The sequence below is a fragment of the Enterobacter sp. Acro-832 genome, from assembly GCF_011752745.1.
GTDB classification, from domain to species: domain Bacteria; phylum Pseudomonadota; class Gammaproteobacteria; order Enterobacterales; family Enterobacteriaceae; genus Enterobacter; species Enterobacter quasiroggenkampii.
In genome coordinates, this window is record NZ_VWWX01000005.1 from 57672 (window position 1) to 173014 (window position 115343).

At 56.5% G+C, this 115343-nt stretch carries 107 protein-coding genes, 1 other RNA gene and 1 pseudogene (1 of these 109 only partly in view); 72 read left to right on the forward strand and 37 right to left on the reverse strand.

Annotated elements, in window-relative coordinates:
• Positions 1–254, forward strand: partial view of a LysR family transcriptional regulator gene (locus F3J31_RS17475; RefSeq protein ID WP_045909824.1) — the final stretch only. Its footprint begins 646 nt before the window's first position; the window shows 254 of its 900 coding nt (coding positions 647–900); its start codon lies off the left edge, out of view; its stop codon occupies positions 252–254.
• Between the two features lie 16 nt (positions 255–270).
• Complete coding sequence (locus F3J31_RS17480; RefSeq protein ID WP_167214413.1) at positions 271–780, forward strand: hypothetical protein; 510 nt, start codon at positions 271–273, stop codon at positions 778–780.
• 31 nt (positions 781–811) lie between these two features.
• On the opposite strand, the gene F3J31_RS17485 is transcribed toward F3J31_RS17480, so the two are convergent.
• Positions 812–2596, reverse strand: coding sequence for a diguanylate cyclase (locus F3J31_RS17485; protein WP_167214416.1), 1785 nt, complete (start codon positions 2594–2596; stop codon positions 812–814).
• A gap of 120 nt (positions 2597–2716) precedes the next feature.
• Entirely contained in the window at positions 2717–3826 is a 1110-nt protein-coding gene (locus F3J31_RS17490) for an AI-2E family transporter (protein WP_167214419.1), read from the reverse strand.
• A gap of 363 nt (positions 3827–4189) precedes the next feature.
• Here F3J31_RS17490 and mmuP point away from each other — a divergent pair, with 363 nt between their 5' ends.
• The 6 genes from mmuP (at position 4190) to tauD (ending at position 10142) form a co-directional block, all read left to right on the forward strand.
• Positions 4190–5590: an S-methylmethionine permease gene (gene mmuP / locus F3J31_RS17495; RefSeq protein ID WP_008503244.1), complete on the forward strand. Its 1401-nt coding sequence runs from the start codon at positions 4190–4192 to the stop codon at positions 5588–5590.
• Positions 5577–6509 (forward strand): homocysteine S-methyltransferase, encoded by a 933-nt coding sequence (mmuM, locus tag F3J31_RS17500; protein WP_167214422.1) that lies wholly within the window; start codon positions 5577–5579, stop codon positions 6507–6509. Before mmuP ends, mmuM begins: the two co-directional genes overlap by 14 nt.
• A 223-nt stretch (positions 6510–6732) precedes the next feature.
• A complete protein-coding gene (tauA, locus tag F3J31_RS17505; RefSeq protein WP_167214425.1) occupies positions 6733–7695 on the forward strand; it encodes a taurine ABC transporter substrate-binding protein in 963 nt (320 codons plus the stop codon).
• A 10-nt stretch (positions 7696–7705) separates the two neighbouring features.
• Complete coding sequence (gene tauB / locus F3J31_RS17510) at positions 7706–8473, forward strand: taurine ABC transporter ATP-binding subunit (protein ID WP_167214428.1); 768 nt, start codon at positions 7706–7708, stop codon at positions 8471–8473.
• On the forward strand, positions 8470–9297 hold the full coding sequence (tauC, locus tag F3J31_RS17515) for a taurine ABC transporter permease TauC (RefSeq protein WP_021241690.1): 828 nt from the start codon (positions 8470–8472) through the stop codon (positions 9295–9297). The genes tauB and tauC overlap by 4 nt, the downstream gene beginning before the upstream one ends.
• Positions 9294–10142 carry a taurine dioxygenase gene (tauD, locus tag F3J31_RS17520; protein WP_045909818.1) on the forward strand — a complete coding sequence of 283 codons (849 nt, stop codon included), beginning with the start codon at positions 9294–9296 and terminating at the stop codon, positions 10140–10142. Before tauC ends, tauD begins: the two co-directional genes overlap by 4 nt.
• A gap of 105 nt (positions 10143–10247) precedes the next feature.
• Here tauD and F3J31_RS17525 read toward each other — a convergent pair whose 3' ends face one another.
• A complete protein-coding gene (locus tag F3J31_RS17525) occupies positions 10248–11948 on the reverse strand; it encodes a lysophospholipid acyltransferase family protein (protein ID WP_167214431.1) in 1701 nt (566 codons plus the stop codon).
• Between the two features lie 127 nt (positions 11949–12075).
• Positions 12076–13050 (reverse strand): porphobilinogen synthase, encoded by a 975-nt coding sequence (gene hemB / locus F3J31_RS17530; RefSeq protein ID WP_045909816.1) that lies wholly within the window; start codon positions 13048–13050, stop codon positions 12076–12078.
• Positions 13051–13503: 453 nt separating this feature from the next.
• Between hemB and F3J31_RS17535 the strand changes: the two genes are divergently transcribed.
• Together F3J31_RS17535 and F3J31_RS17540 are read left to right on the forward strand one after the other, a co-directional pair.
• A complete protein-coding gene (locus F3J31_RS17535; RefSeq protein WP_167214434.1) occupies positions 13504–16278 on the forward strand; it encodes an autotransporter outer membrane beta-barrel domain-containing protein in 2775 nt (924 codons plus the stop codon).
• Between the two features lie 95 nt (positions 16279–16373).
• Positions 16374–16997, forward strand: a complete 624-nt coding sequence (locus F3J31_RS17540; RefSeq protein WP_167214436.1) for a helix-turn-helix domain-containing protein — start codon at positions 16374–16376, stop codon at positions 16995–16997.
• A 2-nt stretch (positions 16998–16999) separates the two neighbouring features.
• Here F3J31_RS17540 and ampH read toward each other — a convergent pair whose 3' ends face one another.
• The gene (ampH, locus tag F3J31_RS17545) at positions 17000–18160 is read right to left on the reverse strand and encodes a D-alanyl-D-alanine-carboxypeptidase/endopeptidase AmpH (RefSeq protein WP_032638396.1); all 1161 of its coding nucleotides are present in this window, start codon (positions 18158–18160) and stop codon (positions 17000–17002) included.
• A gap of 204 nt (positions 18161–18364) precedes the next feature.
• On the opposite strand from ampH, the gene F3J31_RS17550 reads away from it, so the two are divergent.
• The 3 genes from F3J31_RS17550 to F3J31_RS17560 all read left to right on the forward strand — a co-directional run bounded on the left by F3J31_RS17550 (position 18365) and on the right by F3J31_RS17560 (position 21345).
• Positions 18365–18898 carry an isochorismatase family protein gene (locus F3J31_RS17550; protein ID WP_167214439.1) on the forward strand — a complete coding sequence of 178 codons (534 nt, stop codon included), beginning with the start codon at positions 18365–18367 and terminating at the stop codon, positions 18896–18898.
• Positions 18899–19012: 114 nt separating this feature from the next.
• Positions 19013–20233: a peptide antibiotic transporter SbmA gene (gene sbmA / locus F3J31_RS17555; RefSeq protein WP_032646127.1), complete on the forward strand. Its 1221-nt coding sequence runs from the start codon at positions 19013–19015 to the stop codon at positions 20231–20233.
• A gap of 14 nt (positions 20234–20247) precedes the next feature.
• The gene (locus tag F3J31_RS17560; protein WP_032674238.1) at positions 20248–21345 is read left to right on the forward strand and encodes a DUF1615 domain-containing protein; all 1098 of its coding nucleotides are present in this window, start codon (positions 20248–20250) and stop codon (positions 21343–21345) included.
• On the opposite strand, the gene F3J31_RS17565 is transcribed toward F3J31_RS17560, so the two are convergent.
• Entirely contained in the window at positions 21342–21641 is a 300-nt protein-coding gene (locus tag F3J31_RS17565; protein WP_008503287.1) for a DUF2755 family protein, read from the reverse strand. The genes F3J31_RS17560 and F3J31_RS17565 overlap by 4 nt on opposite strands.
• Positions 21642–21888: 247 nt before the next feature.
• On the opposite strand from F3J31_RS17565, the gene F3J31_RS17570 reads away from it, so the two are divergent.
• A complete protein-coding gene (locus tag F3J31_RS17570) occupies positions 21889–22125 on the forward strand; it encodes a DUF2754 domain-containing protein (RefSeq protein ID WP_032656524.1) in 237 nt (78 codons plus the stop codon).
• On the opposite strand, the gene ddlA is transcribed toward F3J31_RS17570, so the two are convergent.
• Positions 22122–23222, reverse strand: a complete 1101-nt coding sequence (gene ddlA / locus F3J31_RS17575) for a D-alanine--D-alanine ligase (RefSeq protein ID WP_032674239.1) — start codon at positions 23220–23222, stop codon at positions 22122–22124. The genes F3J31_RS17570 and ddlA overlap by 4 nt on opposite strands.
• Before the next feature lie 103 nt (positions 23223–23325).
• Between ddlA and F3J31_RS17580 the strand changes: the two genes are divergently transcribed.
• The 6 genes from F3J31_RS17580 (at position 23326) to adrA (ending at position 28994) form a co-directional block, all read left to right on the forward strand.
• Positions 23326–24009, forward strand: a complete 684-nt coding sequence (locus tag F3J31_RS17580; protein WP_167214443.1) for an extensin family protein — start codon at positions 23326–23328, stop codon at positions 24007–24009.
• A gap of 168 nt (positions 24010–24177) precedes the next feature.
• Positions 24178–25392, forward strand: coding sequence for a multidrug efflux MFS transporter (locus tag F3J31_RS17585; RefSeq protein ID WP_126534519.1), 1215 nt, complete (start codon positions 24178–24180; stop codon positions 25390–25392).
• 209 nt (positions 25393–25601) lie between these two features.
• A complete protein-coding gene (gene iraP / locus F3J31_RS17590; RefSeq protein WP_023293178.1) occupies positions 25602–25862 on the forward strand; it encodes an anti-adapter protein IraP in 261 nt (86 codons plus the stop codon).
• A gap of 99 nt (positions 25863–25961) precedes the next feature.
• Complete coding sequence (phoA, locus tag F3J31_RS17595) at positions 25962–27377, forward strand: alkaline phosphatase (RefSeq protein WP_045909807.1); 1416 nt, start codon at positions 25962–25964, stop codon at positions 27375–27377.
• 90 nt (positions 27378–27467) lie between these two features.
• Positions 27468–27788, forward strand: a complete 321-nt coding sequence (gene psiF, locus F3J31_RS17600) for a phosphate starvation-inducible protein PsiF (RefSeq protein ID WP_167214446.1) — start codon at positions 27468–27470, stop codon at positions 27786–27788.
• 102 nt (positions 27789–27890) lie between these two features.
• Positions 27891–28994: a diguanylate cyclase AdrA gene (gene adrA / locus F3J31_RS17605; protein WP_167214449.1), complete on the forward strand. Its 1104-nt coding sequence runs from the start codon at positions 27891–27893 to the stop codon at positions 28992–28994.
• A gap of 16 nt (positions 28995–29010) precedes the next feature.
• On the opposite strand, the gene proC is transcribed toward adrA, so the two are convergent.
• On the reverse strand, positions 29011–29820 hold the full coding sequence (gene proC / locus F3J31_RS17610; RefSeq protein ID WP_032656527.1) for a pyrroline-5-carboxylate reductase: 810 nt from the start codon (positions 29818–29820) through the stop codon (positions 29011–29013).
• Between the two features lie 97 nt (positions 29821–29917).
• Between proC and F3J31_RS17615 the strand changes: the two genes are divergently transcribed.
• The 5 genes from F3J31_RS17615 (at position 29918) to ppnP (ending at position 32557) form a co-directional block, all read left to right on the forward strand.
• The gene (locus F3J31_RS17615) at positions 29918–30376 is read left to right on the forward strand and encodes a YaiI/YqxD family protein (protein WP_010428006.1); all 459 of its coding nucleotides are present in this window, start codon (positions 29918–29920) and stop codon (positions 30374–30376) included.
• Between the two features lie 144 nt (positions 30377–30520).
• Positions 30521–31045 carry a shikimate kinase AroL gene (aroL, locus tag F3J31_RS17620; protein WP_045909805.1) on the forward strand — a complete coding sequence of 175 codons (525 nt, stop codon included), beginning with the start codon at positions 30521–30523 and terminating at the stop codon, positions 31043–31045.
• A gap of 44 nt (positions 31046–31089) precedes the next feature.
• Positions 31090–31281, forward strand: coding sequence for a protein YaiA (yaiA, locus tag F3J31_RS17625; RefSeq protein WP_023334675.1), 192 nt, complete (start codon positions 31090–31092; stop codon positions 31279–31281).
• 239 nt (positions 31282–31520) lie between these two features.
• A complete protein-coding gene (locus F3J31_RS17630; protein WP_008503271.1) occupies positions 31521–32198 on the forward strand; it encodes an AroM family protein in 678 nt (225 codons plus the stop codon).
• 71 nt (positions 32199–32269) lie between these two features.
• Entirely contained in the window at positions 32270–32557 is a 288-nt protein-coding gene (ppnP, locus tag F3J31_RS17635; RefSeq protein ID WP_008503270.1) for a pyrimidine/purine nucleoside phosphorylase, read from the forward strand.
• A 48-nt stretch (positions 32558–32605) separates the two neighbouring features.
• Here ppnP and rdgC read toward each other — a convergent pair whose 3' ends face one another.
• Complete coding sequence (gene rdgC / locus F3J31_RS17640; RefSeq protein ID WP_023310540.1) at positions 32606–33520, reverse strand: recombination-associated protein RdgC; 915 nt, start codon at positions 33518–33520, stop codon at positions 32606–32608.
• A gap of 123 nt (positions 33521–33643) precedes the next feature.
• Between rdgC and mak the strand changes: the two genes are divergently transcribed.
• Entirely contained in the window at positions 33644–34549 is a 906-nt protein-coding gene (gene mak, locus F3J31_RS17645; protein WP_048225853.1) for a fructokinase, read from the forward strand.
• Between the two features lie 66 nt (positions 34550–34615).
• On the opposite strand, the gene sbcC is transcribed toward mak, so the two are convergent.
• Both sbcC and sbcD read right to left on the reverse strand, forming a co-directional pair.
• Complete coding sequence (gene sbcC, locus F3J31_RS17650) at positions 34616–37747, reverse strand: exonuclease subunit SbcC (protein ID WP_167214452.1); 3132 nt, start codon at positions 37745–37747, stop codon at positions 34616–34618.
• The gene (gene sbcD / locus F3J31_RS17655) at positions 37744–38949 is read right to left on the reverse strand and encodes an exonuclease subunit SbcD (protein ID WP_167214455.1); all 1206 of its coding nucleotides are present in this window, start codon (positions 38947–38949) and stop codon (positions 37744–37746) included. The genes sbcC and sbcD overlap by 4 nt, the downstream gene beginning before the upstream one ends.
• Positions 38950–39136: 187 nt before the next feature.
• On the opposite strand from sbcD, the gene phoB reads away from it, so the two are divergent.
• From phoB to F3J31_RS17690, 7 genes are all read left to right on the forward strand, one after another.
• Entirely contained in the window at positions 39137–39826 is a 690-nt protein-coding gene (gene phoB, locus F3J31_RS17660) for a phosphate response regulator transcription factor PhoB (RefSeq protein ID WP_008503265.1), read from the forward strand.
• Positions 39827–39847: 21 nt separating this feature from the next.
• On the forward strand, positions 39848–41143 hold the full coding sequence (gene phoR, locus F3J31_RS17665) for a phosphate regulon sensor histidine kinase PhoR (RefSeq protein ID WP_045909799.1): 1296 nt from the start codon (positions 39848–39850) through the stop codon (positions 41141–41143).
• 409 nt (positions 41144–41552) lie between these two features.
• The gene (gene brnQ / locus F3J31_RS17670; protein ID WP_045909798.1) at positions 41553–42872 is read left to right on the forward strand and encodes a branched-chain amino acid transporter carrier protein BrnQ; all 1320 of its coding nucleotides are present in this window, start codon (positions 41553–41555) and stop codon (positions 42870–42872) included.
• Positions 42873–42952: 80 nt separating this feature from the next.
• Complete coding sequence (gene proY, locus F3J31_RS17675; RefSeq protein WP_008503261.1) at positions 42953–44326, forward strand: proline-specific permease ProY; 1374 nt, start codon at positions 42953–42955, stop codon at positions 44324–44326.
• Between the two features lie 162 nt (positions 44327–44488).
• Positions 44489–46306, forward strand: coding sequence for a maltodextrin glucosidase (gene malZ / locus F3J31_RS17680; protein WP_063620943.1), 1818 nt, complete (start codon positions 44489–44491; stop codon positions 46304–46306).
• Positions 46307–46392: 86 nt separating this feature from the next.
• The gene (locus F3J31_RS17685; RefSeq protein WP_167214458.1) at positions 46393–49008 is read left to right on the forward strand and encodes a DUF2339 domain-containing protein; all 2616 of its coding nucleotides are present in this window, start codon (positions 46393–46395) and stop codon (positions 49006–49008) included.
• Positions 49005–50390: a DUF3999 domain-containing protein gene (locus tag F3J31_RS17690; protein ID WP_167214461.1), complete on the forward strand. Its 1386-nt coding sequence runs from the start codon at positions 49005–49007 to the stop codon at positions 50388–50390. The genes F3J31_RS17685 and F3J31_RS17690 overlap by 4 nt, the downstream gene beginning before the upstream one ends.
• A 43-nt stretch (positions 50391–50433) precedes the next feature.
• Here F3J31_RS17690 and F3J31_RS17695 read toward each other — a convergent pair whose 3' ends face one another.
• Both F3J31_RS17695 and acpH read right to left on the reverse strand, forming a co-directional pair.
• Positions 50434–51036, reverse strand: a complete 603-nt coding sequence (locus tag F3J31_RS17695) for a peroxiredoxin (protein ID WP_008503347.1) — start codon at positions 51034–51036, stop codon at positions 50434–50436.
• A 127-nt stretch (positions 51037–51163) separates the two neighbouring features.
• Complete coding sequence (acpH, locus tag F3J31_RS17700; protein ID WP_111963429.1) at positions 51164–51745, reverse strand: ACP phosphodiesterase; 582 nt, start codon at positions 51743–51745, stop codon at positions 51164–51166.
• Between the two features lie 92 nt (positions 51746–51837).
• On the opposite strand from acpH, the gene queA reads away from it, so the two are divergent.
• The 7 genes from queA to F3J31_RS17735 all read left to right on the forward strand — a co-directional run bounded on the left by queA (position 51838) and on the right by F3J31_RS17735 (position 58504).
• Positions 51838–52908, forward strand: a complete 1071-nt coding sequence (queA, locus tag F3J31_RS17705; protein ID WP_045909793.1) for a tRNA preQ1(34) S-adenosylmethionine ribosyltransferase-isomerase QueA — start codon at positions 51838–51840, stop codon at positions 52906–52908.
• Positions 52909–52961: 53 nt separating this feature from the next.
• Complete coding sequence (gene tgt / locus F3J31_RS17710) at positions 52962–54089, forward strand: tRNA guanosine(34) transglycosylase Tgt (RefSeq protein ID WP_003859110.1); 1128 nt, start codon at positions 52962–52964, stop codon at positions 54087–54089.
• 22 nt (positions 54090–54111) lie between these two features.
• A complete protein-coding gene (gene yajC / locus F3J31_RS17715; RefSeq protein ID WP_003859109.1) occupies positions 54112–54444 on the forward strand; it encodes a preprotein translocase subunit YajC in 333 nt (110 codons plus the stop codon).
• Between the two features lie 27 nt (positions 54445–54471).
• Positions 54472–56319: a protein translocase subunit SecD gene (secD, locus tag F3J31_RS17720; protein ID WP_072052285.1), complete on the forward strand. Its 1848-nt coding sequence runs from the start codon at positions 54472–54474 to the stop codon at positions 56317–56319.
• A 10-nt stretch (positions 56320–56329) separates the two neighbouring features.
• Complete coding sequence (gene secF, locus F3J31_RS17725) at positions 56330–57301, forward strand: protein translocase subunit SecF (protein ID WP_048225871.1); 972 nt, start codon at positions 56330–56332, stop codon at positions 57299–57301.
• A gap of 142 nt (positions 57302–57443) precedes the next feature.
• On the forward strand, positions 57444–57809 hold the full coding sequence (locus tag F3J31_RS17730) for a VOC family protein (protein ID WP_008503341.1): 366 nt from the start codon (positions 57444–57446) through the stop codon (positions 57807–57809).
• Positions 57810–57823: 14 nt separating this feature from the next.
• A complete protein-coding gene (locus F3J31_RS17735) occupies positions 57824–58504 on the forward strand; it encodes a YafY family protein (RefSeq protein ID WP_032646151.1) in 681 nt (226 codons plus the stop codon).
• A gap of 88 nt (positions 58505–58592) precedes the next feature.
• Here F3J31_RS17735 and F3J31_RS17740 read toward each other — a convergent pair whose 3' ends face one another.
• Both F3J31_RS17740 and F3J31_RS17745 read right to left on the reverse strand, forming a co-directional pair.
• A complete protein-coding gene (locus F3J31_RS17740; protein WP_045909874.1) occupies positions 58593–59456 on the reverse strand; it encodes a nucleoside-specific channel-forming protein Tsx in 864 nt (287 codons plus the stop codon).
• A gap of 270 nt (positions 59457–59726) precedes the next feature.
• Positions 59727–60266, reverse strand: a complete 540-nt coding sequence (locus tag F3J31_RS17745; protein ID WP_045909789.1) for a DUF3251 domain-containing protein — start codon at positions 60264–60266, stop codon at positions 59727–59729.
• 152 nt (positions 60267–60418) lie between these two features.
• Between F3J31_RS17745 and nrdR the strand changes: the two genes are divergently transcribed.
• The 5 genes from nrdR to thiL all read left to right on the forward strand — a co-directional run bounded on the left by nrdR (position 60419) and on the right by thiL (position 64024).
• Complete coding sequence (gene nrdR, locus F3J31_RS17750; RefSeq protein ID WP_008503337.1) at positions 60419–60868, forward strand: transcriptional regulator NrdR; 450 nt, start codon at positions 60419–60421, stop codon at positions 60866–60868.
• A 4-nt stretch (positions 60869–60872) separates the two neighbouring features.
• A complete protein-coding gene (gene ribD, locus F3J31_RS17755) occupies positions 60873–61976 on the forward strand; it encodes a bifunctional diaminohydroxyphosphoribosylaminopyrimidine deaminase/5-amino-6-(5-phosphoribosylamino)uracil reductase RibD (RefSeq protein WP_045909788.1) in 1104 nt (367 codons plus the stop codon).
• Between the two features lie 87 nt (positions 61977–62063).
• Positions 62064–62534 (forward strand): 6,7-dimethyl-8-ribityllumazine synthase, encoded by a 471-nt coding sequence (ribE, locus tag F3J31_RS17760; protein WP_006176874.1) that lies wholly within the window; start codon positions 62064–62066, stop codon positions 62532–62534.
• 21 nt (positions 62535–62555) lie between these two features.
• Positions 62556–62975, forward strand: a complete 420-nt coding sequence (nusB, locus tag F3J31_RS17765; protein ID WP_006809908.1) for a transcription antitermination factor NusB — start codon at positions 62556–62558, stop codon at positions 62973–62975.
• Between the two features lie 77 nt (positions 62976–63052).
• A complete protein-coding gene (gene thiL, locus F3J31_RS17770) occupies positions 63053–64024 on the forward strand; it encodes a thiamine-phosphate kinase (protein WP_048030082.1) in 972 nt (323 codons plus the stop codon).
• A gap of 62 nt (positions 64025–64086) precedes the next feature.
• Here thiL and F3J31_RS17775 read toward each other — a convergent pair whose 3' ends face one another.
• The 4 genes from F3J31_RS17775 to xseB form a co-directional block, all read right to left on the reverse strand.
• Positions 64087–65061, reverse strand: coding sequence for an aldo/keto reductase (locus tag F3J31_RS17775; protein WP_045909786.1), 975 nt, complete (start codon positions 65059–65061; stop codon positions 64087–64089).
• Between the two features lie 61 nt (positions 65062–65122).
• Positions 65123–66985 carry a 1-deoxy-D-xylulose-5-phosphate synthase gene (dxs, locus tag F3J31_RS17780; protein WP_167214464.1) on the reverse strand — a complete coding sequence of 621 codons (1863 nt, stop codon included), beginning with the start codon at positions 66983–66985 and terminating at the stop codon, positions 65123–65125.
• Between the two features lie 24 nt (positions 66986–67009).
• The gene (gene ispA, locus F3J31_RS17785; protein ID WP_045909784.1) at positions 67010–67909 is read right to left on the reverse strand and encodes a (2E,6E)-farnesyl diphosphate synthase; all 900 of its coding nucleotides are present in this window, start codon (positions 67907–67909) and stop codon (positions 67010–67012) included.
• Positions 67910–68152, reverse strand: coding sequence for an exodeoxyribonuclease VII small subunit (gene xseB / locus F3J31_RS17790; RefSeq protein ID WP_045909783.1), 243 nt, complete (start codon positions 68150–68152; stop codon positions 67910–67912).
• A gap of 191 nt (positions 68153–68343) precedes the next feature.
• Here xseB and thiI point away from each other — a divergent pair, with 191 nt between their 5' ends.
• On the forward strand, positions 68344–69792 hold the full coding sequence (thiI, locus tag F3J31_RS17795; protein WP_048030084.1) for a tRNA uracil 4-sulfurtransferase ThiI: 1449 nt from the start codon (positions 68344–68346) through the stop codon (positions 69790–69792).
• Between the two features lie 120 nt (positions 69793–69912).
• Here the strand turns inward: thiI and yajL are convergent, their stop codons facing one another.
• Positions 69913–70506 carry a protein deglycase YajL gene (gene yajL, locus F3J31_RS17800; RefSeq protein WP_111967292.1) on the reverse strand — a complete coding sequence of 198 codons (594 nt, stop codon included), beginning with the start codon at positions 70504–70506 and terminating at the stop codon, positions 69913–69915.
• Positions 70469–71380: a 2-dehydropantoate 2-reductase gene (panE, locus tag F3J31_RS17805; protein ID WP_023616113.1), complete on the reverse strand. Its 912-nt coding sequence runs from the start codon at positions 71378–71380 to the stop codon at positions 70469–70471. The genes yajL and panE overlap by 38 nt, the downstream gene beginning before the upstream one ends.
• Positions 71381–71501: 121 nt before the next feature.
• Between panE and F3J31_RS17810 the strand changes: the two genes are divergently transcribed.
• Entirely contained in the window at positions 71502–71993 is a 492-nt protein-coding gene (locus tag F3J31_RS17810; RefSeq protein WP_167214466.1) for a YajQ family cyclic di-GMP-binding protein, read from the forward strand.
• Positions 71994–72023: 30 nt separating this feature from the next.
• On the opposite strand, the gene F3J31_RS17815 is transcribed toward F3J31_RS17810, so the two are convergent.
• From F3J31_RS17815 to F3J31_RS17850, 8 genes are all read right to left on the reverse strand, one after another.
• Positions 72024–73385: an MFS transporter gene (locus F3J31_RS17815; protein WP_167214469.1), complete on the reverse strand. Its 1362-nt coding sequence runs from the start codon at positions 73383–73385 to the stop codon at positions 72024–72026.
• A 149-nt stretch (positions 73386–73534) separates the two neighbouring features.
• Entirely contained in the window at positions 73535–74422 is an 888-nt protein-coding gene (cyoE, locus tag F3J31_RS17820; RefSeq protein ID WP_010428092.1) for a heme o synthase, read from the reverse strand.
• Positions 74423–74433: 11 nt separating this feature from the next.
• Positions 74434–74760: a cytochrome o ubiquinol oxidase subunit IV gene (locus tag F3J31_RS17825; RefSeq protein ID WP_006176899.1), complete on the reverse strand. Its 327-nt coding sequence runs from the start codon at positions 74758–74760 to the stop codon at positions 74434–74436.
• Positions 74760–75374: a cytochrome o ubiquinol oxidase subunit III gene (locus F3J31_RS17830; RefSeq protein ID WP_008503324.1), complete on the reverse strand. Its 615-nt coding sequence runs from the start codon at positions 75372–75374 to the stop codon at positions 74760–74762. Before F3J31_RS17830 ends, F3J31_RS17825 begins: the two co-directional genes overlap by 1 nt.
• Entirely contained in the window at positions 75364–77355 is a 1992-nt protein-coding gene (gene cyoB / locus F3J31_RS17835; RefSeq protein ID WP_014168864.1) for a cytochrome o ubiquinol oxidase subunit I, read from the reverse strand. Before cyoB ends, F3J31_RS17830 begins: the two co-directional genes overlap by 11 nt.
• A gap of 16 nt (positions 77356–77371) precedes the next feature.
• Entirely contained in the window at positions 77372–78319 is a 948-nt protein-coding gene (cyoA, locus tag F3J31_RS17840; RefSeq protein ID WP_008503322.1) for a cytochrome o ubiquinol oxidase subunit II, read from the reverse strand.
• 479 nt (positions 78320–78798) lie between these two features.
• Complete coding sequence (ampG, locus tag F3J31_RS17845; protein ID WP_048030090.1) at positions 78799–80274, reverse strand: muropeptide MFS transporter AmpG; 1476 nt, start codon at positions 80272–80274, stop codon at positions 78799–78801.
• Between the two features lie 46 nt (positions 80275–80320).
• Positions 80321–80899 (reverse strand): lipoprotein, encoded by a 579-nt coding sequence (locus tag F3J31_RS17850; RefSeq protein ID WP_028017643.1) that lies wholly within the window; start codon positions 80897–80899, stop codon positions 80321–80323.
• A 305-nt stretch (positions 80900–81204) separates the two neighbouring features.
• Here F3J31_RS17850 and bolA point away from each other — a divergent pair, with 305 nt between their 5' ends.
• From bolA to F3J31_RS17905, 11 genes are all read left to right on the forward strand, one after another.
• Positions 81205–81522, forward strand: coding sequence for a transcriptional regulator BolA (gene bolA / locus F3J31_RS17855; protein ID WP_021241655.1), 318 nt, complete (start codon positions 81205–81207; stop codon positions 81520–81522).
• 330 nt (positions 81523–81852) lie between these two features.
• Positions 81853–83151 (forward strand): trigger factor, encoded by a 1299-nt coding sequence (gene tig / locus F3J31_RS17860; RefSeq protein ID WP_008503318.1) that lies wholly within the window; start codon positions 81853–81855, stop codon positions 83149–83151.
• A 260-nt stretch (positions 83152–83411) separates the two neighbouring features.
• Positions 83412–84035, forward strand: coding sequence for an ATP-dependent Clp endopeptidase proteolytic subunit ClpP (gene clpP, locus F3J31_RS17865; protein WP_008503317.1), 624 nt, complete (start codon positions 83412–83414; stop codon positions 84033–84035).
• A gap of 126 nt (positions 84036–84161) precedes the next feature.
• The gene (gene clpX / locus F3J31_RS17870) at positions 84162–85436 is read left to right on the forward strand and encodes an ATP-dependent protease ATP-binding subunit ClpX (protein WP_045909778.1); all 1275 of its coding nucleotides are present in this window, start codon (positions 84162–84164) and stop codon (positions 85434–85436) included.
• 182 nt (positions 85437–85618) lie between these two features.
• Positions 85619–87973, forward strand: a complete 2355-nt coding sequence (gene lon / locus F3J31_RS17875) for an endopeptidase La (protein ID WP_023334706.1) — start codon at positions 85619–85621, stop codon at positions 87971–87973.
• A 210-nt stretch (positions 87974–88183) separates the two neighbouring features.
• On the forward strand, positions 88184–88456 hold the full coding sequence (hupB, locus tag F3J31_RS17880) for a nucleoid-associated protein HU-beta (protein ID WP_002444653.1): 273 nt from the start codon (positions 88184–88186) through the stop codon (positions 88454–88456).
• A 212-nt stretch (positions 88457–88668) separates the two neighbouring features.
• Positions 88669–90540: a peptidylprolyl isomerase gene (gene ppiD, locus F3J31_RS17885; protein WP_045909777.1), complete on the forward strand. Its 1872-nt coding sequence runs from the start codon at positions 88669–88671 to the stop codon at positions 90538–90540.
• A 148-nt stretch (positions 90541–90688) separates the two neighbouring features.
• Complete coding sequence (locus tag F3J31_RS17890; RefSeq protein WP_048030094.1) at positions 90689–91069, forward strand: helix-hairpin-helix domain-containing protein; 381 nt, start codon at positions 90689–90691, stop codon at positions 91067–91069.
• 99 nt (positions 91070–91168) lie between these two features.
• Positions 91169–91567 (forward strand): YbgC/FadM family acyl-CoA thioesterase, encoded by a 399-nt coding sequence (locus tag F3J31_RS17895; protein ID WP_024906822.1) that lies wholly within the window; start codon positions 91169–91171, stop codon positions 91565–91567.
• A gap of 47 nt (positions 91568–91614) precedes the next feature.
• Positions 91615–91968: a type II toxin-antitoxin system RelE/ParE family toxin gene (locus F3J31_RS17900; RefSeq protein WP_069720235.1), complete on the forward strand. Its 354-nt coding sequence runs from the start codon at positions 91615–91617 to the stop codon at positions 91966–91968.
• A complete protein-coding gene (locus tag F3J31_RS17905; RefSeq protein WP_028012165.1) occupies positions 91955–92284 on the forward strand; it encodes an addiction module antidote protein in 330 nt (109 codons plus the stop codon). The genes F3J31_RS17900 and F3J31_RS17905 overlap by 14 nt, the downstream gene beginning before the upstream one ends.
• A gap of 2 nt (positions 92285–92286) precedes the next feature.
• Here F3J31_RS17905 and queC read toward each other — a convergent pair whose 3' ends face one another.
• Both queC and F3J31_RS17915 read right to left on the reverse strand, forming a co-directional pair.
• Complete coding sequence (gene queC / locus F3J31_RS17910) at positions 92287–92982, reverse strand: 7-cyano-7-deazaguanine synthase QueC (protein ID WP_167214471.1); 696 nt, start codon at positions 92980–92982, stop codon at positions 92287–92289.
• Positions 92983–93048: 66 nt separating this feature from the next.
• Positions 93049–94749 (reverse strand): SgrR family transcriptional regulator, encoded by a 1701-nt coding sequence (locus F3J31_RS17915; protein ID WP_167214474.1) that lies wholly within the window; start codon positions 94747–94749, stop codon positions 93049–93051.
• A 101-nt stretch (positions 94750–94850) separates the two neighbouring features.
• Between F3J31_RS17915 and cof the strand changes: the two genes are divergently transcribed.
• The gene (gene cof / locus F3J31_RS17920; protein WP_045909771.1) at positions 94851–95669 is read left to right on the forward strand and encodes an HMP-PP phosphatase; all 819 of its coding nucleotides are present in this window, start codon (positions 94851–94853) and stop codon (positions 95667–95669) included.
• 42 nt (positions 95670–95711) lie between these two features.
• On the opposite strand, the gene F3J31_RS17925 is transcribed toward cof, so the two are convergent.
• Entirely contained in the window at positions 95712–96758 is a 1047-nt protein-coding gene (locus F3J31_RS17925) for a PLP-dependent cysteine synthase family protein (protein ID WP_048030096.1), read from the reverse strand.
• A gap of 115 nt (positions 96759–96873) precedes the next feature.
• Between F3J31_RS17925 and F3J31_RS17930 the strand changes: the two genes are divergently transcribed.
• From F3J31_RS17930 to amtB, 5 genes are all read left to right on the forward strand, one after another.
• Entirely contained in the window at positions 96874–97332 is a 459-nt protein-coding gene (locus tag F3J31_RS17930) for an Lrp/AsnC family transcriptional regulator (protein ID WP_008503307.1), read from the forward strand.
• A gap of 30 nt (positions 97333–97362) precedes the next feature.
• A complete protein-coding gene (locus F3J31_RS17935; RefSeq protein ID WP_048030097.1) occupies positions 97363–99135 on the forward strand; it encodes a SmdA family multidrug ABC transporter permease/ATP-binding protein in 1773 nt (590 codons plus the stop codon).
• Entirely contained in the window at positions 99128–100909 is a 1782-nt protein-coding gene (locus F3J31_RS17940) for a SmdB family multidrug efflux ABC transporter permease/ATP-binding protein (RefSeq protein ID WP_167214476.1), read from the forward strand. The genes F3J31_RS17935 and F3J31_RS17940 overlap by 8 nt, the downstream gene beginning before the upstream one ends.
• Positions 100910–101129: 220 nt before the next feature.
• Complete coding sequence (gene glnK, locus F3J31_RS17945; protein ID WP_008503304.1) at positions 101130–101468, forward strand: P-II family nitrogen regulator; 339 nt, start codon at positions 101130–101132, stop codon at positions 101466–101468.
• A gap of 35 nt (positions 101469–101503) precedes the next feature.
• Positions 101504–102793, forward strand: a complete 1290-nt coding sequence (amtB, locus tag F3J31_RS17950; RefSeq protein WP_047074530.1) for an ammonium transporter AmtB — start codon at positions 101504–101506, stop codon at positions 102791–102793.
• A gap of 95 nt (positions 102794–102888) precedes the next feature.
• On the opposite strand, the gene tesB is transcribed toward amtB, so the two are convergent.
• Entirely contained in the window at positions 102889–103749 is an 861-nt protein-coding gene (gene tesB, locus F3J31_RS17955; RefSeq protein WP_023293157.1) for an acyl-CoA thioesterase II, read from the reverse strand.
• A 203-nt stretch (positions 103750–103952) separates the two neighbouring features.
• Here tesB and F3J31_RS17960 point away from each other — a divergent pair, with 203 nt between their 5' ends.
• Positions 103953–104480 carry a YbaY family lipoprotein gene (locus tag F3J31_RS17960; protein ID WP_045909766.1) on the forward strand — a complete coding sequence of 176 codons (528 nt, stop codon included), beginning with the start codon at positions 103953–103955 and terminating at the stop codon, positions 104478–104480.
• Between the two features lie 30 nt (positions 104481–104510).
• Here the strand turns inward: F3J31_RS17960 and F3J31_RS17965 are convergent.
• Positions 104511–104908, reverse strand: a pseudogene (locus F3J31_RS17965) (MGMT family protein).
• A gap of 84 nt (positions 104909–104992) precedes the next feature.
• Here F3J31_RS17965 and ffs point away from each other — a divergent pair.
• From ffs to F3J31_RS17980, 3 genes are all read left to right on the forward strand, one after another.
• An RNA gene (ffs, locus tag F3J31_RS17970) (signal recognition particle sRNA small type) lies at positions 104993–105089 on the forward strand.
• 262 nt (positions 105090–105351) lie between these two features.
• Positions 105352–105603, forward strand: a complete 252-nt coding sequence (locus tag F3J31_RS17975) for a hypothetical protein (RefSeq protein WP_023310587.1) — start codon at positions 105352–105354, stop codon at positions 105601–105603.
• Positions 105600–105815, forward strand: coding sequence for a hypothetical protein (locus F3J31_RS17980; RefSeq protein WP_008503298.1), 216 nt, complete (start codon positions 105600–105602; stop codon positions 105813–105815). Before F3J31_RS17975 ends, F3J31_RS17980 begins: the two co-directional genes overlap by 4 nt.
• A gap of 83 nt (positions 105816–105898) precedes the next feature.
• Here the strand turns inward: F3J31_RS17980 and F3J31_RS17985 are convergent, their stop codons facing one another.
• A complete protein-coding gene (locus tag F3J31_RS17985) occupies positions 105899–107320 on the reverse strand; it encodes a PLP-dependent aminotransferase family protein (protein WP_167214479.1) in 1422 nt (473 codons plus the stop codon).
• A gap of 86 nt (positions 107321–107406) precedes the next feature.
• On the opposite strand from F3J31_RS17985, the gene F3J31_RS17990 reads away from it, so the two are divergent.
• From F3J31_RS17990 to F3J31_RS18000, 3 genes are all read left to right on the forward strand, one after another.
• Positions 107407–108018, forward strand: coding sequence for a membrane protein (locus F3J31_RS17990; RefSeq protein WP_032656565.1), 612 nt, complete (start codon positions 107407–107409; stop codon positions 108016–108018).
• Between the two features lie 78 nt (positions 108019–108096).
• Positions 108097–109167, forward strand: coding sequence for a LacI family DNA-binding transcriptional regulator (locus tag F3J31_RS17995; protein ID WP_167214482.1), 1071 nt, complete (start codon positions 108097–108099; stop codon positions 109165–109167).
• A 102-nt stretch (positions 109168–109269) separates the two neighbouring features.
• The gene (locus F3J31_RS18000; protein ID WP_167214485.1) at positions 109270–112359 is read left to right on the forward strand and encodes a beta-galactosidase; all 3090 of its coding nucleotides are present in this window, start codon (positions 109270–109272) and stop codon (positions 112357–112359) included.
• A 39-nt stretch (positions 112360–112398) separates the two neighbouring features.
• Here the strand turns inward: F3J31_RS18000 and F3J31_RS18005 are convergent, their stop codons facing one another.
• Positions 112399–113220 carry a nickel/cobalt efflux protein RcnA gene (locus F3J31_RS18005; protein ID WP_167214489.1) on the reverse strand — a complete coding sequence of 274 codons (822 nt, stop codon included), beginning with the start codon at positions 113218–113220 and terminating at the stop codon, positions 112399–112401.
• 133 nt (positions 113221–113353) lie between these two features.
• Here F3J31_RS18005 and F3J31_RS18010 point away from each other — a divergent pair, with 133 nt between their 5' ends.
• Positions 113354–113626 carry a metal/formaldehyde-sensitive transcriptional repressor gene (locus F3J31_RS18010; RefSeq protein WP_024906840.1) on the forward strand — a complete coding sequence of 91 codons (273 nt, stop codon included), beginning with the start codon at positions 113354–113356 and terminating at the stop codon, positions 113624–113626.
• Here F3J31_RS18010 and F3J31_RS18015 read toward each other — a convergent pair.
• Positions 113619–115184, reverse strand: coding sequence for an EAL domain-containing protein (locus F3J31_RS18015; RefSeq protein WP_167214492.1), 1566 nt, complete (start codon positions 115182–115184; stop codon positions 113619–113621). The two genes, F3J31_RS18010 and F3J31_RS18015, sit on opposite strands and share 8 nt — an antisense overlap.
• Positions 115185–115343 lie beyond the last annotated feature (159 nt).

The window sequence follows — 115343 nt, forward strand, 5'->3', positions numbered from 1 at the left end:
TTGACTGGATGCCGGGTTCAGCTATCGAAATATCAGACGATGTACTCGGCGTGGTTTCGCTGGCGGAGCAGGGGATGGGGATCTGCCAAAGCTATGAATTTATCGTCCGCGACAGAATACAGGGCGGCCAGTTAGTTGAGGTGCTGCCGCACCTTCGGGGACGATCGCGACCTTTCTCCGTGCTGTTTGCCCCGCACCGACGTCAGTCAGCAGCCACCCGGGCAATGATTGACCTTCTGACCCGACAAGAATGACAAGGACGAGTCCACCATGAAAAAAGCGCGTTTTTCCTTTTGGATCCCTCTCATCGCGGGCGGGATAGCACTGATATCGGCTTTTGTGGTCTGGTCAGTCAACATTTACCGCGTGACATACCTTTCGATCCGCGGGGAGCAGTACCTTGCCTGTGGGGCGTTGCTGCTGGCGCTGGTGCCGATGGTCTCTTTCATCAGAAAGGGGAGACTGAAAGTTAAGCGCCTTGCTGACGCGGTAAAAATCTACCTCGGCTTCTTTATTTGCAGCCTGCCGGTTGCCATGTTCGCGGTCTTTACAACGGCCTGGCTGCTGGAGGGGGACTATTCGGCCTGGAGCAAACCTTACCGGTATGAGTCCAGTACCCGCCACACCTGCTCGGGTGCGGAAGTCTACGAGCCGGAATTAAAGAAAGAGATCCGCATCTGTAACCCGCAGGGTAACGTTTATTCCGATACCACCCTGTATGTGGAAAAGCGGAGCAACGCCCTGGGGATTGTCGTGCTTTGGGCTATCACGCGCGCCTGAATCGGGGAAAGTCAGGGCGAGAGAATCAGCGTCAGCCCGCCTCCAGCATCCCAAAACTCACAATCCGCGCGCGTCCCAGCTCTTTTGCCCGGTATAGCGCCACATCCGCAGCGCGCAGCAGGTTGTCGGTCTGGGCATGTTGTGGGTAGCTGGCAATGCCAATCGACACGTCCACCGGCCCAATCTCGGTCAGCCCGTAGCGAAGCGACAGCTCATGCACGCCGGTGTAAATCTTCTGCGCGCAGGCGTACGCTTCTGCTTCATCGGCACCGGAAAGCAGCACCAGAAACTCCTCGCCGCCGTAGCGGAATGCCAGCCCGTTGTCATGTGCGGCGCGCTGAACAATTGACGCCACGCTTTTGATCACCAGATCGCCCGCTTCATGGCCGAAACGGTCATTAATGCTCTTGAAGTGGTCGATATCAATCATCATGCAGCTTAACGGTACGCCAGTGCGTATCGCCTGTGCCGTTTGGGTTTGCAGGGTATCTTCCAGATGATGACGGTTACGCAGGCCGGTGAGCGGGTCAAACAACGCTTTTTCCAGCAACGCGTCGCGCAGACGCTGGTTGGCCAGCGCCAGCCCGAGCGCCTCGGCCATCAGTTCCAGATACGCGCGGGATGGGGCATTATCCGCCGTGATATTCTGGAAGGAGAGCAGGCCAATGGCCTCACCCTGAGCGATCAGCGGCACGCAAAGCGCGCTTTCCGCCTGGGATGCCGGAAGATGGTAGCAGGCAATATCCGGCTCGCCGTTCACCGGCGGGTGACTCTGCCCGCGACGCACGGCCCAGCACTCGTCCGGGTGGAACGTCGTCTCTTCACCAATCGGCGAAAGCCATTGCGCGACGCAGCGCATCTGCCACGGCTCGCGGTCAAGGACGTAGAGTCGGCCCGCGATCCCCGGCGCGATATTGGGGGCAAACAGCTCCGCCACGTTAATCACATCGTTAAAGTTCTCACAGCCCTGCAGCCGCTGGGTCATGCGCGCCAGCAGCTCGCGGATGGCCCAGTCGGCATCGCGCTCTTTTTCCAGACGCTGCCGCGCCAGGCCGTTTTCACGGAAGATGCTGATGGCCTGAGCCATATCGCCTATCTCATCAATCTGGTTGAAATTGGGCGTTTCAACCGCGTAATCCTGGGATGCCAGGCGGTGCACCACGTCGCTCAGGCGCACCACGGGACGCAGCACGCGGCGCTTTAATATAAAGCCGAGCACAAACAGGAACAGCAGGGCGGTCAGGCCGACCGTCAGCTCAGAGGCGGTACGCAGCGCTTTCGATTTTTTTGTCGCATCTTTTACGGAGCCGATAACGCGCTTGTCGAGTATCTGGCGAAAGTGATCGATCTGATTCTGTGCGCGATCCAGCTCCTGCTCATAGGGCTGACCATAGAGCAAGGCAACGGCCTGGGCGTCTTCACCGCGTTCCAGGCTGGCGAGGGCGGTTTGCTGTTCGTCCTGCAGCTCATCGATGATTTTTATGCCTTCGCGCAGCAGGGAGAGCTCATCATCTGATGCGCCGTTGTCCCGCAGTTTTTCCAGCCGTATCTCAATGTTCTTAAGGTTATTCTCTGACTTATTGTATTCCTTTAACGTCTGCGGATCTTTTTTGATGACATAGAGGCGTGCTAAATCGGACTGTGCCCAGGCGTCTGTCTCAACATCCTCTGGGAGCTGATCAAATCGCTGTCGCTGTTCAACGGCTTGACGCTCTGCCGTGTCAGCATTGGATGCCAACAGCATGATAATGCCGGAGGCGATGGTCAGGCAGACCGTGGCACCATAGGCCCAGTTTGTTATCGTCGCGATTCGCACCAGATGATCCTTTTACGACATGAGTAGGATGGCGTTCTTCAAATTATAGAAAACGTTTGATTTAAGGCGTAAAAAAAAGGCGGCACAGTGCCGCCTGGTGTGGTCTTTATCGTCACGTCCTTACAAATCTGGAGGATTTTTTCCTTCTTCGATGAAATCCGCGTCCAGCTCTTCGGCGTTGCCTTCGTGATCTCGTCCGGAGAAGAGGTTCCAGCAGGCGATAAACAGCGCGGCGATGAGCGGCCCGATCACAAAGCCGTTAATGCCGTACAGCTCCATGCCGCCGAGGGTGGAGATCAGAATCAGGTAGTCCGGCATTTTGGTGTCTTTCCCCACCAGCAGCGGGCGCAGGATGTTGTCCACCAGCCCGACGACGATCACGAAGAAGCCGACAATAAACAGCCCCTGCCAGATCTGGTGCGTGGCGAAGAGGAAGATAGCGGCGGGCACCCAGACAATCGCCGAGCCGATGGCGGGCACGAGGGAAAGGAACGCCATCAGTGCGCCCCAGAGCACGCTGCCGTCGATACCGGCAATGGCAAAAGCAATCCCGCCGAGGATGCCCTGAACCACGGCCACCGCCGCCGTCCCTTTTACCGTAGCGCGCGACACGCCGACGAATTTGGCGAACAGGTGCTGCTTGGCGAAGTCGGACAGGGGCAGGGAGTCGAGGATCTGGCGTACCAGATACGGGCCGTCTTTCAGCAGGAAGAACAGCAGATACAGCATGATGCCGAAGCTAATCGCAAAGCCAAACGTGCCTTTGCCGATCAGGAACGCGCTGCCGGCGAGATACTGTCCGCCCTGCAGGGCGACATCGGAGAGTTTTTTCTGGATCTGCGCCGCGTTGGTCAGGTTGTGATCCGCGAGGAAGCCGCTGGCCCAGTCAGGCAGGTGGTTGAAGATGCTCGCCACCACTTCCGGGAACTGGGTATTGTTCTCCTGCAGTTTGGTGTAAACCACATTCAGCTCAATGGCGAGCGAGGAGAGGATCACCATCAGCGGAATAAAGACGATCAGGCAGATAATACCGATGGTCAACAGCGAGGCCAGCCCGTTGCGCTCCCCCAGCGCGGTGCGCAGCTTGTTTTTTACCGGGTTGAAGATAACGGTCAGAATGGCGGCCCACAGTATCGCGGAGAAGTAGGGCGACAGCACGTCGAAGAAGGCCCAGGTCACAAGGGCGAGAATGAAAATAAAGAAACCTTTAGTCAGTCCGTTAAAGCGCATCAGTCAGTCCTGGTTACTAAGAAACTGTGACGACTATAGAACCGATTGTGAGAATTACCAACCTTGCGCCGGGTGGCGGCTGCGCCTTACCCGTCCTGCGGGCAGTGTTACGGTATGACTTCGCGCTTTACGGATACCACTTTCGACTGACCGAAGATCGCCTTTTCCCGCACCATGCTGTAAGTATCTGCTTGCGGAGGTGCTTATGGCCTGGCGTCCGATTCTCTATGTCATCCTCACAACCCACCCCAGACTCAGTGCGCGGCGCGCCCGTTTGCGTCTGGTCATCTAGCTTTTTATTAACAATCGCGGTATAACACACCTTCTTTGGATGTTTAGATGTCCATACGTATAGAAGGTAATATGCAAACACAACAAGAAAATGGGCAGCTTAAGCGCACCATGAAAACACGCCACCTGATCATGCTCTCGCTGGGTGGCGTGATTGGGACAGGGTTATTCTTCAATACCGGCTACATCATTTCCACGACCGGGGCGGCGGGCACGCTGCTGGCGTACCTGATCGGCGCGCTGGTGGTCTGGCTGGTGATGCAGTGTCTGGGCGAACTCTCCGTGGCGATGCCGGAAACCGGCGCGTTCCACGTCTATGCCGCGCGTTATCTTGGCCCAGCGACGGGCTACACCGTGGCGTGGCTCTACTGGCTCACCTGGACGGTGGCGCTCGGGTCGAGCTTTACCGCCGCCGGGTTCTGCATGCAGTACTGGTTCCCGCAGGTGCCCGTTTGGGCGTGGTGCGTGGTCTTCTGCGTGGTGATTTTTGGCCTGAACGTCATCTCAACGCGCTTTTTTGCGGAAGGTGAATTCTGGTTCTCCCTGGTGAAGGTCATCACCATTATCGCCTTTATTATTCTTGGCGGCGCGGCGGTCTTTGGCTTTATCCCGATGCAGGACGGTTCACCCGCGCCGGGCTTAAGCAACATCACCGCCGAGGGCTGGTTCCCGCACGGCGGCCTGCCGATCCTGATGACCATGGTGGCGGTGAACTTTGCCTTCTCCGGGACCGAGCTTATCGGTATCGCCGCAGGGGAAACGGAAAATCCGCACAAGGTGATTCCGGTCGCGATCCGTACCACCATTGCGCGCCTGATCATCTTCTTTATCGGCACCGTGTTTGTGCTGGCGGCGCTGATCCCGATGCAGCAGGCGGGCGTGGAAAAGAGCCCGTTCGTGCTGGTGTTTGAAAAGGTCGGTATTCCTTACGCGGCGGATATTTTTAACTTCGTGATCCTGACGGCGATCCTCTCGGCGGCGAACTCCGGGCTGTACGCCTCCGGGCGCATGCTGTGGTCGCTCTCTAATGAGAAAACGCTCCCGCGCTGCTTTGCCCGCGTGAACAAAAACGGCGTGCCGCTGACGGCGCTGTCGGTTTCTATGCTCGGGGGCGTTCTGGCGCTGTTCTCAAGCGTCGTGGCGCCTGACACGGTGTTTGTCGCGCTCTCGGCGATTTCTGGCTTTGCGGTGGTGGCCGTCTGGATCAGCATTTGCGCGTCGCACTTCGTTTTCCGTCGTCGCCATCTGCAGTCCGGGCAACCGCTCTCTGCACTGCAGTACCGCGCGCCGTGGTATCCGCTGGTGCCGGTACTCGGTTTTATCCTCTGCGTGGTGGCTTGTGTCGGCCTGTGGTTTGACCCAAGCCAGCGCATTGCCCTTTATTGCGGGATTCCGTTTGTCGCCCTGTGTTATGGTGCCTACTATCTGACCCGAAATATGACATCGCAGGAGCCCGAACATGTCGCAGAATAATCCGCTTACCGCCCTCCTTGAAAAGCAGCCGTTTGTGGTGCTGGATGGCGCGATGGCGACGGAGCTGGAAGCGCGCGGCTGTAACCTGGTAGACAACCTCTGGTCTGCCAAAGTGCTGATGGAAAACCCGGAGCTTATCCGCGAAGTGCATCTTGATTATTACCGCGCAGGTGCGCAGGTGGCGATCACCGCCAGCTATCAGGCCACGCCTGCGGGTTTTGCGGCGCGCGGCCTGGACGAGGCGCAGTCCCGGGCGCTGATTGGCAGAAGCGTGGAGCTGGCGCGTAAGGCACGTGAAGCGTATCTGGCTGAAAATCCACATGCGGGCACGCTGCTGGTGGCGGGATCCGTTGGACCGTATGGTGCCTATCTGGCGGATGGCTCAGAGTATCGCGGCGACTACGTGCGCAGTGCGGAAGCCTTCACCGACTTCCACCGTCCGCGCGTGGAAGCGCTGCTGGATGCGGGCGCTGACCTGCTGGCCTGCGAAACGCTGCCGTCTTTTGCCGAGATTAAGGCGCTGGCGACCCTTCTGGCCGGGTATCCCCGCGCCCGGGCGTGGTTCTCCTTTACCCTGCGTGACAGCGAACACCTGAGCGACGGCACGCCGCTGCGTGACGTAGTCAGCGCGCTGGCCGACTCTCCGCATATCGTCGCGCTGGGCATTAACTGTATCGCGCTGGAAAACACCACGGCGGCACTGAAGCACCTGCAAAGCCTGACGCCGCTGCCGCTGGTGGTCTACCCGAACTCGGGCGAGCATTATGATGCGGTGACCAAAACCTGGCACCACCACGGCGAAGCGTGCGAGACGCTGGCGGGGTATCTGCCCCAGTGGCTGGACGCCGGCGCGAAGCTGATTGGCGGCTGCTGTCGCACTACGCCAAAGGATATTGCTGAGCTTAACGCGAAGCGCTGAGTTTTTTGCCGGGTGGCGGCTGCGCCTTACCCGGCCTACGGATCGCACAATGTGTAGGCCGGGTAAGCGTAGCGCCACCCGGCATAAACAAACGCACAAAACCAACTATCCTTTCCCGCTTTTTATCTAAAAACGAATCGTTATGAGCGATTCATTTTTATTCCTTTATCAAAATTCCCGCGTTGGAAATACTGCCCTCATAACAACAAGGGGAGCAGGTACTATGGCAATTTCATCGCGAATCACACTACTCGGCGCACTGGCGCTGTGGGCATTTCAGGCGCAGGCGGTGGACGTCACCGTCGCGTATCAAACTTCTGCGGAACCGGCGAAAGTCGCGCAGGCGGATAACACCTTTGCCAAAGAGAGCGGCGCAAACGTTGACTGGCGCAAGTTCGACAGCGGCGCGTCCGTGGTGCGTGCGTTAGCCTCCGGCGACGTGCAGATCGGCAATATCGGTTCCAGCCCGCTGGCGGTTGCGGCCAGCCAGCAGGTGCCGATAGAGGTGTTCCTGCTCGCCTCGCAGCTCGGTAACTCTGAAGCGCTGGTGGTGAAGAAAAACATCACCAAGCCGGAAGACCTGATCGGCAAACGCATCGCCGTGCCGTTTATCTCCACCACCCACTACAGCCTGCTGGCAGCGCTGAAACACTGGGGCATCAAGCCGGGGCAGGTACAAATTATCAACCTCCAGCCGCCGGCGATTATTGCGGCCTGGCAGCGCGGCGACATTGACGGGGCCTATGTGTGGGCACCGGCCGTGAATGAACTGGAAAAAGACGGCACCGTGCTGACCGACTCCGAAAAAGTGGGTCAGTGGGGCGCGCCAACGCTCGACGTGTGGGTCGTGCGTAAAGACTTCGCCGAGAAACATCCTGAGGTGGTGAAAGCCTTCGCGAAAAGCGCGATTGACGCCCAGCAGCCGTACATCAGTAACCCGGATGAATGGCTGAAGCAGCCCGCCAACCTGGAAAAACTTTCCCGCCTGAGCGGCGTGCCGGAAGCGGACGTGCCGGGGCTGGTGAAGGGCAATACCTATCTGACCCCCGCGCAGCAGGTGCAGCAACTGACCGGGCCGGTAAACAAAGCGATTGTTGATACCGCCACCTTCCTGAAAGAGCAGGGCAAAGTGCCCGCGGTAGCGACGGATTACAGCCAGTACGTGACCGATCGTTTTGTGAAATAAGGAGTCCGCCATGCTGAATATTACAAATCTGTCTGCTGATTACGGTGGCAAACCCGCGCTGGAGGAGATCAACCTGACGCTGGACAGCGCTGAACTGCTGGTGGTGCTGGGTCCGTCCGGATGCGGAAAAACCACGCTGCTAAATCTGATCGCCGGGTTTGTCCCTTATCAGCATGGCTCCATTCAACTGGAAGGCAAAAAGGTGGAAGGCCCCGGCGCCGAGCGCGGCGTGGTCTTCCAGAATGAAGGCCTGCTCCCGTGGCGCAACGTGCAGGAAAACGTGGCGTTTGGGCTGCAGCTTGCGGGCATCAATCGTGAACAGCGGCTGGAAACGGCGCGGGCGATGCTGAAAAAAGTGGGGCTGGAAGGCGCGGGAAAACGCTATATCTGGCAGCTTTCCGGCGGCCAGCGACAGCGTGTCGGGATTGCCCGCGCGCTGGCAGCGAATCCGCAGCTGTTGCTGTTGGACGAGCCGTTCGGGGCGCTCGACGCCTTCACCCGCGAGCAGATGCAAACCCTGCTGTTGCGCCTCTGGCATGAGACGGGCAAGCAGGTGCTGTTGATTACCCACGATATCGAAGAGGCGGTATTTATGGCCACCGAGCTGGTGCTGCTCTCGCCGGGGCCGGGTCGCGTGCTGGAGCGCTTGCCGCTGGAATTCGCCCGCCGCTACGTCGCGGGGGAACCCGTGCGCAGCATCAAATCCGATCCGCTGTTTATCGAACAGCGTGAGTACGTTTTAAGCCGCGTGTTTGAACAGCGGGAGGCCTTCTCATGAGCATCGTCTTCAGTGAAAAAACGCGCCGCACGCGTCTGGCGCTGCGCTGGCCTTTCTCACGTCACATCACGTTGAGCGTCGGCACGCTGCTGGTACTGCTGGCGGTGTGGTGGGCAGTTGCTGCCCTGCAGTGGGTCAGCCCGCTGTTTCTGCCACCGCCGGGACAGGTGCTGACCAAACTCATTACCATCGCCGGGCCGCAGGGCTTTATGGATGCCACGCTCTGGCAGCACTTAGGTGCCAGCCTGGCGCGCATTCTGGTGGCGCTGCTGGCGGCGGTGATTATCGGCATTCCCGTGGGGATTGCGATGGGGCTGAGCCCGACGGTGCGCGGCATCCTCGACCCGCTGATTGAGCTTTACCGCCCGGTCCCGCCGCTGGCCTATCTGCCGCTGATGGTGATCTGGTTCGGCATCGGTGAAACGTCAAAAATCCTGCTGATCTATCTGGCGATTTTCGCCCCGGTGGCCATGTCGGCGCTGGCGGGCGTGAAGAGCGCCCAGCAGGTGCGGATCCGCGCGGCGCAGTCGCTGGGGGCTAGCCGTACGCAGGTGCTGCTGTTCGTGATTTTACCGGGCGCACTGCCAGAGATTTTAACCGGGCTGCGCATCGGCCTCGGCGTGGGCTGGTCCACGCTGGTGGCGGCGGAGCTGATTGCGGCCACGCGCGGCCTTGGGTTTATGGTGCAGTCGGCGGGAGAGTTCCTGGCGACTGACGTGGTGCTGGCAGGGATCGCGGTGATCGCCGCGATCGCCTTCGGATTAGAACTGGGGCTGCGCGCGTTACAGCGCCGTCTGACGCCCTGGCATGGAGAAATACAATGAGTGAACGTCTGACCATCACCCCGCTGGGGCCGTACATTGGTGCACAGGTGTCGGGCCTGGATGTGACCCGTCCGCTGAGCGATAACCAGTTTGAGCAGCTGTACCACGCGGTGCTGCGCCATCAGGTGGTGTTCCTGCGCGAGCAGGCGATCACCCCGCAGCAGCAGCGCGCGCTGGCCCTGCGCTTTGGCGATCTGCATATCCACCCGGTCTATCCGCATGCGGAAGGGGTGGAGGAGATTATCGTCCTCGACACCCACAATGATAACCCGCCGGATAATGATAACTGGCATACCGATGTGACCTTCATCGACACGCCGCCTGCGGGGGCGATTCTGGCGGCGAAACGGCTGCCGGAGACGGGGGGCGATACGCTGTGGGCCAGCGGGATTGCGGCGTATGAGGCGCTCTCCGCGCCGCTTCGGACGCTGCTGAGCGGGCTGCGGGCGGAGCACGACTTCAAAAAATCGTTCCCGGAGTACAAGTACCGTAAAACGGAAGAGGAACATCAGCGCTGGCAGGAGGCTGTGGCGAAACATCCTCCGCTGCTGCACCCGGTGGTGCGGACCCATCCGGTGACGGGCAAACAGGCGCTGTTTGTGAACGAAGGGTTCACCACGCGCATCGTGGACGTGACGGAAAAAGAGAGTGAGGCGCTGTTAGGTTTCCTGTTTGCGCATATCACCAAACCGGAGTTCCAGGTGCGCTGGCGCTGGCAGGAGAACGATCTGGCGATCTGGGATAACCGCGTGACGCAGCATTATGCCAATGCGGACTATCTGCCGCAGCGCCGGATTATGCAGCGGGCGACGATTTTGGGCGATAAGCCGTTTTACCGTCCTTAACCCGTCGCTCCCGTAGGCCGGGTAAGCGCAGCGCCACCCGGCGAAAACGGTGCACAATTGCCGGGTGGCGGCTACGCCTTACCCGGCCTACAGAATACCGCACATTTAAAGGTGCGCCTCAATATACCGCTGATAGCGGTTCGCCTTCAGGTAACACAAATCCACCAGCACCAGCCCGTCGACGCAGTTGTTGAACGCCGGGTCGCTGCCAAAATCAATAAACTGCACGCCGCCGGGCTCGCACAGCTCGGAATATTGCTTGTAGAGCGGCGGAATGCCGCAGCCAAGATTGCCGAGCAGGGATTTCAGCTTCGTCAGATCGTCCACGTAATCCACGCCGCGAAACTGCGCCAGCACGTCCGGCAGGGACGCGGGATACGGCTGGCGCGAGGCGGCGAGCGGATGCGTCGCCGGGAACCACAGGCGGTAAAAGGCGACCAGCAGATCCCGCGCGGCAGGCGGTAAGCCACCGGAAATCGAGACCGGGCCAAACAGGTAGCGGTAGTGCGGATAACGCGCCAGATAAGCCCCAATGCCGGACCATAAATAGTCCAGGCCGCGGCGCCCCCAGTAGCGCGGCTGAATAAAGCTGCGCCCCAGCTCAATGCCGTGTTCCAGCACGTCCTGCATTTTGTCGTCGTAGTGAAACAGGCTATAGCTGTACAACCCCTCAACGCCGCGCTTTTCGATCTGCATGGCCGTCGGCATAAAGCGATACGCCCCGACGATCTCCAGATCCTCCTCATCCCACAGGATCAGGTGCAGATAATCATCGTCGTAGCTGTCGGTGTCCCGACGTTTGCCGCTCCCTTCCTCCACCGCGCGAAAGGCAATCTCGCGCAGGCGGCCCAGCTCGCGCAGCAGCGGGGCGTCTTCCTGACCGTTTCGCTGCCAAAGATAGATGGTTTTACCGTCGCTGGTTTTGCCCAGACATTCGGCCTGCGCCAGCGCGCGTTTCAGGGTGGCCCGGTCTTCCGGACGGGCAATGGCGCACTGGGTTTTAAAGACGCCGGGCACTCCCTTGCCAAGACGCATCACGTGTTGACGGCACTGCTCGGCCATCTCACGCGACGAAAGGTTAGCGCTGTGCCAGTGATGCCACGCAATCTGCTGGCCGATTTTGATCGGCAGCTGGCTGTGGCGGCGGCGGAACATCTGCTGCATCAGCAGCAGCATCGACAGCGTCGGGGAGACCAGCGTGCTGGCATAAAAGAGCAGGCTGTTATGCGCCTGAATATGCACCGGCAGCAGCGGGGCGCGCAGCTTGCCGGCAAGTTTGATAAAGCCGGAGTGCCATTTTTTATCGCGAATGCCTTTGCGCGTGGGGCGGGACACTTCGCCTGCCGGGAAGAAGATCAGCACGCCCGCGTTTTGCAGATGCTGTTCCATCTGCACCAGGGACGTTTTCGCCGTCCTGCCGCCCATATTGTCCACCGGAATAAACAGCGAGCTGAGGGGCTCAAGGTGGGTTAGCATCCGGTTGGTCACGACTTTAACATCGCGCCGCACGCGGGAGACGGCATACAGCAGCGCCAGTCCGTCCAGCGTACCCGTCGGGTGGTTGGCAATGATGACCAGCGGGCCATGTTCGGGGATTTGTTCGAGATCGCGGGCGGAAACGGTGCAGAGAATATCCAGGTGTTCCAGAACCTGCTCCACCATATCCAGGCCTTTCAGATGGCGGTGGGCTGCGGCAAATTGCTGAAATTCGTCTTCGTAGAACAGTCTTTTTAACAGACTTTTTTGCCAGGGTGCGGGCCTCGCCTGAGGCCAAAGATCGTCGAGAACGCTATCGAGGCTAAACATGGTCACTCCTCCTGCCGTCTTGCGAAGACAGTAGAAGGGGCAGATGTCGGTTGTATTGCAGTTGGGTGAAGATTTGAGCAGAGCGTAGGCCGGGTAAGGCGAAGCCGCCACCCGGCGCTAAAGCGGATTAACGCAGAATTTTCTTCTCGGCCAGATCCAGCGCGAAGTAGCTGAAGATCAGATCCGCGCCCGCGCGTTTGATCGCCCCCAGGCTTTCCAGGATCACTTTTTCTTCATCAATGGCACCCGCCAGGGCGGCGAATTTGATCATCGCGTACTCACCGCTCACCTGATAAGCGCCCAGCGGCAACTCGGTGCGCTCGCGGATGTCGCGCAGGATATCCAGGTACGCGCCAGCCGGTTTTACCATCAGGCAGTCTGCGCCCTGGGCTTCATCGAGCAGGGATTCACGAATCGCTTCGCGGCGGTTCAGCGGGTTCATCTGATAGGTTTTGCGATCGCCTTTCAGCGCCGTACCGGCTGCTTCACGGAACGGGCCGTAGAAGGAGGAGGCAAATTTGGTGGAGTAGGACATGATGGCGGTGTCGGTGAAACCGGCCGCGTCCAGGGCCTGACGAATCGCCTGAACCTGTCCGTCCATCGCGGCAGAAGGTGCGATGAAATCTGCGCCTGCCGCGGCCGCGACAACAGCCTGCTTGCCGAGGTTAAGCAGGGTAGCATCGTTATCCACGCCGTGATCGCACAGTACGCCGCAGTGGCCGTGCGAGGTGTATTCACAGAAGCAGGTGTCGGACATCACCACCATTTCCGGCACGGTTTCTTTGCAGATGCGTGACATGCGGGCGACGAGGCCATCTTCTTTCCACGCGTCGCTGCCGGTCGCGTCAGTATGGTGGGAGATGCCGAAGGTCATCACCGAGCGGATCCCCGCGTTAGCGATACGTTCGATCTCACGCGCCAGATATTTCTCCGGAATGCGCATGACGCCCGGCATGGCTTCGATGGCCTTGTAGTCATCGATCTCTTCTTCAACAAAAATCGGCAACACCAGATCGTTTAAGCTCAGGGTTGTCTCTTCAAACATAGCGCGCAGTGCAGGTGACTTGCGCAGGCGGCGTGGGCGTGCAATTAAATCGGTCATGGTATGCCTGATGTTTGTGGAACAAAGAGGGCTAGTGTACATCAAAGTGAAGACGGGTGTTTTACTAAAGTGGGCATTTTGCTTTTGTGAAATGCGGCAGGTGAGTTTGCCTGTCATAAATAATATATAATGCAGGTTAGTATAACGCTGAGAGGAGAATGAAATATTCGTGTTATTTCTATATGGAAATGAATGCATAATTAAAAATGATTTATTATTTTTCGGTGTGTTTTTCCGATTGGTTTAGCCGTGTATTAACATTCTGTTTTTATAATATTTATTTTATGACGCCTTATGGTTTGTGGTCTGAATGTGTTTTTTGTCTGAATACGGACTTAATGGAAACATTCATTGAACCTTTTCGAAATGAAACTGCATAATTCCCTCCGCAATTAAATATTGCAAATTCATTGATGGACAAACTTGCTTACGTCCCTGAGGAGGGATGACCCAATGCAAACATGGAAAAAGAAACTCGTTGTATCTCAACTTGCATTAGCCTGCACCCTGGCTATCGCTTCTCAGGCCAATGCGAAGGATATTTCCGGTACGACATATAATACCTTCGGATACGATAATACAGCGTCCACCCCCTGGTATTATGGTTATGCCGACTGGGATTACTCGGATGCCATCCATGATGGTGATATTTATCCCGTGATTAATAAAGCCACCGTGAATGGTGTTATTTCAACGTACTACCTGGATGATGGCATCAATGGCCGGGCGAATGCGTTGAGTATTTCCAATAGCACCATTAACGGCATGATTACTTCTGAGTGTATGACCACCACGTGTGCTGATGGCGTGGATGCTGATGGCACCCATCATACGCAATACGATCGTTTTAGCCTGACCGTTGATAATTCCACCCTTAACGATACGTACGAGCATTATGCGTATGATGTCGTGAATGGGGAAAATACGGAAAGACACTATCTGGATACGTACGATCTGGGTAATGCGATTACCCTGGATGTGGAATCGGATATTGTTATCCAGAATAATTCTCACGTCGCGGGGATTACCCTGACGCAGGGGTACCAGGAGCTGGATAATACGCCATACGACGGCGTTGAAGGCGTAGCCAACAGCAGCAACGTCTTTACCGACACGCTACTGGTGAAAGATTCGGTACTGACTTCCGGTGCGTACAGCGATTTAGGTACCAGCGGATTCTACGGTCAAACCGCGAAGCCGAGCGACTATGGTGAAACCAGCGCGACAGCGGCAGACGATGCGGCGCTGATTGTGGCCGCCAGCGCGTCTGATAACGCGATGCAAACCACCGCCACGTTCGATCATTCCACCGTTACTGGCGATATTCTGTTCTCCAGCACCTTCGACAACAACTTCTACCCGAACGGCGATCCGGCAACCGATACCACCGAAGACGGCATCTATAACCCAACCACCAACGGCTGGGATGGCACCGATAAGCTGGATGTGACGCTTACCAACGGCAGCAAATGGGTCGGCGCAGCACAGTCCAGCGTCGAGGCTATCGGCACGGCGCAGATGTATGGCCAGGGCTACAGCAACGTAGACTGGAACGCTCTGTCCCCTAACAGCATTTGGCCGGACTCCACCTATGACGACAACGGACATGTTGCGGGCGAAGCGGTGTATCAGAGCGGTCTGTTTAACATCGCGCTGGACAACGGTTCCGAGTGGGATACCCGTAAGGTGTCTAACATCGACACCCTGACGGTCAACAACCAGTCTCAGGTCAACGTTGAAAACTCAGGCCTGCTGGCGGATGCCATCACTCTGACCAATGCGTCCTCATTGAATATCGGCGACAGCGGCGGCGTGGCTACCGACCATCTGTATCTGGACAGCGATAGCCGTGCGGCGCTGACGGAAGAAACGGCCGAGCTCTATGCCAACACCATCACCGTGGATAACGGTGCAGAGCTGGCGCTGGGGCTGGGTCAGGTTGATACGCACAATATGGTACTGACCGATGGCGGCGTGCTGAACGTTGCCAGCCGTGATTACGTGCTGAACAGCGATCTGAACAACGCACGCTATATCACTAACGATAAGCGCAGCGCTGATTATGACTACGGCGTAGTGGCCATTAACTCTGACGGCCATCTGGCGGTCAACGGTGACGTCGCCGGTAACTATCAGGTCCGTATCGATGACGCGACCGGAGTTGGTTCCGTTGCTGATTACAAAAACAAAGAGATCGTCCGCATCTATGACAATAATGCGGATACTGCAGCCAGCTTTACTGCTGCAAACAGAGCCGATTTAGGGGCCTATACCTACCAGGCGCAGCAGCAGGGTGACACCGTTGTCCTCCAGCAGAAAGCGCTGACCGACTACGCCAATATGGCGCTGAGCATTCCTTCTGCCAATACCAATATCTGGAATCTGCAACAGGATACCGTAGGTGCGCGTCTGACCAACAGCCGTCACGGCCTGGCGGATAATGGCGGAGCGTGGGTGAGCTACTTCGGCGGCAATTTCGACGGTGACAATGGCGTTATCAGCTACGATCAGGACGTGAGCGGTATTATGGTGGGTCTGGATACCCAGATTGACGGTAATAACGCGAAGTGGATCGTCGGTGGGGCGGCAGGTTTCGCGAAGGGAGATATCAGCGATCGTACCGGCCAGGTCGATCAGGATAGCCAGACGGCGATGATCTACGCGTCAGCGAAGTTTGCGAACGATCTGTTCCTCGACAGCTCCCTGAGCTACACCCGCTTCAACAGCGATCTTTCCGCTAACATGAGCAACGGCCAGTATGTTGACGGCAATACCACCAGCGACGCTGTTGGTTTTGGGCTGAAGCTGGGCTATGACTGGAAACCAAACCTCTCTGGCTACGTTACCCCATACGCAGCCGTATCGGGTCTGTTCCAGTCTGGTGATGACTATCGTCTGAGCAATGACATGCGCGTTGATGGACAATCTTACGATAGCCTGCGTTATGAACTTGGTGTTGATACGGGTTATACCTTCAACTACGGCGGCGATCAGGCTCTGACGCCTTACTTCAAACTGGCCTGGGTTTATGACGACGCCGATAACAATGCCGATATTAACGGTGACAGCATTGATAACGGCGTGAAAGGATCCGCTGTTCGTGTTGGGCTGGGCACCCAGTTCAGCTTCACGAAGAACTTCAGCGCTTACACGGATGCCACTTATCTGGGCGGCGGTGACGTTGACCAGAACTGGGGCGCAAACCTGGGTGTGAAATATACCTGGTAATGAATAAAAGCGGGGGAGGGGTTATCTTCCCCCGCTTTTTACAGAAGCAATAAAAATAATATTGAACCGACAAATACGGATGACTTGAGGTCTGCATGAACGTTAATGCGAAACCACTTTCTGAATTACGCCGGCTCGAACAGGGGTTAATAGCAGCCAGTACCCCTTTTACATGTGCTCCTCAACAATTAATTACGTCAGGCGAATCAATTGAGCCTCGCACGATCGTATTACAAACCGGTATTATTGAGGTCTATCGCCCTTCCGATGAGCTGCTGGTGGGGATTGCGACGGCACCTTTTATTTTCGGGCTGTCTACGGTGGTCATTAATCACTCTCAGGAATACAGAGTGATGGCTAAAACGGCCTGCACCGGTTTTTATTTATCCACGGAAACTACCCGTCAACAGATCCAGCAGTATTCCCTGTGGAAAGAGGCCTTCTGCTGGTTATCCTGGATAAATTACATTCTTGAAAAACGCGATATGCAGCTGGTGGGCAATAACTCCTATCACCAGATCCGCGCGATGCTGTTAAATATGGCCGAGTGGGATGAAACGCTGCGTTCAAAAATCGGTGTGATGAATCATATTCAGCAAAGCACACGCATTTCACGTTCTGTTGTTGCCGAAGTTCTGGCCGCCCTGCGACAGGGAAACTATATCAATATGAGCCGGGGCAAGCTGGTCAGCATCAACCGCTTGCCCACGGAATATTAATATCAGTTGGACGCGGTAAGCACCTGGGCTTTATTGGCGCTCAGTTCTGCCACCAGGTTATTAATACCGTCACTCATATTGACGAAACGCGTATGCGGAGAGCGGGTCACCACCACAAACGCGCCCACGTTTGACTGCGGGATCATCGCCATATAGGTGATGAACCCGCCGCCGCCGCCGGTTTTCTGAATAATACCCGGACGGCCATTTTTCGGTGCCATATAGACCCAGCCCATGCCGAGCGCATCGGCTTTACCCGGTACGTCCATCCCGATGACCCGATGCAGCTGAGTACGCTGATAAATCAGGGTCTGCATACGATCGGCCTGGCTGCTGCGCGAGTAGAAATCCGAGGAAAGGAACTGCTGCATCCAGCGCATCATGTCGCCCGGCGTGGAGTAAACGCCGCCGCTGCCCACGGCCGCCAGCGTGTTATTACAGGGGCTGGCACCTTTCTCCGCCACCATCAGGCGACGGCACTGGTCCGGGGACGGGGTAAACGTGGTGTCTTTCATGCCGAGCGGACGGGTGATCTGCTCTTCAAACAGCTGCGTGTAGGGTTTGCCAGCCGCCGTTGAGAGGGCATCCGCCAGCAGGTCGAACGCCAGGTTTGAATAAGAGGCCTGCGAGCCCGGTGCTGCTTTCAGCGTGGCGGTACTCAGATAGCTCCAGCGCTGGTCGCGCGTTGGCCAGACAAACACGTCACGATGCGCCGCTCCGCCTGGCTGCTCACGCGGCAGGGCGCTGGTGTGGGTAGCAAGGTTCACAAGCCGGATCGGGGTCCCCTGATACGTGGGTACGCGGGCACCTGGCGGCGCGTATTTGCTGAGCGGATCGTCGAGCTTCACCACGCCCTGGTCGAGCAGTTTCACCAGCATTTCGCTGGTCATGAGCTTAGTTAAGGATGCGATGCGGATGACGGAATCCAGCTGCGGGTGAATGTTATTTCCCGGGCGCGTTTCGCCAAAGCTGCGGAATACACGCTGGTTTCCGTCGATGACGACCATCGCCATTCCGGTCGCGCCGCTGCCGTAATAGATAAGGTTCGCGTAGCGATCGGCAATATCTGAAGCTAAAACGGGAGCCGTCAGCGGTTGGGCTGCCTGGGCGGTAGAGAAGCTCACCGCACACAGCGCGGCAAAAGAGAGCAGACAACGTTTCAACGAAAAGCATCCATGAAGTGAATGAGGAAAGTAATGGGTATTTATACTACTAATCGGTACCGTGCAATGCCCCGAATTGCATAACGATAGCGAGAAAAACGTAACCATGGGTAAATATGAACAATTTACTTGCGGGCCATCTCCCATTTTGTGACATCGGGCTTATGATAGGCACCAGTGTCACTCAATTTTACGGAGAACGGTATGTCTGAGAAGCGTGTGGTTATGGTTGTCGATATGCAGAACGGGGTGTTTGAAACCCCGCGTCATCAGCGCGAAAAGTGTGTCTCTCTGATCAACCAGCTTACGCAGGCAGCCGACACGGTGATTTTTATACAGCACACCGAGGCCGGGGGGCTGGAAGAGGGGAGTGCAGGGTTTGCGCTACTGCCTGAACTCCATCAGCCTGCTGAGGCGCTTTACGTGACCAAAACGGCCTGTGATGCCTTCTACAACACCGGGCTTGAGACGCTGCTGCGGGAGCAGGGCATTCGCGAGTTTGTCATCTGCGGCTGCGCCACCGATTACTGCGTCGATGCGACGATCAAGAACGGCGTTAGCCGGGGTTATCACATCACCGTGGCGGAAGATGCCCATACCACATCCAACCGCCCGGCTGCTGACGCACAGATTCTGATTAACCATCACAACGACGTCTGGCGTAACTTCATTGCGCCGGCGAATCCTCTCGCAGTGAAACGCACCGAAACAATTCTTGAAAACTGGAAAGCGAACTAATAATTAACGATCGGGTCTGACCTTTTTGCCGGAGCCGGGAGGCTGGCTCGGGCAGGTTTTCGTGTGGTGACGTGTTGTACACAGCAACAGCCATAACAACAAGAAGGAAGCATTATGTTTAAGTCTTTTTTCCCAAAGCCGGGGCCTTTTTTCCTGTCGGCATTTATTTGGGCACTGATCGCTGTCATTTTCTGGCAGGCGGGCGGCGGCGCATGGCTGACGCGCATCACGGGGGCGACAGGCGAGGTGCCGATTAGCGCAGCGCGCTTCTGGTCGCTCAGCTTTATCGTATTTTATGCCTACTACACGGTATGTGTGGGGCTGTTTGCGCTCTTCTGGTTCAAGTATTCTCCGCATCGTTGGCAGTTTTGGTCGATTTTGGGATCTGCACTGATCATTTTCGTTACCTGGTTCATGGTGGAAGTGAGCGTTGCAATTAATGCATGGTATGCACCCTTCTACGATTTGATCCAAAAAGCGCTAAGCGCCCCGAATAAGGTTCCGATTGGTGAACTCTATGCCAGTCTCGTTAGTTTTACCGGCATTGCCATGATTGCAGTAACAGTGGCAGTGCTGAACAATTTCTTCGTTAGCCATTACGTTTTCCGTTGGCGTACAGCTATGAACGAATATTACATGGCAAATTGGCAACGACTGCGGCACATCGAAGGTGCTGCACAGCGTGTGCAGGAAGACACCATGCGTTTTGCCTCAACGCTGGAGGACATGGGGGTCAGCTTGCTTAATGCTGTGATGAAACTTATCGCTTTTTTACCGATTCTGATTGCACTTTCACCCCATGTGCCTGAACTTCCAGTTGTTGGTCATTTACCCTATGGTTTGGTTATTGCGGCACTGGTTTGGTCTCTTATGGGAACGGGGCTTCTTGCTGTGGTGGGGATCAAATTGCCGGGGTTACAATTTAAAAATCAGCGCGTGGAAGCGGCTTACCGTAAAGAACTTGTTTACGGTGAGGATGACCCATCACGAGCTGCGCCACCAACGGTAAAAGAGTTATTTCAGAACGTCCGTTTTAACTACTTTAAGCTCTACTTCCACTACATGTATTTCAACATAGCTCGTATTTTATATCTTCAGGCCGATACTGTTTTTGGAATAGTCCTGTTGTTCCCGTCAATTGTTGCAGGGACAATTACCCTGGGACTGATGACCCAAATTACTAACGTTTTCGATCAGGTCAGAAGTTCATTCCAGTACCTGATCAGCTCCTGGACCACGCTGGTGGAACTGATGTCCATCTACAAACGTCTGCGCAGCTTTGAACGCGAGCTGGACGATCGTGACCTGCAGGAAGTCACTAACACATTTAGCTAATACAGGACGTTGCTATGCCTTTTGCCGTACCGCGCGCGTTACCGTTGACCATTCTGGCCGCTTTTGTGCTGGCAGGCTGTGCCGAAAAGGGGGCCGCTCCGCTCAAAAAGGGCGAGAAGCCCGTTGATGTGGCGAGCGTTGTGCGGCAGAAAATGCCCGCCAGCGTGAAAGATCGCAATGCGTGGGCAGACGCGCTGGCAAAAACCTTTGAAAGCCAAAAGATCGCGCCGACCGAGGAGAACATCTGTTCGGTGCTGGCGGTGGCACAGCAGGAGTCGATGTACCAGTCAGATCCGGCTGTGCCGGGGCTGAATAAAATCGCCTGGAAAGAGATCGACCGCCGCGCGGAGTCCATGCATATCCCGGTGTTCCTCGTGCATACCGCGCTTAAAATCACCTCGCCGAACGGCAAAAGCTACAGCGAACGGCTGGATACGGTGAAAACCGAAAAACAGCTTAGCGCCATCTTTGATGATTTCATCAGCATGGTCCCAATGGGGCAGAAGCTGTTTGGCTCACTGAATCCGGTCCATACCGGTGGCCCAATGCAGGTAAGCATCGCGTTCGCGGAGAAACACACCGACGGCTATCCGTGGAAAATCGACGGTACGGTGCGCCAGGAGGTCTTCTCCCTGCGCGGCGGACTGTGGTTCGGCACGTATCACCTGCTGAACTACCCGGCGAACTACGATGAGCCGCTGTACCGCTTTGCCGACTTTAACGCCGGCTGGTATGCCAGCCGTAATGCGGCATTCCAGAGTGCGGTCAGCCGCGCAAGTGGCGTTAAGCTGGCGCTTGACGGCGATCTCATCGCTTACGGCAGCAGCGAGGCGGGAAGCACCGAGCTTGCCGTACGGAAATTATCGACAACGCTTGGCTTGAGCAACAGCGACATTCGCCGCCAGCTTGAGAAAGGCGACAGCCTGGCCTTTGAGAAAACGGATCTGTACAAGAAGGTGTTTGCGCTTGCAGAGCAGAAAAGCGGGAAAACGTTACCGAGGGCTATCCTGCCGGGTATTCAGCTGGAAAGCCCGAAGATCACGCGTAACCTGACCACCGCGTGGTTCGCAAAACGCGTGGACGATCGCCGGGCTCGCTGTATGGGGCTTTAACGGCGGCGGCGAAAACGCAGCACTAATGCCACAACGCCCAGAATCATACATCCCGCGAGGAAGGGAATCAGGCCGAACAGGGTGCTGACGCCAAAGCCAATCTCAACTCGCGGGCGTCCGTTATCCTGCACCTGCATCAGGTGTTCATAAACGCCAGGCGCATGGACCAGCATATTGAGCAGCTGCGAGCCAGCCCAGAAGCAGAACAGGACAAAAAGGGCATACGCGATATTACCCGCCGTGGAGGTTTTTGGTTTTCCGCCAAAAATCGGTTTCGACAATGTAAAGTCAGCCATGATGACCTCCGGATAAATCGCTCTGTTAATACGCTTCGTACAGGGTGAGTTTGACAGGTCATCGCATTTGTCAATATCAGAATCGTGGTAATTTACGCGACGGAATCCTCCTGGATTGTTGATTTCTGCAGCACGTCACAATTTATTAACTTAAGTGAAACTGCGTCGCGTTTCAGAATTTCCGTATCTGCCACAGACCTGGTCGTAAAACTGTGAGAGGATGTCTTTTTTTCCTGCCGGAGTTGTTATGAAGCTCACGTCCAAACTACGCCGTGACTGGCACTACTACGCCTTCGCTATCGGGCTGATCTTTATTCTTAACGGTGTCGTGGGCCTGCTGGGGTTTGAGGCAAAAGGCTGGCAAACCTATGCCGTTGGGCTGGTGACCTGGGTTATCAGTTTCTGGCTGGCGGGGTTGATTATCCGCCGCCGTCCTGAAGAGACGACAGCGGATGAGGCAGAGTCGGCGAAGGGCGCCGATTAACCGTTTACGGAACTTTTAAGCGCGCTGTCGGCGGCGTGACGCTCCAGCGCGAGTTCGATCAGGCGGGTGATCAATTCCGGGTAGCTCAGGCCGCTCGCCTGCCACAGCTTCGGATACATGCTGATGTTAGTGAACCCCGGCAGCGTGTTAATTTCATTGATCACCACCTCGTTTTCCGCCGTCAGGAACACATCCACGCGCGCCATGCCGCAGCAACCGAGCGTCTGATAAGCGCGAATGGCGATCGCCCGGATCTTATCGTTAACCGCCGGATCGAGATCCGCAGGCACGACAACCTGCGCGCCTTTATCATCAATGTATTTGGTGTCGTACGAGTAGAAGTCGCTGTTTAACACCACTTCGCCGCAGGTGCTCGCCTGTGGAAAATCGTTGCCCAGCACGGCGCACTCAATTTCACGGCCTTTGATGCCCTGCTCAACCACCACTTTATGGTCGAACTCAAACGCCAGTCGGACGGCTTGTGTGAACTCAGCTTCGCTGGTCACTTTGCTGACGCCCACGGAGGAGCCCTGGTTTGCAGGCTTCACAAACAGCGGCAGACCCAGCTCTCCGCTAATTTGCGCGAAGGTGTGTTTGTCGCGGTTGGCGCGGGTGAGCGTAACGAACGGGGCAATATTCAGCCCGGCATCGCGCAGCAGGCGTTTGGTCACGTCTTTGTCCATGCAGGCGGCAGAGCCGAGGACATCCGAGCCGACGAACGGCAGGTTGGCCATGCGCAGCATTCCCTGCAGGGAACCATCTTCCCCCAGGGTACCGTGAACGATAGGGAAGACGACGTCGATCTGGGCGAGAGCCTGTGCATTGCCGGCGTCGATAAGCTGCCCCTTCACGACGCCGGGTACGGTGGCGACGCTCACTTCTGAAGGATTCAGGGCGATGTGTGCCGGATCGTGAGCATTGAGCAGATACTGGCTGGCATCGTTAACGTGCCACTGGCCCTGTTTATCAATGCCCAGCAGCACCACGTCGAAACGGCTTTTATCGATCGCATCAACGATATTTTTAGCCGATTGCAATGACACTTCGTGCTCCGCTGATTTTCCCCCAAAGACAATACCTACGCGCTGCTTAGCCATCTCACTCTCTTCCAGTCTGACGAAAAGCCAATAACATACCACGATGCCCTGCGTGTTTCGCGGCCTTCTGCCATAATGTTTTGGGGAATGTTGAGGGGGGAGAGTGAGAGGAAAAACGCTGCTGACCGGATTTATCATTTTGACCATCGCAACGCTGGGTTACCGCTGGTTGCCGCCTTACTACAACCCTTTCACGCCGCTGACGCTTGACGATCCGCCAGGCCGAATCACTCAGTATAAGCTTCGGCGTTTAACTCCCGAGGCGTGCGCGAGCCTGCTGTTACAGGCTAATCAAAGCGATCTCATCCGCACCCAGCCGGTAGCGGACAGCGGCGGCGCGTGTCCCCTTAACAACGTCGTGCGCGTGCGTGACTTCGGCCCTGTCGGCCTGAACAGCAGCTTTCTTGCCAGCTGTCCGCTGGCGCTCAGCTCAGCCCTCTTTATCAGCCAGCAGGCCCGGCCGCTAACAAAACGCTATACGGGCAGTGAGCTCGCGCGTATCGACCATCTTGGCAGCTTTGCCTGCCGCAATATTTATCACCGCCCTGACGCGCGCCGCAGTGAACATGCCACGGCGGAGGCGCTGGATATTGCCGCTTTTCGTCTGGCGAACGGTGAACGCGTCACGGTGCTGAATGGCTGGAAGGCGACAACAACGCAGCCCTGGCTGAAGGCCATGCTGGCGGCGAGCTGTGGCTACTACGGGAACGGCCTGGGGCCGGAGTATAACGCGGCGCATGCTAACCATTTTCATCTGGGAATGCGCGGTTTTGGCCTCTGCCGATAAAGCATAATATTCCGCCAGAAAATGGATGAATTGTGACTTATTTCACAAATATGATGACTGGGAAGATAAAACACCAAAGTCTGTCAGGCCGCATCTCTGGTGCGACGTTGACACGCGTAACTTGCTAATCTGTCGGCGAATTCGCCTAAAAATGAAGACTATTTCGTTATGGAATCCTGGAAAGTTAATCTTATCTCGGTCTGGTTCGGTTGCTTCTTTACCGGGCTGGCCATCAGCCAGATTTTACCGTTCCTGCCGCTGTACGTGTCGCAGCTGGGGGTGACCTCGCATGAAGCGCTTTCCATGTGGTCCGGTCTGACGTTCAGCGTCACGTTTCTGGTCTCCGCCATTGTGTCACCGATGTGGGGCAGCCTGGCAGATCGAAAAGGCCGTAAACTGATGCTGCTGCGCGCCTCGCTCGGGATGGCGATTGCCATTCTGCTGCAGGCCTTCGCCACCAACGTCTGGCAGCTGTTTTTCCTGCGGGCGGTGATGGGGTTGACGTCCGGGTATATTCCAAACGCCATGGCGCTGGTCGCCTCTCAGGTGCCGCGCGAGCGAAGCGGCTGGGCGCTGAGTACGCTCTCCACGGCACAGATCAGCGGCGTCATCGGCGGGCCGCTACTGGGGGGCTTTCTGGCGGATCACGTCGGGCTGCGCGCGGTATTTATTATCACCGCGATCCTGCTGGTGGTCAGTTTTCTGGTCACGCTCTTTCTGATTAAAGAAGGGGGGCGCCCGGTTATCAGTAAATCTGAACGCCTCAGCGGCAAGGCCGTTTTCGCCTCGCTGCCTTATCCGGGGCTGATGATTAGCCTGTTTGTGACCACCATGGTGATCCAGCTCTGCAACGGTTCGGTCGGTCCGATTCTGGCGCTGTTTATCAAGTCGATGGAGCCGGATAGCACGAATATCGCTTTTCTGAGCGGCATGATTGCCGCCGTGCCGGGCGTATCCGCCCTGATTTCCGCGCCGCGTCTGGGTAAACTGGGGGACAGGATCGGCACGGCGCGCATCCTGATGGCGACGCTGATCTTTGCGGTGGTGCTCTTCTTCGCGATGTCGTTTGTCACTTCTCCGCTTCAGCTTGGCATATTGCGATTTCTGCTCGGCTTTGCTGACGGCGCCATGTTGCCTGCGGTACAGACCCTGCTGGTCAAATATTCCAGCGACCAGGTGACGGGGCGAATTTTTGGATATAACCAGTCATTTATGTATCTGGGGAATGTTGCCGGTCCGCTTATTGGCGCATCCGTTTCCGCAATGGCCGGTTTTCGTTGGGTATTTGCAGCGACAGCGATTGTTGTTTTAATCAATATTATCCAGCTGGCTATTGCGCTGCGACGCCGCAGACAAATGGCGGAGGCCAAATCGGCGAGATAACACTTTAGTAGATGTATTATATATTCTTATGGTAGCCGCATTTTTATATAACAAAATGCGGCGTCTTTTTATAGAAAAACGTTTCGCTCACGGCGCTACCTCTTTATTTTTGTTCCTGTGTCACTTTTGCATACCATAATTAATTTCTTCTCTTTGCAATAGGGATTCAGAGTGATAACGTCAGACAAAACTGAAAAGGAACTGGCACGATGAAAAACCTCATTGCTGAATTGCTGGTCAAGCTGGCACAAAAGGAAGAAGAGTCAAAAGAGCTGGTGGCTCAGGTCGAAGCGCTAGAGATTGTGGTCACCGCTTTGCTGCGACAAATGGCGAAAACCGATCAGCAGGCGTTGATTGAGAGCGTGGAAGGCGCGCTGGAGAGCGTCAGGCCTGAATCGCAGGTACCGGTTGAGGATGCGGAGATGCTCCACCAGTACGTAAAGAAGCTGTTAAGGCATCCGCGCAGCTAAACCGTCACAGGACGTAACGACGTGTCATAGAATTGTCATGCAGGATGCCTATAGTCGCTCTGTTTTTATTTTTATGTATTTGTACATGGAGAAAATAAATTGAAACAGAGCGCACTTTTCATTGCATTACTTCCCCTGTTAATTACCCCTGCCATTTATGCAGATACGACGCAAACCAGCGTGCTGGATAATCGTGCGGCAAAAGGGGATATCACCCAGCCTGGCGGCGCGCGCCGTTTATCAGAAGATCAAACGGCCGCTATTCGCGCTTCGCTGAATGAGAAGCCGGCAAAAAATATTATTCTGCTGATTGGCGATGGAATGGGCGATTCCGAAATCACGGCGGCGCGAAATTATGCCGAGGGAGCGGGCGGCTTTTTTAAAGGTATCGATGCCTTACCGCTGACCGGACAATATACCCACTACGCGCTGGATAAAAAAACCGGTAAACCGGATTACGTAACGGATTCCGCGGCCTCTGCCACGGCGTGGTCCACCGGCGTGAAAACCTATAATGGTGCGCTGGGCGTGGATATTCACGAACACGATCATCAAACCCTTCTGGAGATGGCAAAAGCGGCGGGCCTGGCGACCGGCAACGTCTCCACCGCTGAACTTCAGGATGCGACGCCTGCGGCGCTGGTGGCACACGTCACCTCGCGTAAGTGCTACGGCCCGTCAGTGACCAGCGAAAAATGCCCTACAAATGCGCTGGAAAAAGGCGGGAAAGGCTCGATTACGGAACAACTGCTGAACGCACGTCCTGACGTGACGCTGGGCGGCGGCGCGAAAACCTTCGCGGAAACCGCGACGGCGGGCGAATGGCAGGGCAAAACGCTGCGCGAGCAGGCGCAGGCTCGTGGCTATCAGTTGGTGAGTGACGCAAATGCTCTGGCGGCGATAAGCGAGGCGAACCAGGACAAGCCGCTGCTGGGGCTGTTCTCCGACGGCAACATGCCCGTGCGCTGGGAAGGTCCAAAAGCCTCGTATCACGGCAATATCGATAAGCCTGCGGTGACCTGTACGCCAAACCCGAAACGCACGGACAGCGTACCAACGCTGGCGGCGATGACCGATAAAGCGATCTCTCTGCTGAGCAAGAGCGAAAAAGGGTTCTTCCTGCAGGTAGAAGGCGCGTCAATCGATAAGCAGGATCATGCGGCAAATCCGTGCGGTCAGATTGGCGAAACCGTCGATCTGGACGAAGCGGTGCAGAAGGCGCTCGCGTTCGCGAAAAAAGACGGTAACACCCTGGTGATCGTCACCGCGGACCACGCGCACGCCAGCCAGATCATTCCGCCAGATACCAAAGCCCCTGGCCTGACGCAGGCGCTGAACACCAAAGATGGTGCCGTCATGGTGATGAGCTACGGTAACTCTGAAGAAGAGTCCATGGAGCACACGGGCACCCAGTTGCGCATTGCCGCCTACGGCCCGCACGCGGCAAACGTGGTAGGCCTGACGGATCAAACGGATCTGTTCTACACCATGAAGGCGGCGCTGGGTCTGAAATGATAAAAATCCCGGCGGAAATCACATCTGCCGGGTGGTTTTTTTCCTGTCACGAACCAGACTTACAGGGAATGTTCACAAAAGGATGGTGCAATGAAAACAACATTACTGGTTACTCTGCTCTCCGGCCTGTTCCTGGTCGCCTCGGCGAACGCGGAAGAGAAAACGTTAACGCCGCAGCAGCAGCGTATGACCACCTGTAATCAACAGGCGACGTCTCAGAGTCTGAAGGGCGATGCTCGCAAGACCTACATGAGCGACTGCCTCAAAAACGGCGCCTCGAAGCCAACTGAAAAAAGCCTGACGCCTCAGCAGCAAAAGATGCGCGAGTGTAATGCCAAGGCCACCGAACAGTCTCTGAAAGGGGATGACCGCAGCAAGTTCATGAGTGCCTGCCTGAAGAAAAAAGTGTAGTTCGAACGGGTGAGCGGCTCCGGCGGCTCACCCGAAATTTCATACTTTCCCCGCAGACCCCCTCTCTATAATTTGGGAAAATGTTTCAGAATATTCCCAAAAATGATGAATGATGAAACGTATTACAACAAAAAGCGCATTCGGGAAGAGTGGAATTTAACCCTTTCTCAGGATGACCCTCACCGCGCTGGCATTCAGTTTGCCCGGCGGGTTCGGCTGGCGCGCGCCGTGGGGCTGGCAGTGATGTTTTTCCCGGTTGCAGGAATGCTGGTCACCCATTTTTTACCCGGCGGCTGGTGGCTTTTACTGGTCGGTTGGGCGTTCGTCTGGCCCCATTTCGCCTGGCAGTTATCCTGCCGGGCCGCGTCACCTCATCAGCAGGAAGTATTCAATCTTAAGATCGATGCCATCATTGCCGGGCTCTGGATCGGCGTGATGGGGATGAGCGCGTTACCCACGGCGGCGCTGGTGATGATGGTAGGGATGAACATGATGGGCTCCGGGGGCTGTCGTCTGTTTATTCCGGGGATCCTGTTGACCCTGCTCTCCGCGCTGGTGACGCTGCCGCTTGTCGGCCGCGTGGCCGTCTTTAACCCCGACCCGGTGGAGTGGGGCTTAACGCTGCCGGTGCTGGTGCTTTATCCCATGCTGTTTGCCTGGCTCAGCCACCGCACCGCCGTCAGGCTTGCTGAGCACAAGCAGCGGCTGGAAATGATGAGCACACGCGACGGCATGACAGGGGTCTTTAATCGACGCCACTGGGAAATGCTGCTGCGAAATGAATTTGAGCATTGCCGCCGTGACCACTGCACCGCCACGATTTTGCTGATTGATATCGACCACTTTAAAAATATCAACGATACCTGGGGGCACGCCGTGGGGGATGAGGCGATCATTGCCATCACGCGCCAGCTCCAGATGTCGGTGCGGTCAGGTGATGCCATCGGCCGGTTTGGCGGGGATGAGTTTGCGGTGATTATGTCGCAGACCGCGGCGGAAAGCGCGATCGCCGTGATGTCCCGGGTGCATGAGCGGCTGGAAACGCTGTCGCTACCGTGCGCGCCAAAAGAGGCGCTGCGCATCAGCGTAGGCGTTGCCCCCTGGGGACCGCAATTTGGACATTATCGGGAATGGTTAAAGGCGGCTGACGTGGCGCTGTACAGAGCGAAAAATGCCGGGCGCAGCCGCACCGAAGTGGCCGCCTGACGCCCGACTGAAGCAATCAGGATTTACTCAGCTTCTCTGATTTTTCCATGCATTTTGTCATGGCCTCAATGACGGCCGAGCGGAATCCGCGCTCTTCCAGCACCCGCACTGCTTCGATGGTGGTACCGCCAGGGGAGCAGACCATATCTTTCAGTTCACCCGGGTGTTTGCCGGTCTCCAGCACCATTTTGGCGGAGCCCATGACGGCCTGCGCGGCGAACTTATACGCCTGGGCGCGCGGCATTCCGCCAAGCACGGCGGCATCGGCCATCGCTTCTAAAAACATGAAGACATACGCAGGCGCAGAACCACTGACGCCGACTACCGGATGGATCATCGATTCGGCAATCACTTCTGCTTCACCGAAGCAGCGGAAAATGTTCAGTACATCCGCCACGTCTTCTGAGGTCACCAGGGCGTTAGGCGTGACGGAGGTCATGCCGGCGTTGACCAGTGAAGGGGTGTTTGGCATCGCACGGACGATTTTGCGGTCGTGGCCGAGCGCGCGCGCCAGCTGATCGAGCGTGACGCCCGCGGCAATCGACACCACCAGCGTCTCTTTATTCAGGCTGGAGGTAATGTCGCTCAGCACTTTGATCATGATGTTCGGCTTGACGGCGCCAAAGACGATATCGGCGACCTGGGCCACTTCCTGCGCGCTTTCGGCGGCGTTGATCCCGTACTGATCGCGCAACGCGGCGACCTTGTCCGGTGACGGGGTATAGACCCAAATCTGACCCGGCAACACCTGCCCGCTGGCGATCAGACCGCCAAGGATGGCTTTGCCCATGTTACCGCAGCCGATAAACCCGATTTTCTTGTCCATCACGATTCTCCGTCATTATGCGTTGTTTTCTCTGATTGATAGCTTAACAACGAAATGCAGGCGACAATAGTCGGCAGAGTTATTAAGGGGAGACAATATGGCGATTTGGGTTGATGCGGACGCGTGTCCGAATGTGATTAAAGAGATTTTATTTCGTGCCGCCGAGCGCGTTCAGATGCCGCTGACGCTAGTGGCGAACCAGAATATTCGCGTACCGCCTTCGCGCTTCATCCGCTCTTTACGCGTGCCGGCCGGGTTTGACGTAGCGGATAACGAAATTGTCCGCCTGTGCAGCGCTGAGGATCTGGTGATCACGGCGGACATTCCGCTGGCTGCCGAAGTGCTGGAGAAAGGGGCGGCGGCGCTCAATCCGCGCGGAGAGCGATACTCGCCGTCGACCATTCGCGAGAAGCTCACTATGCGCGATTTTATGGATACGATGCGGGCCAGCGGCGTGCAGACCGGTGGGCCGGATAGCCTGTCACAGCGCGATCGCCAGCAGTTTGCTGCCGAACTGGATAAATGGCTGCTGGAAGTGAAGCGCCGCACAGCGTAATGATAATTATTGTCAATTTGTGGTACAGTGTGGCCTCCACAGGGTTGTCATCCCGTACCGCTTTGCAGTAAAGTAATCGCAACATCTTCTGCAATTATTTCTTTACACTCTTCAGCCATCCGGCATCAAGGGGAACACCTGGCTATGACCCAACCCATCTTTTTAGTTGGCCCCCGCGGCTGTGGGAAAACCACCGTTGGCCTGGAGCTGGCACGTGTGTGTCATCGCCAGTTTGTGGATACCGACCACTGGCTGCAAACCGAGGCTGGAAAAACCATCGCTGAGATTGTTGAACAAGAGGGATGGGAAAGCTTTCGCGCGCGCGAAACGGCCACGCTGAAAGCGGTCACCACCCCGTCTGCGGTGATTGCGACCGGGGGTGGCATTGTTCTGGCGGAGTGTAATCGTCAGTTTATGCGCGAAAAGGGGATTGTGATTTATCTCAGCGCGCCGGTGTCGGCCCTGGTTGGGCGTCTGGAAGCCTTTCCGGAAGAGGGGCAACGCCCTGCGCTAACCTCCAGGCCGCTGAATGAAGAGGTGAGTGAAGTGCTGGCGGAACGCGATGCGTTATACCGCGAAGCGGCTCACCACGTGGTGGATGCGTCAGCCTCTCCCGAAGACGTTGTGATTCAGATTATTACCGCCCTGCGTTTGGCTTGTGCCAGCTAAGCGGCGTCTATACTTATAGCTCAGACATAAAAAAAGGATGAGCTATGCCAACCAGACCTCCCTATCCGCGTGAAGCGCGCATTGTTACCGTTGAAAAAGGCCATACGGGTCATACCGTGACCTGGTATCAACTGCGTGCCGATCACCCAAAACCGGACTCGCTGATCAGTGAACACGAGACTGAACAGGAAGCGCTGGATGCGAAACGGCGCTACGAAGATCCCGACATAACCTGAATGTTTTCCTAAACGCTCCAGGATCGTGCCTGAATCACACTTTTTACTCATCGTGAAAGTTAAGCAGGAGTTAATATTTAGTTATTACAAGTAACTCTGGTATCGGCAGGCGATCTTTACATTTCGATGTCGGGATCACCTGCTACGCTTGGTGCTGTTTTGTTGAAAAAATGAACTGTGCAGCGTAGTGAGCCTGTACCTGTGTGTGCACGATGTTGGAGTAATGGAAGGCGATAAAGATGAAGGCAACGTTGGCGATCCTCACCATTGGTGTGGTCCCTGTAAGCGAAGTGTTACCGCTCTTAACCGAGCATGTATCTGAACAACAGATAACGCATCTGAGCCTGCTGGGGAAGATGAGTCGGGAAGAGGTCATGGAGGACTACGCTGTCGAGGCGGGGGAGGATCCCCTGGCGACGTTATTAAGTGACGGTAAACTGGCGCATGTTTCGCGCCAGAAAATCGAGCGCTCGCTGCAGGGCGTAATAGAAGTGCTCGATAATCAGGGTTATGACGTTATTTTGCTGATGAGCACGGCCCCCATTAAGGGGCTCACGGCGCGCAATGCGATTCTGCTGGAACCGATGCGCATCATTCCGCCGCTGGTGGCCTCCATCGTGGATGGTCATCAGGTGGGGGTGATTGTCCCCATTGAGGAGCTCATGGATAACCAGGAGGCAAAATGGCACGTGCTGGAAAAAGTGCCCTTGTACGCGCTGGCCAATCCGTTCTGGGACAGTGAGGCCAAACTCATTGCTGCCGGTAAGGAACTGCTGGAAAGAGGGGCCGATGTCCTGATTCTGGACTGCCTGGGTTTCCACCAGCATCATCGTGATTTGCTGCAAAAAGCGCTGGATGTGCCGGTGCTGTTATCCAACGTTCTGATGGCTCGCCTGGCCTCGGAACTGCTCATGTAATGATTTTGCGTGACAGGTGATGAGCATGGCCCCTATAGTGAATTTTTATCTAAAAATATAAGGGCCAGTTCATGCTTCAGAGTAACGAATACTTTTCCGGTAAAGTGAAATCCATTGGTTTTACCAGCAGCAGCACTGGCCGCGCCAGCGTTGGCGTAATGGCGGAAGGGGAATACACCTTTGGCACGGCGGAAGCGGAAGAGATGACGGTGGTCAGCGGCGCGCTGAACGTCCTGCTGCCGGGTGAAACGGAATGGAAAGTTTACGCTGCCGGGCAAGTTTTCAACGTCCCTGGCCACAGCGAATTTCATTTGCAGGTGGCTGAGCCTACCTCTTATCTGTGCCGCTACCTGAAATAAAAAATTAGCCGGGTGGCGCTAACGCTTACCCGGCCTACGTTTTACCCGTTATCTCTGCGCTTCGCCGCCAAGACCTTCCACCAGATTCTGAATCAACGCGGCCAGCTCGCCGGTCATCAGGATGAAGTCCGCGTCAAAACGCTGGGCGTAATCTTCCCGGTCAATATCTTCGTTCTGATCGCGCAGCTCGTCGCAGAACTTCAGACGCTTCACGGAGCCATCGTCGCACATCACGAACTGAATACGCTGCTGCCAGTCGAGCGCCAGCTTGGTGACCACTTTACCCGCTTCAATGTGTACGGCGATCTCGTCGCTGACCAGATCCTGCTTCTTCGCGCGGATCACGCCGCCATCTTCCAGCAGGGCTTTCAGCTCGGCTTCATCAAGGATCTGGAAGCCCTGTGCCGCAGCACCGCTGCGTACCCATTCGGTCAGCGTTAACTCAATTGGCGTTTCCAGCGCCAGCGGAACGACCGGTAACGAGCCGATGCTCTTACGCAGCAGGGCCAGCGTATCTTCTGCTTTCTTGGCGCTGGCGCAGTCCACCATGATCAGCCCGTTAACGGTGTCGATCCACATCATGGTCTGGCTGAAGCGGCTGAAGGCGCGCGGCAGCAGAGAGTGCAGCACTTCGTCTTTCAGTGAATCTTTTTCGGTCTTTTTCAGCTTGCGGCCCTGCTCGGCTTCCAGCTTGAAAATTTTCGCCTCGAGCGCCTGCTTAACCACCGGCGTGGGCAGAATCTTCTCTTCTTTACGGGCGCAGACGATGATTTGACCCGTGCTGCTGGCGTGGGTCAATGCATCGCTTTGTGAACCCATTGGCGGAACCCAACCGGTTTTTGCCATATCCTGGCTACCGCAAGGGGAAAAGGTATAAGCGGCTAACTGTTTTTCCATCTCTTCTGCACGCAGCGAAACGTCGCGGCTGAGACGGTAAACCATCAAATTTTTGAACCACAGCATGATAATTTCCACGGCCTTGTCGTTAAATCAGCGGGCATGATAACGAATTGTCGCATCGCTTGCATTGCTAATCGGGATGCGTGCTTCTACTCTGTTGATAATCAAAATAATGAGGAGAGTCTTGTGCGTATTGGCATTGATTTGGGCGGCACCAAAACAGAAGTTATCGCACTGAGCGAGCAGGGGGAACAGCTGTTCCGCCACCGTCTGCCTACGCCGCGCGATGATTATCACCAGACTATCGAGACCATTGCCAGGCTGGTTGAGATGGCCGAGCAGGCCACAGGACAAACCGGCAGCGTCGGGATGGGGATCCCGGGGTCTATCTCGCCATATACCGGCGTGGTTAAAAATGCTAACTCCACCTGGCTCAACGGTCAGCCGTTTGATAAAGATTTAAGCGCGCGCCTGAACCGGGAAGTGCGTCTGGCCAACGATGCCAACTGCCTCGCCGTCTCTGAGGCCATCGATGGCGCGGCGGCCGGTGCCCAGACCGTGTTTGCGGTGATCATCGGTACCGGCTGCGGCGCGGGCGTGGCGTTTGGCGGGCGTGCCCATATCGGCGGTAATGGCACGGCGGGCGAGTGGGGACACAACCCGCTGCCGTGGATGGATGAAGACGAACTCAAATACCGCACTGAAGTCCCATGCTACTGCGGAAAACAGGGCTGTATTGAGACGTTTATCTCCGGTACCGGTTTTGCGACCGACTACCATCGCCTGAGCGGCCAGCCGCTCAAGGGTAACGAGATCATGCGTCTGGTCGAAGCGCAGGATCCGGTGGCGGAGCTGGCGCTTAGCCGCTACGAAATGCGGCTGGCGAAATCGCTGGCCCACGTGGTGAATATTCTCGATCCTGACGTGATAGTGCTCGGCGGCGGCATGAGCAACGTCGATCGGCTGTACGCCACGGTGCCGAACCTGGTGAAGCAGTGGGTCTTCGGCGGCGAGTGTGAAACCCCGATCCGCAAAGCGCTGCACGGGGACTCCAGCGGCGTGCGCGGCGCGGCGTGGTTATGGCCAGAATAAACGTTTATTCCCTCTCCCTGTGGGAGAGGGTTAGGGTGAGGGCATCAGACTGCACGATCCCCCCATTCATTCCACCGCAAATACCTTATCCAGCTTGCTATACCCCAGCCCGTTAATCTTCTTCACTTTGATCTGCACCGGAATACGCTCTTTCATCGCCTCTACGTGGCTGATCACGCCGATGGTTTTCCCGGTGGCGTTCAGCGCGTCGAGCGCATCCAGCGCTGTATCCAGCGTCTCACTGTCGAGCGTGCCGAACCCTTCATCCAGGAACAGCGAATCGATCCGCGTTTTATGACTCACCAGATCGGAAAGCGCCAGCGCCAGCGCCAGGCTGACCAGGAAGCTCTCGCCGCCGGAGAGGGTGCGGGTATCGCGGACCGCATCCGCCTGCCACGTATCCACCACTTCCAGCTCCAGCGCGTCGCTGGCCTTACGCTGCAATAAATAACGCCCGTGCAGACGGTTAAGCTGCTGGTTAGCAAGCCAGACAAGATTGTCCAGCGTCAGCCCCTGGGCGAACTTACGGAACTTGTCGCCGGTGCTGGAGCCGATCAGTGCGTTCAGGTACCCCCAGTCATCCGCCTGGCGCGCGGCCTCTTCAATTTGCTGCATCAACGCCAGCTGGTGCTGCCGGTTATCGCTGTCCTGCTTAAGCTGCTGACGGATCTCGCCCTGATGCGTGGTGTTCTCGCGCAGCTGTTGCGCCAGCTGCTGCAGCTGGATTTGCAGCGTGGATAGATCGGCGTCGAGCCCTTGCGGCCTCTGCGCCAGATGAGACTGCAGCTGTTGGTTCGCTTGCCCGCACAGCGCCGCGGCCTGCTGTATCTGGTTTTCCAGCGACTGCTTTCGCTGTTCGAGGTGGCGAATGGCATCATCATCCAGCAGGGCGGCAAGAAACGCGTCCTGGTCGGCAAAGCAGCTCGCCGAGAGCGCCGCGGTGAACTGCGTCTGCGACTGCTGCAGACGCTCTCGCTCCAGCGCTTCCTGCTGCTGTTGCGCGGTAAGCTGGCTTTGCAGCGACACGCATTCGTCGTGGATGGCGCGCCAGTTATCAGGAATAACCGGTTCGGCGTCTTCGCTGTTCGTTGCCGGAAGCGCGTCGAGCAGTGGCTTCAGGGCGTTTATACGTTCCTGAAGCACGCCGTGCTGCGTTTGTTTCTCCTGCCACTGCGCGAATTCAGCTTCACGGGCCTGAAGCCAGGCGGCTTCCTGACCCTCTTCAGGTGCGTTAAGTGAGAGCGCGAGCAGGGCATGCTCCAGCGCCTGCCGCGTAGCCGCCAGCTGCTGCTGATACTGCCGCTCCTGCGCTTCCTGTTCGCTCAGTTGGTTCTGCAGGGTGAGACGCTGACTGAGCTGATAAAGCTGGCGCTCGTAATGTTCCTGTTCGTTCAACCATGGCGCGATATCGTCCTGAATATTCAAGGTAATGTTCAGGAACGTGCAGGCTGCCACCCACTCTTTAGTGAGCGCTTGCTCTTCCTGAGAAAGCGTCTGCGCGTCGTCTGTCTCGCGCTGGATCTGCTGAGTCAGGGCATTGACCTGTCCCAGTACCAGCAGGCCTTCCTCTTTAAGGGCGGCGACCTCTTTTTCCAGGGAATCACGGCGGCGCTGGTTATCCGTCAGCTCAAGCGACTGATATTGATCAACGGCCGGATGTTCGCAGGAACCGCACAGCGGACAGGGTTTGCCCGCCTCAAGCTGGGAACGGTAATGCTCCAGCTTCTTAATTGTTGCTTCGGTTTCGCACAGGGCTTTTAGATCGAGATAGTGCTGGTGTTTCTCTTTGTACTGCTGGCGGCGCAGCGTCAGCGTTTCATTAAGCTTACTTTGTTCGGTCTGCGCCTTCTGCACGCTTTCACGGCTCTGGCGCAGGCGCTTTTGCAGCGGCTGATAGCGGGCATGCAGCGACGTCAGCTGCTGGCGCAGCGTGCGTAACCGGGACTGCTGCTCCATGGCCGCGCTGACCTCATCCGCCGTCAGCGTCAGCGCATTTTCCGGCATCGCAGCCAGCCTGTTGCGTAATTCACCTATCCGCGCAGCAAGCGAGGCTAACTGCGTTTTATCGCGGTTAAGCTGCGAGAACTGGGCACGCCAGCCTGCAATCTCCTGGCCTAACAGACGATAGCGCTCGTGCCCCGCCAGCCACTGCGCCAGCGCCGACAGTTCGGCCTGTCGCTGCTCGTGGTCACGCAGGGCGGTATTGCGGATACGCGAACGCAGCGCGGTTCTGGCCTGTAAGCGAGTATTTACTTCGATAATTTGCTGCTGGGTTTGCGTCAGGCGCGCGGTTTGCTCCTGCTGATGATCCCAAAGCGGCCGAAGCTGGGCGGCAGGGAGAGCAAGCTGCAGTTTTGCCAGTTCAGGCGCAGCGTCCGTCAGCGCCTGTTGCGCCAGCTGCTGCATCGCGGTGACGCGCTGTTGCTCGCGCACGAGCTCATCATGGCGCGTAAGCCACTGAAAATCTTTCTGTTGGTTTTGCTGCTGTTCCAGCAGGGTTTTCTCTTCGTCAGTAAGTGCCTGCAAACTTTGCTGTAACTGCTGCTGTTGTTCTTCGCTCAACAGCACGACGCCCGCCGCCTGCGCCTCGCACTTTTCAAGCACGCTGCGGGCGGCTTTGTGTTTCTCAAACACCATGGCGGAAATCTGACCGTAGATTTCGGTGCCGGTCAGCTCTTCCAGCAACTCGGCGCGATCGCTCGGTTTGGCGTTGAGAAAGGCAGCAAACTGCCCCTGAGAAAGCAGCATGGAGCGGGTAAAGCGCCCGTAGTCCAGCCCGGTGAGCGCGGCGGTTTGCTCCAGCTTATCCGTCACTTTGTCGGCCAGGATTTTGCCATCTTCGCAGCGCGCCAGCTCCACGCGCGGCGCCTGCAGGTTCCCGTCCGGCTGGTTGCGCGCGCGGTTCTGGCTCCAGAAGGCGCGATAGGCGGTGCCTTTTACCTCGAACTCCACTTCCGCCAGGCACTCGGCGGTGTCGCGCGTCATCAGGTCGTTTTGCGCCTGGGAGACCTTCTGCAGTCGCGGCGTTTCGTGATAAAGCGCCAGACAGATGGCGTCGAGCAGGGTGGTTTTACCTGCCCCGGTCGCGCCGGTGATGGCAAACAGCCCGTTGCTGGCAAACGGCTCAGCGGTAAAATCAATTTTCCACTCGCCCTTGAGGGAGTTAAGATTTTTCAGTCGCAGGCTCAAAATTTTCACGCGTTTTCTTCCTCATCATTGAGCGCATGCAGGGTATGGCTGAACAGTTCGCTGAGCCTTGCGCGCTTCGCCTCGTCGATTTCCTCCTGCGAGAGTCTGCGTTCAAACACCTCTTCGACCCCCAGTTCACTGAGCGTTTCGCGTTGGGCGCTTAACAGGATTTTCTCGCGCTGCTCGCGGCTGCGGCGCACCAGCAAGACTTCAACCGGCAAACCTTCGGTCAGCGCCTGGATTTTTCGCTGCATATCGTGCAGGTAGTCGTCGGTGGTGATTTCGATGTCCAGCCAGATGGGGGGATCTTGCTCGACGCCGCGCCACTGCTCCAGCTGTGCGGTGATGGCATCGAGATCGCCTTTCAGCACGGCCAGCGGTTGAGTTACGGGCACCTCCAGCGTGTCGACGGCGCTGAGTTTTCCGTCGGAGAAGGTCACCAGATGTACGGATTTGGCTTTGCCCGTTTCGTCAAAGCTGAGCGAAAGGGGGGAGCCGCAGTAGCGGATGTGCTCGCAGCCTCCGACGATCTGCGCCCGGTGAATGTGCCCGAGCGCAATGTAGTCGGCGGGCGGGAAGTGCTGCGCCGGAAAGGCATCCAGCGTGCCGATATAGATGTCACGCACGGCGTCACTTTTACTGGCCCCGACGGTGGTGAGGTGCCCGGTCGCAATCACCGGAATCGACTGGTCACCGCGCAGGGCACAGGCTTCGGCGTGCTGCTGGTGGTAATAGTCGGTGATGGCCTGTAATAAATGTTGCTGCTTTTCCGCGCCCGACAGCCCCGCCTGGCTTTGCACGATGTCGCGCGGACGTAAAAACGGTATCGGACACAGCACCGCTCCCGGCGACCCGTCGCGCTTTTTCAGGATCTGCGGGCCGTGCCCGGCGCTGGCGACGACGGTGGTATTGAGAAACGCCAGGATGTCGCGGGATTCATTCAGCGTTGCGACGGAATCATGGTTGCCGGCGACAATCACCAGATGACAGCCGGTTTGCTGCAGATTCACCACGAAGCGGTTATACAGCTCGCGCGCATAGCTCGGCGGCGAGCCGGTATCAAAGATGTCACCCGCCACAATAATCGCGTCCACCTCGTGCGTCCGGGCCGTTTCCAGCAGCCAGCCCAGGAACGCTTCATGTTCAGCCGCACGGCTTTTGCTGTAAAAATTTTGACCCAGATGCCAGTCCGAGGTGTGAAGTATGCGCATAGCTGATCCGTGGCAAAAAAGAGAAAGCAGGATTATAAACGTTCAGAGAAGGGAAAATAACCGCTGTAATAAAACAACGGTTTGCCCGTTAACGTGGTACTGTTTTTCATAAATCTGTCATAAATCTGACGCATAATGGCGCCGAATTACAAACTTGTAACGTAAATAAGATAAGACAGGGCAAAGTATGGCGAGACGTATTCTGGTCGTAGAAGATGAAGCTCCAATTCGTGAAATGGTGTGCTTCGTGCTCGAACAAAATGGCTTCCAGCCGGTTGAAGCAGAAGATTATGACAGTGCAGTGAACCAGCTGAATGAACCCTGGCCCGATCTGATTCTGCTGGACTGGATGCTGCCCGGCGGCTCCGGACTGCAGTTTATCAAACACCTGAAGCGTGAAGCGCTGACCCGCGATATACCGGTCGTGATGCTCACGGCGCGCGGAGAAGAAGAGGATCGCGTGCGCGGTCTGGAGACCGGCGCGGACGATTACATTACCAAACCGTTCTCCCCCAAAGAGCTGGTGGCCCGCATTAAAGCCGTAATGCGCCGTATTTCGCCGATGGCGGTGGAAGAGGTGATCGAAATGCAGGGGCTGAGCCTTGATCCGACGTCTCACCGCGTGATGACCGGTGAAAATCCCCTCGACATGGGGCCTACCGAATTTAAACTCCTGCACTTCTTTATGACCCACCCGGAGCGCGTTTACAGCCGCGAGCAGTTGCTGAATAACGTCTGGGGAACTAACGTGTATGTCGAAGACCGGACGGTTGACGTACATATCCGCCGCCTGCGAAAAGCACTGGAACTGAGCGGCCACGATCGCATGGTGCAGACGGTCCGCGGCACGGGTTATCGTTTTTCTACCCGTTTCTGAACAATGACAGGAGTGTGACGCGTGCTGGAACGTCTGTCATGGAAAAGGCTCGTCTTTGAACTGATCTTATGCTGTATTCCGGCCTTCATTCTGGGGGCCTTTCTTGGACACCTGCCGTGGTTTCTGCTGGCGTCGGTCACCGGGCTGCTCATCTGGCATTTCTGGAACCTGCTGCGCCTCTCCTGGTGGCTGTGGGTTGACCGAAGCATGACGCCGCCGCCGGGAAGCGGCAGCTGGGAGCCGCTGCTGTACGGTCTGCATCAGATGCAGATGCGTAATAAAAAGCGCCGCCGCGAGCTGGGAAGCCTGATTAAGCGTTTTCGCAGCGGTGCAGAGTCGCTGCCGGATGCCGTGATCCTGACGACCGAAGAAGGGACGATCTTCTGGTGTAACGGCCTGGCGCAGCAGCTGCTGGGCCTGCGCTGGCCGGATGACAATGGACAGAATATTCTCAACCTTCTGCGTTATCCCGAGTTCACGCTGTACCTGAAAAAGCGTGATTTCACCCGTCCGCACAATCTCAAGCTCAATAATGGTCGCCATCTGGAGATCCGCGTGATGCCCTACAGCGATAAGCAGTGGCTGATGGTGGCGCGCGATGTCACCCAGATGCACCAGTTGGAAGGGGCGCGTCGTAACTTCTTCGCCAACGTCAGCCACGAACTGCGAACCCCGTTGACCGTGCTGCAGGGCTACCTGGAGATGATGCAGGAGCAAACGCTGGAAGGTGCGCCGCGTGAAAAAGCGCTGCACACCATGCGCGAGCAAACGCACCGGATGGAAGGCCTGGTGAAGCAGCTGCTGACGCTCTCGAAGATTGAAGCGGCGCCAACGCTCGCGCTGAATGACACCATTGATGTCCCGATGATGCTGCGGGTCGTGGAGCGTGAAGCGCAGACGTTAAGCCACAAAAAGCATCACCTGACCTTTGACGTCGACAACACGCTGAAGGTATTAGGCAGCGAAGATGAGCTGCGCAGCGCCATTTCCAACCTGGTGTATAACGCGGTGAATCATACGCCGGAAGGGACGGATATCGTGGTGCGCTGGCACCATACCCCAACGGGGGCCGAGTTTAGCGTGGAGGACAACGGGCCGGGGATCGCGCCGGAGCATATTCCGCGTCTGACCGAGCGCTTCTACCGTGTGGATAAAGCGCGATCGCGCCAGACGGGCGGAAGTGGCCTCGGGCTGGCGATTGTGAAACACGCGGTCAACCACCATGAAAGCCGTCTCGATATTCAGAGTACCCTGGGTAAAGGAACCCGCTTCAGCTTCGTTATCCCGGAACGATTAATTGCCAAAAAGATCGCCTGACGGCGGGCGTGTCATTTTACCTTTCCACGGGTCAGCCATCGCTGGCCCGTTTGCTTTGCAGTCAAGCGAAACGCGGATGAATTTTATACGGCTGGCTGTTTTTTGTTCGCATGATTAGCCATGGGTTTTTCTTATAAACAGCGTATTGTGCTGGTGCGTATTTTCATGCTGGCATATTGTTCTGGTTTTACGATCCCACCTTGCCTTTAAACGTTATAAGCGTTTAAATTGCGCCCCAGATACTGTCATACCGACTGTATTTGCGTGGTAAATCGAAAAACTATTCTTCTCCACGCCAGGACGGGAGCATTTCCCGCTGAAATTGAGCAAATTTTCGGCTGTATCGTCCCGTCAGGGATATCGAAAATCTCAATGTTTTCAACACCACATCCACAGGCAGTAAGGTTTTATGACCCATCACTTAAAATCGCGTGACATCATCGCGCTGGGCTTTATGACATTTGCGCTGTTCGTTGGCGCAGGCAACATCATTTTCCCTCCAATGGTTGGCTTACAGGCGGGTGAACACGTCTGGACCGCCGCGTTTGGTTTCCTGATTACTGCCGTGGGTCTGCCGGTGCTTACCGTCATCGCGCTGGCGAAAGTCGGTGGCGGTGTGGATAGCCTCAGCTCCCCGATCGGCAAAGTGGCAGGCGTTCTGCTGGCAACCGTCTGCTATCTGGCCGTGGGGCCGCTGTTTGCCACCCCGCGTACCGCGACCGTTTCCTTCGAAGTGGGGATTGCTCCCCTGACCGGTGACGGCGCGATGCCGCTGTTCATCTACAGCCTGATCTACTTCGCTATCGTGATTCTGGTTTCTCTCTATCCGGGCAAACTGCTGGATACCGTGGGTAACTTCCTGGCTCCGCTGAAAATTGTGGCGCTGATTGTCCTGGCGGTGGCGGCCATCGTCTGGCCCGCCGGCCCGATTAGCGACGCGATGGACGCCTATAAAAACGCCGCGTTCTCTAACGGCTTCGTGAACGGCTACCTGACGATGGATACGCTGGGCGCGATGGTGTTTGGTATCGTTATCGTTAACGCCGCGCGTTCCCGCGGTGTGACCGAAGCGCGTCTCCTGACCCGCTATACCATCTGGGCCGGTCTGATGGCTGGCGTAGGGCTGACGCTGCTGTATCTGGCGCTGTTCCGTCTGGGCTCCGATAGTGCCATGCTGGTCGATCAGAACGCCAACGGTGCGGCTATCCTGCACGCCTATGTTCAGCACACCTTCGGTGGTGCGGGCAGTATGCTGCTGGCGGCGCTCATCTTCCTGGCCTGTCTGGTTACCGCCGTTGGCCTGACCTGCGCCTGTGCTGAGTTCTTTGCGCAGTATCTGCCGCTCTCTTACCGTACCCTGGTGTTTATCCTTGGTATCTTCTCCATGGCGGTGTCCAACCTCGGTCTGAGCCACCTGATTCAGGTCTCTATTCCGGTACTGACAGCGATTTATCCGCCGTGCATCGTGCTGGTGGTGCTGAGCTTCACCCGCCCGTGGTGGAACAACTCCTCACGAATTATTGCGCCAGCCATGTTTATCAGCCTGATTTTTGGTATCCTTGACGGGATTAAAGCATCAGCGTTCGCGGAAGTTCTGCCAGCCTGGACACAGCGTCTGCCGCTGTCCGAGCAGGGTCTGGCCTGGCTGATGCCTACCGTTGTTGCGCTGGTTCTGGCGATTATCTGGGACCGTGCCGCAGGGCGTCAGGTCGCATCGAACGCCCATTAATCAACGGCAACAAACTGTTTAACCACGGGGCTTAAGGCCCCGTGGTTTTTTGTTTTTTCGTGTTGAATGGCAAGATTTAAATGGAAAGCACTAACAAACTTAAACGTGGATTGAGCACGCGCCACATCCGCTTTATGGCGCTGGGCTCGGCTATCGGCACCGGTCTTTTTTATGGCTCGGCAGATGCCATCAAAATGGCCGGTCCCAGCGTGCTGCTGGCGTACATCATCGGCGGCGTGGCGGCGTATATCATCATGCGCGCCCTTGGCGAAATGTCGGTTCACAACCCCTCCGCCAGCTCATTCTCCCGCTACGCGCAGGAAAACCTCGGCCCGCTGGCCGGGTTTATCACCGGCTGGACTTACTGCTTCGAAATCCTGATTGTGGCGATTGCCGACGTGACGGCGTTTGGCATCTACATGGGCGTCTGGTTCCCGGCGGTGCCGCACTGGATTTGGGTGCTGAGCGTGGTGCTGATCATTTGCGCCGTCAACCTGATGAGCGTGAAGGTGTTCGGCGAGCTGGAGTTCTGGTTCTCCTTCTTCAAGGTCGCCACCATCATCATCATGATTGTGGCCGGTTTTGGGATTATCATCTGGGGGATTGGCAACGGCGGGCAGCCGACCGGGATCCACAACCTCTGGAGCAACGGTGGCTTCTTCAGCAACGGCTGGCTCGGGATGGTGATGTCGCTGCAGATGGTGATGTTCGCCTACGGCGGTATCGAGATTATCGGTATCACCGCTGGGGAAGCGAAAGACCCGGAGAAATCCATTCCGCGTGCGATCAACTCGGTGCCGATGCGTATTCTGGTGTTTTATGTGGGTACGCTGTTCGTGATCATGTCCATCTACCCGTGGAACCAGGTAGGCACCAACGGTAGCCCGTTTGTCCTGACCTTCCAGCATATGGGCATTGCGTTTGCGGCCAGCATTCTCAACTTTGTGGTGCTGACCGCGTCGCTTTCGGCGATCAACAGCGACGTCTTTGGCGTGGGCCGTATGCTGCACGGCATGGCGGAGCAGGGCAGTGCGCCGAAGGTGTTCGCCAAAACCTCACGCCGCGGCACGCCGTGGGTGACCGTCGTGGTGATGACCGTGGCGCTGCTGTTCTCGGTTTACCTGAACTACATCATGCCGGAGAACGTCTTCCTGGTGATTGCGTCCCTGGCAACCTTCGCGACGGTGTGGGTGTGGATCATGATCCTGTTGTCGCAGATTGCCTTCCGCCGTCGCCTGTCGCCGGATGAGGCGAAAGCGCTGAAGTTCAAAGTACCGGGCGGCGTTGCGACCACCGTCGTCGGGCTGATTTTCCTGGTGTTTATCATTGGCCTGATTGGCTACCATCCGGACACCCGCATTTCGCTCTACGTGGGCTGCGCGTGGATCGTGCTGCTGCTGGTGGGCTGGGTGTTTAAATGCCGCCGCGACCGTCAGCTGGCGGAAGCGCAGTAACATCCTTTTCCCCTCTCCCCGTGGGAGAGGGTTAGGGTGAGGGCATCAGGCCGCACTGATGCCTCCTCCCCCGTCCTCCTCCCCCAATAAATCCCATCATGGTGAGCTATCCTTAACCACCCTGTGGCAAGGTGACGTCAATTTCATCAAAGGGGATTCGTGATGTTAAACGCCTGGCACCTTCCGGTTGCCCCATTTGTTAAGCAAAACAAAGACAACCTGGTGATTACGCTCTGGCTGGCGGGTGAAAATCAGCCTGAACGCGTGACGCTCCGCGCCGAAATCGATAACGAAGAGACCGGGCTGAAAATGCACAAGCTGCGCAGCCAGCCGCAGCCGGGGATCACCGCCTGGCGGGCGAATATCGACCTGCGTAGCGGACAGCCGCGCCGCCGCTACAGCTTCAAGCTTTTGTGGAACAACCGTCAGCTGTGGTTTACCCCGCAGGGGTTTAGCCGTTTTCCGCCCGCACGGCTGGAGCAGTTTGCTGTGGATTACCCGGATAACGGCCCGCAGTGGGTTAACGATCAGGTCTTTTACCAGATTTTCCCGGACCGTTTTGCGCGCAGCGAAAAACGCACTGCCGACCAGGATAAGATCTATTACCACCATGCAGCGGGCCACGACATTATCCTGAAAGCGTGGGATGAGCCGCTGACCGCGCAGGCGGGCGGATCGACCTTCTACGGGGGCGATCTCGACGGCATCAGCGAAAAGCTGCCGTACCTGAAAAAACTGGGCGTGACGGCGCTGTATCTCAACCCGGTGTTTAAAGCCCCGAGCGTACATAAATACGATACCGAAGATTATCGCCACGTCGACGCGCAGTTTGGCGGTGACGAGGCGCTGCTGCGCCTGCGTAAGAACACCCAAAACGAAGGTATGCGCCTCATTCTGGACGGCGTGTTCAACCACAGCGGAGATTCGCATGCGTGGTTTGATCGGCATAACCAGTCGATGGGCGGGGCATGTCATAACCCGGATTCGCCGCAGCGCGACTGGTATAGCTTTAATGAGGAGGGGCGTGCGCTGGACTGGCTGGGCTACCCGAGCCTGCCGAAGCTGGATTTCCAGTCGCCAACGCTTGTGAACGAGATTTACGGCGGGGAAGACAGCATCGTGCGCCACTGGCTGAAAGCGCCGTGGAATATGGACGGCTGGCGTCTGGACGTAGTGCATATGCTCGGCGAAGCGGGCGGGGCGCGGAATAACCTTCAGCACGTCGCCGGGATTACGCGCTCGGCAAAAGCGGCCCAGCCGGAGGCGTTCGTCTTTGGCGAGCACTTTGGCGACGCGCGCCAGTGGCTGCAGAACGATGCGGAAGATGCGGCGATGAACTATCGCGGCTTTACCTTCCCGCTGTGGGGATTCCTCGCCAACACCGATATCTCCTACGATCCGAATCATATCGACGCTGAAACCTGCATGGCGTGGATGGAGAACTACCGCGCTGGTCTGTCGCATCAGCAGCAGCTGCGGATGTTTAACCAGCTCGATAGCCACGACACCGCGCGCTTTAAATCCCTGCTCGGCAAGGATGTCGCGCGTCTGCCGCTGGCGGTGACCTGGCTCTTCACCTGGCCGGGCGTACCGTGCATCTACTACGGAGACGAGGTGGGGCTGGACGGCAACAACGATCCGTTCTGTCGCAAAACCTTCCCGTGGGCGCCGGAGAAACAGGACAAGGTGCTGTTCAGCCTGTATCAGCGCCTGGCGAAGCTGCGTAAGCAGAGTCTCGCCCTGCGCTACGGCGGCTGTCAGGTGGTGTACGCCCACGATAACGTGGTGGTGTTTGCTCGCGTCTATAACCAGCAGCGCGTGCTGGTGGCGATCAACCGGGGCGAGGCCTGCGAAGTGGTGCTGGATGATTCACCGCTGCTGAAGGTGGCTGCGTGGAAGAGCAAAGAGGGCAAGGCGACGATACAGGACGGCGTGCTGGCGCTGCCTGCGGTATCCGCGACGATCTGGTTCGGCAGCTAATGCGCTAATGTTTCCACCTTTTAAGATGGCGCAAATGCAACGATTTGTGTCAATCTTAACGGATCGTTTACGGTGAAGGTGGAAACATGGACGAGCTTTACATCCTTGGCTGTTTATTCCTGGTTTTTGCGCTGCTGGTTGCGCCCGTGCTTGCGGTTATCGGGTTTAACCGCAGTACGGCAGCGCGGCAGGAGATTGCCCGGCTGCGCCAGCGCATAGAGGCGCTTGAGCAGCGCGGCGTGCCTGAGAACGCGCCGGAGCCGGTGCAGACCGCCGCGCCAGTGGCTATTACCGCGCCAGTGGTGGAGGACGCTCCCGCGTCTGTCGACCCCTGGCGCCCCGATATTCCCGCTGTGGTGGCAGAACCCGCTCAGGCTCCTGCGCCAGTGGCAAAACCGCCTTCAGCCTTTGGCGGCATCCTGACGTCGCTGGCGCGCTGGTTCATGCAGGGTAATCCGCTGGCGAAGCTGGGGATCCTGCTGCTCTTCCTCGGCCTCTCTTTCCTGCTGCGTTATACCGTCGAGCATTCCCTGTTCCCGCTTGAGCTGCGCCTCGTGGCAACCGCGCTGTTTGCCATTGTTCTGCTGGCTGTCGGGTGGCGACTGCGGCACAGGCAGCGCGTCTATGCGCTGATCCTCCAGGGCGGGGCGACCGGCGTGCTCTACCTGACGGTGTTTGGCGCCTTCCGGCTCTGGCAAATGTTGCCGATGACGCTGGCTTTTGCGCTGCTGGTGGTGATTTGCGCGGCGAGCGTCGGGCTGGCGGTGCTGCAGAAGGCGCTGAGCCTTGCCATGCTGGCGAGCCTCGGCGGCTATCTTGCGCCGCTCCTCTTGTCTACCGGGGGAGGCAGCTTTGTCGCGCTGTTCTCTTTCTATCTCCTGCTGTCCATCGGCATTCTTGCTATCAGCATCTGGCAGCACTGGCGCGAGCTGAACCTGCTCGGGCTGCTGTTTACGTTCGGCGTGGGCGGCCTGTGGGGGCTGAATGACTACCAGCCTGAAGACTATTGGATCTGCCAGCTGTTCCTGATTGCCAATACGCTGATATTCGGCGTGCTGAGCGTGGCGCTGTCGCTGCGGGCGCAGGAGAAAGGGAAGCAGATCGTTGACGGCGTGCTGCTGTTTGCCCCGCCGCTGATCGGCTTCGGGATGCAGTACGGCATGACCCGACACTGGGAATATGGCCCGGCGCTGAGCGCGCTGGGATACGGCGCATTTTATCTCACCCTTGCGTACCTCGCGCTGCGGCGCTATCCCTTCCTCGGACGGCCGCTGGTCATGGCGGCGCTGGCGATCGGCGGCGGGTTTGCCACGCTCGCCATTCCGCTGGCGCTGTCGGCGCGCTGGACGGCAATGGCCTGGGCGCTGGAGGGGCTGGGTATCCTCTGGCTGGGCGTGCAACAGCAGCAGCGGCGGATGAGCTATAGCGGGACGGCGCTGCTGGTGCTGGCGCTCGGCAGCGCGCTGTGGGCGCAAACAAACGGCGTTACGCCGCTGAGCCTGCTCCTTATCTTCGCCATCCTTAGCCTTTGCTGGCTGGCTGCGGCCTGGCTGTGGCGGACTCACTTCCTGCCGGTCAGCTGGGCGCTGCTGGCAGGTGGTCTGCTGTTCTGGCTCGTGGCGCTATTGGGCGCATCGCGGCTGGCATTGACGAAGGAATTACCGATTCTGGCGGGCGTGCTGGCGCTGACGGCGGCGTCGGTCTGGGGCTGGCGGCAGGTGGCCGCTCGTCTGGCGTGGCGGGAGCTGGACGCCAGCAAATGGCTGCTCTGGCCGGTTATGCTGCTGATGGTGGGTTATCAGCTCTGGCACCAGCAGATCGTCTCCGCCGGCTGGTCAAACCTGGCCTGGTGCGTTGCGCTTCCTGCCGCGCTAATGATGTTGCGGCGCGACGGTGAAAGACTCCTGCCGCGCATCGCGATGGGGCTGCATCTGTCGCTGTTCTGGATGATTTTACTGGCGCTGGCCGCCGAGCTTTACTGGTTTGCCCGGTCCCTGCCGTGGGGCATGGCGGCCTGGGGCAGCGGACTGGCGATGGCTGCAGGCGGCGGGATGATTATGGTGCTCTCTGCTGCGGTACGGCGTCGCGTGTGGCCGTTCCGGGAGTGGCCTGCGCTCTACGCCTGCCTGGCACCGATTCCCGTAGTCGTGGCGCTGCTGGTATTGCTGGTGGTGACTAATTTCCAGGACGGCGTGGTCTATCGTCAGACCTGGCTGCCGCTGGTGAACCCGCTTGAGGAAGGTGCCGCGTTCGCGTTGCTGGGTCTGGTGGTCTTTTATCGGGCGGTGGATCGCTACTACCCGGCGTGGCTTGCGCAAGCGCGCCCGTGGCCTGCCGTCGCGCTCATGGCGTTTGGCTTCTGGTGGCTAAACGGTGCGCTGATGCGCGCCCTGGCCTGGTACGGCGACGTGGCCTGGAATATGGCATCGCTGTGGGATTCGCGGCTTATCCAGACCAGCTTTGCCCTGTTCTGGATGTTGAGCGCGCTGGTGGTCATGATCCATGCCACCCGTCAGGCTTCCCGGCAGGAGTGGCTCTGCGGGGCCGCGCTGCTGGGTGTGGTGATGGTTAAGCTGATGCTGGTGGACAGCGCGGGCGGAGGCGGTCTGTCGCGCGCGGTGGCGTTTATTGGCGTGGCGATACTGGTGCTGATAGTGGGCTATTTCTCGCCGCTACCGCCAAAAACAGGAGATGAAAAATGAAATGGATGAAAGCGGTGGCGTGTACCGCGCTGCTGGCGCTTTCCGGCCCGGCGTTCTGCGACGAGGTACCCGCGGAATCGCCCCGGGACTATGCCTTTGGTCGTTCACTCGACACGTCCGTTCCTTCCCGGTGGTATCGGGTGATGCTGCCGCTTGCCGTCTATGAGCAGAGTACGTCAGCGGATCTGCATGATGTTCGCGTCTTTAACCAGTCGGGCGAGCCGGTTCCCTTTAGCCTGATCGCCGCAACGCGCCCGCAGGACACAGCGCACTCCACGGCGCTGCGTCTCTTTCCGCTGGACGCCTCGCCGCTCGCAGCTGCCTCAGACGCCGGTGACAGCGATAAGATCCTGCTCCGTTCCCGAAACGGCGTTGAGATTGTGCTGGAGGGGCAAAAAGCCGCCGCAGCCGGGCAACATTACCTGCTGACCTTGCCGGAGCAGACGACGGGTGAGCTGGCCATATCCCAGCTGCAGCTGCTCTGGAATACCCCGCAGTCGCCCTGGCAGGGAACGGCGTCGGTCTATTACAGCGAGGATCTTAAGCGCTGGTATACCCTGCGCGAAGATATGCCGCTGTTGGACGTCGCCAGCGGTCAGGATCGCCTTAAGCTCGATCGGATCGATACCGATACGGTTTTATCTCCCGAGGCGAATCGCTATCTCATGGTGGTGCTGAATACGCAGAGCAAGGGGATAACGTTGACTGGCGTAAACGCAATCAGCGCACCTGCGCAGGCGGCCCCGGAAGAGATCAATCTTGAGGGAGAAGGGGAGCCGCTATCGACAAGCGAAGCGCAGTGGCGCTGGGTGCGCCCGCAGCCGCTGAGTGCTGTCAGCATTTCGCTGAACGGTGATGGTGTCCTTCCCGTGGAGATCGCGTGGCGCAGTACGGAAAAAGACGCATGGCACCCCCTGAAAAAAGAGGTGATTTACCGTCTGGAGGGAAAAACGTCCGGACCGGTTTCGCTTAGCGGGGGCCTGGTGCAGGCCGTGAAAATCACGACGCTGAATGCGCGTCTGCCAGAATACCTGCCGAGCGTCACGGGGCATCGCGACCGCTACGACCTGGTGTTCAACGCGCAGGGGAAAGCGCCGTACGTGCTTGCCTGGGGCAACGGCGCCGCAAAGCCTGCCAGCGTGGAGCCCGACATGCTGATCCCCGCCGACCTGCGTAAGACTTATGCAATGGCGAACCTGCCGCAGGCCGACATTGTGGATGACGTTGCGTTAGGCGGCGAGGGGCGTCTGACCGCTACCTCTGCGGCCGATCGGGCGAGCTGGATGAACGCCCTGCTGGTGTGGGGCGTGCTGATTGCGGGCGTGCTCCTGCTGGCGGGCATGGCCTGGCGCATCTGGCGGGAAACGCAGCGTAAGGCATAAAAAAAGGCCCGCATAAGCGGGCCTTTCTCGTAAACCGTGCCGATTACAGGCTGGATACGTTCTCAGACAGGTATTTAGCCACGCCGTCTGGGGAAGCAGCCATACCTTCTTTACCTTTTTCCCACTGAGCCGGGCACACTTCGCCGTGCTCTTCGTGGAACTGCAGCGCGTCAACCATGCGCAGCATTTCGTCGATGTTACGACCCAGCGGCAGATCGTTCACAACCTGGTGACGAACGATGCCGTTCGCGTCGATCAGGAAGGAACCGCGCAGCGCAACGCCAGCGTCCGGATGTTCGATACCGTAAGCCTGCTGGATTTCGCGTTTGATGTCCGCAACCATTGCGTATTTCACCGCACCGATGCCGCCTTTGTCGACAGGGGTGTTACGCCATGCGTTGTGTACAAACTCAGAGTCGAAGGAGACGCCAACCACTTCTACGCCACGCTTCTGGAATTCTTCATAACGTTTGTCGAACGCGATCAGCTCAGACGGGCAAACGAAAGTGAAGTCCATTGGCCAGAAGAACAGAACGGTCGCTTTACCGTTGGTGTGCTGTTTGAAGTTGAAGTTTTCAACGATTTCACCGTTGCCCAGAACTGCTGCAGCTGTAAAATCCGGAGCCGGACGAGTTACCAGAACCATATGATTCTCCTGTAGATACTAAGGTTATTTGGAACGCAACGCGAGCCAGTATAGAGAGTGTTCATGGATAAGACAAAGAGGTGGTGACAATCGTTCCGCCAGCTTTTACCTATCAATGTAATTTCTGTTACAGCTGTTTGTTTTTCGCCTGTACCATCATGCGCGGATAAAACTGCCAGAAACGCGTTTCCAGCGCATCGTAATGTTCATCCAGGTCATACCAGGAATCCCGCAGCGCATCAAGGCGCGGGCGACGGCTTGCCATCCCATTCAACACGTTCTGGATGAAGTCCATCTCGCGATAGCGCTCCAGCCAGCGTTCCGACCACAGATAGTTATTCAGATTCACAAAGCGCGGTGGCGAGTCGGGCAGAATGATCGACACCTGCTGGTGGGCATAGCGCACAAATTCGGGCAGGGATAGCTCCGGCGAGAGCTGTGCCCAGTGGCGCGACAGGAAATGGTCCCACATCACGTCGAGCGTGATCGGCGCAACGCGGCGCGTTTCAGGGCGGAACCACGCTTTGGCTTCCGTCACTTCCGGCAGTTTATCCGTCAACACGTCGATTCGGCGGTGCATAAAAATCCCGTCGACAACCTCAGGGGAGTAGTCTTCTGCGGGATTACCGCGTACGAAATCGGCCAGCAAATTGCCCGAGAGGGAGCTGTCAGCGAGGTGCGCGAGATGCAGGTGAGCGAGAAAATTCATGCGTTTTATTTGTCCGGGGGCGGCTAGTTGTTGCAGCAAAAGGGTGTGAGCACTAGACTATGCCGCCTGTTTTTAAGTCACGAGTATACGTCATGCGCGTCGCCGATTTCTCCTTTGAACTACCTGAATCCCTGATTGCTCACTATCCCATGCCTGAGCGCAGCAGCTGTCGCTTACTGTCACTGGATGGGCCAACGGGCGAGCTGACGCACGGTACTTTCACCGATTTGCTCGACAAGCTCAACCCTGGCGATCTGCTGGTCTTTAACAATACCCGCGTGATCCCGGCGCGCCTGTTCGGCCGTAAGGCCAGCGGCGGCAAGATTGAAGTGCTGGTCGAACGTATGCTCGATGATAAACGTATTCTGGCACATATTCGCGCCTCCAAAGCCCCGAAGCCGGGCGCGGAGCTGCTGCTGGGCGATGATGAGAGTATCAAGGCGACCATGACCGCGCGCCACGACGCGCTGTTCGAAGTGGCGTTTAACGACGAGCGCACGGTGCTTGATATCCTGAACGCCATCGGCCACATGCCGCTGCCGCCGTATATTGAGCGTCCGGACGAAGAGGCCGACCGCGAGCTGTATCAGACCGTCTACAGCCAGAAGCCTGGCGCGGTCGCGGCCCCAACGGCAGGTCTGCACTTTGATGAGCCGCTGCTGGAAAAACTGCGCGCGAAAGGCATTGAGATGGCGTTCGTGACGCTGCACGTCGGCGCGGGTACCTTCCAGCCGGTGCGCGTGGACAGCATTGAAGATCACATCATGCACTCTGAGTATGCTGAAGTGCCTCAGGACGTGGTGGACGCGGTGCTGGCGGCGAAAGCGCGCGGCAGCCGCGTCGTGGCGGTCGGTACGACGTCTGTGCGCTCACTTGAGAGCGCCGCGCAGGCAGCGAAGAACGATCTTATTGAGCCATTCTTTGGCGATACGCAGATCTTTATCTACCCAGGCTACCAGTACAAAGTGATTGACGCGCTGGTGACCAACTTCCATCTGCCTGAATCGACGCTGATTATGCTGGTCTCCGCATTCGCGGGCTATCAGCATACGATGAATGCCTACAAGTCTGCGGTAGAACAAAAATATCGCTTTTTTAGCTACGGTGACGCGATGTTTATCACGTACAATCCGCAGGCTTTGAATGAGCGTGTCGGGGAATAAGTCCGCGGCACCGTGTTACAACGTTGGACTGTTTTTCTGACGTCGGAGAAAAAATGAAATTTGAACTCGATACCACCGACGGTCGCGCGCGTCGCGGTCGCCTGGTGTTTGATCGCGGCGTGGTGGAAACCCCCGCGTTTATGCCTGTGGGCACGTACGGTACCGTAAAAGGGATGACGCCGGAAGAAGTTGAAGCCACTGGCGCGCAGATTATCCTCGGCAACACCTTCCACCTCTGGCTGCGTCCGGGTCAGGAGATCATGAAGCTCCACGGCGACCTGCACGACTTCATGCAGTGGAAAGGCCCCATTCTGACCGACTCCGGCGGCTTCCAGGTCTTCAGCCTGGGCGATATCCGCAAGATCACCGAGCAGGGCGTTCACTTCCGTAACCCGATCAACGGCGATCCGATTTTCCTCGATCCCGAAAAATCAATGGAGATTCAGTACGATCTCGGCTCTGACATCGTGATGATCTTCGACGAATGCACGCCGTATCCGGCCGACTGGGACTACGCCAAGCGTTCTATGGAAATGTCTCTGCGCTGGGCGAAGCGTAGCCGTGACCGTTTTGACTCCCTACAGAACAAAAATGCGCTGTTCGGCATTATCCAGGGCAGCGTTTACGAAGATTTACGCGATATCTCGGTTAAAGGTCTGGTAGAGATAGGTTTTGATGGCTACGCTGTCGGCGGTTTGGCTGTGGGTGAGCCGAAGGAAGACATGCACCGTATTCTGGAACATGTCTGCCCGCAAATCCCGGCGGATAAACCACGATACCTGATGGGCGTGGGTAAACCGGAAGATCTGGTTGAAGGCGTACGCCGCGGCATTGATATGTTCGACTGCGTCATGCCAACCCGCAACGCGCGTAACGGCCATTTGTTCGTTACCGATGGCGTGGTGAAAATCCGTAACGCGAAGCATAAGAGTGACACCAGCCCGCTCGATTCCGAGTGCGATTGCTATACCTGTCGCAATTATTCTCGCGCGTACCTGCATCATCTCGATCGTTGCAATGAGATTTTGGGCGCGCGTCTCAATACCATTCATAATCTTCGTTATTATCAGCGCTTAATGGCTGGTTTACGTAAGGCTATCGAAGAGGGTAAATTAGAGAGCTTCGTGACCGATTTCTACCAACGTCAGGGGCGGGATGTTCCACCGTTGAACGTTGATTAATTTTAATAATGAGGGAATTTGAATGAGCTTTTTTATTTCTGATGCGGTAGCGGCAACAGGTGCTCCAGCGCAGGGCAGCCCGATGTCTCTGATTCTGATGCTGGTTGTGTTCGGTCTGATCTTCTACTTCATGATCCTGCGTCCACAGCAGAAGCGCACCAAAGAGCACAAAAACCTGATGAACTCCATTGCGAAAGGCGATGAAGTGCTGACTAACGGTGGTCTGGTCGGTCGCGTAACCAAAGTGGCTGAAAACGGCTACATTGCTATCGCCCTGAACGACACCACTGAAGTGGTCATCAAACGTGACTTCGTAGCTGCCGTTCTGCCGAAAGGCACCATGAAGGCGCTGTAATCCCAACTTTTCCCAAAGGGAACTGCCGTGTTAAACCGTTATCCTTTGTGGAAGTACATCATGCTGGTCGTCGTGATTCTCGTCGGCCTGCTGTACGCGCTTCCCAACCTGTATGGTGAGGATCCGGCTGTTCAAATCACTGGCGCGCGCGGTGTCGCCGCCAGTGAGCAAACGCTGATCCAGGTCCAGAAAACGTTACAAGAAGAAAAAATTACCGCTAAGTCTGTGGCTCTGGAAGAGGGTGCAATTCTTGCTCGCTTCGACACCACCGACACGCAGCTCCGCGCCCGTGAAGCGCTGATGGGCGTGCTGGGTGATAAATACGTCGTGGCGCTTAACCTTGCCCCTGCAACCCCGCGTTGGCTGGCTGCGATGAATGCAGAGCCAATGAAACTCGGTCTTGACCTGCGTGGCGGCGTTCACTTCCTGATGGAAGTGGATATGGATACCGCGCTCGGCAAGCTGCAGGAACAGAATATCGACAGCCTGCGCAGCGATCTGCGTGATAAAGGCATCGCTTACACCACCGTGCGTAAAGAAGATAACTACGGCATGAGCATCACGTTCCGCGACAGCGCGGCGCGCGATCAGGCTGTAGATTACCTGACCCAACGTCACCGTGACCTGGTGATCTCCTCGCAGGGCAGCAACCAGCTGCGCGCGGTGATGACCGATGCGCGTCTGAAAGAAGCGCGTGAATATGCCGTTCAGCAGAACATCAACATTCTGCGTAACCGTGTAAACCAGCTGGGTGTGGCTGAGCCGCTGGTGCAGCGCCAGGGTGCTGACCGTATCGTGGTTGAACTGCCGGGTATCCAGGATACCGCGCGTGCGAAAGAGATTCTGGGGGCGACCGCCACGCTGGAATTCCGTCTGGTCAATTCCAATGTCGATCAGTCCGCTGCCGCAGCAGGCCGTATTCCGGGTGATTCCGAAGTGAAACAGACTCGCGAAGGTCAGCCTGTTGTGCTGTACAAACGCGTGATTCTGACCGGTGACCATATCACCGACTCCACCTCGAGCCAGGACGAATACAACCAGCCGCAGGTTAACATCTCGCTCGATAGCGCGGGTGGTAACATCATGTCTAACTTCACCAAGGACAACATCGGCAAGCCGATGGCAACCCTGTTCGTGGAGTACAAAGACAGCGGTAAGAAAGATGCGAATGGTCGTGCGGTGCTGGTGAAAGAGGAAGAGGTGATTAACATCGCCAACATCCAGTCTCGTCTGGGTAACAGCTTCCGTATTACCGGTATTAGCAACCCGAACGAAGCGCGTCAGCTCTCTCTGCTGCTGCGTGCCGGTGCGCTGATTGCGCCAATTCAGATTGTTGAAGAACGTACCATTGGTCCAACGCTGGGGATGCAAAACATCCAGCAGGGCCTGGAAGCGTGTCTGGCCGGTCTGGTGGTCTCTATCCTCTTCATGATCTTCTTCTATAAGAAGTTTGGTCTGATTGCGACCTCCGCGCTGATCGCGAACCTGGTGCTGATTATCGGCATTATGTCCCTGCTGCCGGGGGCGACGCTGACCATGCCGGGTATTGCGGGTATCGTTCTGACCCTTGCGGTGGCGGTCGACGCCAACGTACTGATTAACGAACGTATCAAAGAAGAGTTGAGCAACGGTCGCTCTGTTCAGCAGGCGATTGATGAAGGTTATAAAGGCGCGTTCAGCTCTATCTTCGATGCGAACGTAACAACACTGATTAAGGTTCTTATCCTGTATGCAGTGGGTACTGGCGCGATCAAAGGCTTTGCGATTACAACCGGTATCGGTGTCGCAACGTCAATGTTTACCGCTATTGTCGGCACCCGTGCCATCGTGAACCTGCTGTACGGCGGCAAGCGCGTCAAAAAGCTGTCTATCTGAGGAGTGCGTTGTGGCACAGGAATATACTGTTGAACAATTGAACCACGGCCGTAAAGTCTGGGACTTTATGCGCTGGGACTACTGGGCCTTCGGCATTTCAGGTTTCCTGCTGATTCTGTCCATCATCATTATGGGCGTGAAAGGCTTTAACTGGGGTCTCGATTTCACCGGTGGTACGGTCATCGAGATCTCCCTGGAAAAACCGGTCGATATGGACCAGATGCGCGAATCGCTGCAGAAAGCGGGCTTTGAAGAGCCGCTGCTGCAGAACTTCGGCAGCAGCCGCGACATCATGGTGCGTATGCCGCCGGTGCACGATGCCAACGGCAGCCAGGAGCTGGGCAGTAAGGTTGTTAGCGTGATTAACGAAACAACCAGCCAGAACGCAGCGGTTAAGCGTATTGAGTTCGTCGGCCCAAGCGTGGGTGCTGACCTGGCGCAGACCGGCGCGATGGCGCTGCTGGTGGCGCTGATTTCCATCCTGGTGTACGTCGGTTTCCGCTTTGAATGGCGACTGGCGGCCGGTGTGGTGATCGCCCTGGCGCACGACGTGGTGATCACCATGGGCATACTGTCTCTGTTCCACATTGAGATTGACCTGACGATTGTGGCATCCCTGATGTCCGTTATCGGTTACTCACTGAACGACAGTATCGTGGTATCTGACCGTATTCGTGAAAACTTCCGTAAGATCCGTCGCGGTACGCCGTACGAAATCTTTAACGTGTCGTTGACCCAGACGCTGCACCGTACCTTGATCACCTCCGGTACTACCCTGATGGTGATCCTGATGCTGTTCCTCTTCGGTGGTCCAGTACTGGAAGGCTTCTCGCTGACCATGTTGATTGGTGTCACCATCGGTACGGCGTCGTCTATCTACGTCGCGTCTGCCCTGGCACTGAAACTCGGCATGAAGCGCGAGCACCTGCTCCAGCAGAAAGTCGAGAAAGAAGGGGCGGATCAGCCGTCCATTCTGCCGTAAGGCGACGTTTAGCGCGTTATCGAAATCCCGGTCGGTTGACCGGGATTTTTTTTATCTCCTTCTGACAAACACTCCTGACAGTATGCTGTCAGGAGCCCTGGCGTAGACTCCTTCTGAACCCAAACAACAGGCAGGAGGATGTATGAAAAGCGTCATTAACTGGTTTGAAATTCCGGTCTCGGATATGGATCGCGCCATCAAATTTTATGAGCCGGTGATGCAGCTTGCGCTGCGTCGCGAGAAAATGGACTGCGCGGAGCTGGCCGTTTTCCCGCATGAGGATCCCGCCACCGGAGGCGCACTGGCAAAATTTGACGGCGTTACACCGTCTTTGCAGGGCGCTATTATTTACCTGCATACTGACAATCTGGCGGCCACGCTCGATCGCATCGCCTCTGCGGGCGGCGAGTGCGTGTTTGGTCCGCTGGAACTGCCGCATGGCATTGGCACTATCGCCTTGTTTACCGACAGCGAGGGTAACCGCGTCGGGCTCCATCAACCTGCCTGAGAGCGGACAAAGATATGACCCGACGCGCTGACCGTTTGTTTCAGATTGTGCAGATCCTGCGGGGCAGGCGTCTGACAACGGCAGCGCATCTGGCGGACCGGCTTGGCGTGTCCGAGCGCACGGTCTATCGCGATATCCGCGACCTGTCGCTTTCCGGCGTGCCGGTGGAAGGTGAAGCGGGGAGCGGATATCGCCTCATGTCGGGCTTTGACCTGCCGCCGCTGATGCTGACAAATAAGGAGTCTGAGGCGCTGATCGTCGCGATTCGCCTGCTCAAAACCTGGGGTGGGGAATCGCTGTCGCGCGAGCTGGAGTCGGCTCAGGAAAAGGTGCTGGCGATTCTGCCCGAGGAAAGTCGTCGAAAGGCGGAGCAGACGCGGATCTACGCCCCGGATTTTTGCATGCAAAGCCACTCCCGCAGCGACTTTGACAGGATTCATCAGGCAATTTCCGCCCAGCAGGTGCTGGCATTGCATTACCGTGATGAAGCAGGACAGCTGTCTAATCGTGAGGTTCAGCCGCTGGGGCTGTTCTTCTGGGGAGAGCGCTGGCTGCTGGCCGCGTGGTGTGAACGGCGCGATGACTATCGCTGTTTCCGGCTCGACAGATGCCTCAATATTGTGACTACGGAAAGGCGGTTTAGCGAGAGTGCGGACAGGTCTTTGGCGGATTTTTTGCGGAAGGTGAGGCAGTAAAAAGCCGGGTGGCGGCTACGCCTTACCCGGCCTACATTTGGGTCGTAGGCCCGGTAAGCGTAGCGCCACCGGGCGAAACCCGCACTGATTAGAAGTTGTAACCGACAACCAGGTAACCACCCCAACCGGTTGATTTAGACGTAAAGTCACCATCACCCCAGTTCAAGGTATCCCCACCTTTCCACTGGCCGCCGTTATGGAAATAACGCGCGACGACAGAGTAGTGCCAGTGATCATAGTTCAGGGCCAGAACGTGGCTGGACGCGATAGAGTTGCTGGTACGGTTCTTGTCATCACCCAGATCTGAGCCCCAGTCGAAGTTGGTGAAGCCGATATAGGTCAGCTGGCCACCCCAAACCTGAGTGATTGGCACAAAGTATTTTACTTTGAAACGGTAGCCATCCCACTCATTTTCGTTTGAAGCTCCATAGTTCTGCCACTGGTATTTAGCATACACGTTCAGAGACAGCCCCATTGGCAGACCTGTGTCGATGTCTGTACCCAGACCCATGTACCAGGTGCTCTGACGGCTGCCTTTGTTATCACCCATATCGTAGATGTAGTTGTTGGCGAAATACCATTCTTTGAACGGACCAAAGCTCAGGTCGGTACCCGTCAGTTTATCAATAGAGAAACGCGGTTCAATTTCCATGAACATCGGGGAACCGTCGGACCAGATACCTTTGTCGTTACCGTTACCCCAGTCAAAGGTCTTAGGAATATCGATGTAGCCGTAGAAATCAAACCAGTCTTTTTTAGCAAACGCTTCGTATTCCAGATAAACGTCGTTGTTCAGCTTCGGAGAAAAGCGCGTGTGGTAGCTGCCCACCACGTTAACGCTCTGGTGCCACCAGTCGGAGAGGTATTGTGGTTTGTCGTTTTCCGCTGCGTTAACAGTGAAAGAAGAGGACAGTGCCAGCACGGCGCCAGCTGCGAGTAATGTTTTTTTCATAATCATGCCACTGATTGAAATTCCCTTCCGGGAGTGAAAAATGCGCGAATTGCGTTTCTAAATATTTCGTGTTTCTGCGGTGCCTATTATAGGAATCCCTGCTCACAAAAATATGTGTTGTTTCACATATCTCTCACACGCGTAATCGATTGCGTTCACGTTTGCGTACTTTAAACGGCCGGGATTGTAGCGGCAATCATTTATGTTGCCAATCCATACGAAATGTAAATGTTAGCGGAGTGACATTTCACTCCGCTAAAAAGGAGGGGATTAGTGCGCGGCGGGTTGAATGTCGTGAATGCGGATAAAGCCTAACTGTTCCGGCGTAAGGCCGCTTAACTGAAGCGGAATATCCACATCGCTTGGTGCTAAAACACTGGCCGGGGCGGTGAAGAGCTGATTCTTCACGTTCACCTCCTGGTAATTCTCCGTGGTGCCCTGGATCTGGCCCCACTCGACGGTGCCGCTGAAGGCCGGAAGCGGATCGTTGGACTCTCCCTGGATACGTAATGTTGCGCGAGTACCATCTGCATTCGCCGCCACATTCACCAGAGACATTTTTAGCGTGCCGATCTGACTATTGAGCCGCGCAGGCGTATTCGCGCCCGGCAGCAGATAAACCCCGCTGCTGGATTTGGCATTCAGCGCGTTTTGCTGGGTGATTTTCACCGTTTCTTTGTTCAGCTTGTCCATCGCCGTATTGAGCGTATTGACGCTCTGTTTCAACTGGCGGACTTCGGTTTGCTGTGCACAGGCGCTAAGGGTGAAGAGGCTCCCCACCAGCAATATTTTCAGGTAACGTCTTGTCATTGCGTTTATTTCCTTGAAATAACGGATCGTCCTAATGGTAGCCAGCATCATTGTGTCAGACATAGATCCTTTGTCTCAAAAAGCTCTTCCTTTGTTGTCAGGCCAGATCAGGGTAAAATGAAAATCAGTTAACCAGATAACAGGGATACCGTATGCATTGCCCATTCTGCTCCGCTGTGGATACCAAAGTCATCGACTCTCGCCTGGTGGGCGAAGGGTCATCCGTACGCCGTCGTCGGCAGTGTCTGGTGTGCAACGAGCGTTTTACGACCTTTGAGGTGGCAGAGCTGGTCATGCCGCGCGTGGTAAAAAGTAACGACGTGCGTGAGCCGTTTAACGAAGAGAAACTGCGCAGCGGAATGCTGAAGGCCCTTGAAAAACGTCCTGTCAGCGCGGACGACGTGGAGATGGCGTTAAACCACATAAAATCTTACCTTCGTGGTTTGGGTGAGCGTGAAGTGCCGAGCAAAATGATCGGTAACCTGGTGATGGAGCAGCTGAAAAAGCTCGATAAGGTCGCCTATATCCGCTTCGCCTCGGTCTACCGCAGCTTCGAAGATATCAAAGAGTTTGGCGAAGAGATCGCCCGCTTACAGGATTAAGCTCATGCACGATGAGATGTACATGGCACGAGCCATGAAGCTGGCGCAGCGCGGTCGTTTTACGACCCATCCCAACCCGAATGTCGGGTGCGTTATCGTTAAAGATGGCGAGATCGTGGGGGAGGGCTTTCACTATCGCGCAGGCGAACCGCATGCTGAGGTTCATGCGCTGCGCATGGCCGGCGAGAAGGCGCGCGGCGCTACAGCCTACGTTACGCTGGAGCCCTGCAGCCATCATGGGCGTACGCCGCCGTGCTGCGACGCGTTGATTGCCGCGGGGGTTTCGCGCGTGGTCGCATCGATGCAGGATCCGAATCCGCAGGTGGCCGGACGTGGTCTGTATCGCCTGCAGCAGGAAGGCATTGACGTCAGCCATGGCCTGATGATGCAGGACGCGGAAGCGCTCAACAAAGGTTTCCTGAAGCGCATGCGTACCGGGTTCCCGTATATCCAGCTTAAGCTGGGCGCCTCGCTGGACGGTCGTACGGCGATGGCAAACGGCGAGAGTCAGTGGATCACCTCGCCACAGGCAAGGCGCGATGTGCAACGTCTGCGCGCGCAAAGCCATGCTATTCTCACCAGCAGTGAAACCGTTCTGGCTGACGATCCGGCCATGACCGTGCGCTGGGACGAGCTGAATGCCGATACTCAGGCTCTGTACCCGCAGGAGAACCTGCGTCAGCCGCTGCGTATTATCATTGATAGTCAGAACCGCGTGACGCCGGAGCACCGCATCGTCCAGCAGCCGGGTGAAACCTGGATTGCCCGCACGAAGGACGATACGCGCACATGGCCGGAAGGCGTGCGCAGCATCATGGTGCCGGAGCATAACGGCCATCTGGATCTCGTGGTGCTGATGATGCTGCTCGGCAAGCAACAGGTGAACAGTATCTGGGTGGAAGCGGGGCCAACGCTCGCCGGTGCGCTCTTACAGGCCGGACTGGTGGATGAACTGCTTGTTTACGTTGCGCCTAAACTGTTAGGTCACGACGCGCGTGGCCTGTTTGTGCTGCCCGGCCTTGAAAAACTGGCCGACGCACCACAACTCAAATTCAGCGAGATTCGTCCGGTAGGTCCGGATGTCTGCCTCCACTTAACGACAGCGTAATTGCTCCCGAAATAGGGAAGCAGTGCGCAAAGTATTATGATAAAATCCGCCCCCCTGCGGGGCCAAATGAACCCGTAAAGGAAGAGTATGAACATTATTGAAGCTGCTGTAGCTACCCCGGACGCTCGCGTCGCCATCACCATTGCGCGTTTCAACAACTTCATCAACGACAGCCTGCTGGAAGGTGCCATTGACGCCCTGAAACGTATCGGCCAGGTTAAAGATGACAACATTACCGTTGTTTGGGTTCCAGGCGCTTACGAACTGCCACTGGCGGCGGGCGCGCTGGCGAAAACCGGTAAATACGACGCGGTGATTGCGCTGGGTACCGTAATTCGTGGCGGCACTGCGCACTTCGAATACGTTGCGGGCGGTGCAAGCAATGGTCTGGCACACGTGGCGCAGGATGCTGAAATTCCTGTTGCGTTCGGCGTGCTGACTACCGAAAGTATTGAACAAGCCATCGAACGTGCTGGCACCAAAGCCGGTAACAAAGGTGCAGAAGCTGCACTGACCGCACTTGAAATGATCAATGTATTGAAAGCCATCAAGGCCTGATTTTTTTGTAAGGGGAATTCCGTGAAACCTGCTGCTCGTCGCCGCGCCCGTGAATGTGCCGTCCAGGCACTTTACTCCTGGCAGTTGTCCCAGAACGACATCGCTGATGTTGAATACCAGTTCCTGTCAGAACAGGACGTGAAAGACGTTGACGTTCTGTACTTCCGTGAACTGCTGTCGGGAGTGGCGACTAATAGCGCGTATCTCGATGGTCTGATGAAACCTTACCTGTCCCGTCTGCTCGAAGAGCTGGGTCAGGTAGAAAAAGCAGTGTTGCGTATCGCGCTGTTTGAGCTGTCTAAACGTGATGATGTGCCGTACAAAGTGGCCATTAACGAAGCGATCGAACTGGCGAAAACCTTCGGTGCTGAAGACAGCCACAAGTTTGTAAACGGCGTACTTGATAAAGCAGCACCTGCGATCCGTCCCCACAAAAAGTGATCCGCAAACCGGAGTTCTGCATTGCCTGACGGGCAGTGCGGCTCCGGTTTTTTCTTTTATTTGCTGAGGCATAACGTATGGCATGCGGCGAATTTTCCCTGATTGCCCGTTATTTCGACCGTGTCAGAACCTCTCGTCTTGATGTTGAAACCGGCATCGGCGATGACTGTGCACTTCTCAATATTCCCGAAAAACAGACGCTGGCAATCAGCACCGATACCTTAGTGTGCGGACGTCATTTTTTACCGGATATCGATCCTGCCGATCTGGCCTATAAGGCGCTGGCAGTTAACGTCAGCGATCTGGCGGCGATGGGGGCCGATCCCGCGTGGTTAACCCTGGCGCTGACGCTGCCTGAGGTAGACGAAGCCTGGCTTGAAGCCTTTAGCGATGCGCTGTTTGAGCAGCTTAACTACTACGATATGCAACTGATTGGCGGTGATACCACTGCCGGACCGCTGTCGATGACGCTGGCGATCCACGGGTATGTGCCGCTCGGCCGCGCGCTGAAGCGCTCAGGCGCAAAACCCGGCGACTGGATCTATGTGACCGGTACGCCGGGCGACAGCGCGGCAGGGCTGGCAATCCTCCAGGATCGCTTAACTGTGAAGGATGCCGACGATGCGGCGTATCTGGTGAAACGCCATCTGCGCCCGACGCCGCGTATTCTGCACGGTCAGGCGCTGCGCGAGCGGGCAAGCTCGGCTATCGATCTCTCTGACGGGCTGATCTCCGACCTCGGCCATATTCTGAAGGCCAGCGGTGTCGGCGCGCGCGTTGACCTGGATCTGTTCCCGCTGTCAGAGGAACTGCTTCGTCATGTCGAACCTGAGCAGGCGCTGCGCTGGGCGCTGTCCGGTGGCGAAGATTATGAGCTGTGCTTTACCGTTCCGGAGCTGAACCGCGGAACGCTCGACGTGGCATTAGCGCACCTCGGCGCGAAATTCACCTGTATTGGGCAGATCATGCCGGAGAGTGAAGGGCTGAAGTTTGTGAAAGACGGTGAGCCGGTTACGCTGGACTGGAAAGGGTACGATCACTTCGCGTGAGTTTGTGCGCTCTGTATTGCCGGGGGGCGGTTCCGCCTTACCCGGCCTACAAAAGATGGGGGTTACTTAAACCCCACCACCGGATGCTGCTGATACGGCGTCTCCAGCTCGGCAACCTGCTCCGGCGTCAGCGTGATATCCACTGCATTCAGCAGTTCATCAAGCTGCTCTTCCCGGGATGTACCGATAATCGGCGCCGCGACGCCGCGTTTACCCAGCAGCCACGCCAGCGCTACCTGGGCGCGGGTTGCGCCGGTATCGTCGGCAATTCCGGCTAAGCGTTCAGCGATCAGGGCATCGCTGGCCTCTGTTCCTTCGTAGAGATTTTTTCCCACTTCATCCGAGACCAGACGGGCCGTGGTTTCTCCCCACGGACGGGTCAGGCGGCCGCGCGCGAGCGGGCTCCACGGGATCACCGCCACGCCCTCCTGATGGCACAGCGGCAGCATCTCACGTTCTTCTTCACGGTAGATCAGATTGTAGTGGTCCTGCATAGTGACGAAGCGCGCCCAGCCGTGCTGCGCCTGCAGATCCAGCGCCTGAGCAAACTGCGAGGCATGCATAGACGACGCCCCGATATAGCGCGCTTTACCGGCTTTGACGACATCGTTGAGTGCTTCCAGCGTCTCCTCAATGGGCGTGTTGTAATCCCAGCGGTGAATTTGCAGCAGGTCGACGTAATCCATGTTCAGACGCCTGAGGCTATCATCAATGGAACGCAGGATCTGCGCGCGAGAAAGGCCCTGAGCCAGGTCGCCCACCGGATAGTACACCTTGGTGGCAACCACGATGTCTTCCCGACGGGCAAAATCACGCAGGGCGCGGCCGACAATCTCCTCGCTGCTGCCGTCGGAATAGCTGTTGGCGGTGTCAAAGAAGTTAATGCCGCCCTCGATGGCGCGTTTGATAATCGGACGGCTGCTCTCTTCCGGCAGCGTCCAGGCGTGGTTTCCCCGATCGGGTTCGCCAAAGGTCATGCATCCCAGACAAAGCCGGGATACCTTAAGGTCTGTTTTTCCTAATGTTGTGTATTGCACGGTCCGCTCCTGCTGTTTAAACAATACGTTTAAGCATAGCAGGAGCGGAAAAGGGGAGGGTTCAGTCCAGCCAGGCGCGGATTTTTGCTTCGATACCGGCAGCGTCCAGACCAATCGCCGCGCGGGCTTCGTCCTGGGTACCTTGCGGGATGAAATGGTCCGGCAAACCGAGGTTCAGCACCGGAACGACTTTACGGTTTGCCATCAGCACCTCGTTCACGCCGCTGCCCGCACCGCCCATAATCGCGTTCTCTTCCAGCGTGACCAGCACGTCATGCGCCTCAGCCATACTCAGGATCAGGGATTCGTCGAGCGGTTTCACAAAGCGCATATCGACCAGGGTGGCGTTCAGCGTTTCAGCCACTTTCGCCGCCTCTGGCATCAGCGTGCCGAAGTTCAGAATCGCCACTTTTTCACCGCGACGTTTGACCAGGCCTTTACCGATCGCCAGCTTCTCCAGCGGCTGCAGCTCAACGCCCACCGCATTGCCGCGCGGGTAGCGAACCGCGCTAGGGCCATCCTGATAGTGGTAGCCGGTAAACAGCATCTGACGACATTCGTTCTCGTCGCTTGGCGTCATGATCACCATATCCGGAATGCAGCGCAGGAACGACAGGTCAAACGCGCCCTGGTGCGTCTGGCCGTCGGCACCGACAATGCCCGCACGATCGATAGCAAACAGCACCGGCAGCTTCTGGATCGCCACGTCGTGGATCACCTGATCGTAGGCGCGCTGCAGGAAGGTGGAATAGATAGCGACAACCGGTTTATAGCCGCCGATGGCCAGGCCCGCGGCAAACGTCACCGCGTGCTGCTCGGCAATGGCCACGTCGAAATACTGGTCAGGGTATTTTCTGGAGAACTCCACCATGCCGGAGCCTTCGCGCATGGCCGGGGTGATCGCCATCAGCTTATTGTCTTTTGCGGCGGTTTCGCACAGCCAGTCGCCGAAGATTTTTGAATAGCTCGGCATGCCGCCGCTGCTTTTCGGCAGACAGCCGCTGGACGGGTCAAATTTCGGTACCGCGTGGAAGGTAATCGGATCTTTTTCCGCCGGTTCGTAGCCACGCCCTTTTTTGGTCATGATGTGCAGGAACTGCGGGCCTTTCAGGTCACGCATGTTCTTGAGCGTGGTTACCAGTCCCAGCACGTCATGGCCGTCAACCGGGCCGATATAGTTAAAGCCCAGCTCTTCAAACAGGGTGCCCGGCACGACCATGCCTTTGATGTGCTCTTCGGTACGCTTGAGCAGCTCTTTGATCGGCGGTACGCCGGAGAAGACTTTCTTGCCGCCTTCACGCAGCGAGGAGTAAAGCTTGCCGGAGAGCAGCTGCGCCAGATGGTTGTTCAGCGCGCCAACGTTTTCGGAAATCGACATTTCGTTATCGTTAAGCACAACCAGCATGTCCGGCTTGATGTCGCCCGCATGGTTCATGGCCTCAAAGGCCATACCAGCAGTGATGGCGCCGTCGCCAATCACGCAGACGGTGCGGCGCTGCTTATTCTCTTTTTCGGCAGCAACGGCAATCCCGATGCCTGCAGAAATAGAGGTGGAGGAGTGCCCGACGCTCAATACGTCGTACTCGCTCTCACCGCGCCACGGGAACGGGTGCAGACCGTCTTTCTGACGAATGGTGCCAATTTTATCGCGACGTCCGGTCAGAATTTTGTGCGGATAAGCCTGGTGACCCACGTCCCAGATCAGCTGATCGAACGGCGTGTTATAGACGTAGTGCAGCGCCACGGTCAGCTCTACCGTGCCAAGCCCGGAGGCGAAATGGCCGCTGGAGCGGCTTACGCTGTCGAGCAAGTAGCGACGCAGTTCGTCGCACAGCTTCGGCAGGCTCTCTTTCGGCAACAGACGTAACTCCTGGGTGGAGTCAACTAACGCCAGTGTCGGGTATTTGGCAATATCAAAACTCATCAAAGGCTCATCGAGATATATAGTTTATTTATCACGCTGGATTATATAGTCCGCTAGCGCTTCCAGTGCCGAGGTATCCAGCGATTGCGCGGCCAGCTGATTCAGCGACTGGCGGGCATCGTCAATCAGATCCCGGGCTTTACGTTGGGCTTGCTCAAGACCCAGCAGGGCGGGGTAGGTACTTTTGCCAAGCTGCTGGTCCGCACCCTGACGTTTACCCAATGTTGCAGTATCGCCCACCACATCCAGAATGTCATCCTGAACCTGGAATGCCAGACCGATACTTTCTGCGTATCTGTCCAGAATCGGCAGGGCTTTGCGCCCTTGCTCACCCGCGCTCAGTGCGCCAAGACGAACGGCTGAACGAATCAATGCCCCGGTTTTATGGCGATGAATACGCTCCAGCTGTTCCAGATTAACCTGACGTCCTTCGGCTTCAAGATCCAGGGCCTGTCCGCCGCACATGCCCGCCACGCCGCTGGCCATGGCCAGTTCGGAAATCATTGCCAGCCGGTCACGGTCAGCCACTTCGGCCATCGGCGCGTCGCTCAGAATCGAGAACGCCAGCGTCTGCAGGGCATCACCCGCCAGAATGGCATTCGCTTCGCCAAACTTGATATGGCAGGTGGGTTGACCCCGACGCAAGTCGTCGTCGTCCATGGCCGGGAGATCGTCGTGGATCAGCGAGTAGGCATGGATGCACTCAACGGCGGCTGCTGGGGCGTCCAGCGTGTTATCACTGATGCCAAACATGTTGCCTGTGGCGTACACCAGGAACGGGCGCAGGCGCTTTCCACCCAAGAGTGCGCCATAGTGCATGGCTTCAACCAGTGGAGTGTTCTGAAAAGGCTGTGGCGCAATAAAACGGCGCAGGGCGTCGTTGGCGCGCACGACACGCGCCTGAAGCTCGTTGGCAAAATCCATTTACTCGGCGTCCGGTGTGAAAGGCGTGGTTTTCGCCTCTTCGCTGTCGGACAGCAGGATCTGCACGCGCTGTTCGGCCTGTTGCAGCTTAACCTGACCCTGGCGCGCCAGCTGGACGCCGCGCTCGAATTCGTTGAGCGCCTCTTCCAGCGGGAGATCGCCGCTCTCGAGGCGGGTAACAATTTGCTCCAGTTCACTCAGCGCAGTTTCGAAACTGGCCGGTGCGTCGTTCTTCTTCGGCATAGTGAATTGACTCTTATATTCTTCGCCCCGACATGGTAACGGACTCGGGCGGATAAGCAAATAACGCGCAATGTGCACAGGAGCGGCGCGATGGTGGTATACTTGCGCGCCTGGATGCAGCCACGGGTGTGGGCTGCTGTACTCTTTTCCATTACAAGCCTTAACAGGCTTGCCTAAGAAACATTGCCGCCATGAAGTTTATCATTAAATTGTTCCCTGAAATCACCATCAAAAGCCAATCTGTGCGTTTGCGCTTTATTAAAATTCTCACCGGGAACATTCGTAACGTATTAAAGCACTACGACGAAACCCTCGCCGTGGTGCGCCACTGGGACCACGTTGAGGTCCGTGCCAAAGACGAAAACAAACGTCAGGATATTCGCGACGCCCTGACCCGTATTCCAGGTATCCACCATATCCTGGAAGTGGAAGATGTCCCGTTCAGCGATATGCACGACATCTTCGAGAAAGCGCTGGTCCAGTACCGCGACCAGATCGAAGGCAAAACCTTCTGCGTGCGCGTGAAGCGTCGCGGCAAGCACGAGTTCAGCTCCATTGAAGTGGAGCGTTACGTCGGCGGCGGTCTGAACCAGCACGTCGAGTCTGCGCGCGTGCGCCTGACCAACCCGGACGTAACCGTTAATCTGGAGATCGAAAACGATCGACTGCTGCTGGTGAAAGGCCGCTATGAAGGCATCGGCGGCTTCCCGATCGGCACCCAGGAAGACGTCCTGTCCCTGATCTCCGGCGGCTTTGACTCCGGCGTCTCCAGCTATATGCTGATGCGCCGCGGCTGCCGCGTACACTACTGCTTCTTCAACCTGGGCGGCGCGGCGCACGAGATCGGCGTTCGTCAGGTGGCACATTACCTGTGGAACCGCTTCGGCAGCTCCCACCGCGTGCGTTTCGTGGCAATTAATTTCGAACCGGTGGTCGGCGAGATTCTGGAGAAAGTGGACGACGGCCAGATGGGCGTCATCCTGAAGCGCATGATGGTGCGTGCGGCGTCCAAAGTGGCTGAACGCTACGGCGTGCAGGCGCTGGTCACCGGCGAAGCGCTGGGCCAGGTCTCCAGCCAGACGCTGACCAACCTGCGCCTGATCGACAACGTGTCTGATACGCTGATCCTGCGTCCGCTGATCTCTCACGATAAAGAACACATCATCGATCTGGCGCGTGAAATCGGCACCGAAGATTTTGCCCGCACCATGCCGGAATACTGCGGCGTGATCTCAAAAAGCCCAACGGTGAAAGCGGTGAAGGCGAAGATCGAAGCGGAAGAAGAGAACTTCGATTTCAGCATTCTGGATAAAGTGGTGGAAGAAGCGTCCAACATTGATATTCGCGAAATTGCCCAGCAGACCGAGCAGGACGTGGTTGAAGTGGAGACCGTGAGCGGTTTCGGCGCGAACGACGCGATTCTGGATATCCGCTCCATTGACGAGCAGGATGACAAACCGCTGCAGGTGGATGGCGTGGAGGTGGTTTCTCTGCCGTTCTATAAGCTGAGCACGAAGTTTGGCGACCTCGACCAGAGCAAAACGTACCTGCTGTGGTGTGAGCGTGGGGTGATGAGTCGCCTGCAGGCGCTGTATCTGCGCGAGCAGGGCTTTGCGAATGTGAAGGTGTATCGTCCGTAGCGTGCGGCCTGATGCCCTCACCCCGACCCTCTCCCACAGGGAGAGGGCGCAAACATTAAAAACGGCAACCTTTGGTTGCCGTTTTGCTTTTACCTCGCGCCACCCGGCTTTTTTTATGCACTACTCTTCATAGTAATTATAAATCCCCGCCGGCATCACCAGCGATGACGCCACTTCGTACGCCTTCTCGCGCCCGACCAGCAGGTCGATAATCTTTAAGCCAAAATCAATCGCGGTGCCCGGGCCCTGGCTGGTCAGCAGGTTGACGCGCGGATCCCAGACGACGCGTTTGTCCACCCACTGATCTTCCGGAATAGTGTCTTTCAGCCCCGGGAAGCCGGTCATATTGCCGATGGGGAAGATGTCATGGGGAACCAACACCGTGCCGGCGGCGGCGCAGATTGCCGCGACAATGCGCCCGGATAAATGAAACTGACGCACGGTCTCAACCAGCAGCGGGCTGTCGCGAAAATACTCCGCGCCCTTCAGGCCACCGGGCAGGACGATGATGTCGTAATCCCCGTCGGCCACCTGCACGAGCGGGGCATCGGCGAGCAGCTTCACGCCGCGCGAGCAGGTAATCGCCAGGCTGCCGTCGCTGGCGACGCTGGCAGTTGTCACGTTAATGCCGCCACGCACCATCAGATCGATGGTGGTGACCGCTTCTGTCTCTTCGCTACCAGGGGCGAGGCAGATCAGTGCCGACGCGCTCATATTCACTCTCCTTACGTTTAACCAGGTCATACAGACGGGCGTTTTCCGGCACCGCGATGCCGTGCGCGCGGGCGCGTTTGAGCAAATAGCCGGTGATGTAGTCGATCTCCGTGTGGCGTAATGCCCGAACATCCTGCAGCATCGAGGAGATGTTCTCAGCCGTACTCTCAATAACCTGCTCGACGTAGCAGCGCAAATCGTCTGCCGAGGTATGCAGCCCTTCCCGCTCAACGACCGCCGCGACTTCTGCACAGAGCAGTGCAACCTCCTGAGGATGATTTTTCAGCTCTCCGTTCGGACAGTTCCACAGCGCCGTCAGCGGATTGATCACGCAGTTGACGGCCAGCTTGCGCCAGAGTTGTGGACGAATATGGTTATGCCAGGCCACGTCTGGCAGCACCTTCTGCAACACATCGGCAAGATAGCTGTAGTCCCCATCCTGCGTTCTGGCAGGCCCGATGTGGGTCACCCCGCTCGCGACATGCACGATGATGTTGCCGTCGCGACGGGCAGCGTGCGTGGTTGTCGCCATCAGCAGGGGCTGCGGAACGCTTTTCAGCTCGTCAAGGGTCCCCATGCCGTTATGCAGCAGCAGTATGGGCGAAGTGGGGGGGAGCTGGGCGGCCAGTGTCTTGACCGCGTCTGAAACCTGCCACGCTTTGAGCGTCACCAGTAAAAGGTCGCTTTGCGCCAGGAAATCAGGATCGTTCGCGGTGAGGGATTCGTTAAAGATGCTTCCGTCTTCACCAATCAGGTTTACACTGCAATAGGGCTGGGGCACGCGCAGCCAGCCCTGAACCTCATGTCCGTGCTTGCACAGCGCGGTCAGCCATAGCTGACCAAGGGCTCCACATCCGAGCACTGTAATTTTCATTGTTCCTCCTCACCTGCAACTGCGCCAGGTGTTACAGCTTAATTATACAGCTAAGCTTCTGTTGAGTTATGCCTCGTAGCGGGTATTATGCAACGCAACAAAAGTGAAGGGAGAAGAAAAGATGCCATCTTTCGATATTGTTTCCGAAGTTGATATCCAGGAAGTTCGCAACGGCGTTGAGAACGCAACCCGCGAAGTTGAGTCACGTTTCGATTTTCGTGGCGTTGAGGCGTCGTTTGAGCTGAACGACGCAAATAAGACCATTAAGGTGCTGAGCGAGTCTGATTTCCAGGTAAATCAGCTGCTCGACATTCTGCGCGCCAAGCTGTTAAAGCGCGGCATCGAAGGGACGTCTCTGGATGTGCCGGACGAGTTTGTTCACAGCGGTAAGAACTGGTTTGTGGAAGCCAAGCTGAAGCAGGGCATCGAGAGCGCGGTGCAAAAGAAGATTGTGAAGCTCATCAAAGACAGCAAGCTGAAGGTGCAGGCGCAGATCCAGGGCGAAGAGATTCGCGTGACCGGTAAGTCCCGCGATGACCTCCAGTCGGTGATGGCGCTGGTGCGCGGCGGCGAACTGGGGCAGCCATTCCAGTTTAAAAACTTCCGCGATTAATATAAAAAGCCCGGTTTAACCGGGCTTTTTTCACGCCTTGAGCGCCTGCTCGACCTCGAAACGGTTGGTCACCTTACTGTCAATTTTGACGTAAGCGCTGCGCTCTTCGGGAACAATCAGCACCTCTGTGACCCCGTCTTTAGCTTCCAGACGCTGTTTCAGCGCATCGCTAATCTCCACATCATCCGGAATTTCTACGCGCAGGCTGCTCACGTAGCGCGGCTCTTTCATGGTACCGGCGACCAGCAGCCAGACTGTCGCCAGCAGCGCCCCCGCGAGAAACACGGTTTGTGAATCAAAGAGTCCGTCCACCCAGCCGCCAAGTGAGCCGCCGATCGCCACGCCGAGGAACTGGCTGGTGGAGTAAATGCCCATTGCCGTGCCTTTGTAACCGGCGGGGGACTCTTTGCTGATCAGCGACGGCAGCAGGGCTTCCATCAGGTTAAATGCCAGGAAGAACAGCTGCACGCCGGCAATCAGCTCCCAGAAGTGCGGGCCGGCACCCCAGAGCACGATCTCGGCAATCAGCAGGACTGCCACGCAGCCCACGAAGACGCGCTTCATTTTGCGCTTCACTTCGGCGTAGATGATGAACGGCACGACGGAGATAAACGAAATCAGCATCGTAACCAGATAGATTTTCCAGTGCTCAGCCGCCGGGAAACCCGCTGCGGCAAGCTGGCCGGGCAGGGCAACAAAGGTCGACATCAGCAGAATGTGCAGACACATAATGCCAAAATTCAGCTTAAGCAGGCGCGGCTCGACAATCACTTTGCTGAAGCAGCCTTTTACCATCCCCGACTCACGGTTGAGGACGTGGTTTTTGCTGTCCGGAACCACCCACAGGGTTAAGGCTATACCGATGGTCGCCAGCACGGCAATCATCCAGAACAGGGCGTGCAGACCCAACGTGTGCGTAATGATGGGGCCGAGCACCATCGCAATCGCAAACGTCACGCCAAAGCTCACGCCGATGAACGCCATCGCTTTGGTACGGTTTTGCTCGCGGGTTAAGTCTGACAGCAGCGCCATCACCGCGGCGGCAATCGCACCGGAGCCCTGCAGAGCGCGGCCAAGAATAATGCCCCAGATGGAGTGGGAGAGGGCGGCAATGACGCTTCCGAGCACAAAGACCAGCAGCCCGCCGACAATCAGCGGCTTGCGGCCCACCCGGTCAGAGAGCAGGCCAAACGGGATCTGGAACACCGCCTGCGCCAGACCATAAATGCCAATGGCGAGGCCAATCAGCGCCTCGCTGGCCCCCTGCAGCGCCATACCGTACGTGGTCAGAACAGGCAGGACCATAAACATGCCAAGCATCCGTAGCGAGAAGACAGTCCCTAAGCCCCAGGTCGCGCGTAGCTCGCCCGGCGTCATTTTATAATCGTTCATTACCACCTCAGTTCAAAAGCAGGCCATAGTGTAGTGCGGGGAAGGGGCGGGGTAAATAAAGGGTTATTTAACAAATATTACATGCGTTATTAATAGATTCAGTGAATAAAAAAGGGTGCCGAAGCACCCCTTTATTCACCTGTTGTGGCTTACCAGACGTAAGTCAGCAGGTTATGTGAATCCGGCACCATGAAGTCCACGGACATCATCACGGACAGAGAAGTAATGGCCACAATCGAGAACACAAACAGCTTGCGCGCCCAGACTTTGTCATCTTCCACTTTGTAACCGCGCAGCGCCATGCCGAGCCACCAGACGCTCACCGCAGCCGCTACCACCAGATATTTGTATCCAGCGTAACCACCCAGAGAGAGCATCAGCGTTGCCACGGCAAAGGCGATGATGTACAGCGTGATGTGGTTCTTGGCAACGGAGATGCCTTTCACGACCGGCAGAACCGGGATGTTCGCTGCCTGATAATCCTTAAAGCGGAAAATCGCGATGGCATAGGAGTGCGGCATCTGCCACAGGCTAAAGATAGCCAGCAGGATCAGCGCACCGCTGTCGAACTCATTCGTGACCGCGCAGTAGCCAATCACCGGCGGCGCAGCGCCGGAGAGAGAACCAATCAGCGTGCCGTAGACGGAGTGACGCTTCATATACAGGCTGTAGACGCCCACATACACCACGAACCCCATCACCCCCAGCCAGCAGGCCAGCGGGTTAGCACCAAACCACAGCAGCATAAAGCCAGCAATACCCAGCAAGGTGGCGTACACCAGCGAGACGGAAGGGGCGATCAGGCCTTTCACCAGCACCCGATTTTTGGTCCTTTCCATCTTCTTGTCGATATCCATGTCGATGTAGTTGTTAAATACACAACCGGACGCAACAACCAGTGACACACCGACCAGCGTGTAGATAAAGAGGGTGTAATCAATGCTGCCTTTGGAGGCCAGCAGGAACCCTCCGATCACGGAGATCAGGTTGCCAAAGATGATGCCTGGTTTCGTTACTTGCAGGTATTGCTTAAACATACTCGCCGCTCTTAGTGAACCATCATGTTGTAGTTGAGGTTCCACATAATCCAGATGGAACCGACTACCAGGATAGCGATGATAATCACGGTAAAGATAAAGGCGGTCATGTTCCAGCCTTCATCGGACTTGGTGTTCATGTGCAGGAAGCAAACCAGATGCACCAGAATCTGAATCACCGCGGTCACCAGGATTGCACCCAGGATAACCGGCTTAGACGCAGAACCGCTCATCACCATCCAGAACGGGATCACCGTCAGGATGATCGACAGGATGAAACCTGTCATGTAGGTTTTTACGCTGCCGTGGGAAGCGCCATGATCGTTAGAATGACTCATTACATCGCCCCCATCAGATAGACAACAGAGAACACACAGATCCACACCACGTCCAGGAAGTGCCAGAACAGGCTCAGGCACAGGATACGGGTACGGTTAGTACTGGTCAGGCCGCGACGGGAGATCTGGAACATCAGTACTGCCATCCAGATCAGACCGGAGGTCACGTGCAGACCGTGGGTGCCGACCAGCGCGAAGAACGCGGACAGGAAGCCACTGCGATCCGGGCCGAAGCCTTCCATGATCAGGTGATGGAATTCATAGATTTCCATCCCGATAAATCCAGCACCAAACAGCCAGGTCAACGCCAGCCAGGACACAACCTGGCTCTTGTTGTTTTTGTACATGGCGATAGCCGCCATGCCGTAGGTGATGGAGCTGAATAACAGCAGTGCAGTTTCAACCAGAACGAACGGCAGTTCAAAGATGTCCTTGCCGGTCGGGCCGCCCGCTGTGCCGTTCACCAGAACGGCATAGGTCGCGAACAGACAGCAGAACAGAATGCAGTCGCTCATCAGGTAGATCCAGAAACCGAAGACTTTGGTCGGTCCTGTATCGTGGTGCGCATGTTCATGCGCGTGGGCAGTTGAGTGCGCCAGAGTATCAGTTGCCATTTTTCAGCCCCGCTTTAGAAATCTCGTCGAAATGCTGATTTTCCAGCTTCTCAACTTCACGGACTGGTACGTAGTAGTCCACGTCCTCGTCAAAGCTCTTCACAATCCAGCTGATTACGATGCCAGCGAAGCCAACAATCGCCATCCACCAGATGTGCCAGATCATTGCGAAACCAAATACCGTCGCGAAAGCGGCAATCACAATGCCCGCACCGCTGTTTTTCGGCATGTGGATCTCTTCGTAATGAGCAGGTTGCTTGTACGCTTCACCTTTTTCTTTCATTTCCCAGAATGCGTCGCGTTCATGAACCTGCGGCACGATGGCAAAGTTATAGAAAGGCGGTGGAGAAGAGGTCGCCCACTCCAGCGTACGGCCACCCCATGGGTCACCGGTCAGGTCACGGTTCTGATCGCGGTCGCGAATAGACACGTAGAACTGAATCAGCTGAGATGCGATACCACAGGCAATCAGCACGGCACCGCCCGCTGCAACCATCAGCATTGGGTGGAACTGCGGATCGATCTGCTGGCTCAGACGACGGGTCATACCCATGAAGCCCAGCACGTACAGCGGCATAAATGCCACGAAGAAGCCGATGATCCAGAACCAGAATGCGCGTTTACCCCATTTCTCGTTCAGCGTGAAGCCGAACGCTTTTGGCCACCAGTAGGTTACGCCAGCGAAGCAGCCGAAGACCACGCCACCGATGATAACGTTATGGAAGTGCGCAATCAGGAACAGACTGTTGTGCAGAACGAAGTCAGCACCCGGTACCGCCAGCAGTACGCCGGTCATCCCACCTACGGAGAAGGTCACGATGAAGCCGATGGTCCACAGCATTGCTGAGTGGAACACGATACGGCCCTGGTACATGGTGAACAGCCAGTTGAAGATCTTAACCCCGGTCGGGATGGCGATAATCATGGTGGTAATACCGAAGAAGGCGTTTACGTTCGCGCCCGCACCCATGGTGAAGAAGTGGTGCAGCCAAACGATGAACGACAGAACGGTAATACACACGGTTGCCCACACCAGAGAGGTGTAACCAAACAGACGTTTACGCGAGAAGGTTGCTGCGATTTCGGAGAACACACCGAACACAGGCAGAACCAGGATGTACACTTCCGGGTGACCCCAGGCCCAAATCAGGTTGATGTACATCATCATGTTGCCACCCATATCGTTCGTGAAGAAATGGGTGCCCAGGTAGCGGTCCAGGGTCAGCAGCGCGATGGTGACGGTCAGGATTGGGAAGGAGGCAATAATCAGGATGTTGGCGCACAGAGATGCCCAGGTAAATACCGGCATCTTGAACATGGTCATGCCAGGGGCACGCATCTTGATAATGGTCACGAAGAAGTTGATACCGGTCAGGGTTGTACCGACACCGGAGAGCTGAAGCGCCCAAATCCAGTAGTCGACGCCAACGCCCGGACTGTACTCAATTCCTGACAGCGGTGGGTAAGCCAGCCAGCCGGTCTGCGCGAATTCGCCCACACCCAGTGACAGGTTAACCAGGATAACGCCGACAACCGTGAACCAGAAGCTCAGGTTGTTCAGGAACGGGAACGCCACGTCGCGCGCGCCGATTTGCAGCGGAACGACAACGTTCATCAGACCGATAACCAGCGGCATCGCCACGAAGAAGATCATGATAACGCCGTGGGCGGTAAAGATCTGATCGTAGTGGTGCGGTGGCAGGAAGCCGGCTTCACCCGCAGAGGCGAGTGCCTGCTGGCTACGCATCATGATTGCATCCGCAAAGCCACGAATTAACATGACGATACCGACGATGCAGTACATGATACCGAGTTTTTTGTGGTCAACCGAAGTCAGCCACTCGTTCCACAGGTAGCTCCACTTACCGAAGTAAGTGATTAAGGCCAGTAAGGCCGCGCCACCAATGATAATTGCAGCCACCGTAACCACGATAATCGGTTCATGGTAGGGCACTGCATCCAGTGTCAATTTTCCGAACATTTTCTTCCTCGGCCCCTTAGTGAGCGGTTTCCGCGTGGCTCATGTCCATGCCTTCCATACCTTCGTGCGCGCTGTGCTCGCCTTCAGGCTGGGTCATGTCCATGCTCTTGCCGTGATCCATAAATTTGCCAATCACATCTTTGAACAAATCGGGTTTCACGTTAGAGAAGTACTCCACCTTGTTGTATTCGCTAGGTGCAGCCACTTTTTCGAACGCCGCCATGTCAGACATGGTGTTTGGAGACTGCTTCGCTTTTTCAACCCACTGGTCGAAAGCGGCACGGTCTGGCGTTGCAATAGCTTTGAACTTCATACCTGAGAAGCCCGGGCCGCTATAGCTGGCGGAGATACCATCATAGGTGCCTGCTTCATTCGCGATCAGGTGCAGGTTAGTCTGCATACCGGCCATCGCGTAAATCTGGCTACCCAGACGCGGGATGAAGAAGGAGTTCATTACGGAGTTGGAGGTCACTTTGAACTGAACCGGAGTGTTCGCCGGGAAGGCGATTTCATTCACGGTAGCAATACCCTGCTCTGGATAGATGAAGAACCATTTCCAGTCCATGGAGACCACTTCGATGGTAATAGGTTTTTCATCGTGAACCAGCGGCTTGCTCGGCTCAAGTGCGTGAGTGGTTTTCCAGGTCAGTACGGCAAGGAACAGGATGATCAGGATAGGTACCGTCCAGACCACAGCTTCCACTTTATTGGAGTGTGACCAGTTCGGGCTATACTTCGCATCTTTATTGCTCGCACGATACTTCCAGGCGAAACCAACAGCCATCAAAATGGCTGGAATAACCACAATCAACATCAGGCCAAAAGCCGTCAATATCAGTGAACGTTGTTCCAGTCCAATCTGTCCTTTGGGGTCTAGTAGTGCAGAATCACAGCCACTGAGTAATACAGTGCCTGCGAATAATGACAACCATCCCAAACTTTTATTGTATTTCCTGAGTCTCATTTAACGACCTCAATTCCACGGGAGTCTGGTGGCGTTTAAAGTGTGCGGGCATTTTACGGGAAGGTTACATTACTGTAAACATCATTAGGCCTGTGTCAGGAAGGTGTTACCGGGTTCTGCCGCACGTGTCACAAGTGTTGCAAATTATGTCGGTTTTTATGACCGAAGCCGCATGAGATGGGCTTTATAACGAAAGGACCCCCAAGCATACCCTAAAAGGGGCAATTGGTATAACCATTGTTAAAAACAAACAAAAAATTAACAATTAATTATCAATAAAAAGACATCTAAAAAACGAAAAATCAAACTATCGCATGCTGAATCGTTTAATGAAAAATAGCGTTTTGGAACCGGAGCCAATAATTTCCAAATCCTATCCCGCACAAAACAACAAATATTTTTTTTCGTTGCTGGTGGCTATTTCACCGTTATAATTTCGGTTAGTGATTACAACGGGAAATAACCTTTCGTATTTTTCTTCAGGTCAGCTGCGTTTTACGCAACGCCATGAAATCGAGCAGACCCCCGGTCAGGATCCCAACGATGGCCAGCAGGGCACCGGCGTCCAGCAGAAGGGCCCCGAACGGGAGTGCCAGAGACGTGCTGGCATTAATAATGAGCACCACAAGCCAGAGTGCCAGCGCAATGCAGCCCACCATTAACAGTCGTAACGCAAAACGGTAGGCGCGGTGATATTCGGTGCGCGGCATAAAGTGTTCGGTCCGCTGGGTATATTCCAGCGTCTGGCGACACACCAGCAGCAATAAAATCCCCGGCACGGCAGCCACGACCGAGAAGAGATAAAATGTTGGCCAACCGTGGGCTTCCACGAACCAGCCGGCAATCGGGCCTACATAAACGCGGCCTACGGCTGAGAGCGCCGAGAGCAGTGCGAACTGCGTAGCGGAAAATGACTTGTTGCACAGGGTCATCAGCAGGGCGACAAAGGCCGCTGTCCCCATACCGCCGCAGAGATTTTCAAAAAATACCGCCGCAGCCATGCTGATCATATGTTTGTCGGTAATCGACAGCAGCCAATAGCCTGCGTTAGAGGCGCCTTGCAGAATGCCGAAGATCAGCAGCGCGCGGAACAGCGTCAGGCGCTGCATCAGCACGCCGCCATACAGTGCCCCGACAATGGTCGCAAACAGCCCCAGCGTTTTATTCACCACGCCCACTTCACCGGCGTCAAAGCCGACACCCCTGATCAGGAAGGTGGTGGTCAGGCTCATGGCAAAAGCGTCACCCAGCTTATAAAGGACGATAAGCAGCAGGATCAGCCAGGCGTTGTTGCGGCCAAAGAAGTCACGCAGCGGTTCGGCGACGGCCTGCTCCAGCGAGCGGGGAACCGGGATAACGTCACTCGGTTCGGGCGCCAATAGCGTCGCGATAATGCAGGGGATCAGCAGAGCAGCCATTAGCCAGTACATCCCCTGCCAGCCTAAGTAACGGTCTGCCAGCCACAGCGCCAGCCCGCCGGAGACCAGCATCCCGAGGCGATAGCCCAGCACGCTGATGGCCGCACCGGCACCGCGCTCTTCCGCTGGTAACACGTCCGTCTTCCAGGCGTCGAACACAATATCCTGAGAGGCGGAACAGAAGGCAATCACCACCGCAAGCGCGGCCATCCAGCGCAGCTGCGTGGCGGGTTCAAGAAAACCCATCGCCGCAATGGCCAGCAATAGCAGGAGCTGCGTCATCACCAGCCAGCCGCGACGACGCCCGAGGAAAGGCGGCGTGTAACGATCCATGACCGGAGACCACAGAAACTTGAATACATAGGCCTGACCCACAAGCGAGAAGAAGCCAATGGTTTTCAGATCGATGTTCTCGACCGTCATCCACGCCTGAAGCGTGCCGGAGGTGAGCGCGAGGGGTAAACCCGAGGCAAAGCCGAGGATCAGCAGAATCGCTGATTTCGGTTGCTGGAAAATGCGTAAGTAATGGCTGGACATGTTCTTATAAAACTGACCCGGCGATAGACCGGGTCAGCGGGCAGGATTAACGCGCGTTCTGCTTGATGAAGTCGTGAATGCTGGTGTCCTGCGCCATGTCGGAAATGGTATCCGTCAGCACGCTGTTAACCGCATCAGCAATATTTTTATTCGATGCCTGGAACGCGCCTTCTACAGAGTAGCTCGCACGATAGTTCTTGGTCATCTTGTTACCGTTCTTCGCAGTCGCGATGATGGCGATATCCGCTTTGGTGGCGATGTTGTAGCGCACGTTGCCCTGAGACACATCAGCGTACAGGTTGTTCACGATGATCTGCAGATCCACCGCGCCGCTTGGGCCAACCATATAGCCACGGGAGGTCATCTGTTTCTCCAGAACTTCCTGCAGCAGGAAGCGCAGGTCGCGGGACGCGGTGAGCGTCACTTGCTGGTTATCACGGGTCACTTTTGCCAGGGCCTGATCCTGACGCTGGTCGGCGCCGTTAATGCTCACGGTGACGCCCATCAGGCTTGGGTCCTGCTGAGGCAGGGTGATTTTCGGTGAGACATCAATGGTGGTCGGCGGGGTAGCGCAGCCTGCCAGCATAAAAAGGGCTACCAATGGAAAGAAGAGTTTTTTTAACATTTTAAGGTTCTCACGAATCGTAAGCATAATAGAGAGAAAAATTGCCGCCATCATAACATCGCCAACGGTCAGGGGAAGTGGTCAACGCATGTAAATTCATCGCCTTGTCCGAAAACTGACCAGCTCACCCATTTTCTCCTTCCACGGATGACAAAAGGTATGAGCTTCACAGTGAACTTCATTCGTTTGAATGAGAAAATCAGACGAAAGCTAAATATTTGTTGTCAAGGTGTAATGGAAACGGTAAAAGCGGCTAACATTTAAAGGGATGGGTGACATCCTGGCGTTGTCGGAGGAGTAATTTCATGATGATACGTGAGCATATAGAAGATAAATTAAGGGCAGCGTTCAACCCTGTGTTCCTCGAAGTCGTCGACGAAAGCTATCGTCATAACGTACCGGCAGGTTCTGAAAGCCACTTTAAAGTGGTTCTGGTTAGCGATCGCTTCACGGGAGAACGTTTCCTGAACCGACATCGCTTGATCTACAGCACCTTGACGGAAGAGCTCTCCACGACCGTGCATGCGCTGGCACTGCATACCTACACCATTAAGGAATGGGAAGGCTTGCAGGATACGGTTTTCGCATCGCCGCCCTGCCGCGGTGCAGGCACTATCGCCTGATAAATCGGATTTGCAACGGCTGGAGCTTTTCCAGTATGTTGCTTACAGATTTCCTCAAAACGGCCTCCGGGCCGTTTTGTTTTGTCTGAGTTTTGAGCGGATGGTGCGATTTTAAGGCTAAAAATAGCCTTAAAGTGTGAAAAAAGCCGCAGCAACATGCCCCAACCGTTCTCGACTCACCTAAGTGATGCCGCTATAATGCCGCGTCTTATTGAATGTCTTCGGGATGATTCTGGCGACAGGGAATGTGAATCTGCACTAAGAGAGCATCCCGGTATAACAGACAGATTCAGAGTTGACCGAGCACTGTGATTTTTTTGAGGTAACAAGATGCAAGTTTCAGTTGAAACCACTCAAGGCCTTGGCCGCCGTGTAACGATTACTATCGCTGCTGACAGCATCGAAACTGCTGTGAAAAGCGAGCTGGTCAACGTAGCAAAAAAAGTACGTATTGACGGCTTCCGTAAGGGCAAAGTACCAATGAATGTTGTTGCTCAGCGTTATGGCGCTTCCGTGCGTCAGGATGTGCTGGGTGAACTGATGAGCCGCAACTTTATCGATGCGATCATCAAAGAAAAAATCAATCCGGCCGGTGCGCCAAACTACGTTCCAGGCGAATACAAACTGGGCGAAGACTTCACCTACTCCGTAGAGTTCGAAGTGTACCCGGAAGTTGAGCTGAAAGGTCTGGAATCTATCGAAGTTGAAAAACCGATTGTCTCCGTGACTGACGAAGACGTTGACGGCATGCTGGACACCCTGCGTAAGCAGCAGGCGAACTGGAAAGAGAAAGAAGGCGCTGTTGACGCGGAAGACCGTGTGACCATCGACTTCACCGGTTCTGTAGACGGCGAAGAGTTCGAAGGCGGCAAAGCGTCTGACTTCGTACTGGCAATGGGCCAGGGTCGTATGATCCCAGGCTTCGAAGACGGTATCAAAGGCCACAAAGCGGGCGAAGAGTTCACCATCGACGTGACCTTCCCTGAAGAGTACCACGCTGAAAACCTGAAGGGTAAAGCAGCGAAGTTCGTGATCAACCTGAAGAAAGTGGAAGAGCGCGAACTGCCAGAACTGACTGAAGAGTTCATCAAACGTTTCGGCGTGGAAGACGGTTCTGTTGCTGGCCTGCGTACCGAAGTGCGTAAAAACATGGAGCGCGAGCTGAACGGCGCTGTGCGCAACCGCGTGAAGTCTCAGGCGATCGAAGGTCTGGTGAAAGCCAACGAAATCGACGTTCCTGCTGCCCTGATCGACAGCGAAATCGACGTTCTGCGCCGTCAGGCTGCACAGCGTTTCGGTGGCAACCAGCAGCAAGCGATGGAACTGCCACGCGAGCTGTTCGAAGAGCAAGCGAAACGTCGCGTTGTGGTTGGCCTGCTGCTGGGCGAAGTGATTCGTACCCACGAGCTGAAAGCTGACGAAGAGCGTGTCAAAGGCCTGATCGAAGAGATGGCTTCAGCATACGAAGATCCATCAGAAGTGATCGAGTTCTACGGTAAGAACAAAGAGCTGATGGACAACATGCGCAACGTAGCCCTGGAAGAGCAGGCGGTTGAAGCGGTACTGGCGAAAGCGAAAGTGACCGAAAAAGCGACCTCTTTCAACGAACTGATGAACCAGCAGGCGTAATTTCGCCCCAACGGTTTAAAGTTTGAACAGAAAACCCGTTGCCTTGCGGCAGCGGGTTTTTTTTATCGCAGCCAGAGCCCAGGAAGAGTGCTAAAACGCCCTTTCGGTGTTAGCGTAACAACAAAAGGTTGTTATGCTTGAAATAGGGCACTGTGAACCCCATAAGTACGTAATCATGATGAATGAGACTGGCTGATAATCCGTCCGTAAGGTTACAATCAGTACAGCAGGTGTTTTCAATTTTGATCCAGGAGACGGAAATGTCATACAGTGGCGAACGAGATAACTTTGCACCCCATATGGCTCTGGTGCCAATGGTTATTGAACAGACCTCACGTGGTGAGCGTTCTTTTGATATCTATTCCCGTCTGCTCAAGGAACGCGTTATCTTTCTGACCGGCCAGGTGGAAGACCACATGGCTAACCTGATCGTGGCACAGATGCTGTTTCTGGAAGCGGAAAACCCGGAAAAAGACATTTACCTGTACATTAACTCCCCGGGTGGCGTGATTACAGCAGGGATGTCCATTTATGACACCATGCAATTCATCAAACCGGATGTCAGCACGATCTGTATGGGTCAGGCAGCATCTATGGGCGCGTTCCTGTTAACCGCAGGGGCGAAGGGTAAGCGTTTCTGCTTGCCAAATTCCCGCGTGATGATTCACCAGCCGCTGGGCGGTTACCAGGGGCAGGCGACGGATATCGAAATCCACGCCCGCGAAATTCTGAAAGTAAAAGCGCGCATGAATGAACTTATGGCGCAGCATACGGGTCAACCTCTCGAGCAGATCGAGCGCGATACCGAGCGCGATCGCTTCCTCTCTGCTTCAGAGGCAGTTGAGTACGGCTTAGTCGACTCCGTGTTGACCCATCGTAATTGATGCCCGCGACGCGAGTGTGCCGCTATACTAAGGTAGGGCGGCACGCTGCTTGATGCAGCTTGCGTCTTAGAATGGCATTTGCGTCGTCATGTGCGGCACAAAGAACTTAAAAAGAGGTTTGGACTCATGACAGATAAACGCAAAGATGGTTCGGGCAAACTGCTGTACTGCTCTTTTTGCGGCAAAAGCCAGCATGAAGTGCGTAAACTGATTGCCGGGCCGTCCGTGTATATCTGCGACGAATGTGTCGATTTATGTAACGACATCATTCGCGAAGAGATTAAAGAAGTCGCACCGCACCGTGAGCGCAGCGCGCTGCCAACGCCGCATGAAATTCGTCATCACCTTGACGACTACGTCATCGGTCAGGAGCAGGCCAAGAAAGTGCTGGCGGTAGCGGTCTATAACCACTACAAACGCCTGCGTAACGGCGACACCAGCAATGGCGTAGAACTGGGTAAAAGTAACATTCTGCTGATCGGCCCAACCGGTTCCGGTAAAACGCTGTTGGCTGAAACCCTGGCGCGTCTGCTTGATGTTCCGTTCACCATGGCGGATGCCACCACCCTGACCGAGGCCGGTTATGTGGGTGAGGACGTCGAAAACATCATCCAGAAACTGCTGCAGAAGTGCGATTACGACGTACAGAAAGCCCAGCGCGGGATTGTTTACATCGATGAGATCGACAAGATCTCCCGTAAATCCGACAACCCGTCCATCACCCGTGACGTATCGGGTGAAGGCGTACAGCAGGCACTGCTGAAGCTGATCGAAGGTACGGTAGCCGCCGTTCCACCACAGGGTGGTCGTAAACATCCTCAGCAGGAGTTCCTGCAGGTTGATACCTCCAAGATCCTGTTCATCTGTGGCGGTGCGTTTGCCGGTCTGGATAAAGTCATCTCCCACCGTGTTGAAACCGGCTCCGGCATTGGTTTTGGCGCAACGGTGAAATCGACGGCTGAAAAACCGAACGAAGGCGAGCTGCTGTCTCAGGTTGAACCGGAAGATCTGATCAAATTCGGTCTGATCCCTGAGTTCATCGGTCGTCTGCCGGTTGTGGCAACACTGAATGAGCTGAGTGAAGACGCGCTGATCCAGATCCTGAAAGAGCCAAAAAATGCGCTGACCAAGCAGTATCAGGCGCTGTTCAATCTGGAAGGCGTTGACCTGGAATTCCGCGACGAAGCGCTGGATGCCATTGCCAAAAAAGCGATGGTCCGTAAAACCGGTGCTCGTGGTCTGCGTTCTATCGTTGAAGCGGCACTGCTCGACACCATGTACGATCTGCCGTCGATGGAAGACGTTGAGAAAGTGGTGATTGACGAGTCCGTCATCAGCGGTCAAACCAAGCCGCTGCTGATTTACGGTAAACCGGAAGCCCAGCAGGCATCTGGCGAATAATTCACCAAATCATACAAGCAGTTAATCAAAAAGGGGGGATTTTATCTCCCCTTTACTTTTTCCGTATTCATAGCGTTGAATGTGTGGGAAACATCCCCATATACTGGATACATGTTAATGGTTATGTGAAGCACAGTGACATGACCAGCTTACCTGGCGGACACTAACTAAGAGAGAGCTCTATGAATCCTGAGCGTTCTGAACGCATTGAAATCCCCGTATTGCCGTTGCGCGATGTGGTGGTTTATCCGCACATGGTCATACCCTTATTTGTAGGGCGGGAAAAATCTATCCGTTGCCTCGAAGCCGCTATGGATCATGATAAAAAAATCATGCTGGTGGCGCAGAAAGAAGCATCAACGGATGAGCCGGGTGTAAACGATCTTTTCACCGTCGGGACCGTGGCCTCTATTTTGCAGATGCTGAAGCTGCCTGACGGCACCGTGAAGGTGCTGGTTGAAGGCCTGCAGCGTGCGCGTATTACCACTCTGTCAGACGACGGCGAACATTTCTCTGCCAAGGCAGAGTACCTTGATTCGCCTGAACTTGATGAGCGCGAGCAGGAAGTACTGGTTCGCACCGCGATTAGCCAGTTTGAAGGCTACATCAAGCTGAACAAGAAAATCCCACCAGAAGTGCTGACGTCGCTGAACAGCATCGACGATCCTGCACGTCTGGCGGACACCATCGCTGCACATATGCCGCTGAAGCTGGCTGACAAACAGTCTGTGCTGGAAATGTCCGACGTTAACGAACGTCTGGAATATCTGATGGCGATGATGGAGTCCGAAATCGATCTGCTGCAGGTTGAGAAGCGTATTCGCAACCGCGTGAAAAAGCAGATGGAAAAATCTCAGCGTGAGTACTATCTGAATGAGCAAATGAAGGCCATTCAGAAAGAACTGGGCGAGATGGACGATGCGCCGGACGAAAACGAAGCGCTGAAGCGTAAGATCGACGCGGCCAAGATGCCGAAAGAGGCGAAAGAGAAAGCCGAAGCCGAGCTGCAGAAGCTGAAAATGATGTCTCCAATGTCGGCTGAAGCGACCGTTGTACGCGGCTACATTGAGTGGATGGTGCAGGTTCCGTGGAACGCCCGCAGCAAGGTCAAAAAAGACCTGCGTCAGGCGCAGGAAATCCTCGATACCGACCACTATGGCCTGGAACGCGTGAAAGACCGCATTCTTGAGTACCTCGCGGTACAAAGCCGTGTAAACAAAATCAAAGGCCCAATTCTGTGCCTGGTAGGACCGCCAGGGGTGGGTAAAACCTCTCTGGGTCAGTCCATCGCTAAAGCGACCGGACGTAAGTATATCCGTATGGCGCTGGGTGGCGTACGCGATGAAGCGGAAATTCGCGGTCACCGCCGTACCTACATCGGTTCTATGCCGGGTAAACTGATCCAGAAGATGGCGAAAGTGGGCGTTAAAAACCCGCTGTTCCTGCTGGATGAAATCGACAAGATGTCGTCGGACATGCGTGGCGATCCCGCGTCAGCCCTGCTGGAAGTGCTTGATCCAGAACAGAACGTGGCGTTCAGCGATCATTACCTGGAAGTGGACTACGACCTGAGCGACGTCATGTTCGTGGCGACGTCGAACTCCATGAACATTCCGGCTCCGCTGCTGGACCGTATGGAAGTGATCCGTCTCTCCGGTTACACCGAAGACGAGAAGCTGAACATTGCTAAACAGCACCTGCTGCCGAAACAGATTGAGCGTAACGCGCTGAAAGCCAACGAGCTGACCGTCGAGGACAGCGCGATTATTGGCATCATTCGCTACTACACCCGTGAAGCGGGCGTGCGTAGCCTTGAGCGTGAAATCTCTAAACTGTGCCGTAAGGCGGTGAAACAGTTGCTGCTGGATAAGAGCCTGAAACACATTGTGATTAACGGCGATAATCTGCATGCCTATCTCGGTGTTCAGCGCTTCGACTACGGTCGCGCGGACAACGAAAACCGCGTTGGCCAGGTGACCGGTCTGGCATGGACGGAAGTGGGCGGCGATCTGCTGACCATCGAAACCGCCTGTGTACCGGGTAAAGGTAAACTGACCTACACCGGCTCGCTGGGTGAAGTGATGCAGGAGTCCATTCAGGCGGCGCTGACCGTGGTGCGCGCGCGCGCGGAGAAACTGGGGATCAACCCTGATTTCTACGAAAAACGCGACATCCACGTGCACGTACCTGAAGGGGCGACGCCGAAAGATGGTCCAAGCGCGGGTATTGCCATGTGTACCGCTCTGGTTTCTTGCCTGACAGGGAACCCGGTGCGTGCCGATGTGGCGATGACCGGTGAGATTACGCTGCGTGGCCAGGTTCTGCCGATTGGCGGCTTAAAAGAAAAACTGCTGGCGGCACACCGCGGTGGGATCAAAACCGTATTGATCCCTTACGAAAATAAACGCGATCTGGAAGAGATTCCGGACAACGTGATTGCCGACCTGCAGATTCATCCTGTTAAGCGAATTGAGGAAGTTCTTAGTCTCGCATTGCAGAATGAACCGTCAGGAATGCAGGTTGTAACCGCAAAATAGTGACCTCGCGCAAAGAGCGTCAATAAAAACAAGGCTGGTAAGTCATTTCGCACTTGCCAGCCTTTTTTTGTATAGCTAATTTAGATTGCTGATTAGGTCAGCCATCAACAACGGGTGTTGTAAGGTCATGGCAGGCCTGATATAACTGCTGCGCGGTCGCGTTGTGAAGGATTCAGGCGCGATATAAATTATAAAGAGAGGAAGAGAACAGTGAATAAATCTCAACTGATTGACAAAATTGCTGCTGGTGCTGATATTTCTAAAGCTGCAGCTGGACGTGCGTTAGATGCATTAATTGCTTCTGTTACTGAATCTCTGCAGGCTGGGGACGACGTTGCACTGGTAGGCTTCGGTACTTTTGCTGTTAAAGAGCGTGCTGCCCGTACTGGCCGCAACCCTCAGACCGGTAAAGAGATCACCATTGCTGCCGCTAAAGTGCCGGGTTTCCGTGCAGGTAAAGCGCTGAAAGACGCAGTAAACTGATTGCTTTCCCGTTTCAGGGAAGCCGGATAGTACAAGGGCGCATCGTTTGATGTGCCTTTTTTGTTTGTCCAGACCTGATTTGTGCGAGTTTATGCGAGTTGTGGGCTGACAATCGCCCCGTTTTCTTGTCACAATACGACTTTACGCGCGACGGGCAGGATTTTCCGTCAGCGTCAGGTAACCAGTCACCTACAGCGGAGTGTTGTTACACCATGATGGACAGCTTACGCACGGCTGCTAACAGTCTCGTGCTCAAGATTATTTTCGGTATCATTATCGTGTCGTTCATATTGACCGGCGTGAGCAGTTACCTTATTGGCGGTGGCGCGAACTATGCCGCAAAAGTGAATGGCCAGGAGATCAGCCGCGGTCAGTTCGAGAATGCTTTTGCCGGTGAACGTAACCGTATGCAGCAACAGCTGGGCGACCAATTCTCTGAACTGGCAGCGAACGAAGGGTACATGAAGACCCTGCGCCAACAGACTCTGAACCGTCTTATCGACGAAGCGCTGCTGGATCAGTATGCCAAAAAACTGGGCCTTGGCATCAGCGATGAGCAGGTGAAAAAAGCCATTTTCTCCACGCAAGCCTTCCAGTCTAACGGTAAATTCGACAACGCGCGTTACAACAGCATCGTCAACCAGATGGGGATGACGGCCGATCAGTACGCGCAGGCTCTGCGTAACCAGCTGACCACTCAGCAGCTCATCAATGCCGTTGTCGGCACTGATTTCATGCTCAAAGGTGAAACGGATGAACTGGCCGCGCTGGTGGCACAGCAGCGCGTTGTACGTGAAGCGACCATTGATGTGAACGCCCTTGCCGCGAAACAGCAGGTGAGCGACGCTGACGTTAACGCTTATTACGAGCAGAACAAGAATACCTTTGTTTCTCCAGAGCAGTTCCGTGTGAGCTACATCAAGCTGGATGCTGCCGCGCTGCAGGAAACCGCGTCTGACGCGGAAATCCAGTCTTACTATGACCAGCATCAGGATCAGTTCACACAGCCGCAGCGTAACCGCTACAGCGTGATTCAGACCAAAACCGAGGCGGATGCCAAAGCGGTACTGGATGAGCTGAACAAAGGCGCTGATTTCGCGACCGTCGCGAAAGCGAAATCCACCGACATTATCTCGGCGAAAAACGGCGGCGATATGGGCTGGCTGGAAGACGCGACCACGCCGGACGAGCTGAAAAATGCCGGCCTGAAAGAGAAAGGCCAGCTGTCTGGCGTCATTAAATCTTCCGTAGGTTTCCTGGTCGTGCGTCTGGACGACATCACCGCGGCGAAAACCAAGCCGCTGGCAGAGGTTCGCGACGATATCGCGGCGAAAGTGAAACAGGAAAAAGCGCTGGATGCCTACTACGCGCTGCAGCAGAAGGTGAGCGATGCTGCCAGCAACGACAACGAATCTCTGGCGGGTGCCGAGCAGGCGGCTGGGGTGAAAGCGGTTGAGACGGGCTGGTTTGGCCGTGACAACCTGCCGGAAGAGCTGAACTTCAAACCGGTTTCAGATGCCATCTTCAACGGTGGTCTGGTCGGCGAGAACGGCACGCCGGGCAGTAACTCTGACATCATTACCGTCGATGGCGATCGTGCGTTTGTGCTGCGCGTCAGCGAGCACAAGCCAGAAGCGGTCAAACCGCTGGCGGAAGTGAAGGATCAGGTCGTCGCTCAGGTTAAGCACAACAAAGCGGAACAGCAGGCGAAGCTGGATGCTGAGAAGATTCTGGCCGATCTGAAAGCGGGTAAAGAGGATGCGCTGAAAGCGGCTGGCCTGAGCTTCGGTGAGGCGAAAACGCTGAGCCGTACCGGTCAGGATCCTATCAGCCAGGCCGCGTTTGGCCTGACTCTGCCTGCGAAGGACAAGCCAAGCTTCGGTACTACCACCGATGCGCAGGGTAACGTCGTTCTGCTGGCGCTGGATGAAGTGAAAGCCGGTACCCTGCCAGACGCGCAGAAGAAGGCGATGGTCCAGGGGATTACCCAGAACAATGCTCAGATTGCCTTCGAAGCCATGATGAGCAACCTGCGTAAAGATGCCAAAATTAAGCTGGGCGACATCATCACTCAGCAGCAATAATTACGTATCTGCTCGCAGATTTTCGTAACGCTCTGCAATAACTAAAGGCCGCTTTCGCGGCCTTTTCCATTTCTGCACTCTGCTGTTTGTGCCGGTTTTCTCGGGCGGCTATCGTGACGGGGCTGTCAACAAACAAGGAGATAACAGCATGAAATGTGGAATCAAAGCACTGTTAATTACGCTGGCTATTGCCACCACTGGGATGAGCGCGGGGGCGCTGGCGGCGACGCCTGCCGCCAAACAACAGACGACACAGAGCAAATCCGACGCAGCGACGCCGGCGCAAGGGCAGACTAAAGCGACCGAAGCCGGTAAAAATGCGGACGATGATGGTACGCGGGTCAGCATCAATTCCGCCTCTGCCGAGGATCTCGCCCGCGTGATGAATGGCGTCGGACTGAAAAAAGCGCAGGCTATCGTCAGCTATCGTGAAGAGTATGGTCCTTTCAAAACGGTCGACGATCTCAAACAGGTTCCGGGCATGGGGAGCGCGCTGGTTGAGCGCAACCTCTCACACCTGACGTTGTAATCACGCAATTTCTTGCACTGCGGCAAAAATTTGCCAGGATAAAGAGGTCATACCAGTTATGACCTCTCATCCTACAATAACAGTAAAGGCTATTGCGCTATGCAGACAAAAATTAAAGTACGCGGTTTTCACCTCGACGTTTACCAGCATGTGAACAATGCCCGCTACCTGGAGTTTCTTGAGGAAGCGCGCTGGGACGGGCTGGAAAACAGCGAAAGCTTTCAGTGGCTGACCGCGCACAACATCGCGTTCGTGGTCGTCAATATCAACATCAACTACCGTCGTCCGGCCGTGCTGGGCGATGTACTCACGGTGACCAGCCAGGTGCAGCAGATCAATGGCAAAAGCGGCGTGTTAAGCCAGGTGGTGACGCTCGATCCCGAAGGGCAGGTGGTCGCTGATGCGCTGATTACTTTTGTCTGTATCGATCTGAAAACGCAGAAAGCGTTGCCGCTGGAAGGGGAATTGCGCGAAAAGCTGGAGCTGATGATCGCGTAGGAATTTGTCTTTTATAAAAGACAAAGGGGTTTTTCAGGGATAGAATAATGGACAGGGACTACGTTGTTGAACGTTACCGGACCCGTGACGGGAAAGTGCCGTTTGAGGAGTGGGTAGCCAGAATGAATCGAAGGGATCCGGATACGGTTTTCCGGATCCTTATGCGGATCAACCGTGCAATAAAACGTAATTTTGGCGATTACAGATACCTCAGGGAAGGTGTTTGGGAGATGCGAGTCGACAGTGGCCCCGGCTACAGAATCTATTTTGCAGTAGAGAATCGGCAGGTTTTATTGTTACTTATCGGTGGTGACAAAAAGAGCCAAAAAGCGGATATCAAACTGGCAATAGATTACTGGAAAGATCATCAAATAAAAGGACAATCGAATGAGCGCCACTGAACGAAAATATTCGAGTTCTGTTAGCCATCATGATGCTGTTGTGAAAATGCTACGAGAGAATCCTTCCTACGCTCAGCGTTATTTGCAAACAGCCCTGGAAGAAATCTATGAAGACCAAGGGATCCCTGCCTATCTCATTGCACTCCGCCAGGTTATCGAAGCACGAGGTGGCATCGGAGAAATTTCTGCTAAATCAGGCCTGTCTCGTCAGCAGCTATACCGAACCTTATCAGACAACGGCAACCCAACGCTGACAACGCTGATGAAAGTCACCCGTGCTGCCGGCGTGAAACTGTTCGACAGCACGGTTAAGTAGCCCTATTTTAGCCCGGTTTTTTTCTGCATAGCGGCCATCACGCCGGCTTTATCGGCCAGATAGTGATTCAGCCCATTCGCGCGCAGATTACAGGCGGCGCATTGGCCGCAACCGTCGCCTTTGATGCCGTTATAGCAGGTGAGGGTTTCGCTGCGAACCAGGTCCAGCTTGCCCCAGTAGTCCGCCAGCGCCCAGGTTTCGGCTTTATCCAGCCACATCAGCGGGGTTTCAAAGCGCGTCTCTTTCGCCATCCCCAGATTGACGGCGTGGTTTAATGCCTTCACGAACTCATTACGACAGTCCGGGTAGCCGGAGAAATCTGTTTCACACACGCCCGTGATCACCGCTTCGGCTTTCACCTGGTAGGCGTAGATCGCCGTCAGGGTCAGGAAGAGGATATTACGGCCCGGCACGAAGGTATTCGGAATGCCGCTGGCATCGGGTTCGTAGTCCGGGACGGGAATACTGTCCCGGGTGAGGCTACTCACGGCCAGTTCATTTAACAGCGTAACGTCCAGCACCTTGTGCGCGCGTGCCCCCAGTTTCAGGGCCAGTTCACGGGCAACGTCGATCTCAGCGCGATGACGCTGACCATAATCGAAAGTCACACAGTGAACTTCATCGTACTGATGAAGAGCCTGAACCAGGCAGGTAGTAGAATCTTGTCCTCCGCTGAACACGACGACGGCACGTTTCATAAATCATCTCGACTGTTACGGTAAAAACGTTATGTTACCGTCTGACCACGACGGCGACCAGCTTCTTCACGCTTTGGGGGCGGGCAGCCAGGCTTCGGTAAAGTCAAACCAGCCGCGAGTGTTGAGGCGTATGCCGTTGACACCCGGCGGGGCGCTGATCTGGTATTGATAATTGAACAGTGGGGTGATCACCGCCTTTTCCATGAGTCCGAAGAAAATGGCCCTGAGCCCGGCATGTCTGGCCTGCTCATCGGACTGAGTCTGTACCGCATCCAGCGTGGCCTGCAGATGGGCATATTGCGGCGCGCTCAGCAGGTGTGGCCAGAGGGCATCACAGCGTAACCACTGCTCAAGCGTATATTCCGGCGCTTCGCCAATCAGCCTGTCACCCATCATGAGATCCGCGTCCGCCAGTTGCTGGCATCCGTCCCAGGTTTTTGCGTCGTGAAAGATAACCGTTAGCTCGCAGCCCTGCTGTGCAAGGTACTGTTTTAGCTGACGCGCCATCGTGTGCAACTCAACCGGCAAATGGTAAATCAGGGTTAAGGTCTCCGGTAGGGGGACATGTGCCAGATCCGACCACTGAGGGATCGCCCATCCGGGCAGTAATTCCTCTGTTGGGGTAATCAGCCCCTCGTTAAGCGGTAGCGTATGCAGAAGCGATGAGAGATGAATGATGTTGATGAGCCGTCGTGCCTGCATTTCACTCAGCCGCGGGCTTTGCTTCAGGGTGAGATAGCAAAAGCCAAGACTGGTACTGTTCGTCACCAGGCGCAGGCTTTCAAGTTCATCCGGCTCGCCAATGGCGATCTGCACCGGATGGCGACAGCTGGTACCCAGCCCATAGTCAAACAGCGTCGGTGTGATCCAATATTCGATAGCCTTAAGCAGCGGGTGGCTGAGATGGTACTGCTCGTGGCTTTCCAGACGGACAAGATCGGGCTCATATACGCTTAGCCTGAAGGGGCCGCAGCCCGTCATGGGCTGTTCGGGATGTGCAAGCCGGCTACAGTAGGTGGCCAGGCGGTGTGCCAGCCAGTAGTCCGGCTGGTGCAGCGTGAACGTCAGACACTGAGGGTGAGTGACGTCAATGCGCAGGACGCTCTGGAACAGTTTACGCAGGGCGGGCAAGGCAAAAAGCGCATTCAGGCTTTGCTGAAGCTGTCCGGTTTCGACCTTATCGCCGTTATGCCAGTGTAAGGTGGAACGAATATAAAAATGCCAGCGCAAACCGTCCGCCGACACCTCCCAGTGATGGGCAAGGTCGCCAGTCGGTTCACTGCTGTTGCCGTGAAAGCGCGTCAGTCCTGAAAAGATCTGTCCTGCCAGATGCTGTTCCGCCCGACCGGGTAAAAAACCCGGATGAAGCGGATCCAGCGAGCGGTAATAGGGGATGCGCAGCGTTGGCGTATCGTTTTGCCACTGCCCGCCTAAAAAGGGATGCAGCAATGATCGCAATGCGTCGGGGGCGAGCTGGGCCAGCTCAAGCACGTTGTGCTGTTCTCCCCGCCTCAGCGCCTCCTCCATCATGGTATTGCGCAGAGATTCAGGCGCGACATGGAACGTCAGTTCACCCCGTTTACCGCGGCCGGACTGCGCTCGCCACCTCAGCCAGCCCGCCTCCTGTGCCTGACGCAGCAGCGTTCGGACATGCCGCTCGCTGCAAAAACAGCGGGCGGCCAGCTCGCTGATGGTGACCTGTTGCGTTGCACCCTCGGAAGGCTGCCAGAGCCGGTGATACTGGTTAAGTCGATTGAGCTGGCGCATGCTAAACCCGGAACAATAATTATCATCTTTTCACTATTACTTCCGTATATCTCACACGATACTGTTGCACAAGTTAACCGCATCACATTTCGGGAGTAATCATGGCTCGGCTCGCTGCATTTGATATGGACGGTACGCTGTTAATGCCGGATCACCGTTTAGGGGAGAAAACCCTGAACACGCTGAAGCGTCTGCACGAGCGTAATGTCACCCTGACGTTTGCCACTGGCCGCCATGTGCTGGAGATGCGCCACCTGCTGGGCGCGTTTTCCCTCGACGCCTTTCTGATCACCGGCAACGGGACGCGAATTCACTCCGTAGAAGGCGATGTGCTGCACCGACAGGATCTCAACCCGGAAGTGGCGGACATCGTGCTGCACAGTACCTGGGACACGCAGGCCAGTATTCACGTGTTCAACGATCGGGGCTGGTTTACCGGAAGCGACATCCCGGAATTATTGCACGCGCATGTGTATAGCGGTTTTACATATCAGCTTATCGATCTGCGTCGGATCCCCGCCCATGCGGTGACCAAGATCTGCTTCTGCGGCGATCACGACGATCTCTGTCGCTTACGGATTCAACTGAATGAGGCGCTGGGTGACCGGGCACACCTGACCTTCTCGGCGGTGGATTGCCTGGAAGTGCTGCCGGTGGGCTGTAACAAAGGTTCCGCTCTGGCGGTGCTGAGCGACCACCTGGGATTAACGCTGCAGGAGTGTATGGCGTTCGGCGACGCCATGAACGACCGCGAAATGCTGGGTAGCGTAGGTCGGGGTCTGATCATGGGGAATGCGATGGCGCAGCTGAAAGCAGAACTTCCTCATCTGCCGGTTATTGGTCACTGCCGTAATGAAGCGGTGTCCCATTTTTTGACGCATTGGCTGGACAATAACAACCTCCCATATTCCCCCGAATAGTGAGACCCTTCCAGCAAGCCAGACTTCGGTCTGGCTTTTTTTTTATTTCAGCAGCTGCGCAATCTGCGCTTTCCAGGGGGCGATGTCACCGATGTTGGCCTGCACCCACTCCGCATTGTAGTAGGTATCAAGGTAACGCTCGCCGCTGTCGCACAGCAGCGTGACGATGGAACCGCTGCGGCCCGCTTCGCGCATGCGTGCGGCAAGCTGCAGCGCGCCCCACATATTGGTGCCCGTCGAGGCACCCACTTTGCGGCCCAGCTGCGTTTCCAGCCAGTGAGCAGTGGCCACGCTGGCGGCATCCGGCACGCGCATCATCTCGTCCACCACGTCGGGGATGAAAGAGGGCTCGACGCGCGGACGACCAATGCCTTCAATTTTGCTGCCTACCGGGCTGCGCAGGTCGGCATCGCGGTTTTGCCAGTAGTCGAGGAACACGGAGTTCTGCGGATCAACCACCATCAGCTGGGTATCGTAGCCCTGACAGCGGATGTAGCGTCCGATCGTGGCTGACGTGCCGCCGGTACCGGCGCTCATGACAATGTAGGACGGAACCGGATGCGGTTCGTGGGTCATCTGGCGGAAGATACTGTCGGCAATGTTGTTATTCCCGCGCCAGTCCGTCGCGCGCTCGGCGAAGGTGAACTGGTCCATATAGTGGCCGTTCAGCTCACGGGCCAGCATTTCGGAGGCGGCGTAGATTTCGCAGGCGCTTTCCACAAAGTGGCAGCGACCGCCGTAAAATTCGATCTGCTCGATTTTGCGCTTTGCGGTGCAGGAGGGCATCACCGCGATAAACGGCAGACCCAGCAGGCGGGCGAAATAGGCTTCGGATACCGCCGTTGAACCGGAAGAGGATTCAATAATGGTGGTACCCTCTTTAATCCAGCCGTTACATAAACCGTATAAAAACAGCGAGCGCGCCAGGCGATGCTTCAGGCTGCCGGTAGGATGGGTGCTTTCATCTTTCAGATAGAGCTGAATGCCGTCAAATCCCGGCAGGGAAAGGCGAATCAGGTGCGTATCCGCCGAGCGCTGATAGTCGGCATTGATTTCGCTGATCGCATGTTTAACCCAGGTGCTATTCATCGTCGTTATCCGTTTGTCATTTTGTGCCTAGCATAGCGAAAAGCACAGAAAAAATTGTTGCTATCTGGCCTTTAAAATAGAATGAAGGGAGAAAAATTTTCTCTGTGAGGTGGGTATGCTAGATAAAATTGACCGCAAGCTCCTTTCATTGCTGCAAAGTGACTGTACCCTCTCTTTGCAGGCGCTGGCAGATGCCGTTAATCTGACCACCACCCCGTGCTGGAAGCGTCTTAAGAAGCTGGAAGATGACGGCATTCTTCTGGGGCGCGTCGCGCTGTTAGATCCCGAAAAACTGGGGCTTGGGTTGACGGCATTTGTGCTGATAAAAACCCAGCATCACAGCAGCGAGTGGTATTGTCGCTTCGTCACCCAGGTGTCTGAGATGCCCGAAGTGCTCGGTTTCTGGCGCATGGCCGGCGAGTACGATTACCTGATGCGCGTCCAGGTGGCCGACATGAAGCGCTATGATGACTTCTACAAGCGGCTGGTGAACAGCGTGCCGGGGTTATCGGACGTCACCTCAAGCTTCGCCATGGAACAGATTAAATACACCACAGCATTACCTATTGAATAACTTCGTAAAATACCTTCAGGAACAAACCGCGTGCGATTATTTGCCCAATTAAGCTGGTACTTTCGTCGGGAGTGGCAACGCTACCTCGGTGCAGTCGCCCTGCTTATTATCATTGCCATCCTGCAGCTGATCCCGCCGAAAGTGGTGGGCTACGTCGTGGATGGCGTCACCGAACAGCATTACACCACCGCACGGGTGTTGATGTGGGTTGGCACGCTGGTGCTGACGGCGGTCATTGTTTATCTGCTGCGCTACGTCTGGCGCGTGCTGCTGTTTGGTGCGTCCTATCAGCTGGCCGTTGAGCTGCGCGAAGATTTTTATCACCAGCTGAGCCGACAGCATCCCGAATTCTATCTACGCCACCGCACCGGGGATCTTATCGCGCGCGCCACTAACGACGTCGACCGCGTGGTCTTTGCCGCCGGGGAAGGGGTGTTGACGCTGGTGGACTCGCTGGTGATGGGCTGTGCGGTGCTGATCGTCATGTCCACGCAGATCAGCTGGCAGTTGACCCTGCTGGCCCTGCTGCCGATGCCGCTCATGGCGCTGGCGATCAATCGCTATGGCGAACAATTGCACGAGCGCTTCAAGCTGGCGCAGGCGGCGTTTTCGTCGCTGAACGATCGCACCCAGGAGAGCATGACCAGCATCCGCATGATCAAAGCGTTTGGCCTGGAGGACCGGCAATCTGCGCTGTTTGCGGCCGATGCCGCGGACACGGGAGCGAAGAACATGCGCGTCGCGCGCATTGACGCCCGCTTTGACCCGACGATCTATATCGCAATCGGCATGGCAAACCTGCTGGCTATTGGCGGCGGCAGTTGGATGGTGGTACAGGGCACGCTCACCCTGGGGCAATTGACCAGCTTTGCCATGTATCTGGGGCTGATGATCTGGCCGATGCTGGCGCTGGCCTGGATGTTTAACATTGTGGAGCGCGGCAGTGCCGCCTATAGCCGCATTCGCGCCATGCTGGCCGAAGCGCCGGTGGTCATTGACGGTAGCGAAGCCGTACCGGAAGGGCGCGGCGTCATGCATGTCGACGTCCGCAAGTTTGTCTATCCGCATACGGAGCATCCGGTGCTGGAGAACGTCAGCTTTACGCTGCAGCCTGGCCAGATGCTGGGCATCTGTGGCCCGACGGGATCCGGTAAAAGTACCGTGCTGTCGCTGCTCCAGCGCCACTTTGACGTCACGCAGGGCGATATTCGCTTCCATGATATTCCGCTCACCAGCCTGCTGCTGGATGAGTGGCGTGGTCGCCTGGCGGTTGTCAGCCAGACGCCGTTTCTTTTTTCTGACACCGTGGCGAACAACATCGCGCTTGGTTGCCCGGCAGCAACGCAGGAAGAGATCGAGCATGTGGCACGTTTGGCCAGCGTACATGATGACATTTTGCGCCTGCCGCAGGGCTACGACACCGAAGTCGGGGAACGCGGCGTCATGCTGTCCGGCGGGCAAAAACAGCGTATCTCCATTGCCCGCGCGCTGCTGCTGAATGCGGAAATCCTGATCCTGGACGATGCGCTCTCCGCCGTGGATGGCCGTACCGAGCATCAGATCCTGCATAACTTGCGCCAGTGGGGCGACGGACGCACGATAATCATCAGTGCCCACCGTTTGTCAGCGCTTACCGAAGCCAGCGAAATTCTGGTATTGCAGCACGGCCATATTGCCCAGCGTGGGCAGCATGACGCGCTGGCAGAGCAGCCGGGCTGGTATCGCGATATGTACCGCTATCAACAGCTTGAAGCGGCGCTGGACGATGCGCCGGAGCAGGATGAGGAGGCCGCCAATGCGTAAGCTCGGAACGATGTGGCCGACGCTTAAACGTCTGCTGGCCTACGGCTTACCGTGGCGTAAACCGCTCTCGGTTGCCGTGCTTTTACTCTGGATTGCGGCGATTGCCGAAGTGAGCGGTCCGCTGCTCATCAGCTACTTCATCGATAATATGGTCGCCAAAAGCTACCTGCCGCTCGGGCTAGTGGCGGGGTTAGGCGTGGCCTACGTTGGCTTACAGCTGACGGCGGCAGGATTGCACTATGCTCAGTCGCTGCTGTTTAACCGGGCCGCCGTGGGCGTTGTTCAGCAGTTGCGTACCGATGTCATGGACGCGGCGCTTCGCCAGCCGCTCAGCGAGTTTGATATCCAGCCGGTCGGGCAGGTGATTTCGCGCGTGACCAACGATACCGAGGTGATCCGCGATCTGTACGTCACCGTGGTCGCGACGGTATTACGCAGCGCGGCGCTGATTGGCGCGATGCTGGTGGCGATGTTCAGCCTAGACTGGCGCATGGCGCTGGTGGCGATCACCATCTTCCCGGCGGTGCTGATCGTCATGGTGATTTACCAGCGTTACAGCACGCCGATTGTGCGTCGGGTTCGCGCCTATCTGGCCGACATCAACGATGGCTTCAACGAAGTGATTAACGGCATGAGCGTCATCCAGCAGTTCCGCCAGCAGGCGCGCTTTGGCGAGCGCATGGGCGAAGCCAGCCGTTCACACTATATGGCGCGTATGCAGACGCTGCGCCTGGACGGTTTCCTGCTGCGACCGCTGCTGAGCCTGTTCTCAGCGCTGGTGCTGTGTGGGCTGCTGATGCTCTTTGGCCTGAGCTCAAACGGTACGATTGAGGTGGGCGTGCTGTACGCTTTTATTAGCTATCTGGGACGCCTCAACGAGCCGCTGATCGAGCTCACTACGCAGCAATCGATGCTGCAACAGGCGGTCGTCGCCGGTGAGCGCGTCTTTGAGCTGATGGACAGGCCGCGTCAGGCCTACGGCAATGATGAGCGACCTCTGCAAAGCGGGGCAATCGCCTTTGATAACGTCTCGTTTGCCTATCGTGAAGACCGTCTGGTGTTGCAGGACATCACGCTTGACGTTCCGTCGCGCGGTTTCGTCGCGCTGGTGGGTCATACCGGCAGCGGTAAAAGCACGCTCGCCAGCCTGTTGATGGGCTACTACCCGGTCACGCAAGGCGAAATCCGCCTCGACGGGCGCCCGCTCGCGTCTCTTAGCCACACGGTGTTACGCAAAGGCGTTGCGATGGTGCAGCAGGATCCGGTCGTACTGGCCGATACCTTCTTTGCCAACGTAACCCTGGGGCGGGACTATTCAGAGGCACAGGTTTGGGCGGTACTGGAAACGGTGCAGCTGGCAGAGCTGGCGCGCGGGTTCAGCGACGGGATCAACACGAAGCTGGGCGAGCAGGGCAACAATCTCTCCGTGGGGCAAAAACAGCTCCTGGCGCTGGCGCGCGTCCTGATTGAAACGCCGCAGGTGCTGATTCTTGACGAAGCCACGGCCAGCATAGATTCCGGTACCGAGCAGGCGATTCAGCAGGCGCTGGCCGCCGTACGCGACCATACGACGCTGGTGGTGATTGCCCACCGTCTTTCCACCATCGTCGACGCGGACACTATTCTGGTGCTGCATCGCGGACAGGCCGTGGAGCGCGGTACGCACCGCGAGCTGCTGGAGGCAAAAGGGCGCTACTGGCAGATGTACCAGCTGCAGCTGGCGGGCGAAGAGCTGGCCGCCAGCGTGCGTGATGAAGAGTCGCTTAGCGCCTGATGCACTAAAATGAGGCGCCGCGCTAACAGTCATTCCTGTTGGTGCAAAACTGAAACGCACCCTGCACCGGCATGGTGCGTTTTTTTTCACCGGTTCATTTATCAGGACCGTGTAACGCACATCGCACCGCGATTCCCTCCCGTTTTCATTTCTGGCACATCCCTTGCAATACCTTCCGCGTAAGCTGCGGCCATTACCGAATTCTGACTGGAGGGGATCTATGAAGCTGGTTACGGTTGTAATCAAACCATTCAAACTCGAAGACGTGCGTGAAGCATTGTCTTCAATGGGTATTCAGGGACTGACTGTCACCGAAGTGAAAGGCTTTGGTCGTCAGAAGGGTCATGCCGAGCTTTATCGCGGGGCGGAATACAGCGTTAACTTTCTGCCAAAAGTAAAAATTGATGTCGCGATTGCTGACGATCAGCTTGATGAAGTCATTGATGTCATTAGCAAAGCGGCCTACACCGGCAAAATTGGCGACGGCAAAATTTTCGTTGCCGAACTGCAGCGCGTCATTCGCATCCGTACCGGCGAATCTGACGAAGCGGCTCTGTAATTAACGCCTGGCACACAGTGATAGGGATCGAGAAAATGAAGATAGCAACACTTAAAACGGGTCTGGGTTCGCTGGCGCTGCTGCCGGGCCTGGCGCTGGCTGCTGCCCCAGCGGTGGCCGACAAAGCCGATAACGCCTTTATGATGATCAGCACCGCGCTGGTGCTGTTCATGTCCATTCCGGGCATTGCGCTGTTCTACGGCGGCCTGATCCGTGGCAAAAACGTTCTCTCCATGCTGACGCAGGTTGCCGTGACGTTCGCACTGGTCTGCGTGCTGTGGGTGGTTTACGGTTACTCGCTGGCGTTCGGCACGGGCAACGCGTTCTTTGGTAACTTCGACTGGGTGATGCTGAAAAACATTGAACTGACCGCGCTGATGGGCAGCTTCTATCAGTATATTCACGTGGCGTTCCAGGGCTCCTTCGCCTGCATTACCGTCGGGCTGATTGTGGGCGCGCTCGCTGAGCGTATTCGTTTCTCTGCGGTCCTGATCTTCGTGGTGGTCTGGCTGACGCTCTCCTATGTGCCGATTGCGCACATGGTCTGGGGTGGCGGTCTGCTGGCGACGCACGGCGCGCTGGACTTCGCGGGCGGTACCGTTGTTCACATTAACGCCGCGGTCGCGGGTCTGGTGGGCGCATACCTGATTGGCAAACGCGTGGGCTTCGGTAAAGAAGCGTTCAAACCGCACAACCTGCCGATGGTCTTTACCGGTACCGCGATCCTCTACTTTGGCTGGTTTGGCTTCAACGCCGGCTCAGCCAGTGCCGCGAACGAAATTGCCGCACTGGCCTTCGTGAACACCGTGGTGGCCACGGCGGGCGCAATCCTCTCCTGGGTGTTTGGCGAGTGGGCGGTGCGCGGTAAACCTTCCCTGCTGGGTGCCTGCTCGGGGGCGATTGCGGGTCTGGTCGGTATTACGCCTGCGTGTGGTTATGTCGGCGTAGGCGGTGCGCTGCTGGTCGGTCTGGTGTCCGGTCTGGCGGGTCTGTGGGGCGTGACCGCACTGAAACGTCTGCTGCGCGTGGATGACCCTTGCGATGTATTTGGCGTTCACGGCGTGTGCGGGATTGTCGGCTGTATCATGACCGGTATCTTCGCGGCGAAATCGCTCGGTGGTGTGGGCTATGCAGAAGGCGTCACCATGGTTCATCAGGTGCTGGTGCAGCTGGAAAGTATTGCTATCACCGTGGTGTGGTCTGCAGTTGTCGCGTTCATCGGCTACAAGCTGGCGGACATGACGGTCGGTCTGCGCGTACCGGAAGAGCAGGAACGCGAAGGTCTGGATGTGAACAGCCACGGCGAGAATGCATATAACGCATGATCTGAGTGTCTTGACGGGTGGCGGCTTCGCCTTACCCGGCCTACAACAGCACAAAACGTAGGCCCGGTAAGCGTCGCGCCACCGGGCTTTTTACATCAACCTCTGTTACGCATTACCCCTTCCTGCACCGTTGAAGCCACCAGCACGCCGTCCTGAGTATAAAACTCCCCACGCACAAACCCGCGGGCGCTGGATGCCGACGTACTCTCCACGCTGTAGAGCAGCCACTCATTCATGTTGAAGGGACGGTGGAACCACATCGAGTGATCGATCGTTGCGACCTGCATCCCTTTTTCGAGGAAGCCGACGCCGTGCGGCTGCAGCGCCACCGGCAGGAAGTTGAAGTCAGACGCATAGCCCAGCAGATACTGATGGACGCGGAAATCTTCCGGCACGGTGCCGTTGGCGCGGATCCACACCTGGCGTTTTGGCTCGGCGGTGTGGCCTTTCATCGGGTTGTGGAATTCGACGGGGCGGATCTCAAGCGGCTTATCGCAGAGAAACTTCTCTTTGACCTGCGGCGGCAGCAGATGCGCCAGGGCGCGAGCGATATCCGTTTCCGATTTGAGATCGTCCGGCGAGGGGGCAGGGGGCATGACTTTCTGATGCTCATAACCCGGCTCTGGCGCCTGGAAGGAGGCGGTCATGTAAAAGATCGGCTTACCGTTCTGAATGGCCGCGACGCGGCGCGCGCTGAAGCTGTTACCGTCTCGCAGAACTTCAACGTCATACACGATGGGTTTCGCGCTATCGCCAGGGCGTAAGAAGTAGCTGTGGAATGAATGCACCAGACGGTCTGCCGGGACAGTCTCCTTTGCAGCGTACAGCGCTTGTCCAACGACTTGCCCACCGAAGACCTGGCGTAAACCTAAATCTTCGCTTTGTCCGCGAAAGAGTCCTTCCTCAATTTTTTCCAGATTCAGTAATGTCAGCAGATTGTTCAGTGCCTGACTCATAGTTGTCCTCAATAAACGCCGTAGCGAAAGATAGGCAGAGTATAACGCAGAAATGAAAGTGGTCCGATGGGTAGAATAATCTGAATATAGGGATGATTTCAGGCATTAATCAGTGAGTTGTGCCACACTTAACTACGTTATGTGATTGAAACGACATCGGATGGGATCGATCCCGCTGGTGCATTGATGATAAGGAGACTTCAATGAAACTCGTGCCTATGCTAAGTGGTGTAGCGATTGCGGTGGCGTTGTCCGCCTGTGCCGGTAAGAGCGCCCAGGTGCCAGTGCCAGCAGCTGACCCGAACGGGATTAATACCCTTTCGCAGCAGTCCATTCAGCAGCCTAACGTTTCCGGTACCATCTGGATTAAACAGAAAGTTGCGTTGCCGCCGGATGCGGTATTAACGGTGACGCTGTCTGATGCTTCCCTGGCCGACGCGCCGTCGAAAGTCGTGGCTCAGCGTGCCGTCCGTACTGAAGGCAAGCAGGCGCCGTTTAGCTTCGTGTTGCCGTATAACCCGTCGGACGTGCAGCCTAATGCCCGTATTCTGCTGAGCGCAGCGGTCACCATCAACGGTAAGCTGGTGTTTATCACCGATACGGTCCAGGAAGCGATTAATAACGGTGGGACCAAAATCGACCTGAACCTGGTGCCTGTGCAGCAGACCGAAGTGCCGATCGCCCCGCAGACCAATCAGCCGTCCCTGCCAACCCCACCCACTCAGATGTAATGGGTATCCCCCTCTCCTTCGGGAGAGGGGTTAATACACCCACCGGTACTTCTGCAAATCGATCTGACCCGACCCTGACACCTGCACCCCCTCTGAAAGTAACGCCTGACGCTGACGCTGGAGATCCGGACCGGTGAGTGAGATGACGCCATGACGGTTCACCACCCGATGCCAGGGCAACGTACTGCCTTCCGGCAGCCGTTTCAGGACGCCTCCAACCTGTCGCGCCGCGCGCGGGGAACCGGCCAGGCGCGCGACATCACCATAGGTGGTGACATAGCCCTCCGGGATTGAAGCCACGATTTGCCATACGCGCTGTGGAAAGGAGTCGTGCTCGTCCATACCTTCACCTGTGGGGAGTTTCTGGAGAGCCATGGTAAACGAAGATCGTCATGATTGCTGCGCCTGTTTGCGCAAGAAACCAGCATCCGGTTCCTGGCGGCTTGCAATTGGGCCTTCGCACAGGGATAATGCGCCAGCGCGTTGGTTAACAACGCTCTCAATGGGGGCTCTGTTGGTTCTCCCGCAACGCTACTCTGTTCACCAGGTCAGGTCCGGAAGGAAGCAGCCAGGGCAGACGACGTGTGTGCCGGGATGTAGCTGGCAGGGCCCCCACCCATTTCCGCCCTCACAAAATCTTCCTGCTTTCACCTCTCACTTTTGACGGCTATCCCACAATAATATTATGCCTATATCGTGTAATATATATTTCATCGTGCTGAAATATTATTGTCATAAACCTGTAATAATAGTCGGGCATTTTATCATTGGCCGTCTATTTTCTGGCATAACTCAAAAAAATATATATCTGGATAACATTGTTAACTTCGTGTATTAAATAAAGTACTTATTCCGAAGGGAAGTGACAAACATGGCTACAGCGGTATTAAACGTTAAGATTGATGACGCGCTAAAAGAAAGGCTTCGCCACTATGCGGAAGTGAATAACGAGAACTTAAGCGTGACGACAGAGAAACTGCTGCTGCTGGCGTTCGAAGCAGTAGAAGAGGCGGGAGTATCGGAAGAGGATATTGATAATCAGCATACGGAAGAAGAGAGTGTTTCTCCATTTACTCCTAAAGAAATCAAGGCTCTACGTAAACTTCTGAAGAAGAGAAAATGAAACAACAACTGTCAACTGCCAGTGACTACAAAGAGGCCTGCGATCTGTTGCGTTCAGGCTACGTGAAGCATGTACGTCTTGGCTGGAATGTCGGAAGTGATGAGTTCTTTCGTATTGCGTCTGACTGGTGTGATACTGGCGCAAAAATAAAGAAAGACGGTGAAAACTTCGTTATTTCACTGAAAGGTTTTCCTATTCCTGCTCAGCATTAATTCCGGATGGGTGAAAACTGCTGACTGTATCCGTGACAGTCAGCAGTTTTTATTTTTTTATGATCGGCTTCAAACTTTTAATATTAAATCACGCTGCGTTTAACGGCTGGCACGTTTTTATTCAGGGCGAGCCATAACGGTTTAATCCTCAGCAGCGCCTGTTCAAGCTCTGTTGGTTCGAGCGAGAAGGGCATCCGCAAATAGCGGTCAAACGCGCCCGATAAGCCAAACCGCGTACCGGTTCCCAGATTAATCCCCAGAATCTCAGCCCGCGCGGCAAGCTGTGTCGCCAGCATGCCCGGTAGCTCGATCCAGTAAGAGAGCCCGCCTTCCGCTTCATGGAATGTCCAGTCCGGGAAATGTTCACGCAGCAGTTCACCGCATCGATTGCGTCGTTCCGCCAGCATTTTGCGGCGGGCGGGTAGAAACGTCTCGCTGTTGTTGATGAGCCACAGCGCCGCCAGCTGTTCCAGCAGCGGCGAACCTAAATCGAGGGTATCCCGCGTCTGGGCAAGCGTGGCGATCGTGCGCGAGGAGGCGCGGATCCAGCCGAGACGCAGCCCGCCCCAGAAACTTTTTCCGGCGGAGCCTAAGGTGATGACGGTAGCTTGCGGGTTAAAGGAGGCCAGCGGGGGCGGAGGAGGGGCGTCAAACCAGAGATCCACCATCGTTTCATCCACCACCAGCGCCGTACGGGTTTGCGCAGCAATATCGGTAATGGCCTTGCGCGTCGCGATGTCCATACAGCGCCCGGTGGGATTATGAAAATCAGGCATCAGGTACGCCAGGCGCGGCGCGGTTTGGGCAAGCGTGGCGGCGAAGCCATCCGTATCCCAGCCCGTTTCCGGCAGCGACACCCCCACGGGCCGACACTGCGCGCCCTGAATGGCGGCAATCGCCAGCGGATAGGTGGGGTGATCGACCACGACGCGATCCCCGGGCCCGGTCATCATCCGCAGGACCAGCGCGAAGCCGCTGACGGCGCCATTGACCACCATCACTTCGTCCGCGCGGGTGGGAAGGCCCCGCGCGGTATAACGCGCAGCGATGGCCTCCCGCAGCGTTGGCAGTCCTAGCTGATCGTAGCCCGTCAGCGAGAGGTGCTGCGTAATGGCCGTGAGCGCATGGGTATACGCCTGGTGGATCTCCGGCCCGGCATTGAGGGCGGCAGTGGAGAGATCCAGTGCGGCACTCGCTGCGGAAAGCGTGGGAACGGCGCGCGTATCCGGGAGGATCACGCGTGACCCGCTGCCGTGGCGGCTCTCAAGATATCCCTCCTCGCGCAGATGGGCGAGGGCGCTGCTGATGGTGGTCCGGCTTACGTCCAGCGCCGCGGCCAACTCGCGCTCCCCCGGTAGCCGTGTATTCAGTGCCAGACGTCCATCAAGGATTAACAGGCGCAGCGCATCGGCCAGCTGCCGCCAGAGCGGCGTGCGGGATGAGGTTTGCTGCCAGTGGCCTAAAAGGCGTACCAGCGACTGGCTTCCGAAGCGACGTGACGACATATGCAGTCCACTATTTGAAAACTGGACATTAATCATAGTGCCATTTTAGGTCAGGATGAAAGCCTGGTTCACTGGAGAAGATAAAAATGGTACGTCGTCTGCTACAACTCTATGTCGGTTTAGGACTGTATGGCCTGTCCACCGCGATGTTCATTCGTTCCGATTTGGGTGTCGATCCCTGGGATGTTTTTCACCTTGGGGTGGGGATACAGCTGGGGATGACTATCGGGACGGTGATCATTTTAACCGGTGCTGCGGTGCTGCTGCTGTGGATCCCCCTGCGCCAGATGCCGGGCCTGGGCACCATCAGCAACGTGATTTGTATCGGTCTGGCGGCGGACGCCAGCATGGCGCTTATTCCGGAACTGGATTCGTTACCTGTTCGCATCGCTTTCCTGGTGTCGGGCATCGTGATGAACGCGATTGCGACCAGCATGTACATTGGCGCCGGTTTTGGGCCTGGCCCGCGCGACGGCCTGATGACCGGCATTCATGCCCGGCTGGGGTGGTCCATTCGCAGCGTGCGTACCTCCATTGAGGTGTCCGTCCTGCTGATTGGATGCGTGCTTGGCGGCACGTTTGGGGTGGGAACGGTCGTGTATGCCCTGACCATTGGCCCACTTATCCAGCTCTGTCTGCCCTGGTTCCGCCAGAAGCCGCGCGTTGCTGAAATCGCGCAGCCGGAGCGGGTTGTCTAATTTTGCGAAGCGCTCACATGTTTTAACGGCGTCGCTGTGTCACAATAATGAGCCACGACTCACGCGATGCCACAATGCATGAAAGCGATCACTCTCTATGATGTCGCCCTCCTTGCGGGGGTTTCTTATCAGACCGTCTCTCGCGTCATTAACGACGCGGAGCATGTCTCTGCCCGCACGCGGGAAAAGGTGCAGCAGGCGATGGCAGAGCTGCACTACGTGCCTAACCTGCGGGCACAGCAGCTGGCGGGTAAACGCACCCGCACGCTGGGACTCATCACCACCGATCTGGCCCTGCATGCGCCCTCGCAAATTGTGTCGGCGGTAAAATCACGTGCGGCCGAAAAAGGGGCGAGTGTCCTTATCTCCATGGTGGAGCAACCGCAGCAGTGTCAGGCCGCGCTTCAGGCGCTGCTGGCACAGCGGGTGGAGGCGTTGCTGGTGAATGTGCCGCTCGACGATCCTGACGCTGAAGCGCTCAGGGCGCTGGCGTCGCCTGTTCCGGTGCTGTTCCTTGATGTCTCGCCTTCAGCACAGGTAAACAGCCTTGTGTTTAACGCCGGGCAGGGGGCGCATCTGGGCGTTGAGCACCTGCTTTCGCTGGGGCATCAGCATATTGCCCTGCTGAGCGGGCCGGAAAGCTCGGTCTCTGCTCGGGCGCGTCTGGCAGGTTGGAAAGCGGCTCTGGCCCGCGCGGGGCATGACGCCGCTGCGGTGGCTTATGGAGACTGGAGCGCGGCCAGCGGTTATGAGAAAGGGCATGTGCTGCTGTCGGGTAGCGCATTGCCGGATGCCATTCTGGTGGCGAACGATCAAATGGCGCTCGGAGTGATGCGCGCCTGTGCTGAAAAGGGGATCGCGATTCCAGGTCAGATGTCGGTGGTTGGGTTCGACGATACGGCTGACAGCGCCTGGTTTTCCCCGCCGCTGACGACCATTCGCCAGGCATTTCGCGAGGCGGGCGAGCGCAGCGTGGAGTGGCTGCTGACCCCCACCGAAGGCGAGACGTGCTGGCAGGTTCAGCTGCCGGTGGCGCTGGTTACCCGGCATTCCACCGCGCGCCGCGCGCCGCAGCAGGCCGAACGCGAGGATCTGGCGCAGCAGCTCAGAAGTCTGGCACTTCTGGCCGAGCAGCTTGCCCGCAAATAAAACTTTGTGATCGGACTCGCTACCCTGCGATCGAACGCTTTACCGTCGCAGAGTGCCAGGGCATGTTAACCAAAATTGTGAGCGCTTCGCAAAGAGGTTGATATGTCTCATACACCTTCGCTGACCCTCAGCGACATCCTGGCCCGTCGGGACTGGGAAAACCCCGGCGTTACCCAGTGGAACCGCCTGCCCGCACACGCGCCGTTGCACAGCTGGCGTAATGAATCTTCCGCCAGGGATGACGCTGGATCCCTCAGCAGGCGCTCCCTCAACGGGATCTGGCGGTTTAGCTACTTTTCTGCTCCCGAGCGGGTTCCTCAGGCATGGGTCACCGAAGATTGCGCTGATGTCGTCGCGATGCCCGTGCCGTCTAACTGGCAGATGCAGGGGTTCGACACGCCCATCTATACCAATGTCACCTATCCGATCCCCGTTAACCCGCCTTTTGTACCGCAGGAAAACCCGACAGGTTGTTACTCGCTCACATTCGACGTGGATGACGCCTGGCTTCAGAGCGGGCAAACCCGAATTATTTTTGATGGCGTGAACTCGGCGTTCCATCTGTGGTGCAACGGGCAGTGGATAGGCTATTCCCAGGACAGTCGATTGCCCGCCGAGTTTGACCTCTCGGCGGTATTACGCCCCGGGCAAAACCGCCTGGCGGTCATGGTCTTGCGCTGGTGTGACGGCAGCTATCTGGAAGATCAGGACATGTGGCGCATGAGCGGCATTTTCCGTGATGTCTCCCTGCTGCATAAGCCGGAGACGCACATTGCGGATTATCATGTGGTCACCGATCTGAATGCGGAGCTGGACCGCGCGGTGCTGAAAGTCGAGGTCGCGTTGACAGGCGCTGACTACGCGGAGTGCGACGTGGCGATAACGCTGTGGCGCAACGGTGAACGCTGTGGCAGCACCACCCAACGGCCAGGCTCTGCCATTGTGGACGAGCGCGGCAACTGGGCCGAGCGGTTAACGGCGGCGATCCCGGTTACAGCCCCGGCGTTATGGAGTGCGGAAACCCCGGAACTCTATCGCCTGACGATCGCGCTTTTGGATGCGCAGGGCACCGTGCTGGAAACGGAGGCCTGCGATGTCGGCTTCCGCCGGGTTGACATCAGCAACGGCCTGCTGAAGCTCAACGGTAAACCGCTGTTGATCCGCGGGGTTAACCGGCACGAGCATCATCCGGAAAACGGCCAGGTGATGGACGAAGCGACGATGCGTCGCGATATCGAGATCATGAAGCAGCACAACTTCAACGCCGTGCGCTGCTCGCATTACCCGAATCATCCGCTGTGGTACCGGCTTTGCGACCGCTATGGGCTGTACGTTGTTGACGAAGCCAACATCGAAACCCACGGCATGGTGCCGATGAGCCGCCTTGCTGACGATCCGCGCTGGCTGCCCGCCATGAGCGAGCGCGTGACCCGTATGGTGCAGCGCGATCGTAATCATCCCTCAATTATCATCTGGTCGCTGGGCAATGAGTCCGGCCACGGTGCAAATCACGACGCGCTGTACCGCTGGGTGAAATCCACGGATCCGACGCGTCCGGTGCAGTATGAAGGCGGCGGCGCGAACACGGCGGCGACCGATATTGTCTGTCCGATGTATGCCCGGGTCGATCAGGATCAACCCTTCCCGGCGGTGCCTAAATGGTCAATCAAGAAATGGATCGGCATGCCGGATGAAACACGCCCGCTGATCCTCTGCGAATACGCCCACGCGATGGGAAACAGCTTCGGCGGATTCGCGAAATACTGGCAGGCGTTCCGCAGCCATCCTCGCCTGCAGGGGGGATTTGTCTGGGACTGGGTCGATCAGGCATTAACGAAGAAAGACGAAAATGGCAACGCGTTCTGGGCGTACGGCGGGGACTTTGGCGATAAGCCAAACGATCGACAGTTCTGCCTCAACGGCCTGGTCTTCCCCGATCGCACGCCGCACCCGGCGCTGTTCGAGGCGCAGCGCGCGCAGCAGTTCTTCACCTTTACGCGGGTCAGTACCTCTCCGCTGGTGATTGAGGTGCAAAGCGGCTACCTGTTCCGCTATACCGATAACGAGGTGCTGAGCTGGACGGTCAGCCGGGATGGGGAGGTGCTGGTTTCGGGCGAGGTGACGCTGGCGATAGCCCCTGAAGGCGCTCAGCGTCTGGAGATCGCTCTGCCAGAATTGAAAGCCGAACCGGGGGAAGTCTGGCTGAATGTTGAAGTGCGCCAGCTGCGGGCAACGCCGTGGTCACCGGCTGACCATCGCTGCGCGTGGGAGCAGTGGCCGCTTCCGTCTCCGCTGTTTGTCGCACCGCCAGCCTCTGCGGGCGAGCAGCCGGTTTTGACGCAAAACGACCGCATCCTGGCGATCGCGCATGGTCAACAGCGCTGGCAGTTCGATCGCGCATCCGGAAACCTGACCCAATGGTGGCGAAATGGCGTGGAAACGCTGATGTCACCTCTGACGGATAATGTCAGCCGTGCGCCGCTGGACAATGATATTGGCGTGAGTGAAGCGACGAGGATCGATCCGAATGCCTGGGTTGAACGCTGGAAAGCGGCGGGCATGTACGATCTCACCTCGCGCGTTCTGTACTGTGAGGCAGAGCAGCATGCGGGCGAAGTCGTGGTCAACACCCTTCACGTCGGTGAGTATCATGGCAAAACGCTGTTCCTGAGCCGTAAAGTCTGGCGGGTGGATGGCCAGGGGAGGCTGCACGGCGATATTCAGGTCGATATGGCGTCCGATATCCCGGAACCCGCACGTATTGGCCTGAGCGTTCATCTCGCCGAAACGCCGGAAAATGTGTCCTGGCTGGGGCTGGGGCCGCATGAAAACTACCCGGACAGAACGCTGGCGGCACAGCAGGGACGCTGGACATTACCCCTGGCGGAGATGCACACCCCGTATATCTTCCCGACGGAAAATGGTTTGCGCTGTGATACGCGGGAGCTGGTGCTGGGAACGCATCAGCTACATGGCCGGTTCCATTTCTCGGTGAGCCGCTACAGCCAGCAGCAGCTGCGCGAGACAACCCATCACCATCTGCTGCGGGAAGAGCCGGGGTGCTGGCTCAACCTCGACGCGTTCCATATGGGCGTGGGCGGCGACGATTCCTGGAGCCCCAGCGTTTCACCGGAATTCATTTTGCAGACACGCCAGCTTCGCTACACCTTTAGCTGGCAGCAAAATCCTTAACGGATCATTGAGATGCGGCCACAGGGCGTGGCCGCAGGCTTACGCCAGAATGCCGCTCAGACCGTGCAGGCTCATATAAATTCCTACCACGGTAATCAGCGCAGCGGAAATCCACGGCGCTTTACGGGAAAGCTCGTTAAACCCGGGCCAGCGTTTTGTCGCGTGCTTGAGGCTTAAGGCGGCAATCGCACCGGAAGCCACCAGGGTTAACGCCAGCCCAATACTGAAGCTGAACACCAGCGTCGCGCCGAGGGCAAAATGCTTCAGCTGCAGGCAGATCAGCAGAACGGTGATGGATGCCGGGCAGGGGATAAGCCCGCCGGTCAGGCCAAACATCACGATCTGTCCTGTGGTGACGTTTTGTCCGCTAAAGCGCCGGTTGATATCCTGCGCGTGCGCGCGCTGGTGGGCGTCCTGCCACTCCTCTTCAACCAGCGGGTGTTCGTGGTAGTGATGCTCATGATGATGGTCATGAGCATGGTGGTGGTGATGATCATGGTCGTGATGATGATCGTGTGGCTGGCTCTCTTTCCAGGTTCGCCACGCCATCCACAGGGCGATCGCAACGATCAATACCCCTGAGATCAGCTGGAACCAGGGTTCAGACGTATGCGCATCCCATCCCCGCCCAAACCATAAACCCGCCATAGCGATGATCCAGACCACTGCCGTATGGGAAAGCGTGGCTGCCAGGCCGAGCAGGACCGCCTGTTTCAGCGTACCGCGGATAGCCACGATAAAGGCGGCCATCATGGTCTTTGAGTGGCCCGGTTCCAGGCCATGCAGCGCGCCAAGCAGGATGGCGCTGGGAACAAACAGCCAGGCATTACCCTGCTGCAGAAGTGAAGCAAAATCGGTCATGGGGGATTCCGGCGTGGAAAATGTCTGCAAATACTACTCCCCCCCAGTAGGGTAATACTACCCCCCAGTAGAAAAATACTCAGGGGGAGTAGAGCGTGTTATGCTTTAAAAGCCAAAAATAAGGGATAGAGAGATGTCACATACCGTTCGCGACAAGAAAATGTTACTAACTCGGCTGAAGAAAATTCAGGGGCAGAGCAACGCTCTGGAGAAAATGCTGAACAGCGATCACGAATGCGCCGAGGTGTTACAGCAGCTGGCGGCGATCCGCGGGGCGGTCAACGGCATGATGATGCAGGTGATCGAAGGGCATTTAACCGATCATGTGGTGAAAGAACCTGAAGAAGCGCAGCGTGAAGCCGATCTTGGCGTGGTGCTGCAGGTGATCAAATCCTATCTTAAGTAGCGTGCGTGCCGAGGTTATTCTCAGCCCAAAGGATAAATTCCATTTTCGGCAGCGCTTTGCTGTAGTACCAGCCCTGCCCGTACTGCACGCCGTGCTGGTGCAGCCAGGCGAGCTGCCCGGCAGTCTCGACGCCTTCCGCAACCATCGCCAGCTTCAGCGACTTCGACATTTCAATAATGTGTGGCGTCACGTTTTTGTACTCCAGCGCATCCACGAACGATTTATCAATTTTTAGCGTGTCGACATCCAGATCCTGCAGATAGCTCAGGCTGGAATAGCCCGTACCAAAATCATCAATATAGACAGGGTGCCCCGAACGGCGGAATGCGGCGATTGCCGGTGCGCTGATTTTGGGATCGGCAAAGCCGCGCTCGGTGACCTCAAGGGCGATTTGGCCCGGGTGGACCTTCCATTTGTTTAGCAAGTGACTCAGCAGCGGCGGCAGCGTGCCGGAGGTCAAATCGGCGGGCGCGAGGTTGATGGAGATATGCTGATCGGGGTGAAGGTGCAGCCAGTTGCCCATATCCTCGAATACTTTTTCGATAACGAGCTGCGTCAGCTGAGAGATAAGCCCGGTTTGCTCAGCAAGGGGAATAAAGATATCAGGCGAGAGGCTGCTTCCGTCCGGCTGCGGCCAGCGCGTCAGCGCTTCTGCGCCGACAATTTTTCCACTACACAGCGCCACGATGGGCTGATAGTGAACCACAAAATCGCGGCTATTAATGGCGTCAAGCAGGCGGTTGCGCGGCGACTGGATGCGACGCAGTATCCGCAGGACAAAGAGCGCGGCAAGCAGGCTTATCAGGACGCCGAAGGGCAGCCATAAAAGCAGCTGCCGGTGCCAGGTTTCCGCCAGCGGTTTGAGCGTAGCCCATGCGACAACGGTAAACCCCAGTTCAGGTACAGGCTTCATAACGTACATTGAACCGTCGTACTGTATGCTGGTCATCTCCTGACCTTTGATCATGTCACGGATATGCGGATCGAGTGTATTGCTGCTGGCGAAGATACGGTGTGTTGTGCTTCCTACCAGGGCAGCATCAATCGCTATCTCGCCGAAAGGGATGACATCCACCAGTGAGGCCGGATCGACCAGGACAAGGTAATGACCTTGCCCCAGCACGGCCATGTAGCGATGAAACCCAAGATCGTTTTGCGTGGTCAGCCATGCGCTGTAACCGTCTTCGGTAATGCGCATCGGCGGGGGGAAAGGGGCGGCATGGCTGGTTTGCTCAAGAGAGGAGCAGAGCGGCCTGAGGTTGTCGATATAAATCACTTCCTGAACGTATCGCCACGAGAAAGCGACCCGTCGCATCTCTCTTAACTGCAACGGGCTGCACGGCACGCCCTCAAAGGCCTGCAGATGATTAAGCGCTTCTTTCGCCTGATCCACGACCTTGTCGGTGCGTATCAGCACGCGTGAGGCATAGTTTTCCAGCGCATCGACAAATTTATCTTCCGCCTGGCGATGGGCCAGCCAGATGCTCAGGCAAATGGGGACCAGCACGGAAAAGATGAGTACGCCAGTCACCAGACTGACCAGATGTCGGGTTTTCATGCTGTCGTGTCCTTCCTCGTATACCCGTTCCTGAGCACTGAGTTCCCTGCCTGAAGAGAAAGATTTTACCGCGAAATGATATAGTTATAGCACGTGGGTGGCCTGGTTTTCATTTTATCTCAGGTAAACCAGAAAATATCATCAAAGGGGAGGGGTTGT

What these genes read in the sequence shown, in the direction of transcription:
- sbcD (WP_167214455.1), bottom strand. Translation starts at nt 38,949, where the DNA reads ATGCGCATACTTCACACCTCGGACTGGCATCTGGGTCAAAATTTTTAC.
- malZ (WP_063620943.1), top strand. Translation starts at nt 44,489, where the DNA reads ATGTTAAACGCCTGGCACCTTCCGGTTGCCCCATTTGTTAAGCAAAAC.
- F3J31_RS17745 (WP_045909789.1), bottom strand. Translation starts at nt 60,266, where the DNA reads ATGACAAGACGTTACCTGAAAATATTGCTGGTGGGGAGCCTCTTCACC.
- F3J31_RS17940 (WP_167214476.1), top strand. Translation starts at nt 99,128, where the DNA reads ATGCGTAAGCTCGGAACGATGTGGCCGACGCTTAAACGTCTGCTGGCC.
- cof (WP_045909771.1), top strand. Translation starts at nt 94,851, where the DNA reads ATGGCTCGGCTCGCTGCATTTGATATGGACGGTACGCTGTTAATGCCG.
- glnK (WP_008503304.1), top strand. Translation starts at nt 101,130, where the DNA reads ATGAAGCTGGTTACGGTTGTAATCAAACCATTCAAACTCGAAGACGTG.
- yajC (WP_003859109.1), top strand. Translation starts at nt 54,112, where the DNA reads ATGAGCTTTTTTATTTCTGATGCGGTAGCGGCAACAGGTGCTCCAGCG.
- tauA (WP_167214425.1), top strand. Translation starts at nt 6,733, where the DNA reads ATGGCAATTTCATCGCGAATCACACTACTCGGCGCACTGGCGCTGTGG.
- hemB (WP_045909816.1), bottom strand. Translation starts at nt 13,050, where the DNA reads ATGACCGATTTAATTGCACGCCCACGCCGCCTGCGCAAGTCACCTGCA.
- nrdR (WP_008503337.1), top strand. Translation starts at nt 60,419, where the DNA reads ATGCATTGCCCATTCTGCTCCGCTGTGGATACCAAAGTCATCGACTCT.
- proC (WP_032656527.1), bottom strand. Translation starts at nt 29,820, where the DNA reads ATGGACAAGAAAATCGGGTTTATCGGCTGCGGTAACATGGGCAAAGCC.
- ppnP (WP_008503270.1), top strand. Translation starts at nt 32,270, where the DNA reads ATGCTTCAGAGTAACGAATACTTTTCCGGTAAAGTGAAATCCATTGGT.
- ribE (WP_006176874.1), top strand. Translation starts at nt 62,064, where the DNA reads ATGAACATTATTGAAGCTGCTGTAGCTACCCCGGACGCTCGCGTCGCC.
- clpP (WP_008503317.1), top strand. Translation starts at nt 83,412, where the DNA reads ATGTCATACAGTGGCGAACGAGATAACTTTGCACCCCATATGGCTCTG.
- tauC (WP_021241690.1), top strand. Translation starts at nt 8,470, where the DNA reads ATGAGCATCGTCTTCAGTGAAAAAACGCGCCGCACGCGTCTGGCGCTG.
- cyoA (WP_008503322.1), bottom strand. Translation starts at nt 78,319, where the DNA reads ATGAGACTCAGGAAATACAATAAAAGTTTGGGATGGTTGTCATTATTC.
- clpX (WP_045909778.1), top strand. Translation starts at nt 84,162, where the DNA reads ATGACAGATAAACGCAAAGATGGTTCGGGCAAACTGCTGTACTGCTCT.
- adrA (WP_167214449.1), top strand. Translation starts at nt 27,891, where the DNA reads ATGATGAATGATGAAACGTATTACAACAAAAAGCGCATTCGGGAAGAG.
- F3J31_RS17925 (WP_048030096.1), bottom strand. Translation starts at nt 96,758, where the DNA reads ATGAATAGCACCTGGGTTAAACATGCGATCAGCGAAATCAATGCCGAC.
- proY (WP_008503261.1), top strand. Translation starts at nt 42,953, where the DNA reads ATGGAAAGCACTAACAAACTTAAACGTGGATTGAGCACGCGCCACATC.
- F3J31_RS17990 (WP_032656565.1), top strand. Translation starts at nt 107,407, where the DNA reads ATGGTACGTCGTCTGCTACAACTCTATGTCGGTTTAGGACTGTATGGC.
- ddlA (WP_032674239.1), bottom strand. Translation starts at nt 23,222, where the DNA reads ATGGCTAAGCAGCGCGTAGGTATTGTCTTTGGGGGAAAATCAGCGGAG.
- F3J31_RS17960 (WP_045909766.1), top strand. Translation starts at nt 103,953, where the DNA reads ATGAAACTCGTGCCTATGCTAAGTGGTGTAGCGATTGCGGTGGCGTTG.
- F3J31_RS18000 (WP_167214485.1), top strand. Translation starts at nt 109,270, where the DNA reads ATGTCTCATACACCTTCGCTGACCCTCAGCGACATCCTGGCCCGTCGG.
- yajL (WP_111967292.1), bottom strand. Translation starts at nt 70,506, where the DNA reads ATGAGCGCGTCGGCACTGATCTGCCTCGCCCCTGGTAGCGAAGAGACA.
- F3J31_RS17995 (WP_167214482.1), top strand. Translation starts at nt 108,097, where the DNA reads ATGAAAGCGATCACTCTCTATGATGTCGCCCTCCTTGCGGGGGTTTCT.
- rdgC (WP_023310540.1), bottom strand. Translation starts at nt 33,520, where the DNA reads ATGCTGTGGTTCAAAAATTTGATGGTTTACCGTCTCAGCCGCGACGTT.
- ampG (WP_048030090.1), bottom strand. Translation starts at nt 80,274, where the DNA reads ATGTCCAGCCATTACTTACGCATTTTCCAGCAACCGAAATCAGCGATT.
- F3J31_RS18005 (WP_167214489.1), bottom strand. Translation starts at nt 113,220, where the DNA reads ATGACCGATTTTGCTTCACTTCTGCAGCAGGGTAATGCCTGGCTGTTT.
- F3J31_RS17690 (WP_167214461.1), top strand. Translation starts at nt 49,005, where the DNA reads ATGAAATGGATGAAAGCGGTGGCGTGTACCGCGCTGCTGGCGCTTTCC.
- F3J31_RS17730 (WP_008503341.1), top strand. Translation starts at nt 57,444, where the DNA reads ATGAAAAGCGTCATTAACTGGTTTGAAATTCCGGTCTCGGATATGGAT.
- F3J31_RS17535 (WP_167214434.1), top strand. Translation starts at nt 13,504, where the DNA reads ATGCAAACATGGAAAAAGAAACTCGTTGTATCTCAACTTGCATTAGCC.
- F3J31_RS17930 (WP_008503307.1), top strand. Translation starts at nt 96,874, where the DNA reads ATGCTAGATAAAATTGACCGCAAGCTCCTTTCATTGCTGCAAAGTGAC.
- F3J31_RS17540 (WP_167214436.1), top strand. Translation starts at nt 16,374, where the DNA reads ATGAACGTTAATGCGAAACCACTTTCTGAATTACGCCGGCTCGAACAG.
- ispA (WP_045909784.1), bottom strand. Translation starts at nt 67,909, where the DNA reads ATGGATTTTGCCAACGAGCTTCAGGCGCGTGTCGTGCGCGCCAACGAC.
- lon (WP_023334706.1), top strand. Translation starts at nt 85,619, where the DNA reads ATGAATCCTGAGCGTTCTGAACGCATTGAAATCCCCGTATTGCCGTTG.
- F3J31_RS17815 (WP_167214469.1), bottom strand. Translation starts at nt 73,385, where the DNA reads ATGAACGATTATAAAATGACGCCGGGCGAGCTACGCGCGACCTGGGGC.
- F3J31_RS17810 (WP_167214466.1), top strand. Translation starts at nt 71,502, where the DNA reads ATGCCATCTTTCGATATTGTTTCCGAAGTTGATATCCAGGAAGTTCGC.
- tig (WP_008503318.1), top strand. Translation starts at nt 81,853, where the DNA reads ATGCAAGTTTCAGTTGAAACCACTCAAGGCCTTGGCCGCCGTGTAACG.
- cyoB (WP_014168864.1), bottom strand. Translation starts at nt 77,355, where the DNA reads ATGTTCGGAAAATTGACACTGGATGCAGTGCCCTACCATGAACCGATT.
- cyoE (WP_010428092.1), bottom strand. Translation starts at nt 74,422, where the DNA reads ATGTTTAAGCAATACCTGCAAGTAACGAAACCAGGCATCATCTTTGGC.
- F3J31_RS17490 (WP_167214419.1), bottom strand. Translation starts at nt 3,826, where the DNA reads ATGCGCTTTAACGGACTGACTAAAGGTTTCTTTATTTTCATTCTCGCC.
- dxs (WP_167214464.1), bottom strand. Translation starts at nt 66,985, where the DNA reads ATGAGTTTTGATATTGCCAAATACCCGACACTGGCGTTAGTTGACTCC.
- acpH (WP_111963429.1), bottom strand. Translation starts at nt 51,745, where the DNA reads ATGAATTTTCTCGCTCACCTGCATCTCGCGCACCTCGCTGACAGCTCC.
- F3J31_RS17900 (WP_069720235.1), top strand. Translation starts at nt 91,615, where the DNA reads ATGGACAGGGACTACGTTGTTGAACGTTACCGGACCCGTGACGGGAAA.
- F3J31_RS17905 (WP_028012165.1), top strand. Translation starts at nt 91,955, where the DNA reads ATGAGCGCCACTGAACGAAAATATTCGAGTTCTGTTAGCCATCATGAT.
- F3J31_RS17830 (WP_008503324.1), bottom strand. Translation starts at nt 75,374, where the DNA reads ATGGCAACTGATACTCTGGCGCACTCAACTGCCCACGCGCATGAACAT.
- tauD (WP_045909818.1), top strand. Translation starts at nt 9,294, where the DNA reads ATGAGTGAACGTCTGACCATCACCCCGCTGGGGCCGTACATTGGTGCA.
- thiL (WP_048030082.1), top strand. Translation starts at nt 63,053, where the DNA reads ATGGCATGCGGCGAATTTTCCCTGATTGCCCGTTATTTCGACCGTGTC.
- F3J31_RS17480 (WP_167214413.1), top strand. Translation starts at nt 271, where the DNA reads ATGAAAAAAGCGCGTTTTTCCTTTTGGATCCCTCTCATCGCGGGCGGG.
- F3J31_RS17740 (WP_045909874.1), bottom strand. Translation starts at nt 59,456, where the DNA reads ATGAAAAAAACATTACTCGCAGCTGGCGCCGTGCTGGCACTGTCCTCT.
- panE (WP_023616113.1), bottom strand. Translation starts at nt 71,380, where the DNA reads ATGAAAATTACAGTGCTCGGATGTGGAGCCCTTGGTCAGCTATGGCTG.
- F3J31_RS17695 (WP_008503347.1), bottom strand. Translation starts at nt 51,036, where the DNA reads ATGGTTCTGGTAACTCGTCCGGCTCCGGATTTTACAGCTGCAGCAGTT.
- tauB (WP_167214428.1), top strand. Translation starts at nt 7,706, where the DNA reads ATGCTGAATATTACAAATCTGTCTGCTGATTACGGTGGCAAACCCGCG.
- F3J31_RS17550 (WP_167214439.1), top strand. Translation starts at nt 18,365, where the DNA reads ATGTCTGAGAAGCGTGTGGTTATGGTTGTCGATATGCAGAACGGGGTG.
- iraP (WP_023293178.1), top strand. Translation starts at nt 25,602, where the DNA reads ATGAAAAACCTCATTGCTGAATTGCTGGTCAAGCTGGCACAAAAGGAA.
- F3J31_RS17525 (WP_167214431.1), bottom strand. Translation starts at nt 11,948, where the DNA reads ATGTTTAGCCTCGATAGCGTTCTCGACGATCTTTGGCCTCAGGCGAGG.
- queC (WP_167214471.1), bottom strand. Translation starts at nt 92,982, where the DNA reads ATGAAACGTGCCGTCGTCGTGTTCAGCGGAGGACAAGATTCTACTACC.
- F3J31_RS17565 (WP_008503287.1), bottom strand. Translation starts at nt 21,641, where the DNA reads ATGGCTGACTTTACATTGTCGAAACCGATTTTTGGCGGAAAACCAAAA.
- phoB (WP_008503265.1), top strand. Translation starts at nt 39,137, where the DNA reads ATGGCGAGACGTATTCTGGTCGTAGAAGATGAAGCTCCAATTCGTGAA.
- F3J31_RS18010 (WP_024906840.1), top strand. Translation starts at nt 113,354, where the DNA reads ATGTCACATACCGTTCGCGACAAGAAAATGTTACTAACTCGGCTGAAG.
- sbmA (WP_032646127.1), top strand. Translation starts at nt 19,013, where the DNA reads ATGTTTAAGTCTTTTTTCCCAAAGCCGGGGCCTTTTTTCCTGTCGGCA.
- tesB (WP_023293157.1), bottom strand. Translation starts at nt 103,749, where the DNA reads ATGAGTCAGGCACTGAACAATCTGCTGACATTACTGAATCTGGAAAAA.
- F3J31_RS18015 (WP_167214492.1), bottom strand. Translation starts at nt 115,184, where the DNA reads ATGAAAACCCGACATCTGGTCAGTCTGGTGACTGGCGTACTCATCTTT.
- F3J31_RS17560 (WP_032674238.1), top strand. Translation starts at nt 20,248, where the DNA reads ATGCCTTTTGCCGTACCGCGCGCGTTACCGTTGACCATTCTGGCCGCT.
- F3J31_RS17735 (WP_032646151.1), top strand. Translation starts at nt 57,824, where the DNA reads ATGACCCGACGCGCTGACCGTTTGTTTCAGATTGTGCAGATCCTGCGG.
- F3J31_RS17825 (WP_006176899.1), bottom strand. Translation starts at nt 74,760, where the DNA reads ATGAGTCATTCTAACGATCATGGCGCTTCCCACGGCAGCGTAAAAACC.
- amtB (WP_047074530.1), top strand. Translation starts at nt 101,504, where the DNA reads ATGAAGATAGCAACACTTAAAACGGGTCTGGGTTCGCTGGCGCTGCTG.
- F3J31_RS17850 (WP_028017643.1), bottom strand. Translation starts at nt 80,899, where the DNA reads ATGTTAAAAAAACTCTTCTTTCCATTGGTAGCCCTTTTTATGCTGGCA.
- xseB (WP_045909783.1), bottom strand. Translation starts at nt 68,152, where the DNA reads ATGCCGAAGAAGAACGACGCACCGGCCAGTTTCGAAACTGCGCTGAGT.
- thiI (WP_048030084.1), top strand. Translation starts at nt 68,344, where the DNA reads ATGAAGTTTATCATTAAATTGTTCCCTGAAATCACCATCAAAAGCCAA.
- aroL (WP_045909805.1), top strand. Translation starts at nt 30,521, where the DNA reads ATGACCCAACCCATCTTTTTAGTTGGCCCCCGCGGCTGTGGGAAAACC.
- ribD (WP_045909788.1), top strand. Translation starts at nt 60,873, where the DNA reads ATGCACGATGAGATGTACATGGCACGAGCCATGAAGCTGGCGCAGCGC.
- psiF (WP_167214446.1), top strand. Translation starts at nt 27,468, where the DNA reads ATGAAAACAACATTACTGGTTACTCTGCTCTCCGGCCTGTTCCTGGTC.
- F3J31_RS17975 (WP_023310587.1), top strand. Translation starts at nt 105,352, where the DNA reads ATGGCTACAGCGGTATTAAACGTTAAGATTGATGACGCGCTAAAAGAA.
- tgt (WP_003859110.1), top strand. Translation starts at nt 52,962, where the DNA reads ATGAAATTTGAACTCGATACCACCGACGGTCGCGCGCGTCGCGGTCGC.
- F3J31_RS17685 (WP_167214458.1), top strand. Translation starts at nt 46,393, where the DNA reads ATGGACGAGCTTTACATCCTTGGCTGTTTATTCCTGGTTTTTGCGCTG.
- F3J31_RS17985 (WP_167214479.1), bottom strand. Translation starts at nt 107,320, where the DNA reads ATGTCGTCACGTCGCTTCGGAAGCCAGTCGCTGGTACGCCTTTTAGGC.
- mmuM (WP_167214422.1), top strand. Translation starts at nt 5,577, where the DNA reads ATGTCGCAGAATAATCCGCTTACCGCCCTCCTTGAAAAGCAGCCGTTT.
- F3J31_RS17980 (WP_008503298.1), top strand. Translation starts at nt 105,600, where the DNA reads ATGAAACAACAACTGTCAACTGCCAGTGACTACAAAGAGGCCTGCGAT.
- bolA (WP_021241655.1), top strand. Translation starts at nt 81,205, where the DNA reads ATGATGATACGTGAGCATATAGAAGATAAATTAAGGGCAGCGTTCAAC.
- brnQ (WP_045909798.1), top strand. Translation starts at nt 41,553, where the DNA reads ATGACCCATCACTTAAAATCGCGTGACATCATCGCGCTGGGCTTTATG.
- yaiA (WP_023334675.1), top strand. Translation starts at nt 31,090, where the DNA reads ATGCCAACCAGACCTCCCTATCCGCGTGAAGCGCGCATTGTTACCGTT.
- F3J31_RS17570 (WP_032656524.1), top strand. Translation starts at nt 21,889, where the DNA reads ATGAAGCTCACGTCCAAACTACGCCGTGACTGGCACTACTACGCCTTC.
- queA (WP_045909793.1), top strand. Translation starts at nt 51,838, where the DNA reads ATGCGCGTCGCCGATTTCTCCTTTGAACTACCTGAATCCCTGATTGCT.
- ppiD (WP_045909777.1), top strand. Translation starts at nt 88,669, where the DNA reads ATGATGGACAGCTTACGCACGGCTGCTAACAGTCTCGTGCTCAAGATT.
- F3J31_RS17895 (WP_024906822.1), top strand. Translation starts at nt 91,169, where the DNA reads ATGCAGACAAAAATTAAAGTACGCGGTTTTCACCTCGACGTTTACCAG.
- F3J31_RS17915 (WP_167214474.1), bottom strand. Translation starts at nt 94,749, where the DNA reads ATGCGCCAGCTCAATCGACTTAACCAGTATCACCGGCTCTGGCAGCCT.
- F3J31_RS17630 (WP_008503271.1), top strand. Translation starts at nt 31,521, where the DNA reads ATGAAGGCAACGTTGGCGATCCTCACCATTGGTGTGGTCCCTGTAAGC.
- mmuP (WP_008503244.1), top strand. Translation starts at nt 4,190, where the DNA reads ATGCAAACACAACAAGAAAATGGGCAGCTTAAGCGCACCATGAAAACA.
- F3J31_RS17615 (WP_010428006.1), top strand. Translation starts at nt 29,918, where the DNA reads ATGGCGATTTGGGTTGATGCGGACGCGTGTCCGAATGTGATTAAAGAG.
- F3J31_RS17890 (WP_048030094.1), top strand. Translation starts at nt 90,689, where the DNA reads ATGAAATGTGGAATCAAAGCACTGTTAATTACGCTGGCTATTGCCACC.
- F3J31_RS17585 (WP_126534519.1), top strand. Translation starts at nt 24,178, where the DNA reads ATGGAATCCTGGAAAGTTAATCTTATCTCGGTCTGGTTCGGTTGCTTC.